Source organism: Novosphingobium mangrovisedimenti (assembly GCF_025153475.1).
In the GTDB taxonomy this organism is placed as follows: Bacteria; Pseudomonadota; Alphaproteobacteria; order Sphingomonadales; family Sphingomonadaceae; genus Novosphingobium; species Novosphingobium mangrovi_A.
The window spans coordinates 170,335-285,096 of record NZ_JANZXA010000005.1; the positions used below are offsets into that span (position 1 = coordinate 170,335).

The 114,762-nt window shown below is 65.4% G+C and carries 107 protein-coding genes and 1 riboswitch (2 of these 108 cut by a window edge); of the genes, 56 read left to right on the plus strand and 51 right to left on the minus strand.

What is annotated here, in order from left to right:
* Positions 1–174, minus strand: the 5' end (the start) of a protein-coding gene (locus tag NZK81_RS09440; RefSeq protein ID WP_260045873.1) for an NADH:ubiquinone oxidoreductase subunit NDUFA12. The gene continues 228 nt to the left of window position 1, outside the view; 174 of the gene's 402 nt are visible here — the first part of the coding sequence; it begins with the start codon at positions 172–174; its stop codon lies beyond the left edge, outside the window.
* 101 nt (positions 175–275) lie between these two features.
* On the opposite strand from NZK81_RS09440, the gene NZK81_RS09445 reads away from it, so the two are divergent.
* Positions 276–1,721 (plus strand): MFS transporter, encoded by a 1,446-nt coding sequence (locus tag NZK81_RS09445; protein ID WP_260045874.1) that lies wholly within the window; start codon positions 276–278, stop codon positions 1,719–1,721.
* A 140-nt stretch (positions 1,722–1,861) separates the two neighbouring features.
* Entirely contained in the window at positions 1,862–3,307 is a 1,446-nt protein-coding gene (locus NZK81_RS09450; RefSeq protein ID WP_260045875.1) for a S41 family peptidase, read from the plus strand.
* A gap of 59 nt (positions 3,308–3,366) precedes the next feature.
* Here NZK81_RS09450 and NZK81_RS09455 read toward each other — a convergent pair whose 3' ends face one another.
* A complete protein-coding gene (locus NZK81_RS09455; RefSeq protein WP_419181669.1) occupies positions 3,367–3,858 on the minus strand; it encodes a DUF192 domain-containing protein in 492 nt (163 codons plus the stop codon).
* The gene (locus tag NZK81_RS09460) at positions 3,859–4,404 is read right to left on the minus strand and encodes a regulatory protein RecX (RefSeq protein ID WP_260045876.1); all 546 of its coding nucleotides are present in this window, start codon (positions 4,402–4,404) and stop codon (positions 3,859–3,861) included. It abuts the gene before it with no gap.
* Between the two features lie 151 nt (positions 4,405–4,555).
* Between NZK81_RS09460 and NZK81_RS09465 the strand changes: the two genes are divergently transcribed.
* Positions 4,556–6,316, plus strand: a complete 1,761-nt coding sequence (locus NZK81_RS09465; protein ID WP_260045877.1) for a fatty acyl-AMP ligase — start codon at positions 4,556–4,558, stop codon at positions 6,314–6,316.
* A gap of 219 nt (positions 6,317–6,535) precedes the next feature.
* Here NZK81_RS09465 and NZK81_RS09470 read toward each other — a convergent pair whose 3' ends face one another.
* The 8 genes from NZK81_RS09470 to NZK81_RS09505 form a co-directional block, all read right to left on the minus strand.
* Entirely contained in the window at positions 6,536–7,000 is a 465-nt protein-coding gene (locus tag NZK81_RS09470) for a GNAT family N-acetyltransferase (protein ID WP_260045878.1), read from the minus strand.
* A 206-nt stretch (positions 7,001–7,206) separates the two neighbouring features.
* Positions 7,207–8,814: an FAD-dependent oxidoreductase gene (locus tag NZK81_RS09475; protein ID WP_260045879.1), complete on the minus strand. Its 1,608-nt coding sequence runs from the start codon at positions 8,812–8,814 to the stop codon at positions 7,207–7,209.
* Positions 8,804–10,723 carry an asparagine synthase (glutamine-hydrolyzing) gene (asnB, locus tag NZK81_RS09480; RefSeq protein ID WP_260045880.1) on the minus strand — a complete coding sequence of 640 codons (1,920 nt, stop codon included), beginning with the start codon at positions 10,721–10,723 and terminating at the stop codon, positions 8,804–8,806. Before asnB ends, NZK81_RS09475 begins: the two co-directional genes overlap by 11 nt.
* A 56-nt stretch (positions 10,724–10,779) precedes the next feature.
* Positions 10,780–12,054: an MFS transporter gene (locus NZK81_RS09485; protein WP_260045881.1), complete on the minus strand. Its 1,275-nt coding sequence runs from the start codon at positions 12,052–12,054 to the stop codon at positions 10,780–10,782.
* A gap of 95 nt (positions 12,055–12,149) precedes the next feature.
* The gene (locus tag NZK81_RS09490; protein WP_260045882.1) at positions 12,150–12,590 is read right to left on the minus strand and encodes a DUF2721 domain-containing protein; all 441 of its coding nucleotides are present in this window, start codon (positions 12,588–12,590) and stop codon (positions 12,150–12,152) included.
* Between the two features lie 23 nt (positions 12,591–12,613).
* A complete protein-coding gene (locus NZK81_RS09495; protein ID WP_260045883.1) occupies positions 12,614–13,426 on the minus strand; it encodes a class I mannose-6-phosphate isomerase in 813 nt (270 codons plus the stop codon).
* 14 nt (positions 13,427–13,440) lie between these two features.
* Positions 13,441–14,484, minus strand: a complete 1,044-nt coding sequence (locus tag NZK81_RS09500; protein WP_260045884.1) for a mannose-1-phosphate guanylyltransferase — start codon at positions 14,482–14,484, stop codon at positions 13,441–13,443.
* A gap of 131 nt (positions 14,485–14,615) precedes the next feature.
* The gene (locus NZK81_RS09505; RefSeq protein ID WP_260045885.1) at positions 14,616–15,047 is read right to left on the minus strand and encodes an energy transducer TonB; all 432 of its coding nucleotides are present in this window, start codon (positions 15,045–15,047) and stop codon (positions 14,616–14,618) included.
* A 420-nt stretch (positions 15,048–15,467) separates the two neighbouring features.
* Between NZK81_RS09505 and NZK81_RS09510 the strand changes: the two genes are divergently transcribed.
* Entirely contained in the window at positions 15,468–16,196 is a 729-nt protein-coding gene (locus NZK81_RS09510; protein ID WP_260045886.1) for a dienelactone hydrolase family protein, read from the plus strand.
* 378 nt (positions 16,197–16,574) lie between these two features.
* The gene (locus NZK81_RS09515) at positions 16,575–19,088 is read left to right on the plus strand and encodes a TonB-dependent receptor (protein WP_260045887.1); all 2,514 of its coding nucleotides are present in this window, start codon (positions 16,575–16,577) and stop codon (positions 19,086–19,088) included.
* Between the two features lie 118 nt (positions 19,089–19,206).
* Here the strand turns inward: NZK81_RS09515 and NZK81_RS09520 are convergent, their stop codons facing one another.
* Positions 19,207–20,277: an aminoglycoside phosphotransferase family protein gene (locus NZK81_RS09520; protein ID WP_260045888.1), complete on the minus strand. Its 1,071-nt coding sequence runs from the start codon at positions 20,275–20,277 to the stop codon at positions 19,207–19,209.
* Positions 20,278–20,449: 172 nt separating this feature from the next.
* On the opposite strand from NZK81_RS09520, the gene NZK81_RS09525 reads away from it, so the two are divergent.
* The 5 genes from NZK81_RS09525 (at position 20,450) to NZK81_RS09545 (ending at position 25,889) form a co-directional block, all read left to right on the plus strand.
* Positions 20,450–21,664, plus strand: a complete 1,215-nt coding sequence (locus NZK81_RS09525; protein ID WP_260045889.1) for a CaiB/BaiF CoA transferase family protein — start codon at positions 20,450–20,452, stop codon at positions 21,662–21,664.
* On the plus strand, positions 21,664–22,092 hold the full coding sequence (locus NZK81_RS09530) for a Zn-ribbon domain-containing OB-fold protein (protein ID WP_260045890.1): 429 nt from the start codon (positions 21,664–21,666) through the stop codon (positions 22,090–22,092). The genes NZK81_RS09525 and NZK81_RS09530 overlap by 1 nt, the downstream gene beginning before the upstream one ends.
* Positions 22,089–23,273: a thiolase family protein gene (locus NZK81_RS09535; protein WP_260045891.1), complete on the plus strand. Its 1,185-nt coding sequence runs from the start codon at positions 22,089–22,091 to the stop codon at positions 23,271–23,273. Before NZK81_RS09530 ends, NZK81_RS09535 begins: the two co-directional genes overlap by 4 nt.
* Positions 23,274–23,377: 104 nt before the next feature.
* On the plus strand, positions 23,378–24,577 hold the full coding sequence (locus tag NZK81_RS09540) for an amidohydrolase family protein (RefSeq protein ID WP_260045892.1): 1,200 nt from the start codon (positions 23,378–23,380) through the stop codon (positions 24,575–24,577).
* Between the two features lie 4 nt (positions 24,578–24,581).
* Positions 24,582–25,889, plus strand: a complete 1,308-nt coding sequence (locus tag NZK81_RS09545) for a cytochrome P450 (RefSeq protein ID WP_260045893.1) — start codon at positions 24,582–24,584, stop codon at positions 25,887–25,889.
* Positions 25,890–26,254: 365 nt separating this feature from the next.
* On the opposite strand, the gene NZK81_RS09550 is transcribed toward NZK81_RS09545, so the two are convergent.
* The 4 genes from NZK81_RS09550 to NZK81_RS09565 form a co-directional block, all read right to left on the minus strand.
* Positions 26,255–27,262, minus strand: a complete 1,008-nt coding sequence (locus tag NZK81_RS09550; protein WP_260045894.1) for a hypothetical protein — start codon at positions 27,260–27,262, stop codon at positions 26,255–26,257.
* 212 nt (positions 27,263–27,474) lie between these two features.
* Positions 27,475–28,527 carry a phosphotransferase family protein gene (locus tag NZK81_RS09555; protein ID WP_260045895.1) on the minus strand — a complete coding sequence of 351 codons (1,053 nt, stop codon included), beginning with the start codon at positions 28,525–28,527 and terminating at the stop codon, positions 27,475–27,477.
* Between the two features lie 156 nt (positions 28,528–28,683).
* Entirely contained in the window at positions 28,684–29,529 is an 846-nt protein-coding gene (locus tag NZK81_RS09560) for an IclR family transcriptional regulator (protein WP_260045896.1), read from the minus strand.
* Positions 29,530–29,628: 99 nt separating this feature from the next.
* Complete coding sequence (locus tag NZK81_RS09565; protein WP_260045897.1) at positions 29,629–31,188, minus strand: class I adenylate-forming enzyme family protein; 1,560 nt, start codon at positions 31,186–31,188, stop codon at positions 29,629–29,631.
* A gap of 164 nt (positions 31,189–31,352) precedes the next feature.
* Between NZK81_RS09565 and NZK81_RS09570 the strand changes: the two genes are divergently transcribed.
* The gene (locus tag NZK81_RS09570; RefSeq protein WP_260045898.1) at positions 31,353–31,544 is read left to right on the plus strand and encodes a hypothetical protein; all 192 of its coding nucleotides are present in this window, start codon (positions 31,353–31,355) and stop codon (positions 31,542–31,544) included.
* Positions 31,545–31,559: 15 nt separating this feature from the next.
* Here the strand turns inward: NZK81_RS09570 and NZK81_RS09575 are convergent, their stop codons facing one another.
* On the minus strand, positions 31,560–32,957 hold the full coding sequence (locus tag NZK81_RS09575) for a helix-turn-helix domain-containing protein (protein WP_260045899.1): 1,398 nt from the start codon (positions 32,955–32,957) through the stop codon (positions 31,560–31,562).
* Between the two features lie 150 nt (positions 32,958–33,107).
* Between NZK81_RS09575 and NZK81_RS09580 the strand changes: the two genes are divergently transcribed.
* The 4 genes from NZK81_RS09580 to NZK81_RS09595 all read left to right on the plus strand — a co-directional run bounded on the left by NZK81_RS09580 (position 33,108) and on the right by NZK81_RS09595 (position 39,666).
* Positions 33,108–34,700, plus strand: a complete 1,593-nt coding sequence (locus NZK81_RS09580) for an isocitrate lyase (protein ID WP_260045900.1) — start codon at positions 33,108–33,110, stop codon at positions 34,698–34,700.
* Between the two features lie 116 nt (positions 34,701–34,816).
* On the plus strand, positions 34,817–34,987 hold the full coding sequence (locus NZK81_RS09585) for a hypothetical protein (RefSeq protein WP_260045901.1): 171 nt from the start codon (positions 34,817–34,819) through the stop codon (positions 34,985–34,987).
* Positions 34,988–35,198: 211 nt separating this feature from the next.
* Entirely contained in the window at positions 35,199–37,400 is a 2,202-nt protein-coding gene (locus tag NZK81_RS09590; RefSeq protein WP_260045902.1) for a putative bifunctional diguanylate cyclase/phosphodiesterase, read from the plus strand.
* A 172-nt stretch (positions 37,401–37,572) separates the two neighbouring features.
* Positions 37,573–39,666: a putative bifunctional diguanylate cyclase/phosphodiesterase gene (locus NZK81_RS09595; protein ID WP_260045903.1), complete on the plus strand. Its 2,094-nt coding sequence runs from the start codon at positions 37,573–37,575 to the stop codon at positions 39,664–39,666.
* Here the strand turns inward: NZK81_RS09595 and NZK81_RS09600 are convergent.
* Complete coding sequence (locus NZK81_RS09600; RefSeq protein ID WP_260045991.1) at positions 39,603–40,106, minus strand: TauD/TfdA dioxygenase family protein; 504 nt, start codon at positions 40,104–40,106, stop codon at positions 39,603–39,605. The genes NZK81_RS09595 and NZK81_RS09600 overlap by 64 nt on opposite strands.
* Between NZK81_RS09600 and NZK81_RS09605 the strand changes: the two genes are divergently transcribed.
* Positions 40,096–41,025, plus strand: coding sequence for a 1-phosphofructokinase family hexose kinase (locus NZK81_RS09605; RefSeq protein ID WP_260045904.1), 930 nt, complete (start codon positions 40,096–40,098; stop codon positions 41,023–41,025). The two genes, NZK81_RS09600 and NZK81_RS09605, sit on opposite strands and share 11 nt — an antisense overlap.
* Positions 41,026–41,031: 6 nt before the next feature.
* Here the strand turns inward: NZK81_RS09605 and NZK81_RS09610 are convergent, their stop codons facing one another.
* Positions 41,032–41,682: a TetR/AcrR family transcriptional regulator gene (locus tag NZK81_RS09610; protein WP_260045905.1), complete on the minus strand. Its 651-nt coding sequence runs from the start codon at positions 41,680–41,682 to the stop codon at positions 41,032–41,034.
* Positions 41,683–41,813: 131 nt separating this feature from the next.
* On the opposite strand from NZK81_RS09610, the gene NZK81_RS09615 reads away from it, so the two are divergent.
* Together NZK81_RS09615 and NZK81_RS09620 are read left to right on the plus strand one after the other, a co-directional pair.
* Positions 41,814–42,140 carry a (2Fe-2S)-binding protein gene (locus NZK81_RS09615; protein ID WP_260045906.1) on the plus strand — a complete coding sequence of 109 codons (327 nt, stop codon included), beginning with the start codon at positions 41,814–41,816 and terminating at the stop codon, positions 42,138–42,140.
* Between the two features lie 31 nt (positions 42,141–42,171).
* A complete protein-coding gene (locus NZK81_RS09620) occupies positions 42,172–43,422 on the plus strand; it encodes a cytochrome P450 (RefSeq protein WP_260045907.1) in 1,251 nt (416 codons plus the stop codon).
* A gap of 106 nt (positions 43,423–43,528) precedes the next feature.
* On the opposite strand, the gene NZK81_RS09625 is transcribed toward NZK81_RS09620, so the two are convergent.
* Both NZK81_RS09625 and NZK81_RS09630 read right to left on the minus strand, forming a co-directional pair.
* On the minus strand, positions 43,529–44,398 hold the full coding sequence (locus NZK81_RS09625; protein ID WP_260045908.1) for an alpha/beta fold hydrolase: 870 nt from the start codon (positions 44,396–44,398) through the stop codon (positions 43,529–43,531).
* The gene (locus NZK81_RS09630) at positions 44,395–45,363 is read right to left on the minus strand and encodes an aldo/keto reductase (RefSeq protein ID WP_260045909.1); all 969 of its coding nucleotides are present in this window, start codon (positions 45,361–45,363) and stop codon (positions 44,395–44,397) included. The genes NZK81_RS09625 and NZK81_RS09630 overlap by 4 nt, the downstream gene beginning before the upstream one ends.
* 607 nt (positions 45,364–45,970) lie before the next feature.
* On the opposite strand from NZK81_RS09630, the gene NZK81_RS09635 reads away from it, so the two are divergent.
* On the plus strand, positions 45,971–47,473 hold the full coding sequence (locus NZK81_RS09635; protein WP_260045910.1) for a DHA2 family efflux MFS transporter permease subunit: 1,503 nt from the start codon (positions 45,971–45,973) through the stop codon (positions 47,471–47,473).
* The gene (locus NZK81_RS09640; protein ID WP_260045911.1) at positions 47,470–48,804 is read left to right on the plus strand and encodes an MATE family efflux transporter; all 1,335 of its coding nucleotides are present in this window, start codon (positions 47,470–47,472) and stop codon (positions 48,802–48,804) included. Before NZK81_RS09635 ends, NZK81_RS09640 begins: the two co-directional genes overlap by 4 nt.
* Here the strand turns inward: NZK81_RS09640 and NZK81_RS09645 are convergent.
* The 9 genes from NZK81_RS09645 to NZK81_RS09685 all read right to left on the minus strand — a co-directional run bounded on the left by NZK81_RS09645 (position 48,791) and on the right by NZK81_RS09685 (position 55,562).
* A complete protein-coding gene (locus tag NZK81_RS09645; protein WP_260045912.1) occupies positions 48,791–49,396 on the minus strand; it encodes a DUF938 domain-containing protein in 606 nt (201 codons plus the stop codon). The genes NZK81_RS09640 and NZK81_RS09645 overlap by 14 nt on opposite strands.
* Positions 49,397–49,465: 69 nt before the next feature.
* Entirely contained in the window at positions 49,466–49,795 is a 330-nt protein-coding gene (locus NZK81_RS09650; protein ID WP_260045913.1) for a hypothetical protein, read from the minus strand.
* 4 nt (positions 49,796–49,799) lie between these two features.
* Positions 49,800–50,240 (minus strand): chemotaxis protein CheW, encoded by a 441-nt coding sequence (locus NZK81_RS09655; protein ID WP_260045914.1) that lies wholly within the window; start codon positions 50,238–50,240, stop codon positions 49,800–49,802.
* Between the two features lie 23 nt (positions 50,241–50,263).
* Positions 50,264–50,635 carry a response regulator gene (locus tag NZK81_RS09660; protein WP_260045915.1) on the minus strand — a complete coding sequence of 124 codons (372 nt, stop codon included), beginning with the start codon at positions 50,633–50,635 and terminating at the stop codon, positions 50,264–50,266.
* A 15-nt stretch (positions 50,636–50,650) separates the two neighbouring features.
* The gene (locus NZK81_RS09665; protein ID WP_260045916.1) at positions 50,651–51,202 is read right to left on the minus strand and encodes a chemotaxis protein CheD; all 552 of its coding nucleotides are present in this window, start codon (positions 51,200–51,202) and stop codon (positions 50,651–50,653) included.
* A 4-nt stretch (positions 51,203–51,206) separates the two neighbouring features.
* On the minus strand, positions 51,207–52,232 hold the full coding sequence (locus NZK81_RS09670) for a protein-glutamate methylesterase/protein-glutamine glutaminase (RefSeq protein WP_260045917.1): 1,026 nt from the start codon (positions 52,230–52,232) through the stop codon (positions 51,207–51,209).
* Positions 52,229–53,098, minus strand: a complete 870-nt coding sequence (locus NZK81_RS09675; RefSeq protein ID WP_260045918.1) for a CheR family methyltransferase — start codon at positions 53,096–53,098, stop codon at positions 52,229–52,231. Before NZK81_RS09675 ends, NZK81_RS09670 begins: the two co-directional genes overlap by 4 nt.
* On the minus strand, positions 53,095–55,305 hold the full coding sequence (locus NZK81_RS09680) for a chemotaxis protein CheA (RefSeq protein WP_260045919.1): 2,211 nt from the start codon (positions 55,303–55,305) through the stop codon (positions 53,095–53,097). Before NZK81_RS09680 ends, NZK81_RS09675 begins: the two co-directional genes overlap by 4 nt.
* Complete coding sequence (locus NZK81_RS09685; RefSeq protein ID WP_260045920.1) at positions 55,302–55,562, minus strand: STAS domain-containing protein; 261 nt, start codon at positions 55,560–55,562, stop codon at positions 55,302–55,304. The genes NZK81_RS09680 and NZK81_RS09685 overlap by 4 nt, the downstream gene beginning before the upstream one ends.
* Positions 55,563–55,909: 347 nt before the next feature.
* On the opposite strand from NZK81_RS09685, the gene NZK81_RS09690 reads away from it, so the two are divergent.
* Positions 55,910–56,950 carry a chemotaxis protein CheB gene (locus NZK81_RS09690; RefSeq protein ID WP_260045921.1) on the plus strand — a complete coding sequence of 347 codons (1,041 nt, stop codon included), beginning with the start codon at positions 55,910–55,912 and terminating at the stop codon, positions 56,948–56,950.
* 200 nt (positions 56,951–57,150) lie between these two features.
* Here the strand turns inward: NZK81_RS09690 and NZK81_RS09695 are convergent, their stop codons facing one another.
* Genes NZK81_RS09695 through NZK81_RS09705 form a run of 3 tightly spaced genes read right to left on the minus strand, consistent with a single transcriptional unit; the run spans position 57,151 to position 61,239 of the window.
* The gene (locus NZK81_RS09695; RefSeq protein WP_260045922.1) at positions 57,151–58,722 is read right to left on the minus strand and encodes a DHA2 family efflux MFS transporter permease subunit; all 1,572 of its coding nucleotides are present in this window, start codon (positions 58,720–58,722) and stop codon (positions 57,151–57,153) included.
* Entirely contained in the window at positions 58,722–59,888 is a 1,167-nt protein-coding gene (locus NZK81_RS09700) for an HlyD family secretion protein (RefSeq protein WP_260045923.1), read from the minus strand. The genes NZK81_RS09695 and NZK81_RS09700 overlap by 1 nt, the downstream gene beginning before the upstream one ends.
* Entirely contained in the window at positions 59,881–61,239 is a 1,359-nt protein-coding gene (locus tag NZK81_RS09705) for an efflux transporter outer membrane subunit (protein WP_419181671.1), read from the minus strand. Before NZK81_RS09705 ends, NZK81_RS09700 begins: the two co-directional genes overlap by 8 nt.
* Positions 61,240–61,418: 179 nt before the next feature.
* On the opposite strand from NZK81_RS09705, the gene NZK81_RS09710 reads away from it, so the two are divergent.
* Positions 61,419–62,024, plus strand: coding sequence for a TetR/AcrR family transcriptional regulator (locus tag NZK81_RS09710; protein ID WP_260045925.1), 606 nt, complete (start codon positions 61,419–61,421; stop codon positions 62,022–62,024).
* 2 nt (positions 62,025–62,026) lie between these two features.
* Here the strand turns inward: NZK81_RS09710 and NZK81_RS09715 are convergent, their stop codons facing one another.
* Complete coding sequence (locus NZK81_RS09715; protein WP_260045926.1) at positions 62,027–62,623, minus strand: TetR/AcrR family transcriptional regulator; 597 nt, start codon at positions 62,621–62,623, stop codon at positions 62,027–62,029.
* Between the two features lie 168 nt (positions 62,624–62,791).
* Between NZK81_RS09715 and NZK81_RS09720 the strand changes: the two genes are divergently transcribed.
* The 11 genes from NZK81_RS09720 to NZK81_RS09770 all read left to right on the plus strand — a co-directional run bounded on the left by NZK81_RS09720 (position 62,792) and on the right by NZK81_RS09770 (position 75,511).
* Entirely contained in the window at positions 62,792–65,170 is a 2,379-nt protein-coding gene (locus NZK81_RS09720) for an MFS transporter (RefSeq protein WP_260045927.1), read from the plus strand.
* Complete coding sequence (locus NZK81_RS09725; protein WP_260045992.1) at positions 65,104–66,177, plus strand: AMP-binding protein; 1,074 nt, start codon at positions 65,104–65,106, stop codon at positions 66,175–66,177. The genes NZK81_RS09720 and NZK81_RS09725 overlap by 67 nt, the downstream gene beginning before the upstream one ends.
* Before the next feature lie 14 nt (positions 66,178–66,191).
* Positions 66,192–66,683, plus strand: coding sequence for an asparaginase domain-containing protein (locus tag NZK81_RS09730; RefSeq protein ID WP_260045928.1), 492 nt, complete (start codon positions 66,192–66,194; stop codon positions 66,681–66,683).
* Between the two features lie 193 nt (positions 66,684–66,876).
* Positions 66,877–68,325, plus strand: coding sequence for a sensor histidine kinase (locus tag NZK81_RS09735; protein ID WP_260045929.1), 1,449 nt, complete (start codon positions 66,877–66,879; stop codon positions 68,323–68,325).
* On the plus strand, positions 68,318–68,758 hold the full coding sequence (locus NZK81_RS09740; RefSeq protein ID WP_260045930.1) for a response regulator: 441 nt from the start codon (positions 68,318–68,320) through the stop codon (positions 68,756–68,758). The genes NZK81_RS09735 and NZK81_RS09740 overlap by 8 nt, the downstream gene beginning before the upstream one ends.
* Before the next feature lie 14 nt (positions 68,759–68,772).
* Positions 68,773–70,527 carry a putative bifunctional diguanylate cyclase/phosphodiesterase gene (locus NZK81_RS09745; protein WP_260045931.1) on the plus strand — a complete coding sequence of 585 codons (1,755 nt, stop codon included), beginning with the start codon at positions 68,773–68,775 and terminating at the stop codon, positions 70,525–70,527.
* Between the two features lie 235 nt (positions 70,528–70,762).
* A complete protein-coding gene (locus NZK81_RS09750; RefSeq protein ID WP_260045932.1) occupies positions 70,763–71,173 on the plus strand; it encodes a glycine zipper 2TM domain-containing protein in 411 nt (136 codons plus the stop codon).
* 314 nt (positions 71,174–71,487) lie between these two features.
* Positions 71,488–72,243, plus strand: a complete 756-nt coding sequence (locus tag NZK81_RS09755; protein WP_260045933.1) for an SDR family oxidoreductase — start codon at positions 71,488–71,490, stop codon at positions 72,241–72,243.
* Between the two features lie 78 nt (positions 72,244–72,321).
* Positions 72,322–73,566 carry an SAM-dependent methyltransferase gene (locus NZK81_RS09760; RefSeq protein WP_260045934.1) on the plus strand — a complete coding sequence of 415 codons (1,245 nt, stop codon included), beginning with the start codon at positions 72,322–72,324 and terminating at the stop codon, positions 73,564–73,566.
* An 85-nt stretch (positions 73,567–73,651) separates the two neighbouring features.
* Complete coding sequence (locus tag NZK81_RS09765; RefSeq protein ID WP_260045935.1) at positions 73,652–74,866, plus strand: argininosuccinate synthase; 1,215 nt, start codon at positions 73,652–73,654, stop codon at positions 74,864–74,866.
* Positions 74,867–75,022: 156 nt separating this feature from the next.
* Entirely contained in the window at positions 75,023–75,511 is a 489-nt protein-coding gene (locus NZK81_RS09770; protein ID WP_260045936.1) for a septal ring lytic transglycosylase RlpA family protein, read from the plus strand.
* Here the strand turns inward: NZK81_RS09770 and NZK81_RS09775 are convergent.
* The 4 genes from NZK81_RS09775 to uvrA all read right to left on the minus strand — a co-directional run bounded on the left by NZK81_RS09775 (position 75,426) and on the right by uvrA (position 81,907).
* A complete protein-coding gene (locus tag NZK81_RS09775; protein WP_260045937.1) occupies positions 75,426–76,784 on the minus strand; it encodes a hypothetical protein in 1,359 nt (452 codons plus the stop codon). The genes NZK81_RS09770 and NZK81_RS09775 overlap by 86 nt on opposite strands.
* Before the next feature lie 456 nt (positions 76,785–77,240).
* Positions 77,241–77,558 (minus strand): hypothetical protein, encoded by a 318-nt coding sequence (locus NZK81_RS09780; RefSeq protein WP_260045938.1) that lies wholly within the window; start codon positions 77,556–77,558, stop codon positions 77,241–77,243.
* 131 nt (positions 77,559–77,689) lie between these two features.
* Positions 77,690–78,532, minus strand: a complete 843-nt coding sequence (locus NZK81_RS09785; protein WP_260045939.1) for a hypothetical protein — start codon at positions 78,530–78,532, stop codon at positions 77,690–77,692.
* A 408-nt stretch (positions 78,533–78,940) separates the two neighbouring features.
* The gene (gene uvrA, locus NZK81_RS09790) at positions 78,941–81,907 is read right to left on the minus strand and encodes an excinuclease ABC subunit UvrA (RefSeq protein WP_260045940.1); all 2,967 of its coding nucleotides are present in this window, start codon (positions 81,905–81,907) and stop codon (positions 78,941–78,943) included.
* A gap of 218 nt (positions 81,908–82,125) precedes the next feature.
* On the opposite strand from uvrA, the gene NZK81_RS09795 reads away from it, so the two are divergent.
* From NZK81_RS09795 to NZK81_RS09810, 4 genes are all read left to right on the plus strand, one after another.
* Positions 82,126–82,488, plus strand: coding sequence for a hypothetical protein (locus NZK81_RS09795; protein WP_260045941.1), 363 nt, complete (start codon positions 82,126–82,128; stop codon positions 82,486–82,488).
* Between the two features lie 379 nt (positions 82,489–82,867).
* Entirely contained in the window at positions 82,868–83,233 is a 366-nt protein-coding gene (locus NZK81_RS09800) for a UrcA family protein (RefSeq protein ID WP_260045942.1), read from the plus strand.
* A gap of 164 nt (positions 83,234–83,397) precedes the next feature.
* Entirely contained in the window at positions 83,398–85,062 is a 1,665-nt protein-coding gene (locus NZK81_RS09805) for a M28 family metallopeptidase (RefSeq protein WP_260045943.1), read from the plus strand.
* A gap of 38 nt (positions 85,063–85,100) precedes the next feature.
* Positions 85,101–85,640 carry a septal ring lytic transglycosylase RlpA family protein gene (locus NZK81_RS09810; RefSeq protein ID WP_260045993.1) on the plus strand — a complete coding sequence of 180 codons (540 nt, stop codon included), beginning with the start codon at positions 85,101–85,103 and terminating at the stop codon, positions 85,638–85,640.
* Between the two features lie 64 nt (positions 85,641–85,704).
* Here NZK81_RS09810 and NZK81_RS09815 read toward each other — a convergent pair whose 3' ends face one another.
* Positions 85,705–85,911, minus strand: a complete 207-nt coding sequence (locus NZK81_RS09815; RefSeq protein ID WP_260045944.1) for an FmdB family zinc ribbon protein — start codon at positions 85,909–85,911, stop codon at positions 85,705–85,707.
* 59 nt (positions 85,912–85,970) lie between these two features.
* Entirely contained in the window at positions 85,971–86,417 is a 447-nt protein-coding gene (locus NZK81_RS09820) for a globin domain-containing protein (RefSeq protein WP_260045945.1), read from the minus strand.
* A gap of 105 nt (positions 86,418–86,522) precedes the next feature.
* On the opposite strand from NZK81_RS09820, the gene NZK81_RS09825 reads away from it, so the two are divergent.
* The 4 genes from NZK81_RS09825 (at position 86,523) to NZK81_RS09840 (ending at position 90,782) form a co-directional block, all read left to right on the plus strand.
* Positions 86,523–86,945, plus strand: coding sequence for an Rrf2 family transcriptional regulator (locus tag NZK81_RS09825; RefSeq protein ID WP_260045946.1), 423 nt, complete (start codon positions 86,523–86,525; stop codon positions 86,943–86,945).
* Positions 86,946–86,997: 52 nt separating this feature from the next.
* Positions 86,998–87,162: a hypothetical protein gene (locus NZK81_RS09830; protein WP_260045947.1), complete on the plus strand. Its 165-nt coding sequence runs from the start codon at positions 86,998–87,000 to the stop codon at positions 87,160–87,162.
* A 251-nt stretch (positions 87,163–87,413) separates the two neighbouring features.
* Positions 87,414–89,582 (plus strand): M3 family metallopeptidase, encoded by a 2,169-nt coding sequence (locus tag NZK81_RS09835; protein WP_260045948.1) that lies wholly within the window; start codon positions 87,414–87,416, stop codon positions 89,580–89,582.
* A 183-nt stretch (positions 89,583–89,765) separates the two neighbouring features.
* Complete coding sequence (locus tag NZK81_RS09840) at positions 89,766–90,782, plus strand: sodium:calcium antiporter (protein WP_260045949.1); 1,017 nt, start codon at positions 89,766–89,768, stop codon at positions 90,780–90,782.
* Positions 90,783–90,866: 84 nt separating this feature from the next.
* Here NZK81_RS09840 and NZK81_RS09845 read toward each other — a convergent pair whose 3' ends face one another.
* Positions 90,867–91,454, minus strand: a complete 588-nt coding sequence (locus tag NZK81_RS09845; RefSeq protein WP_260045950.1) for a porin family protein — start codon at positions 91,452–91,454, stop codon at positions 90,867–90,869.
* Positions 91,455–91,669: 215 nt separating this feature from the next.
* Here NZK81_RS09845 and NZK81_RS09850 point away from each other — a divergent pair, with 215 nt between their 5' ends.
* Together NZK81_RS09850 and NZK81_RS09855 are read left to right on the plus strand one after the other, a co-directional pair.
* The gene (locus NZK81_RS09850) at positions 91,670–92,242 is read left to right on the plus strand and encodes a TetR family transcriptional regulator (RefSeq protein ID WP_260045951.1); all 573 of its coding nucleotides are present in this window, start codon (positions 91,670–91,672) and stop codon (positions 92,240–92,242) included.
* A gap of 78 nt (positions 92,243–92,320) precedes the next feature.
* Positions 92,321–92,968, plus strand: coding sequence for an HdeD family acid-resistance protein (locus tag NZK81_RS09855; RefSeq protein ID WP_260045952.1), 648 nt, complete (start codon positions 92,321–92,323; stop codon positions 92,966–92,968).
* Between the two features lie 6 nt (positions 92,969–92,974).
* Here NZK81_RS09855 and NZK81_RS09860 read toward each other — a convergent pair whose 3' ends face one another.
* The 4 genes from NZK81_RS09860 to NZK81_RS09875 form a co-directional block, all read right to left on the minus strand.
* Positions 92,975–93,760 carry an ABC transporter ATP-binding protein gene (locus NZK81_RS09860; protein ID WP_260045953.1) on the minus strand — a complete coding sequence of 262 codons (786 nt, stop codon included), beginning with the start codon at positions 93,758–93,760 and terminating at the stop codon, positions 92,975–92,977.
* On the minus strand, positions 93,757–94,722 hold the full coding sequence (locus NZK81_RS09865) for a FecCD family ABC transporter permease (RefSeq protein WP_260045954.1): 966 nt from the start codon (positions 94,720–94,722) through the stop codon (positions 93,757–93,759). The genes NZK81_RS09860 and NZK81_RS09865 overlap by 4 nt, the downstream gene beginning before the upstream one ends.
* The gene (locus tag NZK81_RS09870; RefSeq protein WP_260045955.1) at positions 94,719–95,654 is read right to left on the minus strand and encodes an ABC transporter substrate-binding protein; all 936 of its coding nucleotides are present in this window, start codon (positions 95,652–95,654) and stop codon (positions 94,719–94,721) included. The genes NZK81_RS09865 and NZK81_RS09870 overlap by 4 nt, the downstream gene beginning before the upstream one ends.
* Before the next feature lie 152 nt (positions 95,655–95,806).
* Positions 95,807–97,627: a TonB-dependent receptor domain-containing protein gene (locus tag NZK81_RS09875; RefSeq protein ID WP_260045956.1), complete on the minus strand. Its 1,821-nt coding sequence runs from the start codon at positions 97,625–97,627 to the stop codon at positions 95,807–95,809.
* A 97-nt stretch (positions 97,628–97,724) separates the two neighbouring features.
* A riboswitch (cobalamin riboswitch) is annotated at positions 97,725–97,940 on the minus strand.
* A gap of 188 nt (positions 97,941–98,128) precedes the next feature.
* Here NZK81_RS09875 and NZK81_RS09880 point away from each other — a divergent pair.
* The 8 genes from NZK81_RS09880 (at position 98,129) to NZK81_RS09915 (ending at position 108,421) form a co-directional block, all read left to right on the plus strand.
* Positions 98,129–99,235 (plus strand): cell wall hydrolase, encoded by a 1,107-nt coding sequence (locus NZK81_RS09880; protein WP_260045957.1) that lies wholly within the window; start codon positions 98,129–98,131, stop codon positions 99,233–99,235.
* Between the two features lie 150 nt (positions 99,236–99,385).
* Positions 99,386–99,745: a hypothetical protein gene (locus tag NZK81_RS09885; protein WP_260045958.1), complete on the plus strand. Its 360-nt coding sequence runs from the start codon at positions 99,386–99,388 to the stop codon at positions 99,743–99,745.
* 378 nt (positions 99,746–100,123) lie between these two features.
* Positions 100,124–101,086 (plus strand): malate dehydrogenase, encoded by a 963-nt coding sequence (gene mdh / locus NZK81_RS09890; protein WP_260045959.1) that lies wholly within the window; start codon positions 100,124–100,126, stop codon positions 101,084–101,086.
* Positions 101,087–101,209: 123 nt separating this feature from the next.
* Positions 101,210–102,100 carry a succinate--CoA ligase subunit alpha gene (gene sucD, locus NZK81_RS09895; RefSeq protein WP_260045960.1) on the plus strand — a complete coding sequence of 297 codons (891 nt, stop codon included), beginning with the start codon at positions 101,210–101,212 and terminating at the stop codon, positions 102,098–102,100.
* A 189-nt stretch (positions 102,101–102,289) separates the two neighbouring features.
* On the plus strand, positions 102,290–105,142 hold the full coding sequence (locus NZK81_RS09900) for a 2-oxoglutarate dehydrogenase E1 component (protein WP_260045961.1): 2,853 nt from the start codon (positions 102,290–102,292) through the stop codon (positions 105,140–105,142).
* Positions 105,143–105,150: 8 nt separating this feature from the next.
* Positions 105,151–106,395 carry a 2-oxoglutarate dehydrogenase complex dihydrolipoyllysine-residue succinyltransferase gene (odhB, locus tag NZK81_RS09905; protein WP_260045962.1) on the plus strand — a complete coding sequence of 415 codons (1,245 nt, stop codon included), beginning with the start codon at positions 105,151–105,153 and terminating at the stop codon, positions 106,393–106,395.
* A 117-nt stretch (positions 106,396–106,512) separates the two neighbouring features.
* Positions 106,513–107,910, plus strand: a complete 1,398-nt coding sequence (lpdA, locus tag NZK81_RS09910; protein WP_260045963.1) for a dihydrolipoyl dehydrogenase — start codon at positions 106,513–106,515, stop codon at positions 107,908–107,910.
* Positions 107,911–107,998: 88 nt separating this feature from the next.
* A complete protein-coding gene (locus NZK81_RS09915; protein ID WP_260045964.1) occupies positions 107,999–108,421 on the plus strand; it encodes a VOC family protein in 423 nt (140 codons plus the stop codon).
* A 1-nt stretch (position 108,422) separates the two neighbouring features.
* Here the strand turns inward: NZK81_RS09915 and NZK81_RS09920 are convergent, their stop codons facing one another.
* Positions 108,423–108,623 (minus strand): DUF1737 domain-containing protein, encoded by a 201-nt coding sequence (locus NZK81_RS09920; protein WP_260045965.1) that lies wholly within the window; start codon positions 108,621–108,623, stop codon positions 108,423–108,425.
* A gap of 187 nt (positions 108,624–108,810) precedes the next feature.
* Between NZK81_RS09920 and NZK81_RS09925 the strand changes: the two genes are divergently transcribed.
* Positions 108,811–109,113, plus strand: a complete 303-nt coding sequence (locus NZK81_RS09925) for a GIY-YIG nuclease family protein (RefSeq protein WP_260045966.1) — start codon at positions 108,811–108,813, stop codon at positions 109,111–109,113.
* A gap of 101 nt (positions 109,114–109,214) precedes the next feature.
* Here NZK81_RS09925 and NZK81_RS09930 read toward each other — a convergent pair whose 3' ends face one another.
* The 4 genes from NZK81_RS09930 to NZK81_RS09945 form a co-directional block, all read right to left on the minus strand.
* A complete protein-coding gene (locus NZK81_RS09930) occupies positions 109,215–109,607 on the minus strand; it encodes an ACT domain-containing protein (protein WP_260045967.1) in 393 nt (130 codons plus the stop codon).
* Positions 109,608–109,614: 7 nt separating this feature from the next.
* Positions 109,615–110,916: an ATP-dependent protease ATPase subunit HslU gene (gene hslU, locus NZK81_RS09935; protein WP_260045968.1), complete on the minus strand. Its 1,302-nt coding sequence runs from the start codon at positions 110,914–110,916 to the stop codon at positions 109,615–109,617.
* 14 nt (positions 110,917–110,930) lie between these two features.
* Positions 110,931–111,491 (minus strand): ATP-dependent protease subunit HslV, encoded by a 561-nt coding sequence (gene hslV / locus NZK81_RS09940; RefSeq protein WP_311202082.1) that lies wholly within the window; start codon positions 111,489–111,491, stop codon positions 110,931–110,933.
* 81 nt (positions 111,492–111,572) lie between these two features.
* Positions 111,573–112,067, minus strand: coding sequence for an outer membrane protein assembly factor BamE (locus NZK81_RS09945; protein WP_260045969.1), 495 nt, complete (start codon positions 112,065–112,067; stop codon positions 111,573–111,575).
* A gap of 179 nt (positions 112,068–112,246) precedes the next feature.
* On the opposite strand from NZK81_RS09945, the gene NZK81_RS09950 reads away from it, so the two are divergent.
* Positions 112,247–112,774, plus strand: a complete 528-nt coding sequence (locus NZK81_RS09950) for a ubiquinol-cytochrome C chaperone family protein (RefSeq protein ID WP_260045970.1) — start codon at positions 112,247–112,249, stop codon at positions 112,772–112,774.
* Entirely contained in the window at positions 112,771–113,301 is a 531-nt protein-coding gene (locus NZK81_RS09955; protein ID WP_260045971.1) for a YceD family protein, read from the plus strand. Before NZK81_RS09950 ends, NZK81_RS09955 begins: the two co-directional genes overlap by 4 nt.
* Positions 113,302–113,316: 15 nt before the next feature.
* Here NZK81_RS09955 and NZK81_RS09960 read toward each other — a convergent pair whose 3' ends face one another.
* Positions 113,317–114,192: a LysR family transcriptional regulator gene (locus NZK81_RS09960; RefSeq protein WP_260045972.1), complete on the minus strand. Its 876-nt coding sequence runs from the start codon at positions 114,190–114,192 to the stop codon at positions 113,317–113,319.
* A gap of 92 nt (positions 114,193–114,284) precedes the next feature.
* Between NZK81_RS09960 and NZK81_RS09965 the strand changes: the two genes are divergently transcribed.
* Entirely contained in the window at positions 114,285–114,698 is a 414-nt protein-coding gene (locus NZK81_RS09965; RefSeq protein WP_260045973.1) for an EthD domain-containing protein, read from the plus strand.
* Positions 114,699–114,740: 42 nt separating this feature from the next.
* Positions 114,741–114,762, plus strand: the beginning of a protein-coding gene (locus NZK81_RS09970) for a nitroreductase family deazaflavin-dependent oxidoreductase (RefSeq protein ID WP_260045974.1). It continues 494 nt past the right edge of the window; only the first 22 of its 516 coding nucleotides appear in the window; the start codon lies at positions 114,741–114,743; its stop codon lies beyond the right edge, outside the window.

Below are 114,762 nucleotides of genomic sequence, written 5' to 3' on the forward strand. Positions count from 1 at the left end.
GGCATAGATCACCCAGCGCTTGTCATAGCCCTCGGTGGTCTTCGCCTTGGCCGAGCGATAGTACTTGTTGCCTTGCGCGTCGGTGCCGACATGCTCGCCGTTCATCGCGCTCCAGAGCGAGGTGCCAATGGTGGCGCCGTCCCACCAGGTGAAGATCTTGCCGAGGATTCCCATGAGCCGCGCGTTACCGCTCCGGCCCGATCAAGGCAAGCGCGTTGAACGCAATCCTCCCCCCAATTTGATCCGCCGGCCGCTTGCCGGTAGGCTGGCGCGCGATGACGAGAGAGCCGCATCCCGTTCCGGTCGTCGAGACTGACGTCCCGGCGCGTCTCGACCGCTTGCCCTGGGCCGGGTTTCACTGGCTCGTCGTCGTGGCGCTGGGCATCACATGGATTCTCGACGGACTCGAGGTCACGCTCGCCGGCTCGGTCGCCCCTGCCCTGCGCGAAAGCCCGACACTGCGCTTCACCGCCAGCGACGTCGGCCTTGCCAACAGCGCCTACCTGGCAGGAGCGGTGCTGGGCGCGCTGTTCTTCGGCTGGCTGACCGACCGGATGGGCCGCAAACGGCTCTTCACCGTCACCCTGCTGATCTACCTGACAGCGACGGCAGCCACGGCGCTGACCTGGGACCTGCCGAGCTTTGCCGCCATGCGCTTTCTCACCGGCGCCGGCATCGGCGGCGAATACAGCGCGATCAACTCGGCGATCCAGGAACTGATTCCCGCACGCCGGCGCGGCTGGACCGATCTCGTCGTCAACGGCAGCTACTGGGTCGGCGCGGCAGTAGCCGGCGGGCTGGCTGTTATCGTGCTCGATCCGGCGGTCCTGAACGTGGACCTGGGCTGGCGCTTCGCCTTCCTGTTCGGCGCCACGACCGGCCTCGCGATCATCTTCCTGCGCCGCCACCTGCCGGAAAGCCCGCGCTGGCTCATCACCCACGGCCGCGCAGAAGAAGCCGAGGCGATCGTGACGCGAATCGAACGCCGGGTCGCCGAAGAGGGACACGCCCTCGATCCGGTCGACCAGAAAGTCCGCCTGCGCGCCCGGCGCTCGACACCGCTGAGCGAAGTCTTCACGACGCTGTTGCACACCTATCCGCACCGCACCGCGCTCGGCCTCCTGCTGATGGCCTCGCAGGCATTCCTCTACAACGCGATCTTCTTCACCTATGCGCTGATGCTGAGCGATTTCTACGGCGTGCCCTCGGCGGACGTGGGCTGGTATGTCCTGCCCTTCGCGGCGGGCAACGTCCTCGGTCCGCTCCTGCTCGGGCGCCTGTTCGACACGGTCGGGCGGCGGCAGATGATCGCGCTGACCTATGGTCTGTCCGGCTTGTTGCTGGCCGCGACGGGACTGCTCTTTACCGCCGGTCTGCTCGATGCGACGACGCAGACGCTATGCTGGAGCCTCACCTTCTTCTTCGCCTCGGCAGCCGCCTCTTCCGCCTATCTCACCGTGGCGGAGAGCTTCCCTCTGGAAATCCGCGCGCTCGCGATCGCGCTGTTCTACGCGATGGGCACTGGCATCGGCGGCGTACTCGCCCCCTGGCTGTTCGGCGTGCTGATCGAAAGCGGATCGCGCGAACAAGTGCTGACCGGCTACCTCTTCGCCGCAGTGCTGATGATCGTCGCGGCCGCCGCCGCCTGGAAATTCGGCCTCAGCAACGAACGCAAGCCACTCGAACACGTGGCCCGGCCGCTTTCGTGGCACGAGGATTGAGAAAACCCGCCACGCTTATCCATCATCGCCCTGATCCACGGATTTAAAAAATTTAACCTCGGGTCATCGCAGCCCTCTTTGACGCGCTGCAGCAAGCCGATAAGCACCCGGCATTGGTGGAAAAATCGCTCGGGGGTATCGTGCGCGCTGGTCTTTGTTCTTCCCTTCTTGCCCTGACTGTCCTGCTCGCCGGCTGCGGCGGGGGAGACGGCTCCTCCTCGACCTCGGGCGCGACGGCCGGCACGCCCACGCCCAGCCCCACCAGCACGCCGACACCGACGCCGGCATCCACCGCATGCACGCTCGCGTCGCGTCAGCAATGGGCACTGACGAAACTGCAGGAATGGTACCTGTTTCCCGATCTCCTGGACACGACCGTCGATCCGGCAAGCTACGGCACCGTGCAGGACTACATCGACGCGCTCGTCGCCCCGGCGCGCGCGCAATCGAAGGACCGCTACTTCACCTACCTCACCTCGATCTCCGAAGAGAACGCCTATTACCAGCAGGGCGCCACGGCAGGCTTCGGCGTGCGGCTTGGGTTCGACTACAGCAGCAACCGCCTCTTCGTGATCGAGGCCTACGAGAACGCGCCCGGACTCGCCGCCGGGCTCGACCGCGGGACCGAGATCATCGGCATCGGCACCACGACATCGAACATCCAGTCGATTTCCACGCTTGTCGCCAATGGCGGCACGCAGGCCGTGAGCGATGCCCTCGGGCCTTCAACCACGGGCACGACGCGCGTGCTGCAGATCCGCCAGCTGAACAGCTCGATCTCCACCGTCAGCGTGACCAAGAAGACCTATTCGCTGCTTCCGGTCTCGTCGCGCTACGGGGTCAAGGTGATCGACGACAACGGCGCCAAGGTCGGTTACGTCAACCTGCGGACCTTCGTCGACACCGCCGATCCCGCCCTGCGCGACGCCTTCTCGCAGTTCCGCGCACAAGGGATCACCAAGGTCATCGTCGACCTGCGCTACAACGGTGGCGGGCTCGTCTCCATCGCGGAACTGTTCAGCAACCTGCTCAATGGCCAGCGCAACGGCGAGGTGATGGGCTACACCACCTTCAGCGATTCGAAGTCGAACAACAACGAGACCACCTATTTCTCTGCACAGCCGGAAGCGATCGGCGCGACCCGGGTGGCCTTCATCGGCACCGGCAGCACGGCCTCGGCCAGCGAATTCGTGATGAATGCCGAAAAGCCCTATCTCGGCGCGAACGCCGCGCTGATCGGCACCAACACCTACGGCAAGCCCGTCGGTCAGGTCGGGCTCGACATGGCCGATTGCGACGATCGCCTGCGCGCGATCGCCTTCCGCATCGAAAACGCCAACCACGAGGGCGACTACTACACCGGCCTCGGCAGCCACATGGACGCGACCTGCCAGGCCAGCGACGACATCTCCTACCAGCTGGGCGACCCGCAGGAGGCATCGATCAAGGTCGCGCTCGATTACCTTGACGGCCGCAGCTGCACCGCGATCCAGAGCACCGGCCTCGCCGCGCAGAGCGTCGGACGGCGCGCGCTGCTCAACGCCGCGCCCAACACGGCCCAGAAAGAGCTGCCCGGCCTGTACTGATCAGAACGGGAAAACCGGCGACCTGAAAGTCCGGCGGGGCCCGACGGCCCTGCCGGCTCCTACCACTCGACCTTGTCGCCGGGCTTGATCCCCAGCTCGGCCGCACGACCGCCGTTCAGTTCCAGCACGCCGCTGGCGATGCCGATCGCCGGCAGCGGCGTCTCGTCATAAGGCACGGCATTGGCGGCGATGTTGAGGATCCTGTGGTCCGTGCCGATGAAGATGATGTCGAGCGGGATCACCGTGTTGCGCATCCAGAACGCCGGACGGCGCGGCGGCTTTTCGGGGAAGATCATGCCCTCGTCGGCCCCCATGTGCGTGCGGAACATCAGCCCCTTTGCCTGCTGCGCCTCGGTCGCGGCCACTTCGACGCGAAAGGTGTGGACCTTGTCGCCCGAGATTACCTTGAGCGGTATGACCGGCAGTCCTGATTCCGCGTGGACGGCAGGCTGCGTCGTTGCGGTCTCGGTCGCGCCCTGCGAACAGGCGGCGGTGGGCAGCAGGGCGGGGGCAAGCAGGAAGGCGGCGGCAAAAGTCCTGGTCAGGCGCACTCATTCATCTCCGAAAGCCGACTCGGCCCACTCTTCGGCCGCGTCGGGGTCGCTGGCATCGACGATCCGGCGCGCGATGTCGAGCGTGTGCCCGGCACGCAGCATCGCCGCGAGCTGCTTTTCGCGCGCGGGCCTGTCGAGAGGCTGAACCGCGAAAGGCCCGAAGCGCCGCCGCCGCGCCATGACCAGTGCCGCGCGCCGCTGTTCGCTTTCGGGCGGGCGCAGGTCCGCCCGCATGTCCTCCTCGATACCCGCCTGCCCCAGCGCCTCGCCCACGCGCCGCGCGCCATAGCCGCGCCGCAACAGGCTGCCGGCCTTCATCCGGGCCCAGGCGGCATCGTCGACGTAACCGAGTTCGGCATAGCGCCCCACCAGCTCGTCCACCGGAGGCGTCCCTTCCCCTTCCCACCCGTGTTCGCGCAACTTGCGCTGGAGATAAGCGCCAAGCTTTGCTTGCGTCGTCGCGAAGCGCGCGACATAGGCGAGCGCCAGTTCCTCCAGACGAGCAGGGGTGAGTGGTTGTGGATTGCGACGCTTGACGGACATCTTGCCCTATTCGTGCCACAGTCGGCTCAGAATGGGGAGAGCGCATGGATACCAGTCCGGGGGTTAGCTAATCCGGACTGAACGAGTGACCGGACTCAAAGACACCCGGTCCCGCACGAATAACGTTAAAACAACAACGGGTTAAAGAAACATGGCCGACACCATCAGCATGGTGCCCAACTCAGGTACGGCACTTGCAGCGACGCCTAACGACGACGCTCTGCCGCGCCGGTTCGCCGATTTCGACACCTTCTGCGAGGCGCTCGACTACGCCGCGGGCGGCGAGCGCGGGTTCAATTTCCATGATCCGCGCGGCACGCTGACGCGGGTCTATCCCTTCAGCGAGCTGCGCACGGATTCGCTGGCCGTTGCCCGTGCGCTCGTTGCGCGCGGCGTGAAGCCCGGCGACCGCATCGCCCTGATCGCCGAAACCGGAACGGATTTCGCGGCACTTTTCTGCGGCACGGTCTATGCCGGCGCATGGCCGGTGCCCCTGCCGCTGCCGACCAGCTTCGGCGGCAAGGAAAACTACATCGAGCAGCTTGCCGTCCAGCTTTCCAGCTCGGACCCGACGCTGCTCGTCGGCCCGGACGAAATCGCCGAGATGACCGGTGCCGCTGCCGCGCGGCAGGGTTGCGGCCACGCCACCTGGGCCGATTTCGCCGCCAAGGACGCCCCTGAATGCGAGCTGCCTGCGCCGCAGCCGGACGACATCTGCTATCTGCAGTATTCCAGCGGCTCGACGCGCTTCCCGCACGGCGTCGCCGTCACCCACCGCTCGCTCATGTCGAACCTTGCCGCGCACAGCCACGGCATGCAATTGACCGATGGCGACCGCTGCATCTCGTGGCTGCCCTGGTACCATGACATGGGCCTCGTCGGCTGCTTCCTCTCGCTGATCGCCAACCAGGTCTCGGGCGACTACCTCAAGACCGAGGATTTCGCCCGCCGTCCGCTGGCATGGCTCGACCTGATCACCCGCAACGAGGGCATGTCGATCTCGTACTCGCCGACCTTCGGCTACGACATCTGCGCGCGCCGCATCTCGACGCAGACCGCGGTGTCCGAACGCTTCGACCTGTCGCGCTGGCGGCTCGCGGGCAACGGCGCCGACATGATCCGCCCCGACGTGATGCAGAACTTCGTCAACGCCTTTGCCGATGCCGGCTTCAAGGCCAGCGCGTTCCTGCCCAGCTACGGCCTTGCCGAAGCGACGCTGGCGGTCACCATCATGCCCCCGGGCGAAGGCATCCGTGTCGAGCTGGTCGAGGAAGAGCGCCTTTCGGGCTCCCCGCGCGACTTGTCGCGCCCGGCCCGCTACCGCGCCATCGTCAATTGCGGCAAGCCGGTGCGCGACATGGAAGTCGTGATCCGCGGCGAAAAGGGTGAAAGCCTCTCCGATCACAAGATCGGCAAGGTCTGGTGCCGCGGTACCAGCGTCATGCACTCCTACTTCCGCGATCCCGAAGCAACGGCCGAATGCATGGTCGATGGCTGGCTCGACACCGGAGACATGGGCTACATGGCCGATGGCTACCTGTTCATCGTCGGTCGCGCCAAGGACATGATCATCATCAACGGCAAGAACCACTGGCCGCAGGACATCGAGTGGGCCGTGGAACAGCTTCCCGGCTTCAACCACGGCGACATCGCCGCCTTCTCGGTGGAGATGGAAAACGGCGAGGAAGCCCCCGCCGTTCTCGTCCACTGCCGCGTGTCCGACCCGGCCAAGCGCCTCGAGCTGCACGAGCTGATCCGCGACAAGGTCCGTTCGATCACCGGCATGAACTGCGTGGTCGAACTGGTCCCGCCCAAGAGCCTGCCGCGCACCAGCTCGGGCAAGCTCAGCCGCGCCAAGGCCAAGAAGCTTTACCTCTCCGGCGAGATCGAGCCCTTCAAGCTCGCCGCCTGAGCGGGTTCACGAGGTGACGAAAGGCGGGCTGGAGAGTGCAAGCTTTCCGGCCCGTTTTGCGTGGCTGGCAGGCTATACGGGCAAATGTAAAAACACCTCGGGACGACTACTGTTCGCGACGTTTGTCCAAAACCGGCATTTCCGGACACACCGACTTAGCAGATGTGCCTGAAAACGATGAATTATTGAGCATCAGGTCGAGATCAAGTGCCGAAATAGCTACAAGCAGAGGCCGAGAAAAGATGCACCGGGAACCGGGTTGAAAGAAACCGGTTCGGCGGCGACAAAACCTAAATCCTCATATAACTTGCGCGCGGGGATAAACTTCGCCTGCACATCAAGCCTCATCTCCCTATAACCCACCGAACGAGCTTGCTCGATCAGGCAGTTCACAAGATCGCGACCAAGATGGCAGCCCCGTGCCTGAGAACGAACATATAGTCGTTTCATTTCGCATATTTCGGAAGAGACTTGGCGCATTGCGATACAACCTTCGATTTCGCCCTCCCGATCCGCAAGCAACACGCATCCTTTCGGCGAAGCATACTTGCCAGGCAGGTTCGCGAATTCGGCATCGTTATTTTGATAATCGAGATTCACGGGGGAATTGGCGATAAATTCGTGCCAGATGCTCAGCACCGACGTTGTATCATCGGGAAAAATCGCACAGCGTATGATTGTCATAGCATGAATATCTGGCGGAAAATCATGGCTGCAATAAGACGCGTATGTGAGCGCATTGTAGTGAAGCGGGACGGTTTGCAGGAATAGGGTGCGCTTAATAGCTGCGTCCGCTCTCCCCGACTTTCCAGACGCTCAGACGGCCCTTCCAGCACTCCAAAAGCAGCCATTCGTTTGGTCAAGTTATTGGCCACCTGACCCAATCCAACTCACCCCGCCTTCAGTTCCCCGTCCAGCCGTTCCGCCAACCGCAGCGCCAGTGCCACCAGCGTGAAGGTCGGGTTCGCCCAGCCCGCCGTCGGGAACACCGAACTGCCCGCCACATGCAGGTTGGCGAGACCATGCACCTTGCCATGCGCATCGACCACGCCGGTCTTCGCATCGTCGCTCATGCGGGTGCCGCCCACGTGGTGATAGCCGGCGATAGGGTGGTTGCCGACAGTGGGATCGACCGGCCAGTCGTTGCCCGCTTCCGCGATCCACTCGGTCGGCGTCACATGGCCCTGCCCCATGCGCTGCAGTTCCTCGCCGAAGACGCGGGCGAAGACGCGGGCGGTGTGCTTGTCGAGCGCGTCGAGCTGCCAGTCGAGGTCGGCCTGCCGCTCGCCCAGCGCGTTGCGCTTGTCTGACAGGACAATGCGGCTGTCCGGGTTGGGCGCCTGCTCGCCGCGGATGATCATGTAGAGGCCGGTCATCCCGGTATTGGCCATGGCTGCTTCCACCTTCTCGCGCACGGCGCGGTGGAACCAGCCGCGCAGGCCCCGGTAGATGTGGTCGAGCGTGCGGCCAGTGCGGTTCGGGTTCAGCGAGTGCTTGATCGTACCGTAAAGCTTGTTACCCAGCGCCACGCCCTTTTCCGGCGGGCGCTGCAGCTTGAAGGTGACGATCGAGTTCATCGCCCCTTCCGCTTCCTGCACCGCGTCGGACAGGCGCAGCACCGGCGCCAGCGGCGGGCCGGACTTCATGAAGCGCTTCTGGTAGGCGGCCCAGAGATCGAACGGGCGCGATGTCTCCACCTTGCCGATGCGGCCGGTGGGATGTTCCATGAAGAAGCGGCCGAGCTGGTCGTGGGCATTGCCGAGGCCGCCTGCGATCACGTCGTCGGACGCCATCATCAGCCGCACGTTCTCGATCGCGCCGCAAGCGAGAACATAGTGCTTCGCCTTGAGCCGGGCCGACTGGCCGGTGAGCGTCCTGATTTCGACATGCTCGATCTCTGCGCCGTTCGCGCTCGCCTGCACCTGCGTGGCATTGGCGTGGAGCACGATGGTGAGGTTGGGCGCGTCGATCAGGTCCTTCGTGCGCGCCTGTGCGAAACGCTCGGTCGCCTCGTCGAAGCGCCACAGATCGGTCGCCAGCTTTTCCGGGTCAAAGCCCTGATCTGGAATACCGCAGAGGCGGTAGGCATCGTCCCATTCGAACGGGCCGATTTCGAAAATGTCCTGCGCCTGCCGCCAGTAGGGCATCACCTGATCGCGCGTGATCGGCCAGCCCGAATGCGGCACCCAGCTGCGCTTGGCGAAGTCGATCTCGTCGAGCAAGGCGCAGCGCCCGCCCCAGATCGAGACCGTGCCGCCGAAGAAGCGCAGACGCGATTCCTCCAGCGGGTAGTAATCGTGGCCGATGTTGGCGCCGTCGTAGAGCGCCTGCGTCTTCTCCTCGAAGTCCATGCCGCCGCTTTCGGCCAGGCACACCTGATGCCCCGCACGCATCAGCTCGCGCGCGAGCGTCACGCCCGCCGCGCCCGCGCCGATCACGCAGACGTCGAACTGCCTTCCGGCAAGGGCTTCGGGGGTTTTCTGGAGATCAACGAGCATCGAAAGTCTGGTCCCACCAGCAGGAGAACATGGCGATCGCGTAGAGGATGCGCCCGTGATTGGCCACGCCCGCGGCATGTTCGGCGAACAGCTTCTGCACGGCGTCCTCGCGCAGATAGCCGCTCTTCGAAGCGCCGCTGGAGGTCCAGGCCTCCTGCGCGAAAGTGGCAAAACCGCCGCTGAACCACTCGGCGAAGGGAAGCTGGAAGCCGAGCTTGCGCTCATCCAGCGCGCCGGGGAAGAGCCAGGGTTCCACCGCCTTGCGCAGGGCATATTTGCCGACCTTGCCGCGCAACTTCATGGCGCGGGGCATCGTCAGCGCCCAGTCAACCAGCTTGTGACTGAGAAACGGCACCCGCGCTTCGAGCGAATGCGCCATCGAGCCCCGGTCGGTGCGGTTGAGCAGCGAGGCCGGCATGTGGACGGTGAGGTCCGCCAGCATGAACTGCGACAGCGGATCGAGATCGCGCGCGCCAGGGTAGCCGAAGTACTCGCGTTCCAGATCGGCGAAGGGATGATCGCTCTCCTGCCGGGCATGGAAGCCGGGCTCGTAGAGCGCCTCGCGCACCCACGGGGTGGAGATCTGCGTGCCCTGGAAGAAGCGCTGGTAGTTATTTTCCAGCATGGCCGACTGGCGAAACCGGCGCGCATTCTGCCGCAGGTAGTTGAGCCGCTTGCTGCCCATGCCGGGCACATGGTCGATCGCCGCCAGCACCGGCTCCAGCATCCGCAGCAGCGGCCCGGTCCGCGCGGCGGCGAGCGCCGTGCGCTGGCGCTTGTACCCGGCGAAGATCTCGTCCGAACCCTCGCCGCAGAGCACGACCTTCACATGCTCGGCCGCGAGTTTCGAGAGGTGCCACACCGGCACGGCTGCCGTGGCGGCGCAGGGCTCGTCATGGCTGCGCTGCACTTCGGGGAGCATGATCCCGGCATCCTGCGGCTGGAGCGGCAAGGTAATGTGCTCGCAGCCTAGATGCCGGGCGATGCGCGCCGCCGCTTCGGTCTCGTCGATCGAGGTGCCCGGAAAGCCCATGGTGAAGGCCTTGACCGGCGTGGTGGCATGATGCGCCATGGCCGCGACGACCGCACTCGAATCCACTCCGCCTGACAGGAACGCGCCGACCGTCACGTCCGCCAGCATGTGGCGTTTGGTCGTCTCGGAAACCCAATGGCGGGTCTGCTCGATCCACTCGGCTTCGGACAGGCCCTCGGTCACCCGGAATTCGGGGCGCCAGAACGGACGGATCTCCGGCTCACCCTCCGGCCCGATGTGAAGCACATGGCCGGGCGGCAGCGTCTTCACTTCCTGCCAGATCGAGCGCGGCTTCTGCACGTGCCCGAACATGAAGAAGTCATGCACGCCGCGCTCGCAGACGGTGAAGTCCAGCCCACCGCCATCGGGCGAGGACATCGCCCGCAAGGTGCGGATTTCCGAACCGAAGGCGATCCCGCCCTGCTGCAGCGTGTAGTAGACCGGCTTGATCCCCAGCGGGTCGCGCGCGAGCACCAGACGGCGCTCTTTCGCATCCCAGATGGCTAGGCCGTACATGCCTTCCAGCCTAGGCCAAGCCTCATCGCCCCAGCGCACGTAGGCGGCCAGGATCGTCTCGGTGTCACCGTGAGTGGAGAACTGCCAGCCCCAGTCGGCCAGTTCCTCGCGCAGTTCCGGAAAATTGTAGACTTCGCCGTTGAAGACGATCGCCCAGCGCCCGTCCGCCGAAAACATCGGCTGGTGGCCGCCTTCCAGATCGACGATCGAAAGGCGGCGGTGGCCCAGCCCCAGATCACCGTCGATATGCACGCCTTCGTCGTCGGGGCCACGATGCACGATGGTCCGGCAGGCGCGCGTAATCGCTTCGCGCGGCACCGGCCTGCCGCCGCGCCTGTACCAGCCGGTTATGCCGCACATGGGCCCCTCGTCGTTGCCGCCATGACTATGGCGGTTCCGTTACAGAGGCAGACCGGTCAGGAAAAGGCCTCGGTTTCGTTAACTTCCTGCCACCGTGGATAAGGCGGCAGTAGGATCAGCAACATGCCACCTACCGTGCAGCCGACCACGCCCAGCCACAGGAATGGTCCATAGCCCCCCATGGTGTCGTAGATACGTCCCGCGATGAACGGGCCAAGCCCCGATCCCAACGCCACGAGCGCGGACATCAAGCCGTAGATCGAACCGAAGTTGCGCATGCCGGCATAGCCCACGGTCAGGAACGCGCAGATCTGCATCTTCGTCCCCGCCGCGTAGCCGTTGATGACCACGGCCACGATCACCGCTGCCGTGGATTCGATGAAGCGGTCGAGCATGAAGAACGTTACCGCCGTCACGCCCATGGTCAGGCCGCCGATCCAGTTGGGCCGGAAGCGATCGAGCAGGAAACCGGTGGTCAGCTTGCCGACGACACCGGCGATGCCACCCAGCGACATCATCCAGGCGGCAGTCTCGCGCGGGACGCCGCTTTCGGTGAGGATGGGAAACAGGTGGATGCCAAGGCCGATCGTAAGCAGCATGACGATGAAGGTGGACACGGCCACCATCCACAGCGCCGGACTACGCCAGGCCTGCGCCTTTGTGAGCCCCGGCAAGGAGACACTGCCGCGCGCCCTGGCGGTCTCACCCCGCTTGGCTGCGGCCCGCGCATGGCGGTCATGGGCATCGAAGAGGAACAGCCAGCACAGCAGCAGCGTCAATCCACCCCAACCCGCGCCGAGCCAGAAGAAAGCCCCGCGCCAACCGGTGGTGACGATCAGCCAGTTGCCGAGCGGCGGCACTACCGTCTGCGCGATCGCGGTGCCCGCCACGACGATGCCGAGCGCGAGGCCGCGCCCCTTTTCGAACACGCCCGCAACCGCCGTGGTCCAGATCGTCGACTTGATCGAGGTGAGGATGAGCCCGAAGAGCGCCCACATCATCAGCCACTGCGTGCGGCTGCCGTCCGCCAGCGCGAACATGGCGGTACCCGCCATGGTCACGACGATGCCGGGAAGTGCAAGGCGGCGCGAACCGAACCGGTCGATCATCGCCCCGTAGAACGGAGAGAGCAGCGCGGTCACGCCAGTCGCGATCGCGGGACCAGCCGAGAGCACCGACTTGTCCCAGCCGAACTCGCGGTTCAATGGCTCCATGAACAGGCCGACAGCCGAGAGCAGGACCGAGAAAAAGGAAAATCCGATCGCCGATGCCAGGACCAGCGTCCAGCCCGACGACCATTCCTCCCCCTGCGTCCGCCCACTATCTTCCATTCGGACAGTCCCTCCCTTTCGCCGGCAGCGTAGATAGGAAGGAGAAATTGGCAATCGGCCGGCTGCCAGCGCCGCCCGGGCGATGCCGGGGCCGGTCAGATCTTGCGCTCAAGCTCCAGGTAGTCGCGCGGAATGCGCAAGGACGCGGCCGCGACCTGCGTTTCGCGCAGGAACAGCACCAGCCCCACCATGAGCAGCGTGAGCGCCATGATGAAGGTCCCCGCAGCGATCAGCCGCACTTCGGCACCCAGCAGTTCCTCGCAGAACAGCAGAAAGACGGTCGTGCCGATGAACAGCGCGCTCAGCACCAGCAGGCGCATGGCCTGGCCGATCAGCCGGATACGCTGATCGACCGTGCGGATTTCCAGCACCACCATGTCGTGCTCGTTCCCCTGCGTGGTTGTATGCTGGCCTTGCAGGACCCGGGCCCGGTCGACGACGCGACTGAGACGCGCCGTGAGCAGGTTGAGGATGTTGCCGATCGCCACCAGCATGAACACCGGGGCGAGAGCGAGCTGGATGGTCTGGGCGATCATACTGCCCTTATCGCACCGCTTCGCTAGACTGCACAGGGCCTTGCAAGGAGACAGATCCCGCCTTCGGCGAAACGGACCGCATCCAGACCGTCGGCCAGCGCGCAACCGCCGGGCGCGACAGTCTCGCCCGCCACCGTAACCAGCCCTTCGCGTGGGATCACGAGCAATGCGCCGGGAAAGCGCGCAGCCGTCTCGGCGCCGGGCGCTCCCTCGACCTGATCGAGCAGGAACAGCGGCCCGTCCACAAGCACCTGCGTCCCGCGAGGCGGGATTGCCTTGTGCCAGGCGGCGAGATCGTAGGGTGCGCCCATCGCCACGGCCATGCCCTCTTCCAGATGCAGTTGGCGCGGGCGGCCATAGTCGAACAGGCGATAGGTGATGTCCGAGTTCTGCTGGACTTCGATCAGGCTAACCCCCGCGCCGATGGCATGAACGGTGTTGGCCGGGATGTAGAAGAAGTCGCCCGGCCGAACTTCATGCCATGTCATGAGACCTTCGATCGACCCGTCGATGGCGGCGGCGCGCATGCCCTCTTCCCCGATTGCCGCATCGAAGCCGATCCCGAGCCGCGCACCGGGCTCGGCATCCACGATCAACCAGCATTCTTCCTTGCCCTGACGACCAATCCCCTTGTCCAGCGTCTGCGCGTCGGAAGGGTGGACCTGTACCGAGAGCTTCTCGCTGGTGAAGATGTACTTGACCAGCAGATCGGGCAGTTCAGCCGGTGGCTCGAACCAGATCTCGCCGATGCGCTGACCTTCGGGCGCCACAAAAGGTGCGGGCAGGATGTCCTTGCCCCAGGGTTTTTCGACCTGCCGGATGGGAAGTACCCCCATTGACCAGCTCCCTCCTACTGGTTCGCCGCCCCGTCCAGCTTGCCGACCTTCTGCACGCCCGCAACCGTAGTGATCATGACGTCGTTGCCATCGACCACGACGATCACGTCCTTCAGGCCGATCACCGACACACGTGGCCCATCAGTGTCGACAAGGACATTGCAACAATCGACGAGTTCGCTGGACCCGTTGCCCCGCACGGTGTTGCCGTTCTCGTCACGCTCGAGCGCTTCGTGCAGGGCGTCCCAGTTGCCGATGTCGGACCAGTCCATGTTCGCCGGCACCATGGCGGCGCGGTCGGTGTTTTCCATGACCGCGTAGTCGACCGAATCGCTTTCGACGCCGGAAAAGGTTTCCGCGTCGGGATGGAAGCGCGGGCCGTCTTCATTGCCCTTGGCCACGGCTTCGGCCACAACCGCCGCGATCTGCGGACGATGGGCGGCAAGTTCCCGGAGGAAATCCTTGACACGGAAAGCAAAAATCCCGCCATTCCAAGCGTAGCCGCCATCCGCCAGGAAAGCCTTGGCCCGTTCGAGATCCGGCTTCTCCACGAACTGGGCCGTGCGGAAGCCCTTCTCACCGACCGGTTCGCCGCGCTTGAGATAGCCGAAGCCGGTCTCGGGCGCGGTCGCCTCGATCCCGAAAGAGACGAGCCAGCCGTCCTGCGCAAGATCGGCCGCAGCCAGCGCGGCATCCACGAAAGCCTGCGCATTGCCGATGTGATGGTCGCTCGGGCAGACCAGCATGACGGCATCCTCGGACAGGCGGTTGGCTGCAAGAGCGATCGCCGCCGCCGTGTTCTTCGCAGCCGGTTCAACGATGATCCGAGCCCCTTCGGCGCTGCCCAGCTGTTGCTCGACATGTTCGAGATGCTGGCGCCCCGTCACCACCACCGGTGGCGAAAAGCCGCGTTCGGCAGGACAGCGCGCAACAGCGGCCTCGAACAGGGTACAGTCCCCCACAAGCGGCAAAAAAGGCTTGGGCTTGGTTGCTCGACTGCGCGGCCAGAGTCGCGTGCCGCTGCCGCCGCACAAGATTACGGGAACAATATCAGGCATGTTTTCCAATCAGCCGTAATTCCATGAAGCATAGTGCAATCTATTACCGGCCGAATGCTGCATTGCAACGACCGCCGTTGACAAGTTTTATCATGACTAAAGAATTTACTATCAATCAGGTCTCTGCATCATCAATAAAACCAACGCTGCCGCCAACGGTAAGTCGCCTCTACAGGACTTCCCTCCGCGTCCAGCGCCGGCCGGAACCGGAAACGCTTCGTCGCGAGCGCACAAGTGATCCGGTCCGCCGCGGGATCGGGGCTGGGTTGTACGATACGGCATGCCTTGACACGCCCATCCGCACCCACGGTCATCTCGATGGTCACGGAGGCCCCGATCCGAAGATCGCGGCTGGCTCGCGGATAGTCCTTCGCCGAATTGATGTCACCCTTGATCTTGACCGTGGGCGTGGCCTGCCCGCCGCCCTGCCCCATGCCGCCCGCGCCCGCGCCGGTACCGTAGCCCGGCCCTGAAGCACCGCTGCCCTCGCCCTCGGGCCGGGCCCCCGACGCGTTTTCGTCCCCGTTACCCGCCGCCGGAGGGGCCTGGGTCGGCTTCACCACGACACGCGCGGGAGGCGCTGCCGCGTCGCGAGGTCGGGCTTTTCGGCCCGGTGCGCCGGAGGCGCCCTCCTCCCTTGGCGGAGCCGCACTCGGCGATGGCACAGGCTCGGGCGGCGGTGGCGGCAACGGCACGGTAAAGGCCTGCGTTACGGCGTCGACCACCGTTGCCGCGAAACGGGGCGTGAATGCCCGGACGAGTAACGCGATCAACACGACATGAATGAGCAGCACGAGCGCAATAACCCCCCACCGCGTACCGGGGCCCGTGCGGAAATCGGCCTGTCTCATGGGGCCGCAGTGCCACAGGCGCCGCCGGCAAGGCAATGTTGGTTTTGACAAGTCGGGCAACTCGCTTCATTCCCTCATGCGAACCATGATTCACAAATACGACGCATTAATGAAAAGGAGGAGGCCATCGGCATGACGGTTTCTCACACCCTTCGTTGCATCCACAGGAACGTCACGCTCGAAGGATTCACAATACGGCCAACCGTCGCGCGCCCACGTGGCACCGTACTCATGTTCCCCGGCGCGACCGGACCGGGAGACAGCTTTCGCAAGGCCATGCGCGAGCTTGCCGATGAGGGATATCTGGCGATCGGCATCGACATGTACGGCGTCGGCGCGGATCTTTCGACGCCGCAAGCCGCCGGCGCATACTTCACCGCCTTGCTGAATGCCCCCGAACTTCTGCGCGAGCGCGTCGTCACCTGGTTCGAAACCGTGTGCGCCCTTCCCGAGGTCGATCCCGCGCGCGTTTCCGCCATCGGCTACTGCTTCGGCGGCAAGTGCGTCCTCGAACTGGCACGCAGCGGTGCGCCGGTTGCCTCGGTCACAAGTTTTCACGGCCTGCTGACAACCCACGCTCCGGCGCGGACAGGCGAAGTCAGCGCCGACATCGCCGTCTGGTCCGGTGGCCGGGATCCCTATGCTCCGCGCGCCGACCTCGATGCGTTGCGCGTCGAACTCGACGCAGCGGGGGCCAGCTATCAGGTCACCCTGTTTTCCAACGCACAGCATTCCTTCACCGATCCCGATCACGACGGGATCGCCGACGGCATTGGATATGACGCCTGTGCTCATCGTGTTGCCTGGGTGGGAACTCTGGCCATGCTCGCAGAACGTATAGGCCGGCAGCTGCCCCCCTGACTGTTGTCAATCAGCAACATCCGGCAAAAAATTCTATGGTTCGACGCTTGATTCACAATTGAGAACTGAATGCGAATGCTTTTGCTTGCATCCCAATGCGAGTTCAGTACTCTCAGACACAACCAAAGAAAAAAGCCGACAACACGGCGCATTGGGTGAGAGGAAGCACGAAAGGAGACATGGGGGACGATCCATGATCGGATCGTATCATCCTGCCATCTCCACAGGGCTGACCAACTCTAACGGACCGGAAAACCGGCCGTCCGGCGTTCGCGTTGTCGAAACGTGAGAACAAAGTTTCCGGAGGAGAGGAAAGTCATGAAAGCAAGCAATTTCAGGAATGCACTTCTATTGAGTGCGGCATTCGCAGGCACATCCATGGCAACGCCCGCGCTGGCCGAGGACGCACCGACCGTAAATCCCGGCGACATCATCGTGACCGCCCGCCGCACCGAGGAGCGCCTGCAGGACGTTCCCATTTCAATGACGGTCTACAGCAGCGACCAGATCGAAAAGCGCAACATCGCCGTCGCCTCCGATCTTGCCGTCACGACTCCCTCGCTTTCGGTCAATACGCGCTACGGCCCTGAAAAGGCGACCTTCTCGCTTCGTGGCTTCAACCAGGATGCCGCCACCGCGCCGACGGTCGGTGTCTACTTCGCGGACGTCGTCGGCGTTCGCGCACAGGGCGGCACCGCGGGCGGCAACACCGTGGGCGCCGGTGCCTTCACCGACTTGCAGAACGTGCAGGTCCTCAAGGGGCCGCAGGGTACCCTGTTCGGCCGCAACACGACCGGCGGCGCGGTTCTCCTCGTTCCGGCTAAGCCAACCGACCTGCTCGAAGGCAACATCGAAGGCACCATCGGCAATTACGACCAGCGCCGCGTTCAGGCGGCGTTGAACGTGCCCCTTGCCGACACCTTCAAGGTTCGCGTCGCGGTCGACCGCAACAAGCGCGACGGTTACATGAAGAACCACTCAGGCGTCGGACCCAGCGCCTATAACGACGTGGATTATACTTATGCCCGACTGAGCTTGGTCGCCGACCTCACGCCCGAACTCGAGAACTACACGATCTTCCACTACAGCCGCTCCGACACGAACGGCTACGCGACGCACTATCAGTCGTGCGACCGCGAGGCGGGAAGCCCGCTGGCAATCGATCCATCCACGATTACCGACGATAATCCGACGGGTTCGCGCTACAGCCTGACCCGCTACTACACTGCAACGGCCGCTTGCGACCAGATCGACCGCCAGACCGCACGCGGCGATGGCCCGCTCGATGTCGAAGTGTCCAATCCCAACCCGCGGATCTATCTGCGTACCTGGCAGTTCATCAACACCACTACGTGGCAGGCCAGCGACACGATCACCGTCAAGAACATCGCCAGCTACGGCGAATACCGCGAACAAAGCGCGTTCTCGCTCTACAGCGATAATTTCTTCATCCCCAACACGCCGACGACGCAGTATTTCGCTGCCAATGGCGGGCCGCTTCCGGGTCAGCGCTTCGACTACATCCGGCTGGGCACCCAGCCCGGCCATGACGCGGCGTCGGAATCGACGACGACCGAGGAACTGCAGATCCAGGGCCGCTCGACCGACGGCAAGTTCAATTTCGTGGTCGGCGGTTATCTCGAATTCAGTCGCCCGATCGGCTACAACCAGCAGCGCACCGGCATCTACAGCAATTGCGTCGATCCGGGAACGCTGAACTGTACCGGCGGGCTTCCTCTTATCCCGGTTCCGGGTACGTCCTTCGTCTTCCCTGGCGCGATCATCTCGGAATCGCGTACACGCCTGTCCTTCGACAACCATGGCATCTTTGCCCAGGGCACCTACAACTTCACCGACCAGCTGGCCCTGACCCTCGGTGGGCGCTGGACCTTCGACAAGATCCATGGCTACTCCGAAAGCAACCGCTGGGTCTTCGCGACGATCCCCGGCGTTGGCACTGGCCCGGCGCAGCGCGTCTGCAACGACGTTCTCAACCACCCCGACGTGGACCTGATCACCAACGGTGGAGACACGACCGCCTGCGGCACCACAATCGTCAACAAGTCGAACAAGCCGACCTGGCTGATCGACCTCGACTTCAAGCCGACGCCGGATACCCTGATCTACGCCAAGTACTCGCGCGGTTATCGTCAGGGCTCGGTGAACTTCACCAATCCCGGCCTCGAAACGTCGCGCCCGGAAAAGCTCGACGCCTATGAAATCGGCGCAAAGCTGACGATCCGCGGCGCAGTGCCGGGTTACTTCAACGTGTCCGGCTTCTACAACGACTTCAGCGACCAGCAGGTGTTCGGCGCCCTGGTGGCGAAGGAAGGCAGCGGTCTGGCCGGCGGCGCGGCGATCATCAACGCCGGCAAGTCGACCATCAAGGGTATCGAGGTCGACAGCGGGTTCACGCTGTTCAACATGCTGCGCCTCGGTGCCGGCTACACCTACCTCGACACCAAGCTCAAGGAACTGACCCCGCCGACGCTCTCGGCCGACAGCCCCTTCGAGCAGATCATCCCGCGCGGCGTGATCGGTGGACCGCTGACCTATTCGCCCAAGCACAAGCTGACCCTGACGGGCGATGTCGACGTGCCGCTGGGTGAAGGCGTGGGCGATCTCTCGTTCGGCGCGATCTACACCTACACCGCTTCGCAGTATGTCGACGGGAACAACAAGATCCCGAGCTACAGCCTGATCAATCTCAACGCGGGCTGGTCCAATGTCGGCGGCACGGGCTTCGACATCGTCGCCTTCGCCCAGAACGTGACCAACAAGCACTACCGCACGACCTCGGGCGGCGGCTACGAATCGTCAGGCATCCTCGACTTCATGTACGGCCAGCCGCGCATGTACGGCCTGCGCCTGAAGTACAGCTTCGGACAGTAAGGATAAGAGAAAGCCCCGCGTCGGCCGAGTGGCGCGGGGCGATACGGTCCCTCGGGACCAGACTTGAAGCCACGCCCCCAGGGCGTGGCTTTTTCATTGCGGGACCGGCACCGGCTCCTCAGGACACGCCGAGCAGGCCGAAGCTGTCATGACGCATGACCGCCTTGCCCAGCCGGTCGGTGAACTGCACGATGATCGGCGGGTCGACGCGGCGGGTGATCGACCAGAGATAATAGCCGTAGGTCACCGCCTCCCGGTACTGCATCCACGCTTCTTCGGTGTTCGGCATCGTCATGCCCTGGCCGCGCATCATCGCCAGATATTCGCCGAGGAGGCGCCGCTCGTCGGTTTCGGCAATCTCGGTCGGAAGCACCGCGTTGAGGTGATAGGCAACATCGAGCGCCCAGCCGCCACGCTGGAGCAGCTGCCAGTCTATCAGCCCCATCCCTTCTCCCGTGCGGAAGGTATTGCCGGCATGGGCATCACCGTGAATCATGAACTGCGGGCGCGCGCTGTCGCGCACTGCCAGCGCCTTGATGGCCACGGCGAGGTTCTGCGCGTTGCGCACCCTGGATGACAGATTGTCCCCGCGCGGCCCATCGAGCAGTTCCTGCAGCATGTCGGGCGTGACGTAGGACATCTTCGCCAGTTCCGCCGCGCGCGGACGGATCCAGTCGGCTTCGTCGAGAAAGGCGCTTCTGGCGTGAAGGAGCGACAGCTGCTCCAGGCTCATCACCGCATCGTCCGCCGTGAAGGGATCGAGCGCGGAGCAGAACGCGGCGCCATCGATGGTGAGGTCACGCATGATCGTGACCGCCTGCTGCGCCTCGCGGTCGATCACCGTGGCCACGGCATCGGGCACCCGCACGTCCGTGATGGGCGCGACCTTGCCATAGAAATCCGCCTCCAGCACGCAGGTCGGGCCGCCACGCGCGGTCATCGAGTCGACGTCGAGCAGGCCCTTGAGGCAGAAGTGCGCCACTTCGCCGTCCTCGAAGGTGACCGCGAAGCGAACCTTGGTGGCAACAGTGCGGATCACCTCGACCTGTCGCACCGCGACGATCGCCCTGCTACCCGAGACCGCAGCCAGCGCCTCGCCCAGCCAGGCCGCGTCGAGCGCTTCTGCCAGCGTTGCCGGGACCGCGACCCTGGGTTGCGACGGAACCCGCCGCGCAATTGCCTGAGACATTGTTCTCCCCTTCTTCGATGCTTGTTCCGATGGCTCGGGTTTGCCTTGACCTAATTCACCATTTCGGTCCATCCTTCACAATAGAGAATTTATTCGGTCATACGAGGGTCGTCTCGGGCCATCGCGAAAAGGCGGCCGTAAACGAGAGAAACACGGGAGAGGCACTGTCGCCATGGGCAAGCCGCTGGAAGGAATCAAAGTCGTCGAAGTCGCGATGTGGGCTTTTGTGCCCGCCTGCGGCGGCATGCTCGCGGACCTGGGCGCCGACGTCATCAAGATCGAACCGCCCAGTGGCGATCCGCTGCGCGGGCTGCAGATCGGCGGGCTCAACGAGGAAGGCCGCCGCATCGACTATTCGTGGGAAAGCTACAACCGCGGCAAGCGCTCGATCACGCTGGACCTGAAGCAGCAGGCGGGCCGCGACGTGCTCTACAAGCTGCTGTCCGACGCCGACGTGTTCCTGACCAACCTGCTCCCCCCCGCCCGCCGTTCGATGCAGATCGATCCCGATACGATCCGCGCCAGGTTCCCCAACCTGATCTATGCCAGCGGCAGCGCGGTCGGCCCTGCCGGCCCGGAAAGCGAGAAGGGCGGCTACGATGCCATCACCTTCTGGGCACGCGGCGGCATTTCCTCCTCGCTGACCGAGGACTACGCCGATCATCCGGTCGGTCCACCGGGGCCGGCCTTCGGCGACACGCTTTCGGGCTCGATGCTGTCCGGCGCGATCTGTGCGGCCATCGCCAAGCGGGCGCTGACGGGAGAAGCCTCCACGGTCGACGTCTCGCTTCTCGGCACCGCGATGTGGTCCATGCAACGCTATATCTGCCAAGCGACGGCAGACAGCGTGCAGAAATTCCCCAAGCCGCCCGCGAACAAGCCCAACAACGTGCTGGTCAGCAACTATCGCACCTCTGACGGACGTTTCCTCGCGCTGTGCATGCTGCAGGCGGACAAGTACTGGGCCCCGTTCTGCGACGTGGCTGGGCGCCCCGACCTGGCGGCCGACCCACGCTTCGCCGACGCCCGGGCCCGGCGCGAAAACATCGATGCCTGCTATGCCGAGGTGAAAGCCCTTTTCGCCGGCAAGACCCTCGCCGAATGGAAGGACATCCTCTCGCGCCAGCAAGGCCAGTGGGACGTAGTTCAGGACGTGGGCGAGATGAAGGACGACGTTCAGGCCCGCGCCAACGGTTATCTCAAGCACGTCGACTATGGCGATGGCACCGAGATCCCGATGGTGGGCCTGCCGATGGTCTTCGACGGGCAGGCGATGTCCTCGACCCGCTCGCCCGAACTCGGCGCGGACAGCGATGCCGTTCTGGAAAGCCTCGGCTACGACGAGGACCAGATCATCGACCTCAAGGTGCAAGGCGTGGTGTTCTGATGAGCGAGACGATTCCCCCCGCCCGCAAGCTGCCGAAACTTGAACCCGGCAGCGCGTTCTTCTGGACCTCCGGCGCCGACGGCGTGCTGCGCATCCAGCGCTGCTCATCCTGCGGAACGTGGCAGCACCCGCCCTTCCCGCGCTGCTCGTCCTGCGGCAGCGAAGCCGTCGCGCCGGCGCCGGTTTCAGGCAAGGGCCGGATCGCCAGCTACACGATCAACCACGAACGCTGGCTGCCCGGCCTGCAGGTCCCTTTCGTCTTCGCGGTGGTGGAACTGGCCGAGCAGAGCGAACTCTACGTCTTCACCAATCTTCTCGCACCGGTCGAGGCCGCGCGCCTCGGCATGCCCGTGACAGTCGCCTTCGAACAGCACGAAGACGTCTGGCTGCCCATGTTCCGTCCCGATGAAACGGGAGGCGTGGCATGACCCTCCATCCCGAAAAACTCACCTGCATTACCAGCGCGGCGCAATCCGAAGTCGGGCGCCCCTCCTCGCGCACCGCACTGCAACTGACCGCCGACGCCTGTCTGGCCGCGATTGCCGATGCGGGGCTCGAGGTCTCCGACATCGACGGCATTGCCTGCTATCCCGGCAAGTCGGCGGAAGGCGGCGGCATCGCGCCGGTCAGCCCGTCGGAGGCGGCGGCCGTGCTGGGCATCGATCCGAACTGGACTCTCGCCTCGGCCGAAGGCTTCAGTCACATGGCGCCGATCTTCAACGCGATCACCGCGATCGCCTGTGGGCTGGCGCGCCATGTCGTCGTGTTCCGATCGGTCGCGCAGGCGACCGCGCGCATGGCCTCGCGCTCCTCGACGCTGATGTCCGGTTCCCGTAACCGGGTCGAGGGCAACAACGCCTGGACCGTGCCGTTCAACGCGCTGTCACCGATCAACACCTTCGCGCTCTACGCGCAGGCCTATTTCGAGAAGTACGGCGCCAACGAGGAACAGCTCGGCATGATTGCGGTGAACAACCGCCGCAATGCCGCGCACAACGAGAATGCGGTCTATCGCAAGCCGCTGAGCCTCGATGACTACCTCGCCAGCCGCGTGATCTCCACGCCGCTGCGGCTGCTCGACTGCGACTCGCATATCGACGGGTCGACCGCGATCGTCGTTTCGCACAGGGATGCCGCGAAGGACCTGAAAAACCCGCCGCTGCACATCGAATCGATGGGCATGGCGGTGGGCGGCCTCTGGGTGGGGCGCTACGAGGGCGACTTCACCTCCATGCCCGCCGCGCACAAGGCCGGCGAAATGTTGTGGTCGCGCACCGACCTGAAGCCCGCCGACATGGACTGCGCGCAGATCTACGACGGGTTCTCGATCCACGTGTGGATGTGGATGGAGGCACTGGGGCTCGTCCCGCGCGGCGAGGCCTGCCGCTTCGTCGAGGGGGGGAAGCGCATCGCCCTCGATGGCGAACTTCCCCTCAACACCGGTGGCGGCCAGCTCTCGGCGGGGCGCTTCCATGGCTACGGGCATATCCACGAGGCGACCGTGCAGCTCTGGCACCGTGGAGGCGGCCGGCAGGTCGAGGATGCGAAGACCTGCATCATCTCCAACGGCGGCTACGGGTACGGCGCAATGATCCTCAGGCGCGACTGACGACGAGTCGCACCCTTGACTCAATAGTTCAACATTGCGATATTTAGTTCGTTATTTCGAATTAACGAAAATTGCCGGAAAACGGCAGGAGAGGAGACTGCGAGATGAGCGAAGCTGATCCGGCGATCCGGGACGGTCAGGTTACCGAGTGGCACTACGGCCCGATCTTCGATGCCGACGCGCACATCGATCCGCCGCACGACATGTGGAAGGACTACCTGCCCTCGCACCTCAAGGTCCGCGCGCCCACCATCGAGCACGGCGAGGACGGGGACTACATCTGCTTCGAGGGCAACCGTCGCCCGTTCATGATGATCAACAACCAGGCCGGCCGCACGGGCGAGAACTTCAAGATGAAGGGCCGCCTCGCGGATCAGCGCAAGGTCTGGGAGCCCGTCACCCGCCTTGCCGACATGGACGCCGACGGCATGGACGCGGCACTGCTGTTCGGCGGCGGCCCGCTCGGCACCACTGACGATGAGCTCTATCTCGCCAGCTACGAGGCCTACCAGAACTGGGTGCTCGACTTCTGCTCGGTCGCGCCCGACCGCCTCCATCCCGTCGGCTACGTGCCGATGCGCGACATCGACGAGACCTGCGAGCATGTCAGGCGCCTCGCCCGCAAGGGCTTCCGGGCGATCAACCTGCCCGCCTTCCCGCAGAACAGGAAGGCCTGGGAAACCTCGTCCAACGTCAAGAACATGAAGTCGGGCCAGGTCGCCGCGCTCACCGGCGATCCGCATGGCGAGCTGCAGTATTCGAACCCCGAATTCGACAAGCTGTGGAAGACGATCTGCGACGAAGGCGTCGTCATCACCTTCCACCTCGGCGCGCGGGTGCCGCGTTTCGGGCAGGCCGAATTCTTCCTGCCCGACATGCCGATGAGCAAGATGGCGATGGCCGAACCGATCGGCATCTTCATCTTCAACTGCATCTTCGACCGCTTCCCCGACCTCAGGATCGGTTCGATGGAAAGCGGCGTGGGCTGGTTCGCGTGGTACGCCGAATACATCACCCGCACCTGGGAAAAGCAGCGCTTCTGGACCAAGAGCGCGCTCAAGGAACCGCCCAGCTACTACATGGACCGCAACGTCTACGGCTCGTTCATTCAGGACCGCACCGGCATCCTGTGTCGCGATCTTCCGGGCGGGAAGAACATCATGTGGTCCTCCGACTATCCGCACTCGGAAACCACCTTCCCCAAGTCACGCCAGATCATCCTGCGCGATTTCGAGGGTGTGCCCGAGGAAGACGTGAAGGCCATCATCAACGGCAACTGCCGCAAGTTGCTCGGTCTGGACTGAACCCTTGCTGGAAGACACGGCCGTGCCCGACGACGTCCTCACGGCGGACGATCCGCTCTACCGGGAGCTCTACGACGTCCGCCGCGAGGCCGAGGCGATGGGCAATTTCATCGACCGCGACGTGACGCAGGACATCCATGCCCTGCGCGCGGCCGCGCCGGTGCACAAGGGCAAGCTGCGCGAGCTGCTCGGCCTGCCCATGACCTACGAGCGTCACCAGAACGCCGTGGGCCGCCTGCACTACACCGCGCTCGGCTACGAGGCGTGCGAGGCCGCCTTCCGCAACCCGCAAGTCTTCTCCAACACAGTCCAGATGAACCCCAAGGTGGGCGAGAAAGGCACCGGCCTGCTCGAACTCGACCCGCCGCGCCACCGCGCCTACCGCCGCACCGTGCAGCCGATGTTCCAGATGGCCAATGCGCTCACCTGGTGGCGGGCCAAGACCATCGACGGCATCATCGCACGCCTGATCGAGCGGCTCGGCCGCGAGGACCGCGCCGAACTCAACATCGAATACTGCGCGCGCATCCCGGTCTATACGATCACCACCGCGCTGGGCCTTGCGGGCGACGAGGCGCTGCGCTTCCGCCACGCCTATCTCAACAGCACCAGCGCCAGCCGCAGCGTCACCATGGAAGACCGGATGCGCAACCGGGCGCTGGTGGACAGCGTGCTGCACGATCTGGTGACGGCGCGGCGCAAGGAGCGTCAGGACGACCTCGTCAGCTTCATGATCGAGGCCGTGCTGCGCCTGCCCGGCGAGCCCCCGCGCCCGCTGACCGACGAGGAGATCACCACCCATGCCAAGCTGGTGATGGTGGCGGGCGGCGGCACTTCGTGGCGGCAGATGGGCATCACCCTGTTCGCGCTGTTGACCCACCCGGACCAGCTCGCGCAAGTCAAGGCCAACCGCGATCTCGTGAGCGATGCCATCGAGGAAGGCCTGCGCTGGGACCCGACCGCCCCGTTCCACTACCGGCTGGTGCTGGAGGACATCGATTTCTACGGCCACGCGCTGAAGGCCGGCGACGTGCTCGAACTCGGCCTCGGCCCCGCCAACCGCGATCCCTCGCGGTGGGACCGGCCCGACGCCTACGACATCCACCGCCCCAAACTTACCAACATGGCCTTCGGCCTCGGCACTCACCGCTGCCTGGGGATGAACGTCGCCCACGTGGAAATGGCGCGCGGCATCAACGCCCTGTTCGACGCCTTCCCGAACCTGCGCCTCGACCCCGGCGCCCCCGCCCCGTTCATGACCGGCGGACTGGAGCAACGCGGCCCCTCGGGCCTGCCGGTGCTGCTGCGCTGAGGCCCGATCCTACCCCGCCGCCGCGTCACAAGGTGACACCCGGTTGACACGGTTTACACTGTCTTGAGGAAACAGGTGTCACCCTGGGGTGGATGTGTCACTTTGCTGCATTCGCAGGCTTGCGGACTGCGGGAATCCGAGGATTTCAAAGAGCAAGTCGGAGTGTGTCAGAAGCGGAGCGAGTAGGAAAATGGTTTGTCGGTGAGAGCCGCCCAGCGAACAACCTGCCAATGGCAGCTATGCGCCCAAGTAGGCCGCTCCAAATCTGATTTGACGTTCCTGAGAGCTGTCTGTCCGTTTCCAGATGCCGCCCATACGGTCAGGGGTAGAGTTGGGCGGGGAGCGGAATAGCGTGCGGTCCAGCTTTACGAACCATTTTTCTCGTTCACCGGATGCGGCAGTTGGCCTGCGCAAAGCTGAAAAAATCGACTTACGACCGCGCGCTCCTTATTGTTTATCGCATTCATCTCGATGGTCCCCCGCGCAGTTTCGAGCGTCAGATTCCCAGTTTCGGCAAAGCTTCGAAATAGGGCAGCATCCCATGGCAGAACTGCATCTATCCGTGTCCGTTCGCCGGGATTTCCAGCACCGATTACTCGAACGGCCATGTGGTGCCGTCCAGAGCTGATCTCTAATGACGCCCCCTTCTTCGCAGGCGGCGTCACGCGAGCATATACCGGACCATTGGTGTAACGGCACCATAGATTGAACTTTGTTCGCTCGCCGTTGAGGTCTTGATAGCTGAGGGATGGCATGTTCCACCACTCGTCGGGACCGAGGACCCACGTAAGGTCATCGCGCCCAGATGTTCCCTTGCGATAATCATGCGGGATCGACACCGGCGGTGGTTCTACGAATGGACTATATTCAGTTGGCCTCTGGGAAACTCTCGAAGGATCGTGATCCCGTTGCCAAGCAAAATAAGCGTCGCGCGCTCTGAGCGCTATTTCACTTCCCGGAGATAGATTTTGAATTTTCATTCCCGCATCTGTCTTTTGGAATTCAAAGGCCCCTTCCAGAAATCCAGCGGACCGACCAGTGATCACGTAAGTTTTGCCGCTTTCGAGTGCTTGAGGCTCCACCATCGTTTCAGCCTTCGGCGGCGCTTGGCCATATCGAATTGGGAAATTAGGACCACACTCATCTCTGCCGCTGAAAGCCCCGTAAGGAACTTCGAACTCCCAGACAGCGCGCCCATCTTCATCTACAATGGTGAGATTTCCCCAACACCACGGGTAGGCCGTGACATCATCATCGCTACTCGTGAAAACAAGTTCTCCATCGATCAGCGCCGCTTTCACGAGAAAAAGTTGCGAGCACGAGCCCAAGCCTAGTAGCACTAACGCGCTAGCGGCGATCTTGAAGAGCTGCATTACCACAATATGTCATGTAAAATGGACGTCGCCTCAAGTCCAGGTGAGGGAAGCAGGCAAGATGCCCTGCAAATCGTAAAAGTCTACTATTTGACCCATCGCTGACGTCGGCAATGTCAGCGCTCACCGTCCTACGATAAAAAACGGGAACGGCAGCAAGTTGCTATTCATCGCTCCGAAACCGACGGTCGCCAACCGGCCCATCAATCCCCTCACACCTTCAACCGCCGCCGCATCGTCGCTTCGTCCATCATCGGCGTGCCGCGCAGGTGGCCGAGGCGTATCCCGGTACAGGTCATCTTGAAGCGGGCGAAGTCCTCGTACCAGTCCAGCCCCTCGGCGGACTTGCCGCTGATCTCTTCCCACAGCGCCACGGTCTCGTCGTGGCTGCCCATGCCTTCGAGCGGGGCGCCGTGGACCGCGTTCGGCCCGTGCATCGTCTCCGACAGCTCGCAGAACCACGCCAGATCATGCAGCGCGCCGCCGAGCGAGGGTTGTTCCCAATCCATCACCGCGACGACGTCGTAGTTGTCGTCGAACATCATGTTGCCGATGCGCGCGTCGCCCCAGACGAGGCCCTCCGGCTGCTGCGCGGGCCATAGCGACTGGAGGCGCGCCAGTGCGTCGTCGAGCACCGGCAGCGGCTCCACGTCCTGCAGCCAGCGGGCAAAGCGGGTGTACTTGTCCCACTCCTGCGCAAGGCCGCTTGTCGCGCCTGGCGGCCCCTGCAGGAACTCCATGCCGTCGAGCGGCACGCGCTGGATCGCGGCGAGCTGACCCACGGCGTTGCGCCACAAGGTGCGGCGCTGCTCGGGGCTGGAATCCCTGAGCCAGCCCTCGCGCGCATAGGGCGGGATCGAGACGGGGACGCGGCCCTGCTTCTTCTCCATCACGAAGAAGGGATTGCCGAGCAGGCCCGGGTCCTCCTCGAACCAGAGCGGGCGGGCGACGCGGACCTGCCCGTCCTCGGCCAGCAGCTTCATGATCCGGTACTGCTCGTCGAACAGGTTGTCGGGGAACACGGTGAAGCTGTTCGGCTTGATGCGCACCACGCAGCCCTGTTCGCGGGTGCGGCCGCCCTCGTCCCAGCGCGCGTCGAACAGCACCGTCTCGTGACTCTGCCCGGCACCGCGCGGATAGGCGAGGTTGGTGATGGCGATGCCGCTCGCCCCCGACAGCCGGCGCGACAGCCAGTCCGCCAGCCGTGCGGCCAGTTCCTCAAGATCCCGCGTTTCGGGTGCAACGATCACGTCAGACAAGGCCACTCTCCCGCTCCCGCAGATGCCGGACGGTGAAGTTCGACATTGCGAATATATTTTCGCTTATTTGATACGGACGCAAAGCGGCGCGGTCAAGCGAGGAGGCGAAGGCGAAGCAATGATGAAAAGGGTGATCTCGGGTTCCGATCGACGGAACCGGAATCAGTCGGCGGAGGCGGCGCGGCCGGAGAGGAAGACGGAAATGCGCTCGCAGGCCTCGGCCAGGCGGCGCCCGGCCTCGGTGACCTTCGGGCCGGTCATCGCGCCGTGGAAACCGGCCATGACCAGCGAGATCGTCACCCGGTTGCGGCTGTCGTAGATGGGCGCCATCAGCGCCATCAGCGGGTAGACCTTGTCGTCCTGCAGCGTGAGCTGCGGCACGACCGGCGGGTCCTCGGTGCCGGCGCCGATGCCCTGCACCTCGTCCATCGCCGCCGTTCCGGGACGGCGCACGAGCGCGATGAAGCCGTGCTCGCGCACGAAATCCAGACCGCCACGGAACAGGTCGAGCTGCTCCGGCCCCAGATCGGGCTCGGCCCGCGCGATCCAGCTTTCCGCCTCGCGCGGGGAACGCGCGAAGAACGACATCGCCTGGATCCAGCGCAGCGGCATGCGCGTACCCAGCGGCACCGGATAGCCGACATGGCTGAGCGAGGCCGCGCGTTCGCGCAAGTGAATGGTGTCGCTTTCCAGGAAGTAGGCGCCGCAAACCACGTCGAACTCGTCGGCCAGGCTGCGCATTTCCGGCTGCGCGACCTGCAGCGGCGAGAAATGGTCGGCGGCGGTGCGTCCGATCGCGGCGAGCGCGGGGCCGAGCACGTAGGTCTTGTCGGTCGTGCGGTAGAGATAGCCGACGTCGACGAGCCCGGTCAGCAGCGCATGGCAGGTGGCGCGGCTCAGCTTCAACGCGCGCACGAGATCGGTCAGGGCGAAGGCCTGCCCGGGGTGGTCGGCAATGAAGTTGAGAATGGCGGCCACGCGGGCGACGCCGGGGGAGGAACGCGACATAAGGTCTTTCGCTATTTCGAACTATCACGCCTATGTCGGGCCGTCCGGTTCGTCAATAGACACACCTGTTCATCAGGGCGAACGCTGCAGGTGTTCGGATCAGGCTTCCACCCGCCCCAGCTTCTCCGCCATCATCCGGGCAATCTCGCGGCGGGCAACCTTGTTGGAATGGAGCAGCGGCACGTCCTCGCGGGCCAGCTCGAAATAGGCGCGCGGGACCTTGTAGCTCGACAGGCGCCGGCGCATCTCGGCCTCGATCGCCTCGAAATCGAGCGTCGCCCCGTCGCGCGGGACGACGGCGGCCACCAGCAGGTTGCCGCGCTCCTTGTCGGGCACGCCGACGACATAGGCGCTGTGCACGCCGTCGAGCGTCTGCAGTTCCATCTCGACCTCGGCGGGCGAGACGTTGGAGCTGGCGACCTTGATCATGTCGCCGTTGCGGCCAACGAAGTGGATACGGCGGCCCTCGGGCCTGTCTTCCACCTCGCACATGTCGCCCGTGTGGTAGTAGCCGTCGGGCGTGTAGTGCTCGGACTTCTCGATCTTGTGCAGCCCACTCGCCAGCGGATAGCCGCGAACCTGCATTTCGCCCACTTCGCCTGCAGCGACGGGGCGGTCGTCCTCGTCGGCGATGCGGATCTCGTAGCCGGGGCCGAAGTGGTCCATCGGCGCGCAGACCGGGCGGCCCGGCGCGCGGAAATCGTCGCCCCAGGAATAGGGGCCGAGCGTTTCGCTCATGCCCAGGCCCCACCACGGCCTGGGGCCCTGGATCGTCTTGAGGTCTTCCTCCGCCAGCACGCTGCCCATGGCAAAGCGGCTGTTGCTGAGCGTGCGCTCGGTGCACACGACCACCGAACCGGCCTCCCAGCCGGGCACGAGGTACATCATCAGCCCGCCGACCCAGAACATCGGCAGCATGCAGGGCACCCGCTTGCCGGGGACGTGCTCCATCATCGCGCGCATCGTGTGGCTGCGGAACAGGACCGGACCGTGGTTGTGCTTCACGCCCTTGGGCAGCGCCATCGATCCCGAGGTGTAGATCTCCACCATCTGGTCGGTGGTGTGTACTTCCGATTCGATCTCGCGCAGCAACTCGTCATCGACCGTCGCCGCGGGATCTGTCAGGAAGGTCATCGGCGCGACGCAGGAGGGCAGGTCCTCGCCCGTGGAGACGATCCAGCGCAAGTAGGGCGCGCGCTTGACGCGCAGCGTGCCGCTGTCCTGGCCTTCCAGTTCGGGCAGAGCCTCCAGCATGCGCTCGACGTAGTCCTTGCCAAGCATGGTGCGCGTCATCACCACGCCCTGCACGTCCGACTGGCGCAGCACGCGCACGAGTTCGTTCGCGCGGATCATCGTGCTGATCGGCACCGCGATCGCGCCGATGCGACTGATCGCCGCCAGCATCAGCGCAAAACCGGGACCATTGCCGAAGATGAAACCAACCCGCGCGCCCTTGCCGATGCCGCGCGCGATCAGGCCCTTCGCGATCTGCGCCGAACGCGTGTCGAGTTCGCGATAGGAGACCGCTTCGACGACAGCGTCACCGTCTTCCAGCACCACGGCAGGGGAGTCGCCATAGGCGGCCGCTGCCGCGCGCACGAGTTGCGGGAACGTCTTGGCGGACCCCGGTGTGACCTGGCCGTCCGTTTCAGTGCTCACTGTCCGTCATCCTCTCGCTCGGCCGCTGTCCGCATGCGCACGCGCCCCTTCTCCCGGCGATCCTGCAATCTGCAAACACGCAAGACAAGTGTCTAGCCCTGACCATCGCCGGACCGAACATAGTTCGATATTACAAATCTTATGTCGGTATTGAGGAAAATCGCGTGCAACGCAAGGGCAAGGCCGCCTCCTTTGTCGTCCCCGGCACACGCTTCGTCATTGCGAGCGGCGAAGCCGAGCGGCAATCCAGAGTCGGCGCAAACCGCCCTGGATTGCCCTTCGGCTGGCTGCTTGCGGCAGCCGCTCAGGACAGGCTTCGCCTCCGGCTCGCAATGACGAAGAAAGAGAGAGGCTAGAGACGCAAGCGTCTCTCAGCTTTCGGCGAAAGTATAAGGCTGCGCGGCACGCAGGTAGTCGTCAGCCAGTACGTCCCTGCCAATCGGCGGAACCGCGCGTGCCGTGCAGGCGGCACGGTGGCACAGGCGGCAGGTCACGCCGATCGGGGTACCCGGTTCGCTCGCGGGATCGGCCTTGCCGGCATAGACAAGCCGGCCTGCCTCCTCGGCGGCGCAGGCAAGCGCGACGGCGCGGATCACCCGCGGCCGCCCATAGCCCCTGCCCCCGCCGACGACGGTGCGCGCGATCGAGAAGAACCTCTCGCCCCCCGGTAACTCGAGCCATTGCGTGGCGATCTCTCCCGGGCGGCGGAACACCTGGTGGACGCTCCACAAGGGGCAACCACCGCCGTGCGCGGCAAAGGGGAACCCGGCCCCGTCGAGTCGCTTGGAAACATTGCCCGCCTCGTCGACGCGGATGAAGAAGAAGCCGACGCGCTCCTCTCCCGGACGCTGGAGCGTGGTGAGCCGGTGCGCCACCTGTTCGAAGCTGACGCCGAACAGGCTGCACAGAGCATCGATGTCGTAGCCGCGCTGTTCGGCCGCGCGGGCGAACTTGCCATAGGGCATGCGCAGCGCCGCCGCGCCATATCCCGCCAGCGCGCGCAGGAGCAGCGTGGCGGTGGCCCGCCCGGAGAAGCTCTCTGCCCGTAAGGTCTGCTTGATCTCGGTGCGCATCGCGGTGTGAGCGATATGGGTTGCGATCTGAAAAGCGCGGCTGGCGCCGTCAAGCGTATCGGCCAGCAACAACTGCTGGTTGTGCCGATCGAAGCGGCGCAGCGAATCCATCAGCACGTCGGGCGGCAGGAAACGCACGCGCACGCCCTGCCCGCCCAGCCAGGCGACCGCGCCGCCGGCCTGCTCGATCTCGGCCGCCAGATCCTCCGCGCGCTGGTCGATCGCGTGGAAATAGTTGCGCCGGCTGGCAAGGAAGTACTGCGCCTCGCGCACCGGCTCGTTCTCGTCGAGCCCGGGCCCGGCCGCGCGCTGCTCCGCCAATGCCTGCTGTTCGCGCGAATAGGCGCTGTGCAGGCGCAGGAGCGCTTCGGAGACGCCGGGAAAGCTGGTGGCAAGATCGGCCACTTCCAGCGCGGGCAGATCGATGTCGGCAAAGATCGGATCGCGCAGCACTTCGGTCAGCCGCCGCGTGTAGTCCTCGCCATCGTCGCCCGCGAGGTCGGCAATGTCGAGCCGATAGGTCTTCGCGAGGCGCAGCAGCATGTCCGCGGTGACCGGGCGCTGGTTGCGTTCGAGCAAGGCGACGTAGCTGGGCGAGATCTCCAGATCGTCGGCCATGGCCTGCTGTGTCAGCCCCATCTCGCGCCGCAGGCGGCGCAGCCGGGGGCCGAGGTAAAGGGGGCGGTTTTCTGCCATTCACACAGCTTTTGTCATAACAGCACAACTTTACAAGGAAAATCTGTAAAGTTTGACAACGAGACTTCGCGGACGGTTTCGGACCGCGAAACTTATGCCTACTTGGCGGGCATCGAACAGCAACATTCTTCCTCAAGGGATACCCGAATCGTGACCTACCAGAGCAAGATCGTCGAAGCCGGCCAGGCCATCGGCACCGAACCCAACTGGAACGGCATCGAGCCCGAATCGGTCGCTCGCATGCGCCTGCAGAACCGGTTCCGCACCGGTCTCGACATTGCCCGCTACACCGCGAAGATCATGCGCCAGGACATGGCCGCTTACGATGCGGACCCCGCCAACTATACGCAGTCGCTGGGCTGCTGGCACGGTTTCATCGGCCAGCAGAAGATGATCTCCATCAAGAAGCACTTCGGCTCGACCAAGCAGCGCTACCTCTACCTCTCGGGCTGGATGGTCGCCGCCCTGCGCAGCGAGTTCGGCCCGCTGCCCGACCAGTCGATGCACGAGAAGACCTCGGTCCCGGCGCTGGTGGAAGAACTCTACACCTTCCTCAAGCAGGCCGACGCCCGCGAACTCGGCATGATGTTCCGCGATCTCGACAAGGCCCGCAATGCCGGTGACGCGATGGAAGCCAAGCGCATCGAAACCGCGATCGACAACTACGAAACGCACGTCGTTCCGATCATCGCCGACATCGATGCCGGTTTCGGCAATGCCGAGGCGACCTACCTGCTCGCCAAGAAGTTCATCGAGGCCGGCGCCTGCTGCCTGCAGATCGAGAACCAGGTTTCGGACGAAAAGCAGTGCGGTCACCAGGACGGCAAGGTTACCGTCCCGCACGAGGACTTCATCGCGAAGATCCGCGCGATCCGCTACGCCTTCATGGAACTGGGCGTCGACGACGGCCTGATCGTGGCCCGTACCGACTCGCTCGGCGCCGGCCTGACCAAGCAGATCGCCTTCACCCGCGCCGCCGGTGACATCGGTGACCAGTACAACAGCTTCCTCGACTGCGAGGAAGTCGAGGCCGGCAACGTCGGCCACGGCGAAGTCCTGATCAGCCGCGACGGCAAGCTGATGAAGCCCAAGCGCCTGCCCAGCAACCTCTACCAGTTCCGCCCGGGAACCGGCGAGGACCGCTGCGTGCTCGACTGCATCCACGCCCTTCAGAACGGCGCGGACCTGCTGTGGATCGAGACCGAGAAGCCACACATCGGCCAGATCGGCGGCATGGTGAACCGCATCCGCGAAGTCATGCCCAACGCCAAGCTGGTCTACAACAACTCGCCCAGCTTCAACTGGACGCTCAACTTCCGCCAGCAGGTGTTCGACGCCTGGGAAGCCGAGGGACGCGACATGGCGGCCTATGACCGTGCGAAGCTGATGAGCATCGACTACGACGGCACCGATCTGGCGGCAGAAGCCGACGAGCGCATCCGCACCTTCCAGAAGGACGCGGCGCGCGAGGCGGGCATCTTCCACCACCTCATCACCCTGCCGACGTACCACACCGCGGCGCTGAGCACCGACAACCTCGCCAAGGAATACTTCGGCGAACAGGGCATGCTCGGCTACGTCAAGGGCGTGCAGCGTCAGGAGATCCGCCAGGGCATCGCCTGCGTGAAGCACCAGAACATGGCCGGCTCCGACATCGGCGACGACCACAAGGAATACTTCGCCGGCGAAGCGGCCCTCAAGGCCGGCGGCGAGCACAATACGATGAACCAGTTCGCGGCGTGAGCGCCACGCGCGAACATATGAGATTGCCGAGCGGGGCGCTTTTGACCCTTGCCCCGCTCGGCAAATACCCCGCTCACGGGAATCAACCACGCGAGCAAAGGAAAGGAAACGTGAAAATGACCACCACGACGACCGAACCGGCCCGCGCACGCGCGGTGCTCTCGAACCAGGACTTCAAGCTGCTGCAGGACGCGGTCCTGTTCTACCTGAAGGCCCATGAGGACGATCCCATCTCGTCCAAGTATTCCGCTCTCTATCACCGCCTCGGCAGCGCCGCCCGGCGCTGACCGCAGGCAGGTCCGTCGCGTCGCGTGACGCCGGACAATCTGCGAGTTTTCCTGGGGAGGAAAGCTTGGCCCGCCGCCCATCTGGTGCGGCGGGCCATTTCGTTTTCCACCCCGCGGCACATCCATTTACACTTGCTCTGCACGTACTCAGGGAAATTGCGCAGAAACCGATTTCGCCTGCGGAAAGGACGTGTCTCCTAGCCATGTCCGCATGGAGGAGCTTCTCGCCTATCCATTTGCGAACCTGTTCCCGTTGTTCGGGGACCAGCACCGGCCGGAAATGATCGTCGCGGCCCTGGTGGCGGGCACCCTTGCGATTGCGGCCCTGCTCCCGACATTCCGGCGCGCCCGGGCCGCGCGCGACTGCAGCGAACAACGCCTGTCGCTGCTGGTGAAGAACGCCTCCGACTATGCCATCTGCATGCTCGACCGGGAGGGGCGTGTCGCGCAGTGGAATGCCGGCGTGGAGCACCTCACCGGATATTCGGCGCAGGACATGACCGGCATGCCGATCGCCCGTCTCTTCACGGTCCGCGACCGCGCCGAAGGCGTGCCCGAACAAGTGCTGGAAACCGCCGCCACGACGGGCGTGTGCAAGGGTCTCTGGCGCTGCGAGCGGCGCGACGGCACGCACTTCTGGGCGGACAGCACGATCGAGATGGTCCGCGACAAGGACGGCGGGCACCTGGGCTATTCGTTCATCACGCACGACGTCACCCGGACCCGGCAGGCCCAGGACAAGGTCGCCAGGACCTCGCGGCAACTCGATACCGCGATGGAAAGCCTGCAGGAAGGCCTGTGCCTTTTCGACGCCTCGGAACGCGTGGTGTTCTGCAACCGACGCTTTCGCGACCTGTGGGCGCTCGATGCGGCCGACTGCACCCCGGGGACGCCGCTCGGACGGCTGATCGTTTCCGGCTTCATGCACCCGGACGGCCCGGAGCATATAGCCGAATTGCAGTGGGCCATCCGGCGGAACCTGGAAGAGGCGGCGCTCGAAGAGGACGGCGCCCCGATCGTCAAGGACCTGGCAGATGCCCGCGCCGTCTCGATCACCAACAGACCGCTGCCGGGCGGCGGCTGGGTCACGACCTGCACCGACATCACCGAACAGCGCCGGTCCGAGGCCCGGATCGAATACATGGCGCTGCACGATCCGCTCACCGGACTGCCCAACCGCGCCCGTCATTGCCTGCGCCTCGACAGCAAGATCGAGCAGGCCGCGCGGAACAGGCGCCAGGTTGCCGTCGTCGCCATCGACTTCAACCGGTTCAAGGAAATCAACGATACCTATGGCCATGCCGCCGGGGACCGCGTGCTGCAGGCCATTTCGGACCGCCTCGTCGCGGGCTGCCGTGATGGCGAGGCCATCGCGCGGCTGGGCGGCGTCGAATTCGCCGCCGCCAAGTCCTTCGCCGACATGGCGGAACTCAAGGAATTCATCACCCGCGTGCACGACTGCATCGTTTCCCCGCTGGAGGAAGGCGGCCACCGCGTGACGGTCGGGGCCAGCCTGGGCGTCGCGCTCTATCCAAGGGACGGAACGAACCGCGAGACGCTGCTCAACAACGCCGATCTCGCGATGCACCGGGCGAAGTCCACCATCGGGCAGACGGTCTGCTTCTTCGAAGCCGAAATGGACGAGCACGCCCGGGCCCGCCGCCAGCTGGCCAACGAGTTGCGCCACGCCGTGACGCATGGCGAATTGCGTTTGCTCTACCAGCCCCAACGCTCGCTCAAGACCGGGGCCTTGTCCGGCTACGAGGCGCTTGTGCGCTGGCATCACCCCAAGCGCGGCGTGATCGCGCCGGACAAATTCATTTCGCTGGCCGAGGAGACCGGCGACATCTTCGCGATCGGCGAATGGGTCCTGCGCGAGGCATGCCGCGAGGCCCGGCACTGGCCGGTGCAGCAGAAAGTCGCCGTCAACCTTTCGCCCGTGCAATTCCTCCAGCAGGGCCTGGTCGACCTGGTCCGCACGATCCTGGTCGAAACCGGGCTTTCGCCGCGTCGGCTGGAACTGGAAATCACCGAGACCGCGATCATCGCCGACAAGCTGCGTGCCCTGCACTGCCTTCGCCAGTTCAAGGCAATGGGAGTGAGCGTGGCCATCGACGATTTCGGCACCGGCTATTCCTCGCTCGACACCCTGCACTCGTTCCCGTTCGACAAGATCAAGATCGACAAGTCGTTCCTGCTGCGATCGGACAGCAACAGCCAGGCCCGGGCGATCATTCGCGCCGTGCTCGCGCTGGGCAGGAGCCTAGACATCCCGGTTCTGGCCGAAGGCGTCGAAAACGAAAGCCAGCTCCGGATTCTCGAAAGCGAAGGCTGCGACGAGGCTCAGGGATACTACTTCGGCCCGCCCGGCGCGGCTCCCAGCATGGAGCTGGCGGAAGCCGCCAACTTCTGACGCGGCGCCAGAACGGCCGGTCTGTCAGGCCACTGCCTCGGGGCGTGCCCGCCCATCGCCGCCGCACGCCCGTTTTCCAGACAAGTGACTGCGAAACGACATTTTTTGCTGCATCATTGGAAAGAAAATTAACATTCGCAACATAGCCTGCCGGGCATCGTGAGGGTTCAACGTGCATCGTCGGTTTCCTGAAGAACAACCCGGACTTGCGAACTGCGGACAGACTCTGCAACCGCTCGACCATGCCCTGCAGGCAGCCTCGCGCGCGGAAAAGCGGCTGCGCGAGGCGATCGAGGCGCTCCCCCAAGGCATCGTCTTCCTCGACGAGGAAGACCGCTACATCCTCTGGAACAGGCAATACGCGGAGATCTACGCCCGCTCGGCCGACCTGCTCAAGCCGGGCGTAAAGCTGGCCGACACCTTGCGCATCGGCGTCGAGCGCGGCGACTACCCCGAAGCCGTAGGCCACGAGGAAGAATGGCTCACCCACCGCCTCGCACAGCTCAGGCAGCCCGGCAGGCGGCATGAACAGTGGCTGTCGAACGGCCGCTGCATCATGATCGAGGAGCGCAGGATCGAAGGCTGCGGCACGATCGGCGTCCGGGTCGACATCACCGATCTCAAGCACAAGGAAGAAAACTTCCGCCTGCTGTTCGAACGCAACCCGGTGGCGATGCTCGTCTACGACCTCGAACGCGGCATGGTACGCTCCGCCAACGACGCGGCCTGCGCCTTCTTCGGATATGCCGCGCACGAGATGGCCGGCCTCGCCGCCGGCGCGCTCTTTCCCGAGGTCCTCTGGCCCAGCGCTTCCGAAATGCTCGCCACGGACTACTACTCCGGCTCCAACGACTGCTGGCAGATGCTGCGCCGCGACGGATCGGGCGTGGAAGCCGTGATCGCCACGCGCCTTTCGCAGCTGGAAGGCTATCCCGCCACGATCGTCTCGATCTTCGACGTCACCGAGCGCCGGCGCATCGAACAGCGCATGGCGCACATGGCCCGCCACGACGAGCTGACCGGCCTTGCCAACCGCTCGCACTGCCGCGAACACCTGATCGACGTGCTGGGCAATGCCGGGCCGAACGAGACGATCACCATCGCGCTGGTCGACCTCGATCACTTCAAGGCGGTGAACGACACCTACGGGCACATGTTCGGCGATGCCGTGCTGACCGAAGCGGCGCGACGCATGTTCGAGCTGATCCCGCCCGATGCGCTGCTGTGCCGGATTGGCGGCGACGAATTCGCGATCATCTTCCGCCGATGCAGCCTGACTCAGGCCGAACTGGTCGCCAGATCGATGATCACCACGCTGTCCGAGCCGTTTTTCGTGCGCGGACACCTGATCCACATCGGCGCGACGGTCGGGCTCGCCTCCTCGCCCTACGACAGCAGCGACCCCGAAACGCTGATGCGCTATGCGGACCTCGCGCTCTATGCCGCCAAGGACGAGCAACGCGGCATTTGCCGTGCTTTCGAAGCCCGCATGGATATTGCCGCGCAGGAAAAGAACCGCCTCGAAAAGGACTTCCGCGCTGCGGTACGGAACGACGAACTGGAAGTGCACTACCAGCCGCTGGTCAACCTCGAGACCGGCGACGTGGAATGCTACGAGGCGCTCCTGCGCTGGAATCACCCCACGCGCGGCCTGGTACCTCCGGACGTCTTCGTGCCGATTGCCGAGGAAATGGGCCTCATCGACCAGATCGGGCGGCTGGTGCTCTACCAGGCCTGCGTCGAAGCAACGCTATGGCCGGAGCACATCAAGGTCTCGATCAATGTCTCGCCGCTGCAGTTCCGCAACGGCAACCTGCTCAGCACCGTGATCAACGCGCTCTCGACCTCGGGCCTTTGCGCCGAGCGGCTGGAACTGGAAATCACCGAGGCGGTACTGATGGAAAAGGGTCCTCGCCCGGCGGCGATCATCCGCAACCTGCGCGCCTTCGGCATCGGCATTTCGCTGGACGATTTCGGCACCGGCTACTCGTCGCTCAGCTACCTGCTCAACTACCCCTTCACCAAGATCAAGATCGACAAGTCCTTCATTCTCAACCTCGATAGCGAAGCCAATTCCCGCGCGGTGATCCGCGCCGTGATCGGACTGGGCAGAAGCATCGGCCTGACGGTCGCGGCGGAAGGCATCGAAAGCGAGGTCCAGCGCGACTACCTGCGCGAGGAAGGCTGCCTTCAGGGACAAGGCTATCTGTTCGGCAAGCCCGAACCCGCCTCCGCGCTGATCGTTCCGGGCCGGCGCGCGGCCTGAAGGCAGATGCCGCGTATCGGATGGTCGGTGTAGGTCAGGTCCGAATGGAACGGGAGCACGACCGAGCCCGCGGCATCGTCGTTGTGCAGCACCCTGACGAAATCGCCGGTCCCGCTGCCGGCACCGCTGTTGGCCACCGGCAGCGGGCCGAACCACGATGCGATTTCGAGCTGGTGCTCGGGCGATAGCGGTCCGCTCCCGCGAAACAGCAGCAGGCCATGCTCGTCCCATGTGGCGCGCAGCCTCTCGATCTCGTCCGGGATTCCGCCCTTCCTGGTATCGAAACCCAGCACCTCGACATCGAAATCGCGATGCAGCGGCTGGAACTTGATCGCCCCTCTCCCGTAGTTATCCTGTTGACCGGGCGCATGAAAGGTGGCGCATAATGATGCAAGATTCCAGCCCCCCTTCCCGCCGGAGCATTCCCCGATGAAGAGCATCGCCACACTGACGATGAATCCCACAATCGACGTGTCCTACGATGTCCCCAGAGTGCAGCACACCCACAAGATGCGCACCGACAACGAATGGTACGCGCCCGGCGGCGGCGGCATCAACGTGGCGCGCGTCTTCGTGCGGCTGGGCGGCAATGCGCGCTGCTACTACCTCTCGGGAGGCGCGACCGGCCCCGCGCTCGACGGCCTCATCGACCGGCACCAGCTGGTGCGCACGCGGATTCCGATCGCCGGCCCCACCCGCGTCGCGTCCGCCGTGCTCGAACGGGAGACCGGCAAGGAGTTCCGCTTCACCCCGCGCGGCCCGACCATCAGCGAAAGCGAATGGCGCGAATGCCTGGAGCAGCTGGCACAGGCCGATTGCGGCATCATGGTCATGAGCGGCTCGCTGTCGCCGGGCGTGCCCGAGGACTTCTACGCCCGCGTCACCGAATTGCTGCGCCCGCGCGGCATCCAGCTCGTGCTCGACAGCTCCGGGGCCGCGCTCGCCCACGGCATCGACGCCGGCTCGCTCATGCTGGTCAAGCCCAGCCAGGGCGAGTTGCAGCACTATGTCGGCCGAACGCTCGATACGCCGGGGGAAATCGGCAGGGAGGCGATGCGCATCGTCGAGGCCGGCAAGGCCCGCCTCGTCGCTGTCACCATGGGACATGAGGGCGCCGTCCTGGCCCGCGAGGCCGGCCCGGTATTCCTTCCCGCACTGAAGATCGAGGCGGCCAGCGCCGTGGGAGCGGGCGACAGTTTCGTGGCCGGCATGGTCTTCGCCCTGCACATGGGCAAGGATGAACTGGAAGCGTTCCGCCATGGCATCGCCGCCGGCTCGGCCGCTGTCCTGCGCGCCGGCACGGGCCTTGCCCACCCCGCCGACATCGACCGCCTGCTCGAACGGGTGGAGCCGCTGTAACGCCTCTCAGGCGACAATGCCGCGGCGGCAGAATTCCCAGATGTCCTCGGCCAGTTCCTCACGCTCGATAGGCTCCGCGATCCCGCCTTCCTCGGCAAGCAGCATCGTGTGCACCGTGGTCGACACGAGGTTGTAGATCAGCCGCGCCTGCATCTGCGGATCGGTCTTGCGGAAGCGGCCCGCGGCAATGCCCCGGCTAACCAGTCCGGCGATCAGGTCGAGCAGCGGCTGCAGCGCCGACTGCAGTTCTTCGGGGCGCGTCTGGGCCAGCCGCAAGTGCTCGCGGCTGAGCGCCGCGCCGCGGCGGTTGGCGCCCATGTGATCGTAGCCCATCTGCCCCACGACGATGCCCGTGATGATCGAGCGCAGTGCTTCCTCGGGGCTTTCGCAATTCTCCGTCATGTCGCGGAACTGCAGCGCCGCGGCGCGCAGCGAACTGTCGAAGACGGCAAGCACAAGATCGTCCTTGCCCTGGAAGCATTCGTAGAAGGCACGGCGCGCTAGACCGGCACGGGACAGGACAGCCCGGATCGTCAGGCCTTCCAGACCGCTTTCGTCGAGCAGTTCGTACGCAACGCGGATCAGCACCTGCTTGCGGTCGGCGTCGTCTCCGTGAACGTCCGAAAGCAGCGTAAGATGGGAAGAGGCAGTGGCCATGGCCCGACAGGTAAGGCCACATCCGGCGCGGGTCCAGCGTTTGTAACAGTATGTTATGCGTTGACTCTCGTACGCCAGCCGGAGTACAAATTTGAGAACAGTGTTCTCATAGAACGCGCGAGGAGAGGTTCATGCCCAAGGTTACCTACGTCGACCACACCGGACAGGAGACGCAGATCGACGTGCCGGTCGGCGAAAACGTCATGCACGGGGCGGTCTACAACGGCATCGAAGGGATCGCCGGCGAATGCGGCGGCGCGCTGTCGTGCGCGACCTGCCACTGCTATGTCGACGATGACTGGACCGCGAAGGTCGGCGGCCCCTCGTCCGAGGCCGAAGAAGAACTGCTCGAAAACGCCTCGGCGGAAGTGAAGCCCAGCAGCCGGCTGTCCTGCCAGATCGAGATGACCGATGACCTCGACGGCCTCGTCATCCACCTGCCCGAATCCCAGTACTGACCCGCCGGTCGAGAGCATAGGGAGAGATACCGTGCCGATAGACGCAGCAAACCCCGTTCCGCCCACGTTCGAACGCCACGTGGGCATGGACCAGATTCCGGCGCACGTGCCGCAGGATCTGGTCCGCCAGTCCGGCCTGACCTTCGGCCCGGAATTCCTGGCCAACCCGCACAACTTCATGGCGGCGCTGCATGAAAAGCAGCCGCCGGTCTATTACGACGTCAGCCCGATGGGCAACATGTGGCACCTCATCAAGCATGAGGATGCGCTGTTCGGCCTGCGCCACCCCGAGATCTTCTCGAACGAAGGCGCCACGCCCTTCCCGCGCGATCCGAACGACTACTTCTACTTCATCCCGATCGAAATCGATCCGCCGCACCACCGCAAGTATCGCAACATCGTCGATCCGGTGTTCTCGCCCAAGGGCGTGCTCAAGCTGGAAGGCCTGATCCGCCAGCGCGCGAACGACCTGATCGACCAGTTCATCGACAAGGGCGAGTGCGAGTTCACCGAGGAATTCGGCCGTCCGCTGCCGGTCTCGGTGTTCCTCGACATCATGGGCCTGCCGCAGGACATGCGCGATACCTTCGTGTCGTGGGCGATGGAGCTGCTCCACTCGAACGACCGCGAACGCATGGGCGCGGCGATGATGAGCATTACCGAATACCTCAAGGACGCGATTGCCGAGAAGAAGGCGAACCCGGACGACGGCGTCGTCAGCCTGATCGCCCATGCCGCGCCCGATGGCGTGCCGCTTTCCGACAAGGAGATCTTCGGCTTCGTCTGCTTCCTGTTCATCGGCGGCCTCGACACCGTGTTCGCCACGCTGAACAACATCTGGCTCTACCTCGCCCGGAACCCTGCCAAGGTGCAGGAAATCGCCGAGCGCATGGACAACGACATCGACCGGATCGTCGAGGAGCTGCTGCGCCGCTGGTCGGTGACCTTCTCGGGCCGCGTGCTCGATCAGGACTACGAGATGCGCGGCGTGCAGATGAAGAAGGGCGACCGCGTCACCTTCGTGCTTCCCGCGTGCAACTTCGACCCCGAAGTCTTCCCCAACCCGCTGGAAGTCGACTTCGACCGTCCGCGCAAGACGATCCTCGCCTTCACCGTCGGCGTGCACAGCTGCATGGGCGGACACCTCGCCCGTCTCGAAGTGAAGATCGCACTGCAGGAATGGCTCAAGCGCATTCCCTCCTTCAAGCTGAAGGAAGGCACGCACATCGAGTACCGTCCCGGTGGCGTGATCGGCCCGGAAGAAGTGCCGCTGGTCTGGTAAGACCTGCCACCGATCGCAGATCGCAACGGAAAGGGAGCCGGGGTGACCCGGCTCCCTTTTTTGCATGGCCTTGCCCGCGTGCGGCGGAAAGTCCCGCCGCCGGGGATCAGCCCGGCATGGTGCGCAGCGGCGTGGCGAGGATCTCCTCGAGTGCGGCTTCGAAAGGCTCGGGCCGCTCGTACATCGCCCAGTGTCCCGCCCCTTCGATCACCTTGAAGATCGTCTCCGGCTGGATCGCGCGCAGCACCGCTTCCTGTGCCGCCGGGTCCGGGTGCGGCAGGTCGAGTTCGCCCCAGATCGCATCCACCGGCACCCGGACGCGCGGCAGGATCTTCGCCAGCCGGTCGGGCAGCACCAGCTGCGAAGCATTGAGGCGCGCCGCCTTGGCGGTGGGAAGCAGCATGTGGATGGCCAGATCGTCGGCGCTGTCGGGGTGGTGCAGCATCAGCCCCAGCAGGTTCGCCTTGAGCGCGGCGCGGCGTTCCTCGCCGACGAGCCCGCTTACCCGGCCCAGACGGGGATGTCCGATCGGCGTATCCAGCCCCCCGCAGCCGACAATGACGAGCCTGCGCACCACGTGCGGATAAAGCGCTGCCAGATGCGCCAGCGCGACGCCGCCGAAGGAAAATCCGCATAGGTCGACCGGCAGCCCCTCGCTGCCGAAGATCTCGTCCAGCCCCTGCGCGAGAGCTTTGGAAATGCCTTCATGGTCCTGCGTCTCCGGCATCGCCGACTGCCCATGCCCGGGCAGGTCCGCCACGATCAACCGATGCCGCCGCGACAATCGTTCCAGATTGCGCACCCAGTGCGTCCACGAACCCTGCGCGCCGTGCGCAAGCACCAGCGGCGAACCTTCGCCCCAGATCCGCCAGACCATGGTGCCTTCGCCGCAAGGCGTTTCCACCCGTTCCGCCCGTGCCTCGAGTTCGGCGAGGAAAGCGACGGGATCGGCGTTCTGCTCGGCCACGGAGATCATGCGTAGCGACCGCCCTGCACTTCGGCGGAAGGCACCGCGCCCTCGATCGCCTGAAGGTCCGCGTCGGCAAGCACGATCTCTGCCGCCGCGACGTTCTCCTCCAGCCGCTCGAGCTTGCGCGTGCCGGGGATCGGCACGATGTCCTTGCCCTGATGGAACACCCAGGCCAGCGCGAGCTGCCCGGCCGTCACCCCCTTGCGCACGGCCAGCGCCTGCAGTGCCTCGACCAGGCGGAAGTTGTGCGCCCCCGCCTCGCCCCTGAAGCGCGGCATGCTGGAACGCCAGTCGTCGCCGCCGAGTTCCCCCGGCTTCACGCCGCCGGTCAGGAACCCCCGGCCGAGCGGGCTGTAGGGCACGAAGCCGATACCCAGCTCACGCAGGGTCGGCAGGACGGCATCCTCGACATCGCGCGTCCATAGCGAATATTCGCTCTGAACGGCCGCCACCGGATGCACGGCATGGGCGCGGCGGATCAGATCGGCGGACGCCTCGGACATGCCGAAGTGGCGCACCTTGCCCTCGCGGATCAGATCGCCCACGGTTCCGGCGACATCCTCTATCGGCACATCGGGATCGACCCTGTGCTGATAGAACAGGTCGATGCATTCCACGCCGAGCCGGTCCAGCGATGCCTCGCACACTTCGCGGATATGGTCCGGCCGGCTGTCGAAACCCTGGATCGGCTTGCCCGGCTCCACCGTGCCGCCGGTGCGGAAACCGAACTTGGTGGCAATCGTCACCTGATCGCGGACCGGCGCCAGCGCCGCGCCGACCATCTCCTCGCCCACGAACGGGCCATAGATTTCCGCCGTGTCGAAAAAGGTGACGCCGCGCTCGACGGCGCCACGCAGCAGTGCGTTGCATGCAACCTGCGAGAGCCTGGGCCCGTAGGCGCCGCTCACGCTCATGCAGCCCAGCCCCAATGCCGAAACCTCAAGGCCGTTGCCCAGTCTGCGCCGTTCCATTGCCTGCCATTCCCTGTCGCTTGTCGTGTCTTGCCATCGAATCATGCCGCCCCGGGAAGCACAACCGGCGGCCCAAAAAGATCGCTCGGGTGACGCCGAACAAGAACCCCCGTTGCGCCCGAGTCAAAGTCCATGTTCCGAAAGAATGCGCATGTTGCGCAGCAAACCTTGCATTTATTGCTTTGCCAAACGCGTTTTATGCTGCAAAGTGAACTTGAAAGGTCCTCGCGGCCTTACCGGCGTTGGGAGAGAGCGCGTCGGGGAGACTAGTCACCCCGGCGCGCCGACCAACCTCGCAACTGCAGCATCCCTTTACAATTGTCTAACCTCACGCAAACACGCTTCTTTGCTGACGCGGCCGGACGTGAGCGCAAACGCCCACGCGGGACACACGACAACCATGTTGCAACGCAGCATGGCATTCGCGAAAGACATGCGCGAATCACCCCGGCAAGCGAATCACCCTCGCGCTCGGAACAGCCACCCCCGACGTGACGATTGCGACGCGCCGACTCCTTCGGTAGGGCTCCTGAAAACGCGAAAGATCCGTCCCGGCCGTTATCGACCTGTGAACCAGCCCCCTCTTCCCATCGCGACGCGCCGGCTGATGACGTTCTTCGTCATGGCCGCCGCGATCATGAACCAGGTCGACACGACGATCGCCAACGTCGCGTTGCCGCATATCCAGGGCAGCACTTCGGCCTCCCGCGAACAGATCACCTGGGTGCTCACCTCCTACATCGTGGCGCTGGCGATCTTCACGCCGCTGACCGGATGGCTGGCGGGACGTTTCGGCCGCAAGCGCGTGGTGCTGATCTCGATCTTCTTCTTCACCCTGACCTCGGGCCTGTGCGGCGCGGCCACGAACCTCAACGAGCTTATCGTCTTCAGGGTGTTCCAGGGCATTGCCGGCGCGGCGCTGGTGCCGATGAGCCAGGCAACGCTGCTCGACGCCTATCCGCCCGAGGAACACGGCAACGCCATGGCCGTGTTCGGCCTTGCCGCGGTTACCGGACCACTGGTCGGGCCGCTGGCGGGCGGGTGGCTGACCGAGCACATGTCGTGGCGCTGGTGCTTCTTCATCAACCTGCCGATCGGGATCATGGCCTGGGTGGGGCTGACCGCGACGATGCCCGATTACCCCGGCAAGAAGGCCGCGAGGCTGGATTTCCTGGGCTTCGCCCTGCTCGCGCTGGCAATCGGCGCGTTGCAGTTGCTGTTCGACAGGGGACAGGTGCAGGACTGGTTCTCCTCCACCGAGATCTGGGTCGAAACCCTGCTCGCGGGCTGCGCGTTCTACCTTTTCGTAGTCCACTCGCTCACCACCCGGCACCCCTTCGTCAGCCCCGCGGTGTTCACCGACCGCAACTTCGTCATCTGCTCGATCGTCGGCTTCTTCCTTGGCGTGCTGATCTACAGCCCGATGTCGCTGCTGCCCGAGATGCTGTCCAACCTGTTCGGCTATCCGATCATGGACGTCGGCCTTGTCATGGCGCCCCGCGGGCTGGGCGTGCTGATCATGATGCTGGCCATGGGGCGGCTCATCAACCGCGTCGATCCGCGCCTGCTGATCGGCTTCGGCATGATCCTGTCCGCCTATGCGATGTGGCACCTCTCCCACATGACGCTGCAGTCGAGCGGGTGGATCGTGATCACCACCGGCATCATCCAGGGCATGGGCTCCAGTGCGATCTTCGTGCCGCTCTCGATGATGACCTTCACCACGCTGCCGGCGCACCTGCGCAACGAGGGTGCCGCGATCAACACGCTGCTGCGCAGCTATGGCGGCGCGGCGGGCATCGCGCTGGTGCAGGTCCTGATCTATCGCAACGAGGCCGCCGTGCAGTCGCGCCTGACCGAAGGGGTGCGGCCCGACAATCCGGTGGTCCAGGCCGCCCTGCCCAACGCCGACTTCACCTCACCGGCATCGGTGGCGGGAATGGAGCACGAACTGGTACGTCAGGCGACGATGGTTTCCTACATCAATGCCTACTGGGTGCTGTCGATCATCGGCATCCTGGCCTGCGCGATGGTGTTCCTGCTGCGTCGTCCCCGGCGCATCGACGCCTCGGCCGATACCCTGGCGGCCGAGGCGATGGCGGCCGAATGAGCGAAACGCCCGCGCGCACCGATACGGCGCGCCTCCTCTGGACGATCGCCCTTCCCGCCATGCTGACGAACGTGGCGACCGCGCTGTTCGGGCTTGCCGACATGTGGGCGATCGGGCGGCTCGGCGACGCGCCCGCGCAAGGAGCCGTCGAACTGGGCGCCAAGTACATGATGGGGCTGCTCAACGTCTTCAACTTCCTGCGCACCAGCACCGTGGCGCTGACGGCGCAAGGCGCGGGCAGCGGAGACCGGGCCGCGCAGGGCCAGACGCTTGCCCGCGCCATGGCAGTGGCACTGGGGATCGGGGGCCTGCTGCTGATGGCGATGCACTGGGCCATCCCGATCGGGCTCGACCTGCTCGAAGCCCGGGACCAGGTCCGCGCCGATGCACAGCTCTACATCGGGATACGCTATTGGGCCGGCCCCGTGTGGCTGGGCAATTGCGTGCTCGTCGGCTGGCTGATCGGCCGGCGGCTGGTCCGCCACGTGCTGGTGGTGGAGATCACCGCCAACGCCGTGCACATCACGCTCGACCTGCTGCTGGTGCTGGTCGCGCACTGGGGCGTGGCGGGCGTGGCCTTCGCCACGCTGGGTTCCGAGATCCTCAAGTTCGCGCTTCTGGCCGCCATCGTCCTGCGCCAGCCCGCCGCGCGCGAGGCTTTCGCTGCCGCAAGGAGCCGCGCGACCTGGCACCGCGCCGCCCTCGCCCGCCTCTTCGCGCTCAACCGCGACCTGTTCGCGCGCACGGTGCTGCTGACCGCCGCGATCCTGATCTTCGCGCGCAGCGGCGCGCAGCATGGCCCCGTCACGCTGGCGGCCAACGGCATCCTGTTCCAGCTCTTCATGCTTTCGACGCTGATCCTCGACGGGTTTGAGAGCGCCTCGCAGGTGTTGTGCGGCGAGGCCAGGGGCGCCGACGACCGCGCGCGCTTCACCCGGGCCATACGCGCCGCGCTGCTCTGGGGCGGGGTGACGGGACTGGTCCTGACGGGCATCTACGCCCTCGCAGGAGCACCACTGGCCGCGGGATTCAGCACCGACGGCACGGTCGTTGCCGCGACGGGAACCTATGTCGTGTGGGTCATCGCGCTACCGCTGGTGGGCGTGGCCTCCTTCGTGCTCGACGGCGTCTTCGTCGGCGCCGGATGGACGCGCGCGATGCTGGGCACGATGGCCGCCGCCATGGCGCTCTACCTGCTGCTGCTATGGCTGCTCCATCCACTGGGCAACCATGGGCTATGGACTGCCTTCACGGTGTTCTTCGTCGTGCGGGCGCTGGGCCAGTTCCTGGTCCTGCCGCGCCTGACACGCCGCAGTTTCAGCCCTTCCTGAACACCACGCAGAGATTGTTCGCGGGCATTTCCACGACGCGTTCCAGCGCCAGCCCCCGGGCCTGCGCGCAGGCGCTCACGTCCTCGAGGTTGCGCAGCCCCCAGCGCGGGTCGCGGCGCCTGAGGTCTTCGTCGAAAGCCTGATTGCTCGCCTCGATCGGATGACCGGCGCGGCGATAGGGGCCGTAAAGCACCAGCGGATGCCCCGACGGCAGCAACCGCCCTGCCCCGGCCATCAGACCCTCGGTCGATTCCCAGGGGCTGATGTGGATCATGTTGATGCACACGATCGCGTCGGCCTGCCCGACCGGCCATTGCGGCGCGGCGGCATCGAGTTCGAGCGGCGCCAGCAGGTTGGGCAGATCCTCGCCCTCGCGCCACGCGGTAACGGACGCGCGCGCGCCCGCATCGGGATCGCTGGGCTGCCAGGAAAGCGCGGGCAGTGCCCGGGAGAAATGGACGGCGTGCTCGCCGGTGCCGCTCGCCACTTCCAGCACCAGGCCGGATGGCGGCAGCACGTCGCGCAGCACGGCCAGGATGGGATCGCGGTTGCGGGCGGCGGCAGGCGCGTGGCGGCGGGCGTCTTCGATCATGCCCCTTGCTTGGGGCTGCCGGCCCGGCAATTCAAGGACGATACCGCATGAACAGCGGCCGGATCGGCCTTACTCCCACAAGTCGAGCGAGTCCGCGTCGTCGGCCGCGCCGCCCTGCCCCTCGACCGGAGAATCGGCGGCATCCTCCATGAAACCGCAGAACCGCGCGCGCAGCGCTTCGAGGCTGATGCGCCGCATCTCCGCCTCGCTGAAACCGGCGGCGATGATCGCTGCAAGCGCACGCTGCTTCTGGGCGATCAGGTCGATCGCCTGCAGTTCGCGCATGTGCCTCGCGGCGAAATCCTCGTCCCGGCAAAGCACCTCTCCCAGCGCCTCGATCTCGGTCCCGAGTTCACCCAGCACTTCGGCCATGGCCGTGAATTTGGGTTCATGGAGCATGATCTCAGGCCGCGATCGAATGATCCTCGGAAGCACTGAGCGCCTGCAGGTCGAGCACCATGACCATGCGTTCCTCGATCGCGGCAAGCCCTTCGAGGAAAGGCGTGACGTCTTCCTGTCCGGTGGTCGGCGGCGGCTGCAGCGCATCGGTGTTGAGCGCGACGATGTCGCTGACCGAATCGACGATCAGGCCCTGCGACTGGCCGTTCACCTGACACACGATGATGGCATGGCGCGGGGTCGCCTCGGTCGGCTTCCAGCCCAGCCGCGCGGCCAGGTCGATCACCGGCAGCACGGTGCCGCGCAGGTTGACCACGCCGGCGACGTAGTGCGGCACGCGCGGCATCGGCGTAACCGGCGTCCAGGCGCGAATTTCACGGATCGCCATGATGTCCAGCGCGAAGATCTGTCCGGCGATTTCGAAGGTAATGAGTTCGCGGTGCATGTCCTGACTCCTGTGCGGCAATATCAGTGCGCAACGCGGCGCACGGCCGCGACGAGCTTGTCGGTATCGAAGGGCTTGACGATCCATCCGGTCGCACCGGCGGCGCGGGCGCGGGCCTTCTTCTCGTCCGAACTCTCGGTGGTCAGCACCAGGATCGGCCGGTCGCGGTGACGCGTGCCGCCACGCACCTGCTCGATCAGGCCGAAGCCATCGAGCCGGGGCATGTTGATGTCGGTGATGACGACGTCGACTTCATTGACGGCAAGCCATTCCAGCGCGGAAACGCCGTCGTCGGCCTGGGACACGTCGAAGCCGTTGGTGGACAGGGCATGGTTGAGCAGCGCGCGCATGGACGCGCTGTCGTCTACGGTAAGAATGCGGGTTGCCTTGGACATCGGATGCCTCGTTGGTCAGAACAGTTCGACTTCGCCGCGGGGGGCCGGGCGGAACACGGGTTGGGGGGTAACCTCGGGTGCGTCCGAGGAGGCGACCGCGCGGCACCGGACCTGACCGGAAGCCGGACGGAAATCGACGCGACGCGCGCTGACGCCGCCAAGGTCCTCGCGGACCAGTTCGATACGTTCGCGCAGCAGGAAGCCGCGTGCGAATTCGGCGTTGGCCGTGCCGATCTGCTGCATGCCGCTGCGGATATTGGCGCCGCCGTACAGGTGCGCGCGCAGGCGGTCCTTGCGGGCGCCGTAGGCGAGCATCTCGTTGATCAGCATTTCCATAAGGTAGACGCCGTAGTGCACGTCCACCTCGCCGCGATTGTGGCTGGCGGGCGGTTCGGGCAGCAGGAAATGGTTCATCCCGCCCAGTTCCACCACCGGATCGTAGAGGCATGTCGCGACGCAGGAGCCGAGCACGGTGCTCAGTTCCACCTTGGGCCCTGCACTGACCTTGAACTGGCCCTGCAGCACCGTCAGGCGCGTCACGTTGGGAGGGGACAGGTCTACCGCCATGGCCTCAGGCGGCCTTGCTGAGCGCATGGCGCGCGATGCTGTTGATCGGGGCGACGACGCGCGCCGCGCCGAGCGAGATAGCCGCGCGGGGCATGCCGAAGACGGTGCAGGTCGCCTCGTCCTGGGCAATCGTATGCGCCCCTGCCTCGCTCATCGCGAGCAGGCCCTTGGCGCCGTCCTGCCCCATGCCGGTAAGCAGGATGCCCACGGCATCGGCGCCGACATAATGGGCGGCCGAGTTGAACAGCGCGTCCACGCTGGGAAGGTGGCCGGAAATCGGCTCGCCCCGGCGCAGCTTGGCGTAGAGCGTGGTCGTGCCCTTCACCATCAGGTGATGCTCCGCCTCGGCGGCGAGGTAGACGTGACCGGGCTTCAGCGGCATATCGTGAACCGCGATCTGCACGTTGGCCGGGCAGACCTGATCGAGCGTGCGCGCGATCGCCGGCGCGAAGCGCGGGTTGACGTGCTGGACGATCACGGTGGGCGGGCAGTCGCGCGGGAACTGGCGCAGCACCACCTGCAGCGCCTCGACGCCGCCGGTCGACGAGCCGATCGCGATCAGGCGGGTATCGCGCCGGATCGAGCGGCGGCTTTCCTCGGCCACTGCCGGGGCGCTGCGCGCCGGCCTGCTGAAGGAGACGTGCGAGGCGTCGCGGATCATCTTGGCGAGTTCGCCGCCATCCTGCAGCGCCAGCTTGCCGGTGGGATCGTACTTCGAATAGCAGTTGACCGCGCCCAGCCCGAGCGCGCGCACGCTGACATCGTTGCCTTCCTGCGTCGCGCCCGAGACGATGATGACCGGCGTCGGCCTCAGGGTCATGATCTTCTCGAGGAAATCGAGCCCGTTCATGCCAGGCATCTCGATATCGAGCGTGACCACGTCGGGATCGAGCTTCTTGATCATCTCGCGCCCTTCGGCGGCGTTCGAGGCCGTGCCGATCACTTCGATGTCGGGCTGCTCGCGCAGGCGCGACAGGAGGATCGCGCGCATGGTCGGCGAATCGTCGATGATGAGTACGCGAATGCTCATGCGGCCCTCCTGCGGTAGATCGTGGGGCCGACGAGATGGAAGTCGTTGGCGGCGGGGCCTGTCACCCTTTCGGAATGCCCGATGTAGAGAAAGCCGTTGGGCGACAGCACGTCACAAAACCGCTTCACCAGCCGCTCCTTGGTCGGATTGTCAAAATAGATCATGACGTTGCGACAGAAGATGAAGTCGAACTTGCCCCTGATCGGCCAGTCGTCCAGCAGGTTGAGCAGACGGAAGCGCACGATCGAGCGCATCGCGTCGGACATGACGGCCTGATCGTCCTTTTCCGTGGTCCATGCCCGGCGCAGGTCCTCGGGCACGGGCTTGAGGTCCTTGGCCGGATAAGTCGCGGCCTGCGCCCGGTCGATCGCGTGGGGGGCGATGTCGGTGGCCAGCACGCGCAGGTCCGCGCGCGTCATGTCGATCCCCGCCGACCGGTCCGGCCCAAGCAGGGTCATGACGATCGACCAGGTCTCTTCGCCGCTCGAACAGCCCGCCGACCACAGCCGCACCGGCTGCCGGTTGCGCAGCTTCTCGATCACGCGCGGCCTGATCTCGTTGCGCAGGTGGTCGAAATGGTGCGCCTCGCGGTAGAAGAACGTGTGGTTGGTGGTGAGCGCCGCCACGGCCTTGTTCAGCTCGGCCCCATCGGTGCACATCAGCTCGATGTACTTGGAGAACGTCACGCTGGCGCTCGCCCGCACCAGCGGGGCAAGGCGCGAGTAGACCAGCATGGCCTTGCCCTTCGGCAGCACGATGCCCGCAGCGCCGTAGATGATCTTCGCGATCTCCGCGAAGTCGTCGGCGCTGTAGATGTCCGGGCTTACGCCGGGGATCCAGTCAGTCGAGGCGGAAAGCGCGTTCACGCAGCCTGCCTCTCGCCGGCCGGCAGCGCGCAGGCCACCAGGCCGTCGACATCGACGATCAGCGCGACCCGGCCATCGCCCAGGATCGTCGCACCGGCCACGCCCTCGACCGGGCGGAAATTGGTGGCGAGGCTCTTGATGACGAACTGGCGCTGGTCGCAGATGTCGTTCACCAGCAGCGCGGCCTGGCCGGCGCTTTCGGTATCGACCACGATCAGCACGCCTTCATCGGGCGAGGTCGCGCCGTTGGGGGCGCCGAGCGCTTCCTTGAGCGCGATGATCGGAATGAACCGCCCGCGCACGTTGAGCATGGCACGGCTGGAGCCCAGCCCGTGGATGTCGGCTTCACCCGGGCGCAGGCTTTCCACCACGTGCGTGAGCGGTACCACCAGCGTCTGGTCGCCGACGTCGACGATCATGCCGTCCGAAATCGCCAGCGTCAGCGGCAGGGTCAGGATGAAGGCCGTCCCCTTGCCCGGCGTGCTGTCGATGGTGATGCGGCCGCCCAGATCCTTCACGTTCTGGCGCACCACGTCCATGCCGACGCCGCGGCCGGAGATGTTGGAGACGACCTGCGCGGTCGAGAAGCCCGGCGCGAAGATCAGGTTGTCGATTTCCTCGGCCGAAAGCTGCGCATCGGCACTGACGATGCCCTTTTCGATCGCCTTGGCGAGGACCCTCTCGCGGTTGATGCCGGCGCCATCGTCCTCGATCGAGATGACGATGCGGCCCGAACGGTGCTCGGCGGACAGCGTCAGCGTACCTTCCGGCGGCTTGCCGGCGGCAATGCGATCCTCGGCGCTTTCGATGCCGTGATCGACCGCGTTGCGGATCAGGTGCGTAAGCGGTTCGCCCAGGCGCTCGATCACCGTCTTGTCGAGTTCGGTGGTCTCGCCGAAGACGTCGAGCTTCACATGCTTGCCGGTGGACGCGGCAAGGTCGCGCAGGATGCGCGGCACGCGGCTGAAGACGCTGGCGATCGGCTGCGCGCGGATCGACATGGCGCTTTCCTGGATGTCGCGCGTCAGGGTCTCGAGCAGGCCCAGTTCCTCGGTCGCGGTGATCCCCGCGCCATCGAGGCGCTGGACCAGCATGGCCTGCGCGATGACCAGCTCACCGACGAGGTCGATGAGGCGATCGAGCTTGAACAGGTCGATGCGGATCGACTGGCCGGCCGCCGGAGCGGCAGTCGCGGCTGCCGGCTTGTCGGTCGCCTGAGGCTTGGCTTCGGCGGCCTTGGGCGGCTCTTCCGGCGCAGCAGCGGGCAGTGTCGCGGCGGGCCTGGCCGCAGGTGCCGCCGGCGCGGGCGTAGCGGCGGCGGCCGGAGCGGGCACGATCGGCGCGGGCTTGGGCGGCGGCGCGGTCTCGACGATCTGGACATCGGGAATGTCCTCGCCCTCGCCGAGCGCCAGCGCGCAATCGTCGCCGATGAAATCGAAGATGTCGCGCACCGCCTCCTCGGAGACAGCCGCGGGCATCGCGAAAGTCCAGCCAAGGTAGCCCTGTGCAACGTCGAAGGCGTCGAGCGGCGGGACATGGCTGACATCGCAGCGGACGCATGTGCCGCCCAGTTCCACGATGTCGCGCAGCATCAGCAGCGGCTCGCTGCCGTTGCGCATGGCGCCCGCGCGCGGGCGCAGATGAACCTTCCAGCGCTTCTCCTGCGCGGCCGGAGCCTCTTCCGGCTGGCTCGCCGCAGGGGTGAAGCCGGAGGTCAGATCATCGAGCAGCGCATCGAGATCGAGATCGTCGCCAGCGTCCTCGGACGTTTCCGGCTCGGGTTCGGGTTCCGGCTCCGGCGCGACGGCAGAAGGTGCCACACCGCCGGCGTTGCCCGCCATGGCGCCTTCCATCTCGGTAATCAGGGCCGCATCGGCAGGCGCATCGCCACCGCCGCGCGCTGCCTCGACATGGTCTGCAAGCGTATCGAGCGCGCGCAGCAGCAGGTCGACAAGCTGCCCCTCGATGGCCACCAGCCCTTCGCGCACGTCCGAAAGCAGCGTCTCAAAGGTATGCGTATAGGCCTGGAGCGCCGAATAACCGAAAGCACCCGCGCCGCCCTTGATCGAGTGGACCGCGCGGAACACGGCATTGACGGTATCGGAATCGTGCGTGCCGGCCTGGCAGGCGGCAAGACCGCTCTCTGCGGCGGCAAGCGATTCCTCGCATTCGGCGAAGAAGATCTGCTGGATTTCCTCGGGGCTCATAGTTCGCTCTCTTCAAAGAGTTCTTCGGTCAGCCCGGTCAGCCTTGCGGCATCCTGCAGCGCGGCCGAGGCGGTGATCTCTGCCCCGCCACCGCTGCGGCGGGCCGAGACCAGCAATTGCAGAACGGCCTGGCCGACATGCTCGACACCGCTGCCGTCGATGCGGATGGCACCGCTGCCCAGTGCAGCGACCAGTTCGGGCCAGATCGCTTCGGCTGCGGCCCGGTCGCAGCGCGCCGGCAAGGTAATGCTGTTCATCATGATCCCCCGTTCATCCCCGTCCGTTAACCAAAAAGCGTTCCCTGCCCGTTTGCTTGCGCATCCGGGTTTTCCCTCGTTCGCACCGGCACGAACGCTGCACGAGGCGGATGGGAGACGGGGATCGGCGGGATTCGGCGCATTCAACCAACCTCTTCGGCACAAATCATTCGCGTGCCCCGGGTCTCCGGAGCAGGTGGACAGTGCCGTGATAGGCCTGACGGTGCCAACGCGACGTTTGCCGGAAACTCAGTCGAAGTGCGTAGTGTGGTTAAGGAATTTCATCGGACCTTTAGCGGTAAGTCGCAATCACAGGTCCAAAAGAAGCTATAGAAGGTCCCCATCCCATGCATGACGCCCGCGTCCTGGTAGTCGACGATTCAGCCGCCATGCGCGCACTGTTCTGCGACGTGCTCGAGCAGACCAAGAATGTCCGTGTCGTGGGCACCGCAGCCAATGCCGATGAAGCACGCGACCAGATCGCGGAGCTGAAGCCGAACGTCGTCACGCTCGACGTCGAGATGCCGGGCATGAGCGGGATCGAGTTCCTCGAAGAAGTCATGAACACCAACCCGATGCCGGTGGTCATGCTTTCGAGCCTTACGCAGAGCGGAACCGAGACCTCGCTCAAGGCCTTCGAACTGGGCGCCGTGGAGTGCTTCCCCAAGCCGCTCAAGGCAACGCCCGAACAGTTCCAGAAGACCGTCGGCAAGCTGGGCAAGATCGTCCTCGCCGCCGCCAACTCGAACGTGCGCGACAAGCCGCGCCACCGTGCCGTCAAGGAAGAAAGCGCGAGCGGGCCCGACTATTCGCCCAACGGCAAGATCGCGGCCTTCAGCACCTCGATGGGCGGCGTCGACGCCCTTACCGAAGTGCTGAGCCATTACCCCAGGAACTGCCCGCCCACGGTCATCGTCCTGCAGACCGAACCGGCGCTGGCCGAAATGTTCATCGCGCGGGCCGACAAGGACTGCGCCTGCTCGGTCAAGGCCGCCGTGGACGGCGCCGAAATGACCGCCGGCACCGTGCACATCGCCTTCGATCCGAACAAGCACGTGATCATCGAGCCCGGCATCCCGGCCAAGCTGCGCATGGTCGATCGTGATCCGGTCGAGGGCTTCCGCCCCTCGGCAACGCTGCTGTTCGGTTCGCTCTCGCGCGCCGGCATGGCCACCATCGGCGCCGTGCTGACCGGCATGGGCGAAGACGGCGCCAAGGGGCTCAAGCTGCTCAAGGCCGCCGGTTTCCGCACGCTGGCGCAGGACCGCACGACGGCCACCGTGCCGCAGGCGCCGACCGCCGCGGTCGAGGCAGGCGCGGTCGATGCCGAACTCAAACTGGAAGACCTGGCCAAGGACATGCTCGCCAACTGCGGCGCCGCGCTCTGATCCAGGCCCCCTGCACGGCAAAGCGGCCGGTCCGGGTTCCCGGGCCGGCCGCTTTGCCGTGCAGGCGAGACAGATAACGACGGCACCGGCCGGGTCTTCCGCGCTGGGGGGGGACTGCGGGAGTCGGAAAACCACAGGCCGGAGGGGGTGGCCTTGCCGGTGCCGCCTTCCGGCCGAAGCCGGAAAACGATGGAATATGTTCAGTGTCCTGACGCGGGCTGGATATCCTTGCTTGGACGCGGTGCCAGCCAGATGGTCGTGGCCGCCGCGAAGAGCGCGAATCCCGACACGATGAAAATCTCGACCGTGCCGAGCGCCATGCCCTGGTTCTCCACCATCTGGGCAATGACGCCGCGTGCCTGCTCCGCCGAGAACCCCTGGTTCTGCATGGTGTCCGAGATCGCCTGCGCGCCGTTCAGGTTGCCGGCCAGCACTGCCGCCTTCTCGCGCGAGGCATCGTGCCACATGGTCGTGACCAGCGCCGTCGCGACCGCGCCTGCCAGCGTGCGCCCGAAATTGGCGATGCCCGCAGCCGATGCGGTTTCCTCCGGCTCGACCGATGCCAGACTGATCGTCGTGAGCGGCACGATCATCAGCGCCATGCCCGCACCCTGCAGAAACTGGGGCAGGACCACCGTCCAGAACGTGATGTCTGTCGACCATTCCATTCGAATCAGCGAACAGATGCCGATCCACGAGATGCCGATAAAAACGATCAGGCGCGGATCGAATTTCTGCATCAGCTTTGGCACGAACGGCGAGGCGACGACCGCCAGAACGCCGCTGAACGCCGTCGCGTGACCGGCCGTCGTCGCCGTGTAGCCCATCGAGATCTGCAGCCACTGCGGGATGATGACGATCGATGCGAAGTAGGTTCCGAAGGCGATCGTCAGCGAGGCCGTGGAAGCGGAAAAGCCCCGGTGCCGGAACACGCTGAGATCGACGACGGGATGCTTCTCGGTCAGTTCCCAGATCACGAAGACGATCAGGAACACCGCCGCGATACAGGCCAGCAGGACGATGTGGGGCGAAATGAACCAGTCCTCGTCACGGCCGAGATCGAGCATCATCTGGAACGCGCCAACCCAGATGACCAGGAGCACCAGCCCGACGGCGTCGATCGGCAGCTTGCGCGTCGGCGTTTCGGCATCGCGCAGAAGGACCACGACCCCGAAGAAGATCAGGGCGACGATCGGCACGTTGATGAAGAAGATCCATTCCCACGACCAGTTGTCGGAGATGTAGCCGCCCAGAATCGGCCCCGCGATCGGCGCCGTGACGATCGTCATCGCCCACATCGCCATCGCCCGGGAATGCATCTCCTTGGGGAAGATCCGCAGCATCAGCGTCTGCGTCAGCGGCATCAGCGGCCCCCCGCAGAAGCCCTGCCCGAGCCGGAACAGAACCAGCGCGGAAAGCGTTCCGGACATGCCGCAAAGGGCCGAGAACACGCCGAAACCGGCAAGGGACAGAAGGAAGACGCGCAAGGTGCCGAAGCGCTGCGCCAGCCATCCCGTCAACGGCACGCAGATCGCTTCCGCCACGGCATAGGAGGTAATGACCCAGGTCCCGCTCGACACCGAGACGGCAAGGCCGCCCGAGATGTGCGGGACCGACACGTTGGCGATCGTCGTGTCGAGCACGACGATGAAGTTCGCCATGGCGAGCACGAAGCCCGCCAGCACCAGGCGCATGCCCGTCAGCGGTTTGGCCCCGTTGCCGTTGCCATTACCGTTCCCGGCGCGAGCCGGGGCTGCTGCGGCGGCTGCCATCAGTCCTTGCTCGTCAGGTCGATCTTCGCTTCCATCGAAAGGCCGATGCGGAGCGGATGCGCCTTCAGTTCCTCGGGATCGAGTTCGATGCGCACGGGCAGGCGCTGCACCACCTTGATCCAGTTGCCGGTCGCGTTCTGCGCCGGGATCAGCGAGAATGCCGCGCCCGTGCCGCCCGCAAAGCCGACCACCTTGCCGTGGAAGACGACATCATCGCCGTAGAAGTCGGAAGTCAGCTCCGCCTTCTGCCCGCTGCGGACCTTGCCGAGCTGATCTTCCTTGAAGTTGGCATCGACATAGAGCTGGCTGACCGGAACGATCGCCAGGGCCGGCTTGCCGTTCTCCACCTTCTGGCCGACCTGGATCGTCCGCTTGGCAACCACCCCGTCGATCGGCGCGCGCACGATCGTGCGCTTGAGATCGAGTTCGGCGGTGGCAAGCCGGCTCTTGGCCAGCAGCACTTCAGGCGCGGTGTCGACACTGGTGCCGCGCGTAAGCGCAAGCGCGGCCTCTTCCTGCCGGCGCGCGCTGATCGCGTTGGACCGGGCCGAGGCAAGGCCGGCCTGCGCTTCGTTTGCGGCCGCCTTGGCCGAGGCCAGCGCCTCGCGCGCGGCGGTCAGTTCCTCGCCTGAAACGGCGCCGCTATCCGCCAGCGCGGCGCGGCGCTCGTAGTCGGTCCGGGCCTTCGCCAGCGTCGCCTCGGCCGAGGCGACCTTGGCCTGCGCCGCGCCGATCTGGGTTTCGCTGGCATCGGCGGCCGCGCCGAGCGCAGTGTCGTTCGCCAGCGACTGGCCGTAACGCCGCCTTGCATATTCCATCGACGCCTTCGCCTGGGCGAGGACAATGCGCTGGTCGGAATCGTCGATCCGGAACAGGATCTGCCCGCGCCGGACCGGCTGCGTATCGGTCACCATCACCTCGACCACCCGGCCCGAGGTCAACGGCGTCACTTCGGCCACCTCGCCGGCGACATAGGCATTGTCGGTCGATACCGAGCGGCTGCCGATAAACACGTCGTAAAGGAAATAAAGCACCACGATCGCGGCCACGACGACTGCCACTGTGACCAGCATCGGCCCCCGCCTCGCCTTGTGGACCACGCTTACCGAATCGTCAGGTTGCTCGGTCTGACCATCCGCAGGCTGATCCTGCACATCTTCACTCATTGTCGGGAGCCTTCTCACTGGAATTGTCTGCGAACCCACCGCCCAGCGCGCGCTTGAGCGCGACTTCGAGGGCAAGGGTCCGGAAATGGGCATCCACCGCCGCCTCGCGCGCCTGCAGCGCGGCGGTCTGGGCGGTCAGCGCTTCGAGGTAGCTCGACAGCCCCCCGCGATAGCGCTTCATCGAAAGATCGTAGGCGATCATGGAGGTCTTGCCGGCTTCGGCCGTCTCACGCTCCTGCACGGCGGCGGCCTCGCGGCTCGCCAGGGCATCCGCGACATCCTGCAGCGCGCCGGCCACCGTCGCGTTGTAGTCGGCCACGGCCGCGTCGTAGGCGCCGCGCGCCTGCGTGAAGTTGCCCTTGAGCCGCCCGCCCTGGAAGATCGGCAGGCTGAGCGCCCCGCCGGCATTGCCGTAGGTCGAGCCGCTGTCGAACAGGTTGGAAAGCCCGAGCGAGGTCAGCCCGATCAACCCGCGCAGCGAGATATTGGGCAGGTAGTCCGCCCTGGCGACATCGATCCGGTCCGCCGCCGCCTCGGCCCGCAGGCGCGCGGCGACGATGTCCGGGCGCCGCCCGACCAGCGCGATGCCGGCATCAGCGGGCACTTGCGTATCGGGCACCGTGGCCAGCGCGGGAGGCGTGATTTCCAACCCCCGGTCAGGTCCCGCACCCAGCAAGGCGGCGATGGCGTGGCGACGCAGCAGGATCTGCTCGTCATTGGCCGAAACCGCCGCGCGCGCCGAAGCCGCAGCGGCCTCGGAACGGCGTAGCGGCACCTGGCTCTCGAGCCCCTGCTCGGCCCGCCCGCGCGTGAGATCGACCAACGCGGCACGCGCTTCGCTCGCCTCGGTCAGCGCCTTGCCGCGCTCGATCAGGCGGGCAAGGTCGAAGTAGGACGAAACGACATTGCTCGACAGCATCAGCTCGGCCTGCCGGGCATCGGCCTCGGCGGCCTCGGCTTCGGACGTCGCGGCCGCCAGCGCCTTGCGGTTCCTGCCCCACAGGTCGAGGTCGAAATCGCCGGTCAGCGCCAGAGTGCCGGTGCTGTTCCAGCCGTGGGGCACGAACGACGACGGGACCCCGTTGTTGTAGCTCTGCTTGGTTACGCCGGCCGATGCCTGCCCGCCAATCGAGGGCAGCAGCGCGGCACCCGCGGCCTGGGCAGCACCCCGCGCCTGGCGGATGCGGGCCTCTGCCATGGCGACACTCGGCGAACCGGCGAGAGCTTCGTCCACCAGTACATCGAGCTGGGGATCGCCATAGGCGGTCCACCAGCGCTGCCGGGGCCAGCTTTGCACCGTCGAGGCAGCCCCCAGCGACCGCACAGACGCAAGCGTGGCGGGTGCATTCATCTGCGGCCGGGCGCCAAGGTCCGGTGCAGTGCAGGCAGGCAAAAGGAGTGCGGTCGACAACAGCAATGCCGCCGCGACTCGCGAACGTTTTTGTGTACTCATCAGTACACTTTCATCGAGATACAGCTTGCACGTGTCAACAAAAAAGTGTACTTGGTAGTACACATATGGCCAACCTCATGGGAAAGAGAGAACAGAACAAGGCGCGCAAGCGTGCAGAGATCGTGGACATCGCCACGCGCTCGTTCTTCGAACGCGGCTATGCCGCCACCAGCATGTCGGCGATCGCCGAGGAACTGGGTGGCTCGAAGGCAACGCTGTGGGCGCATTTCGGTTCCAAGGAAGATCTGTTCGCCGCCGTCATCGACAGCCAGATCGACACTTTCGCGCGCGACATCGATGAAGTCCTGACAAGCCAGATCTACTCGGTTCCCACGCTGCACCGCTTTTGCCTGCGCTTTCTGGATTGCCTGCTGCGCAAAAACTCCATCGAACTCTATCGCCTCGTACTCAGCGACGGCGAGCGCTTCCCGGAAATCAGGGAAATGTTCTACACACGCGGCCCCGCCAAGATACGGGAATGCGTCGTGGGATTCTATGCCACCCACTTCGACCGGGATCAGGCGGGCAAGCTGATGCAACTGACGGTATCAGCCATCACCGGGTACCGTTCGGACATCCTTGTCCGTCCGGACAAGCCGACAAAAGCGGATCGGGAAACCTTCGTGGACAATCTCGTCGCCCTGATCGCACTGTCGGCGGACGCGGGCACACTCAACTCCTGACGTCAGCCACCACCGAAGCGTGCCAGGGCATCGGCCACGCGCGCCTTGGCCGCGCCGACCGGATCATCCTCCCCCAACATGGCGAACGTGCCGTTGAGCGCGAAGAAACAATGCCCGTGCACGCTCGCCAGCAGCGAACGCGCCAGCGCGGGAGCCTCCTCCCGCACGTCCGGCGGCAATACAGCTGCGATCTCCCGCACGATCACCTCCGTGATCGCGGCAACCTTTTCGCGATAACTGTCCGACGGGAGCACGCCTTCGGGAAGACGAAAGTCGTATAGCGCGGTCCAGGCATGACGCTCGCCGAGTGCGAAATCGAAATAGGCCTCGATCGCGGCATCGAGCCGGCGCTCTTCCCGCCCCGCCAGCCGTTCCTCCAGAAACGCCAGCCAGATGTCGAGCGTGCGCCCGTTGAGCGCGAGCAGCAGCGCATCGTAGGACCCGAACACGTTGTAGATCGTGCCGATTGAATAGCCGATCCGCTTGGCCACCTCGCGCGCGGAAAAGCGGGCAAAGCCCACTTGCGCAAGCTGCCGGTGCCCTTCCTGAAGGATCAGTTCGCGCAGTTCTTCGCGCGAGTGATCTGAACGCCGTCCCATTCCATCATGTCCCTTGTTTCCAGAGCTTCTGGCAAATTAATTGAACGATGTCTAATTTTTTAATTGAACAGTGTATATTTTTATGGAATCCAAGGCTTGCGCAAGCGAGTCGCCATGCGGCAAGCCGGCGTCTAGAGCTCATCAACAGGATCTTTCCGGAGGCACGCCGTGTCCGCACCCGACTTTTCATTGCTGGCCAAGCGGCGTTTCGCGCCGATGTTCACGGTCCAGTTCCTGGGCGCTTTCAACGACAACCTGCTCAAGTACGCGATGCTGCTGCTCGCGAACTACGGGCTGTTCCGCGATGCGCCGGAACAGGCGGGCATGCTGTCGGTGATCGCCACCGGCCTGTTCACCCTGCCCTATTTCCTGTTTTCGGCGCTCGCCGGGCAGATCGCCGACCGCATAGACAAGGCCACGCTGGTGCGCTGGGTAAAGCTGGCGGAAGTGGGCATCATGGGCCTGGCCCTCGTGGGCTTTGCCTGGGAATCGATCCCCCTGCTGCTGGCCAGCCTGTTCCTGATGGGCCTGCACTCCACCGTGTTCGGCCCGGTCAAGTATTCGATCCTGCCCCAGCACCTGACCGAGCACGAGATCATGGGCGGCACCGGCCTGATCGAGGCGGGTACGTTCCTCGCGATCCTGACCGGCCAGTTGCTCGCCGGGCAGATCCCGCCGTGGGAGGCCGGTCTCGTTGCCATGGGGCTTGCCGTTCTGGGCTATGTCTCGGCTCTGGCGATCCCGCCTGCCCCGCCCAGCCGCGGCGGCCACCCGGTCGACTGGAACATCGCGCGCGGCACCTGGCATGTGCTGACCACCGCGCACAAGGGCCGGGGCGTGTGGCTGGCGGTGCTCGGCATCAGCTGGTTCTTCACCGCCGGCGCGGTGCTGCTCACCGAGTTCGTCCCGCTCGTCTCCGATACGCTGAACGCGCAGAAGGACGTGGCGACGCTGTTCCTCGTGATCTTCTCGGTGACGATCGCGCTCGGCTCGATGACCGTGAACCGCCTGCTCGGCGGCGAGGTCTCCGCCAAGTACGTGCCGATCAGCGCGCTGGCGCTCGCCGCCGGGCTCATCGACCTGTCGTTCTCTACCAGCGGTTTTGCCGTCACCTATCCCGAAGCGACGATCGCCGAATTCCTCGCCAGCGCGGGGGCGTGGCGGATCCTTACCGACCTCGTCATCGTCGCCTTTTCCGGCGGCATGTTCATCGTACCGCTCTATGCGATCCTGCAGGTGCGCTCCGCCCCCGACGAACGCTCGCAGGTGATCGCGGCGAACAACATCCTCAATGCCGGCATGACGGTGATCGCCGTCGGCGTGGTTGCCCTGCTGCTCGCTGCTGGCGCCAGCGTCCCGCAGGTCATCGGCGTCCTCGGCTGCGCGACGCTCGTCGTCGCGCTGGTATCCGTCTGGCTGCTGCCCGAAACGCTGTTCAAGGCCGTGATCCGCCTGGTGCTCAGGGCGCTCTACCGCGTCGAGGTGACCGGCATCGAGAACATGCCCCGGCCCGGCGAACGCGCGGTCGTGGTGGTCAACCACCTGTCCTACCTCGACGGCGTGCTGCTCGGCGCCTTCCTGCCCGGCAAGCCGACTTTCGCGGTACACACCAGCATCGCGAAGAGCTGGTGGATCCAGCCCTTCCTCAAGCTGTTCCGCGCCTTCCCGGTCGATCCCACCAATCCGATGTCGGCCAAGGCCATGGTGCGCACTGTGCGCGAGGGCAACACGCTGGTAATCTTCCCCGAAGGCCGCATCACCGTGACCGGCGCGCTGATGAAGGTGTTCGACGGTCCCGGAATGGTCGCCGACAAGGCCGACGCGCCGATCGTGCCGGTACGCCTGAACGGGCCGCAGTACAGCCCGCTCTCGCACCTCAAGGGCAAGGTTCGCACGCGGCTGTTTCCCAAGGTGACGATCGATGTACTGCCCCCGCGTCGGTTCCAGATAGAGGGCGAAATGTCCGCCCGCCAGCGCCGCGCCATCGCCGGCCGCCGTCTCTACGACGAGATGAGCGCGATGATCTTCGCCACCAGCCACACCGACCGCACGCTCTTCTCCGCCCTGTGCGATGCGCGCACGATCCACGGCGGCAAGGCCAAGGTGGTGGAGGACGTCAAGCGCGAGCCGCTGTCCTACGACCGCCTGATCCTGGGCGCCGAACTGCTGGGCGACCGGCTCGCCTACCGCACCCGGCCCGGCGAAGCCGTGGGGCTGCTGCTGCCCAACGTCAACGGCGCCGCGCTCGCCTTCTTCGCGCTGCAGTCCGAGGGGCGCGTGCCGGCCATGCTCAACTTCACCGCCGGGCTGACCAACCTCCTCTCGGCCTGCGACACCGCCGAGATCGGGACCATCGTCACCGCCCCGAGCAGGCCAGCCTGCACGACACGGTCACCGCACTGGAGGCGACAGGCCATGCGGTTCTCTACCTGGAGGACCTTGCCGAAGAGATCGGCACCGCCACCAAGTTATGGCACCTGCTGCTCAAGAACGGCGCCCCCGCCCGCCACGAACGGCGCAAGGTCTCGCCCGATGCGCCGGCGGTGATCCTGTTCACCAGCGGGTCGGAAGGCACGCCCAAGGGCGTCGTCCTTTCCCACCGCAACCTGCTGTCCAACTGCGCCCAGCTGGCCGCGCGGATCGACTTCAACCCCACCGACGTGGTGCTGAACGCGCTGCCCGTGTTCCATTCGTTCGGCCTTACCGGGGGCACGCTGCTGCCGATACTGAGCGGCATCAAGACGGTGTTCTACCCCAGCCCGCTGCACTACCGCATCGTCCCCGCGCTCGCCTACGACTGCAACGCGACGATCCTGTTCGGCACCGACACCTTCCTGGCCGGTTATGCCCGCATGGCGCACAGCTATGACTTCTATTCGCTGCGCTACATCTTCGCGGGCGCCGAGAAGGTGCGCGAGGAAACGCGCAAGACCTATGCCGAGAAATTCGGCCTGCGCATCCTCGAAGGCTACGGCGCAACCGAATGCGCGCCGGTCATCGCGGTGAACACCCCGATGCATTTCAAGGCCGGATCGGTCGGCCGGCTGCTGCCCGCCATGGAGGCGCGGCTCGAAACGGTGCCCGGCATCGAAGAAGGCGGCCGCCTCTATGTGAAGGGTCCTAATGTCATGACCGGCTACATGCTCGCCAGCGATACCGGCAAGCTGCAGCCCCCCGCCGAGGGCTGGCACGATACCGGCGACATCGTCACCATCGACGACGAGGGCTTCATCACCATCCGCGGCCGCGCCAAGCGCTTCGCCAAGATCGGTGGCGAGATGGTCTCGCTCCCGGCCGTGGAAGGCTATGCCGCGCAGGTCTGGCCCGATGCCGAGCACGCCGTCGTCACCCGCCCCGATGCCAGGAAGGGCGAGCAGCTGGTGCTCTACACCACCGCGCGCGACGCCGAGCCGAAGGCCCTGCTCGAATGGGGCCGCGCCAATGGCGTGACCGAACTGATGCTGCCGCGCGACATCCGGGTGCTCGATGCCCTGCCGGTGCTGGGGACGGGCAAGCTCGACTACGTGACGCTGGGCGAGATGGCGAAGGAGTGATAATGGCACGCCCCATGTCACAGCCCCCCATTCTCGTCGTCACCACCGGCGGCACCATCGACAAGCAGTATTTCGACGCGCTCAGCGAATACCAGATCGCCGAAAGCGTGATCGAGAAGCTGCTGAAGGTGTCGCGCGTCACCCACCCGTTCCGCGTCGTCGAGCTGATGCGCAAGGACAGCCTCGAACTCACCGACGAGGACCGCGCGCTCGTCAAGGCGACGATTACCGCCGCGCCCGAAACGCACGTCGTCGTCACCCACGGCACCGATACGATGACCGAGACCGCCAAGGTCCTTGCCGACATCGCGGGCAAGACCATCGTTCTGACCGGCGCCCTCGCCCCGGCCCGCTTTGCCGAGAGCGATGCGCCGTTCAACCTGGGCATGGCCTTCGCCTGCTGCCAGGCCGCGCAGCCCGGTGTATGGATCACGATGAACGGCTCGGTGTTCGACGGCCTGAAAGTCAGAAAGGACCGCGCGGCAGGCAAGTTTTCAGAAATTTAACGCTGCAATCGTTACTACTGCGTCCTCGCTAGGTAAACCTTCGGAAACCTTTCTTCGCCAACCGCAAACGACGCCCCGCTATCTTTCGCAATGACAGGTAGCGGCGCACATCCCCCGTTCCCCCGTAGCGCCGCTGCCTGTCTACCGACGGGCATCCCCCTCGAACCCCGGATGTCCTGGAAAGGGAGATCCGGTGACACTCGCAAGCCCCCCTCCGTCCGAAATCCACGCCGCGCTCGAACATGCGCCGGTCGGCGCGCTGATCGTCGATGCCACCGGCACCGTGTCCTGGGCCAATGCCGCCGCGGCCCGCATTTTCGGCGAATCCGACCCGGCGGCGCTGCGCCACACCCCGCTTCACGGCCGGCTGGACGAGCACGGCGCCGAGACGCTGCACGCCCTGATCGACCTTCATTTCGCCACGCCCGCGCAGGCGCGCACGTGCTGGACACGGCAGCTCGCCCTCGCCGACGGCAGTGGACCGGTCGAAGTGACGATCGCCGCCATCCCCGATACCTTCGAGCATCGCGCGATCCTCTATGTCCGCAGCCTCGCGCATCAGGTCGCCGCCGAACGGCGCTTCGAGCAGATCTTCGAGCACCTGCCTCTCGGCCTTGTCGTGGTCGACGCGCGGCAGCGGATCGTCCAGGCCAATGCCTCGCTGGCGGCGGTGTTCGGATATGCCGGCGAGGCGCTCGTCGGCCAGCCGCTGGAGATGCTGCTGCCCGAACGCTACCGCAAGGCGCACGGCAGCCATTTCGAAGCCTACTGCGACATGCCCCGGTCCCGCATGATGGGATCGGGACGAGACCTCACCGGGCTGCACCGGTCGGGTCAGGAAATCCCGGTCGAGATCGCGCTGACCAGGCTCGAGAACGCCGGCCAGCCGCTCTATCTCGCCATCGTCACCGACATCTCCGGTCGCAAGCGATCGGAAAGCGCGCTGCAACAGACCAATGCCCAGCTTGAGGAATTCACTTACGTCGCCAGCCATGACCTGCGCAGCCCCCTGCGCGGGATCGCCGATCTCGCCACCTGGATCCGCGAGGACCTTGGCGAGGACGGCCTGACCGAGGACATCCGCCACAACTTCGACCGGATCGCCCTGCGCATCCGCCGCTGCGAGCAGATGATCGACGACCTGCTGGACTATGCCCGCGCCGGCGTTCGCGATCAGCGCATGGAAAGCATCGACCCGCGCGCGCTGATCGACGAAGCCATGGCCATGGCGGCGATCCCGGAGAACTTTACCGTCGAGATCGACGTCACCGGCACCTCCCTTACCGCACCGCGCGCGCCGCTGTTCACCTCGCTGCGCAATCTCCTCGCCAATGCCGCGAAGCACCACGGCGGAGACGCCGGCCACATCCGCGTCGTCCTGCGCGAAGAGGGGCGCTTCTCGATCTTCACGGTCGAGGACGACGGCAAGGGCATCACGCCCGGCAACGAAGAGCGCATCTTCAAGCTGTTCCACCGCGCCTCGCCCGGCACCGAAGGCGACGGGGTGGGGCTTGCCTTCACCCGGCGCATGATCAACGCGCATGGCGGCATGGTCACCGTGCAGGGCCAGGGGCCGCTGGGCGGCGCCAGCTTCGCCATCCATTGGCCACGCATCCTCCTGCGGGAGTTCGACGATGAATGAACTGTCCGGAGACCCGCTCGACTGCACCGTGCTGCTGGTCGATGACGATGACGTCGCGGTCGAAGGCGTGCTGCGCAGCTTTCGCAAGCACGAGGTGCCCTGCCGCACCCTGACGGCCGGCGACGGCGCCGAGGCTCTGGCCATCCTGCGCGGCCAGCATGGGCAAAAGCGCCTCGACACCCCGGCCGTCGTCCTGCTCGACATCAACATGCCCGGGATGGACGGCTTCCAGTTCCTCGAAGCGGTGCGGGCCGATGCCGCGCTCAAGCGCACCGTGATCTTCATCCTGAGCACGTCGGCGCGCGATCAGGACCGCGCGCATGCCTACGATGAGCACGTCGCGGGCTACATGGTCAAATCGGCGGTCGGCCCGCAATTCGCGCTGCTCGCGGAATTCGTCCGGAAATACGCCTGCACCCAGCAACTGCCCTAGGCAAGGAGTCCCCCATGGACAACCAAGGCAATGGCAATACCGAACTGTTCGCCCTGATCGTCGACGACGATGACGTCGACCGCGAACGCCTGGCCCGGATGCTGGAGCGATCTTCACGCTCCATCCACGTTGTCGAGGCGACTTCGCAGGCCGAGGCGCTCGAACTCATCCGCGGCCCCGCCCCGCACTTCGACATCGTCTTCCTCGACTTCGGGCTGGAGGACGGCGACGGCCGCGATCTGGTCCCCACCATCCACGGCGAGATCGACCCCGACTGCCCGATCATCGCGGTCACCGGCTTTGCCGACGAGCTTGTCGCCGCAGCCTCGATCAAGTCCGGGATGAGCGAATTTCTCACCAAGCGCTCGCTTTCGCCCGAACGCGTCGCGGCATCGGTCGAAGAGGCAATCGCATGGCGCAGCTGCCGGCAGGAACTGCGCCGCACCGAGGAGGAGCTGACTCACCGCAGCCTGCACGATCCCCTCACCGACCTGCCCAACCGCACCCTGTTCTTCGACCGCCTTGGCCAGAACTGCGCCCGCGCCAAGCGCAGCGGCGACCCGTTCGCGGTGGTCATGGTCGACCTCGACCGGTTCAAGGAGATCAACGACACGTTCGGCCACGCCGCCGGTGATGCCGTGCTCACCACCATCGGCCGGCGGCTGCGCGCGAATCTGCGCGAAGTGGACACCGTGGCCCGTCTGGGTGGAGACGAGTTCGCGCTCCTCCTGCAGAACGTGTCCACCGACGACGCCGCGATGACGATGGCGAAGAAACTGGCCGCGCTGATCGAACAGCCGATCGTGCACGAAGGCCGTGCGCTGCATGTCGGCTGCTCGATCGGGATCGCCTTGTGTCCGCAGTTCGGCCTCTCGCCCGCCGGGCTCGTCTCGGTCGCGGACGATGCGATGTACGAAGCCAAGCGCGGCACCGACACCGCAGTGGTGGCACGCCGTAGCGGGCAGCGCCGCATCAACCTGTTCGATCGCAGCGGCCTGCTGGAAGAACTCGAGGAAGCCCTGATCGACGGATCGCTACAATGGCACTGGCAGCCCAAGATCGACATGCGCGACAGCCGCGTACTCGGCTTCGAGGCGCTTGTGCGCTGGCGCGACCCGCGCGGGAACGACGTGCCCGCGGACCATCTCATCCAGACCGTCGAGCAGTCGCCTCTGCTGGAAGACTTCACCTACCACAGCCTTGACCGGGTGCTGGAACAATTTGCCGCGCTTCAGGGCGCACTCGGGCACGCGACGATCTGCATCAACATCTCGGCGCGCATGCTCGAACGCTCGGGCTTCGTGGACAAGGTGACCGAATGCATCGCGCGCCACGGCGTCGATCCCTTGCGCGTAACCCTTGAACTCACGGAAACCGCGCTGATCGCCAACCCGGGCCAGGCCAAGCGCGTCATCGAGCAATTGCAGGACCGGCAGGTCGGCCTCTCGATCGACGATTTCGGGGCCGGGTTCACCTCGTTCGGATACCTGCGCGAATTCGCGGTGAGCGAGATCAAGATCGACCGCTCCTACATCCGCCGCTTTGCCGAGAGCCGCTTCGACCAGTCGCTGGTCAATTCGCTCGTCGTCCTGTGCGAGAGCCTGGGCATTCCGCTCGTCGCCGAAGGCGTGGAGGACGCGCGCACCCGCGACCTGCTGGTATCGCTCGGCTGCCATGCGGGTCAGGGATACGGTATCTGCCGGCCGATGCCCTACGACGACGTGCGGCACTGGATCGAGCGCTGGAACGGCCTTCAATCTGCTGCATAACCTGAACTGCGCCCGCGTGCCCGGCCCGCCCCTGCCGGCCACACCCGGCGAAGTCCCGGGTTGACGCCGGAAAGAGTGTTGCAGCCAAAACCGTAGCCGGGCGTTTATCGCAGGATTGGTTCGCCCCGTCTCCTCTTGCCTCTTTCCGAGCACCGGTTCATCGAACGTTGAGGATATTGGCGGCAGGATCAGCACCACGGACTGAAGCTATATCCTTGCGGAGGAGAACAAGACGATGAAGAAGATGCTGCTGGCCCTGGCTATGGCCACGCTCGCCTTGCCGGCCGTGCCGGCCGCTGCCGACCCGCCGCCCTGGGCCCCGGCCCACGGCAAGCGCGCGCACGATCGCGACTACCGTGACCAACGCCGCGACTATCGCAACCAACGCATCTATGATTCACGCGGCCGCTACCTCAAACCGCACCGGATCACGCGCAACTCGCACGTCTGGCGTGGACGCGACGGACGCTACTACTGCCGTCGCGACAACGGCACGACCGGCCTCATCATCGGCGCCGGTGTCGGTGCGCTGGCCGGGCACGAACTCGCCGGCAACGGCGATCGCACGCTGGGCGCACTCCTGGGCGGCGTGATCGGTGGCGTTCTGGGACGCGAGATCGACCGGGGCAGCCTGAGCTGCCGTTGAACTGATTTCGGCACCCTGAAAACACGAAAAGGCGCGTTGGTGGCAACACCGGCGCGCCTTTTCCGTGATGCGCGCCGCTATCGTGCGCCTCGCGACACGCTGGTCCTCGTCGGGTCCGCCCGGCCGATACCCGGCAAACCCGCTTTCCTACCCGGCCAAGCTATGCTCCAATAGCGGGTGATGACCTTGCGCCTGCCCTCTCTCTCGACGCTCCCTGCCATCTCGCAAAGATCGCGCCGCCCCGGGCCCGCAGGTTCCGTTCTGGACTGTGTCAACCGTGTCAACCTGTCCGCCGTGGCAAGCCGGATTCCGGCATGAGTAAGCGGCCCGCCATGCTGGTGACAGGCGGCGCCAAGCGAATCGGTGCCGCGATCGCGCGGGCCTTTGCCGGAGCCGGCTGGCACGTCGTGATCCACTACGGCAAATCGCGCGCGCAGGCCGAAGCGCTGGCCGACGAACTGCCCTCTGCCGAAATCGTGAGTTGCGAACTGGACGACTGGAACGAAGGCCCGGCAATGGTTTCCGCCCTTGCTGAGCGCCTCGAAGACTGGCGCGTGCTGATCAACTGCGCCGGGGTGTTCGATCTCGATACCGCGCAGGACCTTGACCCGCCCACGTTCGAAGCCGCCATGCGCGTGAACGCGGGCACGCCGGCGCGGCTGGGGCAGGCATTCCTTGCCCGGGCCCGCAGCACCACCGGTCGACGGCTGATCCACGTGACGGACCAGAAACTGCGCAACCCCAACCCCGATTTCTTCTCCTACACGATGAGCAAGCACGCGCTCGACGCCACGATCCCGATGCTCTCGATGGCGCGCACCGATCCGCGCGACCGCGTCTACGGCATCGCGCCGGGCGCCATCCTCGCCAGCCACGACCAGACCGAGGCCGAAACCGAGGTGTCGCACCGCATGAACCTCCTCCATCGCAAGACCACGCCCCGGGACGTCGCCGGCGCGGCCCTCTTCCTCGCGGGGGGCTGGCTGGCGAGCGGAGAGACGATCTATGTCGATTCGGGGCAGCATCTGCTGGCGCAGGACCGCGACGTCCTGTTTCTCGCGCGCCAGTGAGCGTAGGACTGGTCATCTTCGTAAATCGCGCTAGAGTTCGCGGCACCCCTGGGCCAAGCTCGCAAGTTGTTGAAGGCAATGGCACTTCTCGATCGATTTCTTGAACGCGGCGTCCGTCGGGGCGTGCTGGAAGTGGTTCGCCCCGATGGCAGCCTGAAGCGCTTCGGCACACCGGCCGAGGGCTTTGGCGAGGTGCGCATCCGCTTCACCGACACCAAGGCGGAAGGGCGCATATTGTCCGACCCCCGTCTCGGCGCGGCAGAGGCCTTCATGGACGGCCAACTGATCGTCGAACAGGGCGACATCATGGCGCTGATCGAGCTGCTGCGCGCCAACAGCCGCTGGGACAGAGGCGGCGAGGTCAAGGAAAACTCCGTCCTCAAGAAAATGCGCGGTCGCGCCGTCACGCTGATCGACGGCGTGAACCGGGCCTCCCGCGCCAAGGCGAACGTCGCCCACCATTACGACATCGGCAACGCGCTCTACCGGCTGTTCCTCGACAGCGATCACATGCAGTACTCCTGCGCCTACTGGCCGCGCGAGGGCATGAGCCTGGAGGAAGCGCAGGAAGCCAAGCTCGCCCATATCGCCGCCAAGCTCGCGCTCGAACCCGGCCAGCGCGTGCTCGACATCGGCTGCGGCTGGGGCGGCATGGCGATCTATCTGGCGCGCCACGCCGACGTGTCCGTAAAGGGCATAACGCTGAGCGAGGAACAGCTCGCCCTCGCCCGCGAACGCGCTGTGGCAGCGGGCGTGGCAGGCCGGATCGAGTTCGAACTCGTCGACTACCGCGACCTTGCCGCGCGCGGCGAGAAATTCGACCGGATCGTCTCGGTCGGCATGTTCGAACATGTCGGGCAGGCCCAGTTCGCCCGCTATTTCCGCGACTGTGCCCGCATGCTCGCCGACGACGGCGTCATGCTGCTGCACACAATAGGGCGCATGGGCGGACCGGGCTCGACCGATGCCTTCACCCGCAAGTACATCTTCCCGGGCGGCTACATCCCCGCGCTGAGCGAAACCGTCGCGGCCAGCGAAAAGGTGCGCCTGATCGCCGCCGACGTCGAGAATCTGCGGCTGCACTACGCCTTCACCCTGCGCGAATGGTACAAGCGCTGCGTCGCCGACAAGGATGCGATCATCGCTCTCTACGACGAGCGCTTCTACCGCATGTGGACCTTCTACCTCGCCGGCGCGACCGCTGCTTTCGAGAGCGGGAGCATGTGCAACTACCAGATCCAGTATGTCCGCAACCGCCACGCCCTGCCCCTGACGCGCGGCTACATGGCGCAGCGGGAGGCCCGGCTGCTGGCGGACCGTTAGTACAAGCGGCATTGCGAAGTGGGCCCCGCGCTGTTAGGCGCGCGTCGCAATTCCCGCGTCGTTTCCAGTGGAGCTCGCCGAGTCCATGTCCGATATCAAGAAGGTCGTTCTCGCCTATTCCGGCGGCCTCGACACCAGCGTCATCCTCAAGTGGCTGCAGGTCACCTACAACTGCGAGGTGGTGACCTTCACCGCCGACCTCGGCCAGGGCGAGGAGCTCGAGCCCGCGCGCGCCAAGGCGCAGCTCATGGGCGTGCCCGACAAGCACATCTACATCGACGACCTGCGTGAGGAATTCGTGCGCGACTTCGTCTTCCCGATGTTCCGCGCCAATGCCCGCTATGAGGGCGACTACCTGCTCGGCACCTCGATCGCGCGCCCGCTCATTTCCAAGCGCCTGATCGAGATCGCCCGCGAAACCGGCGCCGACGCGATTGCCCACGGCGCCACCGGCAAGGGCAACGACCAGGTCCGCTTCGAACTCAGCGCCTATGCGCTCGATCCGAACATCAAGGTCATCGCCCCCTGGCGCGAGTGGGACCTCACCAGCCGCACCGCGCTCATTTCCTGGGCCGAGCAGCACCAGATCCCGGTCCCCAAGGACAAGCGCGGCGAGAGCCCCTTCTCCACCGACGCCAACCTCCTGCACACCTCCTCGGAGGGCAAGGTGCTCGAGGATCCGTGGGAAGAGACCCCCGACTACGTCTACTCGCGCACCGTCAATCCCGAGGATGCGCCGGACCAGCCGGAATACATCACCATCGACTTCGCGAAGGGCGACGGCGTTGCCCTCAACGGCGAGGCGATGAGCCCCGCCACCCTGCTCACCGCGCTCAACGAACTGGGCCGCAAGCACGGCATCGGCCGCCTCGACCTCGTCGAGAACCGCTTCGTCGGCATGAAGTCGCGCGGCATGTACGAGACGCCGGGCGGCACGATCTACGCCGTCGCCCACCGCGGCATCGAACAGATCACGCTCGATCGCGGCGCCGCCCACCTCAAGGACGAGCTCATGCCCAAGTATGCCGAGCTCATCTACAACGGCTTCTGGTTCGCGCCGGAGCGCGAGATGCTGCAGGCCGCGATCGACCACTCGCAGGAGCGGGTCAACGGCACCGTGCGGCTCAAGCTCTACAAGGGCAGCGCCACCCTCGTCGGCCGCAAGAGCCCGGATTCGCTCTACTCCGAACGCCACGTCACGTTCGAGGACGATGCCGGCGCCTACGACCAGAAGGACGCCGCGGGCTTCATCAAGCTCAACGCCCTGCGCCTGCGCCTGCTGGCCCAGCGCGACCGCTGATCCGGGGCGCGGACTCCCCGCGCGAGTCTTTCCAGTACCTTACATCTTTCAGGCGGCCCGTTGCCAAAGTGCGACGGGCCGCTTTTGCATGGGTGCCCAAGCCGCGGCCGGGCCTGTAGGAGTCCCCCCATCGTCAACGGCGAAGCGAGGCAGGGTTTGGCATTTCAGCGTACCGGCATTCTGGCAGCGCCCAAACTGTTCGCGTTTCTCGCCATGACCGTGACCCTGCCGCTGGCCGGCCCGGTCCACGCCGATACCGCCGCCGCCGATCTCGCTTCCGTCGATACGGGCGCCGACACGGGCCTTGCGGATGTCACGTCCGCCCTTCCCTCGCCGGAATTCGTGCCCATCGGTGAAGGCATCGCCAGCTACTACGGCAACGAGTTCGCCGGCTCGCGCACCGCCAGCGGCGAACGCTTCGATCCTTCCGCCCTCACCGCCGCGCACCGCACGCTGCCCTTCGGCAGCCGCGTGCAGGTCACCAACGAGGCGACCGGGGATTCGGTGATCGTCACCATCAACGACCGCGGCCCCTTCCACGGCAAGCGCCTGATCGACCTCAGCGAAGCTGCCGCGAAGGAAATCGGCCTCGCCCGCGCGGGCCATGGCCGGGTACAGCTCGCCCTGCTGTCGTCGAACGACTGAGCCTTCCACCCGCATCGCGCTGATCTTTCGGGAGAAAGGTCGGCCGGCACGGCGTATGGAGGGGGGTGAGGGGCAGCGCCGCGCCGGCCTTCCCTCGCGATAACCACGCAGCGCGCATTCCGTTCCCGCCCGCGCCCCGCATGCGCCGGACCGTGCGAACGGCCCGACCAGCCGACAGGTTGACACGCTTTACACGGTCCAGAGGGCAAACGAGGCCGGGCCCGGTCAGCGACTTGTACTCGACCGGACCGTCCGGCACGCCACCGCCCTCCCCCGTCAGCGCCGCATCGACACGGCCGAAGGCGCAGCCCTGCCAGCCGTCCCACCGCGCCGCGCTCGCCTCGCGAAAGACGGCATAGAGCGGCAGCGGCGGATAGACCGCATCGGGCAAGTGCTCCGGCCGGTCTTCCTCGTGCGGCGCGAAACCGTGCGCTTCCTCATAAGCCCGCTCGACCTCCCCGGCCGCCTCGTCCCACGCCCCATTCGCCGCGATCCACGCAGGCTCGGCGCTGGAGAGCACATAGGCCGCCCGCCCCGGCGGCAGCGGCAGAGGATCATGGGCCCCGCCCCAGTCCTCCAGCGCGCGGTCCGCTTCGAGCACGCGCGCATCCGCGCTCACCGCATCGGCGCCTTCCGCGCCCGCCTCGTCCTGTTCGAAATGCGCCTCCGGCCGCTCGCCCGCGACCATCGCCAGCAATTCGTCGAAACGGTCCTCGCAAGGCCCGGCCTCCTCGGCCATGCGGTCGAGCCGCGCGAGATGCGCCAACAGCAGCCGCGTGTCATAGCGGCGCTTCTTGCCCACCAGCTCGCCCCGGAACCACACCGCCTCCTCGATCCCGTCGAGCGCGCGCGTGGCCAGGACTTCCTCGGCATGGCGCCGCGCCAGCACCAGCGCCGCCTGCCACCCTTGCGCAAAGGCCCCGTCGCGCCGCCGCAGCAGATAGGCCGACTGCCGGCTCATCCCCACCCGGGCGCAAGCCGCCCGCACATCGCCCTTCTCGGCCAGATGATGGAGAAACCGCAGCTTGCGGTCAGGGCCCCAGGCATGATGCGGCACGAAAGCGGGATCGTCGCACGCAGGCGGCTTGCGGCAGAACCCGCCCGTCGCCGGACAAGCCCACTCGCTGACCAGGCCGTCCGGCGAAGGCACCGCCCTCGGCGGCACATCCCCCTGATAGAGATCGTCATAAGACGGATAGCGCGCCGCGAACCAGGCATCGTCCCGCTGATCGATGGGCAGATCGTCATCAGGCAGCCCGATGTCCCGCTCCACCGGAATCCACCCCCGCCCAAACCGCGTAGGCGGCCGATCCCATTCCTCTCCGAGCTCGTCTCGGGGAGGGGGACCGCCCGGCGCAGCCGGGTGGTGGAGGGGCACAGGCGGCATATCCTGCCCTTCCTCTACCCCTTCCCTAGGCCCGCTCGCCCTGAGCTTGTCGAAGGGCAAACCCGCACCCAAACCGTCAGCAAAGTCCGTCATCGTCCACCTCGCACAAAGCGGGAAACCCGCAGGAAGAGGCCACGGCACGGCCCGGACGGCGGCGCCGAGGTGAACGAACCATCTATCGCAGTTCGGGGGCTGTAGGAAAATGGTTTGAAGGGAAGAAGCATGATGCGAGGGCCATCGCCCTCGCGCTCCCCATACTGGCGGCGGTGTGGCTGGCCCTGAGCCGAAGCGGGATATCAATGGACAATGGGAGAACGCGGGAAAGCTCCGCTCTTAAGCTAGCTATTCCACGATCGACAGAATAGCGATAACGACCCAAATAAGCGCACCAAGAGATATCAATGTGTTACACACAACAAACACATAAATTGGAGAAATAAATATAAATACATCATATCTCAAAAGGCTGAAAATGCCGCTAACAACGGTCAAAGTGAATGACCACCAGATGCTGGATTTAACAAGACGCGGAAACTCCTGCCAACTTTTAGATTTACGGAGTAAATCGAAACGCTTGTCTTGAACATGCCCGACCAAAAAAGTGCTAGCAGCGAGAACGAAACCTAAAATCGAAGCAGCAACACCAAAAATAGCCAGCATGAGTGATGCATTGGCATCACCCTTTGGCCACACAAAGCCAAGATTATATTTACCCGATAAAATGAAATACAATATCGATACGAATAAGCTCGTACAAAAATTCCACATTTTTCGTCTATAAAAATACAAACTCATATGAAATCAGACGATGACGCCGCGATACGCAAGCGATCAATATTTTGCTCATAAACAGCTTCTAAAATTTGATAAGCATCTTTGCTTTTTAGACTTCTAGATCTACTGCTATTTTTTGGAAAAATTTCAGCCGTCATCAATTTACTTTCCAGCACGTCAATATAGCGCGCGCGACGAGAGCCCTCACTGTACCCTTTAACAGAAAGCCCATTCAGAAGCGCTCGATCCTGCGGCCTACCCTTTACAAGGGTCGCCAATCGAACCGCGAGATCGCGGAGAGGGTGAGCAGGCTTATCGGCGGTCAACGTAAAGGCAGTTTTCTTAGTAGCGCCGAGAGCGGCAGTAGCTTCAATTGCTGCAGCCAAATTCTCATCTGCTTCTCTCGCTAACGCGACAGCATCTGGCGGCAAATCTATTTCGAGAACCCGTACCGAGGCGAGAGAACTTAAAACTTCCACAATATCTCGCTCCAGAAGATTTAAAAATCTTGGCGGAGAATTGATCTTACCTTTTTCGAAAATATAATTCCCTAAAGTAGCCAGCTTTGGCCCATCCGGATTCCACTCAGCCGCAACAAATCCATCTTCAAAAATAACTACATGGCTAAGATCAATGATACCAGCGTCTTCATCCAACTCCAATGTATTGAGCTTTCCAGCTCGCTCAATCTGCGGCAGAGTATCTCGCCTTATTTTACCGAATCTTAGGCGAAGGGGGTAGGCTACAGAGTCTGGATAAACCGAATAACGAACTCCGGTTGCATCAAGCTTGTACCGCCCCTTGTCGTCGAAACTCAAACCCTCAATGCGCCGTAACGCATCAGGCAGACTCTCTTGCATGTCTGGAAAGAACTCTACTCGAAAGAAATATACTTTCCGAAATGCTTCCGCTGACTCGTCCGCCACATCACACCTCAAGACGATCAATGAGAAATTTCAGCGTATGGGAATGGTTAAAACACGCAAGTAATGTTCGAGGTTTATTCACACATCGAACCCAGTAGTGGCATCAATGCTCGATTAAAAAAATGAAAGACTCAATTCGGACATTGACGGGAGCGCGAGGGCAATGGCCCTCGCATTTCCTCCTTTTTCTTCCCTGTCGCGCAAACCGGCTGCGCCCCCTCCACCATGCATCCTTCGCCAAACTCAGGATAGGCGGAGCAGCAAGGTTCCGCCTAAAGACAGCCAGCGATCCCAGCCTGCGCTGGGATGACGGGTGCGCGCCGTTGCGTCGCGCTTACCGCGTCACCTCTCCAGCAGCGGCTTCAAATAATGCCCCGTGAACGAACGCGGGTTCTGCACCACCTCTTCCGGCGTGCCCTCGGCAACGATCTCCCCGCCGCGCACGCCGCCTTCGGGGCCGAGGTCGATGATCCAGTCGGCGGTCTTGATCACGTCGAGGTTGTGTTCGATCACCACCACCGAATTGCCCTGGTCGACGAGGCGGTGGAGCACTTCGAGCAGCTTGCGCACGTCCTCGAAGTGGAGGCCGGTGGTCGGCTCGTCGAGGATGTAGAGCGTCTGCCCGGTCGAGCGGCGGGCGAGTTCCTTGGCAAGTTTCACGCGCTGGGCCTCGCCGCCGGATAGCGTCGTCGCCTGCTGGCCCACCTTGACGTAGCCGAGGCCCACTTCGTTCAGCATGTGCATCTTGTCGCGGATCGGCGGCACCGCCTTGAAGAACTCTTCCGCATCCTCGATCGTCATGTCGAGCACGTCGGCGATCGAGTGACCCTTGAACTTCACTTCCAGCGTCTCGCGGTTGTAGCGCTTGCCGTGGCATTCCTCGCACGTCACGTAGACGTCGGGCAGGAAGTGCATCTCGATCTTGATCAGGCCATCGCCCTGGCACGCCTCGCACCGGCCGCCCTTGACGTTGAAGCTGAAGCGCCCGGGCTTGTAGCCGCGCGCTTCCGATTCCGGCAGGCCGGCGAACCAGTCGCGGATCTGGGTGAAGGCGCCGGTGTAGGTGGCCGGGTTGCTGCGCGGGGTGCGGCCGATCGGGGACTGGTCGATCTCGATCACCTTGTCGCACATTTCGAGCCCGGTCACGCGGTCGTGCGGCCCGGCGATCACCCGCGCCCCGTTGAGCGTGCGCGCGGCGGCGGCGTGGAGCGTGTCGAGCGTGAGGCTGGACTTGCCCGAGCCGGAAACGCCGGTGACGCAGCAGAAGGTGCCGAGCGGGAACTTCGCGGTGACGCCCGTCAGGTTGTTGGCGCGCGCGTTTTCCACGGTGATGAAGTGGCCGTTGCCCTTGCGGCGCGTGGCCGGCACCTCGATCCGGCGGGTGCCGTTGAGATACTGCGCGGTGAGGCTGTCCTTGCATTTCAGCACTTGCTTGAGCGTGCCTTCGGCCACCACCTCGCCGCCATGCACGCCCGCGCCGGGGCCGAGGTCCACCACATGGTCGGCGGCGCGGATCGCGTCCTCGTCATGCTCCACCACGATCACGGTGTTGCCAAGGTCGCGCAGGCGCTTGAGCGTGACCAGCAGCATGTCGTTGTCGCGCTGGTGGAGGCCGATCGAGGGTTCGTCGAGCACGTAGAGCACACCCGAGAGCCCCGAGCCGATCTGGCTGGCGAGCCGGATGCGCTGGCTCTCGCCGCCCGAAAGCGTGCCCGATGTGCGATCAAGGTTGAGGTAGTCGAGCCCCACGTTGTTGAGGAAGCCCAGCCGCTCGTTGATCTCCTTGAGGATGGCCTTGGCGATCTGCTGCTGCTGGCTGGTAAGCTTGCCCTCCAGCGCGCCGAACCACGCGAAGGCATCGGCCACCGACAGCCGCGCGGCGTCCGCAATGTCGCTCTGCGCAATCTTCACGCTGAGCGCTTCGGGCTTGAGGCGCTTGCCGTCACATGTTTCGCAAGGCTGCGCGGTCTGGAACTTGGACAGCTCCTCGCGCATCCAGGCGCTGTCGGTCTGGATCATGCGGCGGTTGAGGTTGCCGATCACGCCTTCGAACGGCTTGGTGACGGTATATTCCTTGCGCCCGTCCTTGAAAGTGAGCGGGACCGCTTTGCCCGCCGTGCCGTAGAGGATCACAATCTTCACTTCGCCCGGCAGGTCCTGCCACGGCGTCGTCAGGTCAAACCCGAAATGCGCGGCAAGGCTGGAGAGCACTTGCATATAGTAGGGGCTCGGCGGGTTGGACTTGGCCCAGGGCACGATAGCGCCCTGCTTGAGCGTCAGCGCTTCGTTGGGCACCACCAGCTGCGGATCGAACAGCAGCTTCTCGCCCAGGCCATCGCAGGCCGGGCAGGCCCCCTGCGGCGCGTTGAACGAGAACAGGCGCGGCTCGATCTCCTCGATGGTGAAGCCGGAGACCGGGCAGGCAAACTTTTCGGAGAAGACGATGCGGTTGGCGGGGAGGCCGGCGCCTTTGAGGTTCTTCCCTTGTGCGCGGCCTTCGACAAGCTCAGGCTGAGCGGGGTTTGTTTCAGAACTCTCCCCCGCTCGTGCTGAGCTTGTCGAAGCACCGGCCACTTCCGCCACCGTCTTGTCCGCCAAGTCCACATAAGCCAGCCCCTCGGCGAGCTTGAGCGCCTGTTCGAAGCTATCGGCCAGCCGCGTCTGGATGCCGTCCTTCACGGCGATGCGGTCCACCACCACTTCGATGTCGTGCTTGTACTTCTTGTCGAGCGCGGGGGCGTCCTCGATCTGGTACAGCTCGCCGTCGATGCGCACGCGGGTGTAGCCCGCCTTCTGCCATTCGGCCAGTTCCTTGCGGTATTCCCCCTTGCGCCCGCGCACCACCGGGGCGAGCAGGTAGAGCCGCGTACCCTCGGGCAGCGCCATTACCCGGTCGACCATGTTGGAGACCGTCTGCGCCTCGATCGGCAGCCCTGTGGCAGGCGAATAGGGAATGCCCACGCGCGCCCAGAGCAGGCGCATGTAGTCCCAGATCTCCGTCACGGTGGCGACGGTGGAACGCGGGTTGCGGCTGGTGGTCTTCTGCTCGATCGAGATCGCGGGACTGAGCCCGTCGATATGTTCGACATCGGGCTTCTGCATCATCTCCAGGAACTGGCGCGCATAGGCCGAAAGGCTCTCGACATAGCGCCGCTGCCCCTCGGCATAGATCGTGTCGAACGCGAGGCTCGACTTGCCCGAGCCCGACAGGCCCGTGATCACGATCAGCTTCTCACGCGGGAGCTGGATGTCGAAGCCCTTGAGGTTATGCTCGCGCGCGCCGCGCACGGTGATGTGGGTGAGACTCATGGGGAGCGTATGTTCCAGATTTGTTCGCGCCAATCAAGCGGGCGCCGGGACGTTTCCCTCTAGATATGCGCCCACGCCCGCAAGGCAATGGCCGAGCGGCCGCGAGGCAGCGTCCAACCGTTCCTACCGTGGCCTTAACGCTTCGTCGCAAGGCCTTTGCAAAGATTTGCCGCATAGGACTAGATCCGCGAACAAGGGACAAAAGGGACCGGGACAACATGAGGGTATCGCACTTCGCGCCCGCGCTTTGCGCGCTGGCTTTCGCCGCAGCTTTGGGCGCCACGCCGGCACGGGCCGACGATCCGAGGGACCCGTCGATGCGCTCGGCCGAGGCCCGCGCACGCGACAAGGCCATCATCAGGAAGCTCAACGAGGACCAGCTCGCCTACGTGCGCAAGCGCGATGCGGAATACGCCAGGGGCTGGGAAGCCTATCGCCGCGCCCAGGCCGGCCAGGCGAGGCACCGCGACGACGAGCGCGCCTACAGCGATGCGCGCGACGACTACGAAGCCGCAATGGCCGACTGGCGCCGCGATGTCGCTGCCTGCCGCGCGGGCCAGTACGAGCGCTGCGCGCGTTAGACGCTCCCCCTTTACGCTTCCGGCCCCGCCCCGGGCAGGCGAACGCTTCGTCGCTCGCACGGGGCGGCTTGTCTTTGTTGTAAGCCCCATTTCTTCCGGGCTTCCGCGAAAGAGCGTATATTGCGCAAATCGCAGGGAGAGGCGTAATTTTTATATAACCACAAGTTCTGAATTGAAAATTTCATTCAAGAACCGGCCTGTCGATCCAACGAGTCGTTTCTGAGTCCAACCAGAGATTCTCGGCGACAGGCGTCCGGCTTGCGATGCCGCATTCCGACTGCTGTCCCAAAACCCATGCAACGGGTCGCCACACAATCTTTGCTTCAAGTCTGCCGACTTGGGGGCTCTTCCTGCGAGCCATGCAAAGAGGAGTGAGACCATGAGAAAGCTTGCCTTGGCGGCAGGTGCCGCCGCCGTCTTCCTGATCGGCGTACCATCCCATGCGGATGTCGTCGTGCAGAACAGCGACTGGACCAACACGCCCTATCGCGTCGTCCATTTCCACGACCTCAATCTCCAGAGCCAGACGGGCCTCGATACGCTGAACCAGCGCATCAGGGTGGCCGTCTACCAGGTCTGCGGCCCGGCCGACATCCGGATGCTGCGCGAATTTTCCGCGATCCAGACCTGCCGGAGAGATTCGCTCTACCGCGCCCATGCCGACCGGGACGCCATGCTTGCCGCCCGTGCCGACAGCACCAGCCTGGCCATGGCGGACCTGCGCATCCTTCGCGTAAAACACTAGATCGCGGGGGAGACACCGGGAACCGGACCAGGGGCCGGAATGCGTGAAAGCCCCTTGCCACCCGGTTCGCTTCAAGTGCCATATCGACATCGAAGGCCCGCGACATCGAAAGATGCGCGGGTCTTCGGCGTTGAAGCGGCGGCAAAGGGGCCTAGAATGGGGCCATGCCAATAAAATCCCCCACCGCACTCGCCGCCGCCCTTCTCTTCATCTGCTCCAGCCCCGTGCTTGCCAAAGTCTCCGTCGATCCCGACCGCATTGTCGCGGACGTGAAGACCCTCGCCTCAGACACGTTCGAGGGCCGTGCGCCCGGGACGGTCGGCGAAGAACGCACCATCGGCTATATCATCGCCCGCATGCAGGACACCGGGCTCGAACCAGCGGGACCGGACGGACAATGGGTCCAGACGGTGCCGCTGCTGCACACCACGCTGCAACCCGCAAGGACCATGGCCTTCACCACGCCCGCGGGCGCCATGCCGGTGGCGCAGGCGAAGGACGTCTACGTCTCGACCGTGCGGCCGGACGACGAGGCGGTGATAGCAAAGGCGCCGGTGGTCTTCATCGGCTACGGCGTCGATGCCCCCGAACGCGGATGGGACGATTTCAAGGGCGCCGACCTGAAGGGCAAGGTCGTGGTCTTCCTCGTCAACGACCCCGATTTCGCCGCCACGAAAGGCGAAGCGCCCCATGGCAAGTTCGGCGGACGGACGATGACCTATTACGGCCGCTGGACCTACAAGTACGAGGAGGCCGCGCGGCAAGGCGCCGTGGGCGCGTTGATCGTGCACGAGACCGAGGCGGCAGGCTATGGCTGGAACGTCGTCGTCAGCCCCGGCGGCCAGAACTACGACATCGTGCGCAAGCCGGAAGACCTCACCACTCTCAGACTGCAGGGCTGGATTTCCGGCGATGCCGCGAAGGACCTGTTCGCGAAGACCGGGCTCGACCTGGCAAAGCTGCGCGCCGATGCCCGCAAGGCGAATTTCAAGCCGGTGACGCTCAAGGGCGTGACCTTCGACGCGGACGTGCCGGTGCAGCACGAACAGATCGCCAGCCACAACGTGCTCGGCCGCATTCCCGGCACTTCGCACCCCGACGAAGTGGTGATGCTGGGTGCCCACTGGGATGCCTACGGCAAGGGCGCGCCCGACGCACAGGGCCGTATCTACCGCGCCGGTGCCAACGACGACGCACTGGGCATCGGCGCCATTCTCGACATCGCGCGGGTCATGAAGGCCGGGCCGCCGCCGCAGCGCAGCGTGGTCTTCGCGGCATGGACCGCCGAGGAGCGCGGGTTGCTGGGATCGGAATACTATGCGGCGAACCCGGTCTATCCGCTGGACAAGACCGTCGCCAACCTCGCCATCGACATCCTGCAGACGGCGGGCGCGGCAAACGACGTGGTGCTCGTAGGCAAGGGGCAGGACACGCTCGAGGACGACATGGCGCGCGTGGCCGCAACGCAGGGTCGCACCGTCACGCCAGAGAGCCTGCCCGAACGCGGGCTGTTCTACCGCGCCGATCATTTCTCCTTCGCCAAGCGCGGCGTACCGGTCATGCTGCTGATGGGCATTGCCGGCGCGGCGGACCTGAGACAGGGCGGTCGCGACGCGGGGCAGGCCTGGATCGATGCCTACACCGGCACATGCTACCATCAGGCCTGCGACGCCTGGTCGGACGACTGGGACATGGCAGGCGCGGTGCAGGACATCGACCTGATCGGGACGATCGGCGACGAACTGGCCAATTCGCGGCGCTGGCCCGAGTGGAAGGCCGGCTCCGAATTCAAGGCCATCCGCGACCAGAGCGCGGACCGGCGGGAATAGGAGACGATACCGTGCGCCTGCGCCTTGCGGCCATAGTCATGCTTGCTCTCGCGCTCTCCGCCTGCGGGGGCGGCGTGCGCTACCGGCCGGTCAGCGATACGCCGGTACGGATCGGCCCGCCCTACACCGTGCGCGGCGTGACCTACACGCCGGCCGCCGATCCCCGTTACGACATGCTGGGCTATGCCACCTGGTACGGCAACGAGAGCGGAAACCAGACCGCCAACGGAGAACGGTTCCGGCCAGACTGGATCACCGCGGCGCACCGGACGCTGCCACTGCCTTCCTATGTCGAGGTGACCTCGCTCGATACCGGGCAGCGCATCCTGGTGCGGGTCAACGATCGCGGCCCCTTTGCCGGGCCGACGCGGATCATCGACCTGTCGCGGGGCGCGGCCGAGCTGCTCGGCGTGCGCGCGAAGGGCAAGGCAGCGGTGCGCGTCCGGGTGATCGATCCTTCCGCGCGCGATCGCGAGGAACTGCGCAAGGGGAAGGCCGCACGCAAGCTGCCGCCGGTTTCCCGGCAGGTGCTATCGAACCTGCAGGCCCAGTTCTCGCGCGGCGTCGGGACGCGCTGACCACACGGCCGCACGCCATTGTCGCGTTTGCGACAATGGCCGGGAACGAAGCGCCGGAGCGGTTTCAGAAGTTGCTGAGGTGCCCCTCGCGCCGCGCCTGCGCGCGGGCCGCGGCAGCGATACCCCTGGACTTTCCGGGCGGAGAAACGCGCGAAATCAGGCGGTTGATCCTGGAACTGCCGCACGTGGGGCAAACCGGCGTGTCGTCCGATCGCAGCAACAGCTCGAAGTCGGCGGCACAGTCGGGGCAATGGAAATCATAGAGTGGCATCGGGGCTCCGTCTCGATTGCGGGTGAACGGAGGGCCCGATGCCAGAAGCGTGCCAGTCGTCAGGCCGCCAGTTCCTCGTAGCGCGCGGCTTCCTTGCCGATCAGGATGTCCGCAAGGAACCAGTAGGCCTCGCCCCAGGCGGCCAGGACTTCGTCGCTTGCCGCCTCGCCCAGCACGTCGCGGATCGCCGGCAGCAGCGCTTGCGCGACGAGCGGATAGTGCTCGGCCTTCACCCCGGTTTCGACGTGGCGCTCGACCATGCGCTGCACCGGCGCGGTAAGGTTCTGCAGCTTGTCCACGTTCTGGGCATAAGCGAGGATCGCGGCCGCCAGACGGCGCGGCTGCTCGCCCGATACCTGCGCGGCCTGATCGAACATGGTCTTCACATTCTCGTCCACGAACAGCCGCTCGTACATGCGCGTGGTGATGGCGACGCCATGCTCCTGCAGGACGGGGGCGGTTGCCTTGACGATGGCAATGGTCTGTTCGGAAAGCGGTTCGGCCATGAAGATCTCCCATAAAAGATGCGATTCGGATGCATCTATACAGGTGCGACAAAAGATGTAAACAATATGCATCATAAAATCATCCACCGGAGGAAGAGTTCCGCCATGCGCCTGACCGCGCACACCGACTATGCCCTGCGCATCCTGCTGCACGCCGCGCTGCTGGCGGACAAGGAGGCCGACCGCCTGCTTTCGATCGCCGAAGTGGCGCAGGCCCACGCGATTTCGCGCAACCATGCGATGAAGGTGGTCAACCTGCTCGCCAATGCCGGCCTGCTGGAGACGGTCCGCGGACGCAGCGGCGGCTTCCGGCTGGGCAGGCCCGCCGCCGGCATCCGGCTGGGCGATGTCGTGCGCCTGACCGAACCGTGCCTCTCCCCCGCCGACTGCGGCCATTGCCTGCTACGCACGACCTGCGGGCTGACCGGCATCCTGAACCGCGCGATGGACGCCTTTCTCGCCGAACTGGACCGACAAACCCTGGCCGATGCGGTGGCGACGTCGCGCCTGCCGATGCTGGTCGCCTGAACGGGAACTTCCGGCCCGTTTCCGGCGTTGTTTCCCCGAGAGGAGAAACATCATGAACATCGGAGCCGAAATCCCCTTCCGCCGCAGCCGCCGCGACCGGCAGGCGACGGGATCGCTGATTTTCGACCGCGAGCGCGAAATGCAGGTCCGCAAGCAGGCGGAATCGAAGGACGATGACATGCGCGTGTGGAGCAACGGGCACTTCAGCAAGCCCTGACGACGCCACATCCTGCCTGAAGGTGCCGGGCGGCGCGTAAGATTTTTACATGCCGCGCCGGCGTCGCTTTGCGAATCCGATACCACATGGCGGCTTGGCGAAACTCTTGGACCGGCGCTTCACATCCTCTTGCAAAGGCCGGCATTCTCCGTTTCAAACGCCGTCCATGACCACAACGGCAGCCATCCGCGCCGCGCCTGCCGCGACGCACCTTTCCCCCTCCGGCTGCCGACGTCCTGGAGAACAGATTAATGAAAACCCGGCTTCTGGCCGCCAGCGCGCATCTCGTCGTGGCGGCCACCCTGTTCGGCGGATGCACCGGCGTGTCCGCTGAAGCGGCGACGCCTGCGCCGGCGACCGCCCCGGCCTATTCCGGCCCCTTCGCGCAGGAAAGCACCCTGCCCTTCCACGCGCCCGACTTCTCGACCATCAAGGACAGCGACTACCAGCCCGCGCTCGAGGCCGGCATCGCCGCCAAGCGCGCCGAGATCGAGGCGATCGCCGACAATCCCGCCGCGCCGACCTTCGACAATACCATCGTCGCCATGGATCGCGCCGGCAGCCTGCTCTCGCGCGTCGAGGGCGTGTTCGACCAGCTCGTGAGCGCCAACACCAACGAGACGCTCGACGCCACCGACACGGCCATGTCCCCCAAGCGCGAGGCGCTCAAGGACGAGATCTACCTCAACGGCAAGCTCTTCGCCCGCGTCAAGGCCGTGCACGACGACGCCGAAGGCCAGGCGCTGACCGGCGAGGACGCGATGCTGCTCGGCACCACTTATGCCAAGTTCGTGCACCGCGGCGCCGAACTCGATGCCGCGCACAAGGCCCAGCTCAAGAAGATGAACCTGCGCATCGCCGCGCTGGAGACCGAATTCTCGCAGAAGCTGACCGCCGGCACCGATGCCGCCGCAGTCGTGTTCGACGGCAAGGCGGACCTCGCCGGCCTGTCCGATGCCGACATCGCCGCCGCCGCCAGGCGCGCCGCCGACAAGGGCATGCCCGGCAAGTACGTGCTGGCGCTGATCAACACCACGCAGCAGCCCGCGCTCTCCCAGCTCACCAACCGCGAAAGCCGCAGGAAGCTGTTCGAGGCGAGCGTCAGCCGCACCTCGCACGGCGGCGAGTTCGACACCACCGCGATCGTCACCGAACTGGCGACGTTGCGCGCCGAAAAGGCCCGGCTGCTCGGCCTGCCGGACTATGCGACCTTCCAGATGTACGACCGCATGGTCACCGCGCCGAAGAAGGCGATGGAATTCATGACCGGCTTCGTCCCCGCGCTCGGCGCCACGCAGTCGCGCGAGGCCGCGATCCTGACCGAGGCCGCCGCTGCGGACGGTATCGACGCGCTCCAGCCGTGGGACTGGGGCTACTACGCGGAGAAGGTCCGCAAGGCGAAGTTCGACCTCGACGATGCGCAGATCAAGCCGTACTTCGATGTGTGGAACACGCTGGAAAACGGCGTTTTCTACGCCGCAACGCAGACCTACGGCATCACCTTCAAGCGCCGCACGGACTTGCCCGTCTATCACCAGACGATGCGCGTCTACGAAGTCCACGACAAGGACGGCAGCCCGCTCGCGCTGTTCTACTTCGATCCCTATGCCCGCCCCAACAAGCAGGGCGGCGCCTGGATGACCAACTTTGTCGAGCAGTCCTACCTGCTCGGCGACAAGCCGGTAGTGGTCAACACGCTCAACATCACCCCGCCCAGCGAAGGCCAGCCGCCACTCGCGACGTGGGACGACGTGACGACGATGTTCCACGAATTCGGCCACGCGCTGCACGGCATGTTCGCCAGCCAGAAGTATCCCTCGCTCTCGGGCACCAATACCGCGCGCGATTTCGTGGAGTTCCCCAGCCAGTTCAACGAGAACTTCGCCACGGTTCCCTCGGTGCTGCAGCACTTCGCCAAGCACTACCAGACCGGCGAGACGATCCCCGATGCGCTGATGCAGAAGATCGAGGCCGCCGCCAAGTGGAACCAGGGCCTGGGCTTCGGCGAGACTCTGGAAGCCGCGATGCTCGACATGCACTGGCACACGCTGACGCCCGAACAGGCGAGCCAGCCGCCGATGGCCTTCGAGGCCAAGGTGCTGGGCGGCATGAACGCGGAAGGCCTCAGGACCGACCTGATCCCGCCGCGCTATCGCACACCCTACTTCCGCCACATCTGGAGCAACGGCTATTCGGCCGGCTACTACGCCTACATCTGGACCGAGATGCTGGCGCACGACGGCTGGGACTGGGTGGAAAAGAACGGCGGCATGACCCGCGCCAACGGCGATCACATCCGCGCCACCTTCCTGGGCCAGGGCCACAGCAAGGACTATTCGGTGATGTACCACAACTTCACCGGCCACGATCCCGAGCTCGAGCCCATGCTCGAAGCCCGCGGACTGACGGGCGGCAAGTAAGCCGGAACAAGCCCCCTCCCGCCGTTCGTGCGGGAGGGGAGCCTCCGGAAACCGCAATTCTCCCCTGAACGCTCTCGCCGAATGCGCCTGCGAGCCGTGCAGTACATTTCCCGATGCTCTAAGGCTTCATCATGCTGCAAGATGGGCCCGTGACACTGCCCCGATCACCGCAGAGGGAAATGGATGACGACTGCCGCATTGCTGCCCTGGCTGGGGTTCGCCCTGTGCTCCCTGCTGATCGGACGTGCGGGCTACCTGCTGACCCATTACGGCGAGGCCATTTCCCGCAGGACGACCCTGTCCCACTCGTGGGTAGGGCTCATCCTGCTCGCCACCGCCACATCGCTGCCGGAACTCTTCACCGGGGTCAGCTCGGTCGCGATAGCCGACGCGCCCAATATCGCCGTGGGCGACGCGCTGGGAAGCTGCGTCATCAATCTGGTGATGCTGGCCGTGCTCGACGTCCTGAGCCGCGACAGCCCGGTCTATCACCGCTTCGATCAGGGCCACATCCTCACCGCCGGCTTCGGCGTGATCCTGATCGGCTTCGTCGGCGCGCTGATCATCGTGGCCCGCGACGATCTCAATTTCATGCTGGGCCATGTCAGCCTCTACACGCCCTTCCTGATCGTGTTCTACCTGGTCGGGATGCGGTCCGCGTTCTTCTACGAACGCCGGCAACCGACCACGCCCCCCGACGAGGAAGGGCCGGAAACCGCGCTGGATCTTCGCGGCGCGATCTGGCGCTATCTGGGAGCGGCGGCCGTCATCGCCGCCGCCGGTGCGTTCCTGCCGGTGGCCGGCACGCAGATCGCGGAAGTCACCGGCTGGCACAAGAGCTTCGTCGGTACGCTGTTCATCGCCGCCACGACATCGCTGCCCGAAGCTGCCGTCACCATCAGCGCCCTGCGTCGCAACGCCCCCAACATGGCCATCGGCGCGCTGCTGGGCAGCAACATGTTCGACATCCTGGTGATCGCGGTGGACGATCTGGCCTATACGCGCGGTTCACTGCTGGCCAATGTTTCCCCGGCCCACGCCGTCACCGCGTTCGCCGGCTGCATCATGAGCGGCATCGTCATCGTCGCCCTGCTCTACCGGCCGGGCAATCGCTTCTTCGGCTGGCTGGGCTGGGTAAGCCTGTCGCTGCTCGCGGTCTTCCTGCTGAGTTCCTACGCCATCTACCTGCACGAGCATTGATGGCGCAGGAGGCCAACGCCCTCGCCATGCTGCCACCGATGCAGGTGCGGGCCGGCACCGCGGTTCGCAGCGCCGGCCCTCCCGTCAGAACTGGTAGGCCACGCCAAGGCTGACGCGGTTGCGTTCGAACGCATCACCGTCTCCGTAAGTATAGACGATGCGGGTGCGGACCCGGTCGGTCACGGCATGCTCGATACCGGCACCGAGCGTGACCATGTCCTCGTCGAACGAGAAGTCGGCGAGCGTCGGGTTGCATTGCACGCACGGCGGCGTGGGGGTGGTGACGATCGTGGAATCCACGTCGAAGCGCTCATAGCCGGCATGGCCGTAGAGCAGCGTGTTCTTGCCGACGAGGTAACCGATGCGCGCGCCGATGCCGTACTGGGAATTTACATCCACCGAGGAAACGGCGGTCCCCGCGCCGGTTTCGCGCGTCAGGCGGAATGACGTATCCGGTGCCGCCAGCCGGCCTTCGATGCCGATGACCCAATTGGCGGAGACCGGCACGTCCCAGCCGGCGAACAGGCCATAGACGCCCCCGTCCAGGTCGTCGGACAAGCGTTCATAGCCGACTTCCACGCCCAGATAGGGCCCGTCGAAGGTCTGCGCGAATGCAGGGGAAGAGAACGCCGCAAACGCCAGGGCGCATGCGATCAGGGATCTGTGCAGCATGGATAGGTTCCTTTCATTTCCAGAATTGCTCTGCCGACAGGTCACGAATCAGCGACCCGTTCGTCGGCGTGCGCCTCTGCTCGATGGCACAAATTGTGTCAACAGAATTTGACACAATTTGTGCCATGCGTTAGCAAGACCTCATGACAAGACAGACTGGATCGCCCCGCCGGAGCGCTCGCGGAACGGAAACGCCTGCGACCGCCACCACGCAAATGCAGCAGACCAAGGACGAACGGCTGGATGCAGCCCTTCTGAAAGTGATGGGCGATGGCGGCCCCCTCAACCACGACAGGGTTGCCGAAGAGGCCGGAGTGTCCCGTCGGACGGTCTATCGCCGCTTCGTGGATCAGGAAGCCCTGCGCGCGCGGATCTGGACATTGCTGACCCCCGAAGGCGCGATGCCGGACGATCTGGATGCGCTGCTCGGGCATGGATTGCGCGATAAGTTTCGCGCTTTCGACGAGCGCGCCGTTGCCATGACCATGGCCATGTCGAGCGTGGAGGGCCGAGCCATGCGCAACGAGCGCAAGGCCGAACGCGTCGCCGCCTATTCGGAGATGTTCTCCGATGCCGTCGAAGGGTTGAACGCGGAAGACGCCCGGCAGGCAATAGCCGCCATGCAGCTACTCTGCAGTGGCTTTGCGTGGCGCGAAATGCGCGACCAATGGGATCTCGATGCAGACGGAATCGCACGCGCTTCCGTGTGGGCCATCCGCGCGTTGCTCGACGACCTGAAGTCTCGCGATGGTCGCTCCCTCGATGCGCCCTTGCCTGCCCCGCGCTGATACCAATTGCGACACGAAACCGGCCCGTGCGCCCGGCTCCTCGCGGAACCACGGCGGCGGGCCATGCGTTGGGCGGGCATGATTGCGGGGGTGGAACACACCTGGAGCACGATCATGGCCCATGCATCGACACAGCCCTACCCGTCCGTTCCGGTTACCGACTGGAACATCTTCAAGCTGCCGCACCACAACGCCAACTGGTTCCTGTTGCGCGGCGTGCTGGCGATCGCCTTCGGGATCGTCGCGCTCCTGCTGCCGGGCAGCGCGATCCTTGCCGCGGCGTTCGTCTTCGCGGCCTTCACCTTTTCCGACGGCCTGTTTTCGCTGATCAGCGGGTTGCGCGGCGCGCGGCATCGCGAGGAGCGCTGGGGCGCCCTGATCTTCAACGGCGTGGTCGGCCTCACCGTGGGCGTCCTGTTCGTGATCTGGCCGCTCATCAGCACGATGACCTACGCCTTCCTGCTCGTGGCCTTCATGGCCGCCTTCTATCTCGCCACCGGGATCGGCCAGATCGCGGCGGCCGTGCGCCTGCGCAAGGAGATCAGGGGCGAGTGGGTGCTGGCCCTGCTCGGCGTGAGCGCGGTGCTGTTCAGCGGCGCGCTCGTCTATCTGCTGTGGACCTATCCCGGCCTGACGCTGCTGACGGCGGCCTGGCTGATCGGGTTCTACGCGATGATGTCCGGCGCGTTCCTGATCGCGCTCTCGTTCCGGCTGCGGCTCGGCTGACCGGGACTACGCCACCGGCCCCACCGACAGCGCCCGCGCGCCCGGCTCTCCCAGCCAGCGCGCGGGGCAGCCCCAGACGCGCTCGATCACTTGCGGGTCGAGCGCGGTTTCGGGCGGACCGTCGGCCGCGAGGCTGCCGCGCCCCAGCACGATCACCCGATCGGCATGGTTCATCGCCATGGCCAGATCGTGCAGCACCAGCACCACGCCGCGCCCGGCCCGCGCCTGCTCGCGGAAGCGATGCACCAGCGCGGCGGCGTGGGCGAGGTCGAGATTGGCCAGCGGTTCGTCGGCCAGCAGCCAGCCCGGGCGCGTCGCCAGCACCCGCGCCATCAGCGCGCGGGCGCGTTCGCCGCCGGACAGGCGCGAGACGGGGCGGTGGCGGAAGTGCTCCAGATCCATCGCGGCGATGGCCTCGTCGATGGCGGCCTGCGCCTCACCCGCCGGGGCGCCGCGCCAGGGCAGGCGGCCGAGCGAGACCAGCACTTCGACCGAGACGTCCCAGGCCACTTCGGGCGATTGCGGCAGATAGCCGAGCACGCGGGCCCGCGCGTGGGGGCTCAGGCTGCGCAGCGGCTGTCCGCATAGCGCGACATGGCCGCCGTCAGGCTGCAGCAGCCCGGCAAGGCAGGACAGCAGCGTCGACTTGCCCGCGCCGTTGGGCCCGCAGATCGCCGTGATCTCGCCCGGGTGAAGCGTGAGCGAAATGTCCGCGAGCCGGTCCTGCACGTGCAGACCGAGCGCGCCGAGTTCGTCGCCCGCCACGGACAGGCCGGGATGTTCCGCGTTCATGCCAGCCCCCTTCTCATGCGCAGCAGCAAGTGCAGGAAGAACGGCGCGCCCAGGAGGCTGAGCGCGATGCCAAGCCGCAACTCCCCGCCCGCAAGCGGCAGGATGCGGCACAGGCAATCGGCCACCAGCAGCAGCAAGGCCCCTGCCAGCGCGCTCGGCACGATCAGCGAACTGGGGCGGCGGTCGGTCAGCGGGCGCACGAGATGCGGCACCACCAGTCCGACGAACCCGATGATCCCCGCCACCGCGACGCCCGCGCCGACAGTGAGCCCGATCCCGGCAATCATCAGCGCCTGCAACCGGCGCGGATCGACGCCGAGCGAACGCGCCGCCGCCTCGCCCAGCGTCAGGGCATCGAGGCTGCGCCCGGCGGCAATCAGCACGCCGATCCCGGCAAGCGTGAACGGCGTGGCGATCCAGACCTCGCGCCAGGAGCGATCGGCCAGCGTGCCCATCAGCCAGGTGACGATCTCGCTCATCGCGAACGGCGTGGGCGAAAGACTGATCGCAAGGCTCATCAGCGCGCCGGCGAGGCTGGAGATCATCAGACCTGCGAGCGTGAACAGCGCAACGCCACCCTCGCGCCCGGCGATCAGCGCCAGCAGCGCCATCGCGCCCGCCGCGCCGATCAGCGCGAAGACCGGCAGCAGGAAGACCGAGGCGGCATAGCCCGTCCAGAAACTGAGCACCGCGCCCAGCGCCGCGCCGGGGGCAATGCCGAACAGCCCCGGATCGGCGAGCGGATTACGCAGGAACCCCTGCATCGCCGCCCCCGCCGCGCCCAGCCCTGCCCCCAGCGCCAGCGCCAGCGCCGCGCGCGGCAGGCGAAGCTGCATGAGGATGACCGATGCATTGCGCGTTTCGGGTGCAAACGGATCGATCCACACGCGCCCGGCGAGCAGCGAAAGTGGCACGGCCAGCGCGAGGGCCGCGAGCAGGATCAGGATGACGCGGCGGTTCATCGTGCGCCTCCTGGGGCGCGGGCACCCTTCGACAAGCTCAGGGTGAGCGGGGCGTTGGTGGTGCGTGGAGCAGAGCCGCCCAAATGCCTTTCGCCCCGATCCGCTCGTGCCGAGCCTGTCGAAGCACGCCGCACCGCGCTCAGCCGTTCCAGCGCCTTGGGAATGGTCGGCCCGCCGCACCACAGCAGACTGCTGTCGAGCGACGCGCGCGCGGTGCCCTTCAGCGCCTTCAATGCCGGGTGGCGCAGCAGGCGGTCTTCCTGCGATTGCGGATTGCCGACCGCGAAGATCACTTCGGGCGGATCGGCCAGCACGCGTTCGAGCGGAAGATAGTCCGCCTGCGACAGCCCGCGCGCGGCCGCGCCATTCACGAAACCGGCGTGTTTGAGCAAGTCGGCGATCAGCGTGCCGTCGCCCGCGACGATCCCGCCCGATTCCCAGACCAGCGCGGACACCGGCGGGCGTCCGGCGGGCGGGGCGGCCTTGGCCATGGCCTCCTCGATCCGCTCGACCAGCGCGCGCCCGGCCTCCGGATAGCCGGCCAGTTGCGCCAGATCGCGCACTTGCGCTTCGGAGGCCGCGATGTCGGCGGGCATCGTCATTGTCACCACGCGAATGCCCAGATCGTGCAGTGCCTGACGCGTCGCAGGGGCGAGGAAAGCGCCGGCCACCACCACGTCGGGCGCCAGTGCGGCCACTTCCTCGACAGAGCCCGAAGTTGCCGGGAAGCGCCGAGCGCGGTCCACATCCATCGAACTCGATGCCGGATCGTGGCTGTAGTGCGATACGGCCAGCAACTGTCCCGGCGCCGTCACTTCGGCCAGCACGGCATCGCTGCAGGGGTTGAGCGAGACGATCGTGGGATAATCCGCCTCGCGCATCGAAGCGGTGTCGCCGATCGTGCATCCTGCCAGCAGGGTGCAGAGCAGCACTGTCCTCCCCGGCACGGGGAGGTGGCAGCCTGAAAGGCTGACGGAGGGGACTCGCGTCCTCATCCAGCCCCGCATTGGGGCGAGAATCCCCTCCACCGCCGTTCCGGCGGTCCCCCTCCCCGGTACGGGGAGGAAAGGGACGCGGCGTGGGATCACATCTTCACCCGGACCCCGGCATAGGCCGAACGGCCAGGGGTGCCGTAGGTGCGCACCACTTCGTAGTGCTTGTCGAACAGGTTCTCGACGCGGCCATAGACCTCGATGTTGTCGGTCACCGTGAACGCACCGCGCAGGCCCACGACAGTGAAGCCTTCGAGGCGGTTGAAATTGGCCATGTCGTCATAGCGCCCGCCGCCCACGCGCAGGTCCGCGCCGAGCTTCAGGCCCACCTCCCACGCCTTGTCGATGCTGGCGTAGAAGTTGTTCTTCGGCCGCCGGGCCAGCTGCGCGCCGGTCGTCTCGTCGGTGGCGTCGAGATAGGTATAGGCCAGGTTCACGTCGAAGCCGTTCCAGTTCACCACCTGCATCCCCAGCTCCACGCCCTGCGCGCGGGTGCGGCCAATGTTGTAGTAGTTCCAGCTGGCGAAGTCATAGTCGATCAGGTTCTTCGTCTTGCGATCGAAATACGTGACCGTGAAGCGCCCGGTGCCTTCGGCGAAAGGCTGCTCGATGCCGACGTCCCAGCCCTTCGAGGTTTCTGGATCGAGCGCGCGGAAGCCGGCATTGGTATAGAGCTGGTAGAGCGAAGGCGCCTTGAAGCCCTCGCCATAGCTGGCGCGCAGCACCGGGGCATCGTCGCCCGATCCGATCACCCAGGCACCATTGGCGGCAAAGGTGGTCCTGTCCCCGAAATCGGAATTGTCGTCGTAGCGAAGACCGCCGTTGAGCGTCAGGCCCGCGAGCGGGCGCAGCGTGAGATTGCCGTAGACGCTGTCGATCGAGGTCGAATCCTTCGAGCCGTAGTTATCATCGAACTTCTGCTTTTCCGTCTCGGCACCGACAAGGACCGAGACCATTTCAATCGGCGCGAAAGAGGCCTGCCCCTCGAAACGCTCGACGCGACCATTGGTCTCGTAAGGCCCCCACACGGCATCGTCGGAAACGCGGCGCGTATCGGTGAGGCCATAGCCGACGCGGGCGTTAAGGCGACCGTCGAGCCCCTTGTAGCGCAAGTTGGCATAACCCAGCGCGTCGCGCTTGAGGCCGACATTGAGCGCATCGGCGCCGGTATTGTCGTAATCGTAATTGGCCTTGGTCCAGTACCCGCCGGCATCGACCGAGAGACCCTGCGTCAGCTCCACTTCGGCGCGGGCATTGGCGCTCTTACTCTCGAAACCGTCCTTTTCAGTGCCGCCCAGCGCCTCGTCGAAGGCGGAGTAGCCATCGCCCTTCATCCAGTTGCCGCCCAGCGTCAGGCCGACGGGGCCGAGCTTGCCGGCAGCCGAAAGGCTCGCCTGACGGCGGTCGCGCCAGCCGTATTCGGCCTGGGCCCGTGCATGCCACTGCTCGGTCGGGCGCGCGGTGATGAAGTTGATGACGCCGCCCATGGCGCGGCTGCCCCAGATCACGCCCGAAGAACCGCGCACCACTTCCACACGGTCGAACTGGGCGATGGTGAGCGAGCCGAAGTTGAAACCGCCGCCGACATCGCCGGGATCGTTGATGCGCACGCCATCGATCAGCACCAGCGACTGGGCATTGTCCGCGCCGCGGATGAAGACGCTGGAGGGCTGGCCGAAACCGCCCGACTGCGCCGTTGCCAGCCCCGGAATGCGCGCCAGCACGTCGGTCGCGGTCGTCGCCTGGCTGCGCTCGATCTCGTCGCGGGTAACGACGCTTACCGACTGGCCGATCTGGGTGACAGGCGTGGGCTCGCGGGTCGCAGTGACCACGATGGTATCATTCGCTTCGGCAGCCATCGCGGGCGTTGCCGCCACGAGCGTCGAACCCAACAGAAACAGGTACTTCTTCATATGTATTCCTCCAGCCTGAACGAACTGCCGTTCATGGCGGAGGGCGTGCTCTTTTTACGGCACGCGTCTCGCTGCATTCCGGTACACCCCGCCCGGCGCGGAACGACCGTCTCGGGCAGGTCTCCTGGCTCCCGGATCGACACCCGCCCTCGCCTTCCCAGCCCGCCCCCTTAGAGGACAAGCGGCCAGTGGCATGTGGAGCGCGGGCTCCCCGGTCACAGTTGCGGGGACAGCGCCGGATTTGAACCGGCTTCCCTCTTCGGCCCGCCTCCTCTTGCAAGGCACGCGGACAACCCATGACGTGAGCGCGCCGATAATGCGGTGCTTCGTCCTTGGCAAGGGCAGCCCGCAGCATGGCTTAGACAGAACCTTAAGGGATTAAGCTTATTCCCCAAGCCCGTCCCACTGCGGGACGACGCCCAATGCGCGGATGCGGGGACCGCCATGTCGGGCTACGCGCAGGCCTGCGCTCTTGCGCCTCCTCGCCGCGAAAGGAACCGAGTGCCTTCAGCCGCTGCCTTGCCTGACCGGAACTGGTCCGACCGGGACGCGTGCGAGGCGCGCCCGCGCGACTTTTCCGCCCGCTTCGAGCGCAAGGTGCGCGGCGTGGGTCATGCGCCGCTGCGCATGAAGCGGCACTGGACGCTCGGCGTCACGGCACTCGCCGCCGTCGCCCTGCCCGCATTCGCCGCCCCGGGTGACTGGGATCGCTTCCGGATCGCCGATGCCGTTGCCGAGCAGCCGCCGGTCGAACCGATGCCGTTCGAACAGGCCGGGTCCACCTTCCCCGGTTCGGCCTTCTACTATCTGGAAGCCGAAACGCCGGTAGCAAAAGTGGGCGAAGGCATTCACTCCGACGCGGACGAGGCGCCACAGCCCCCCGCGCCCGGTTCGCTTCCCGAAGCCCGGCCGCTGTACATCGGCAGTGCGGGCCTCGACAGCGCCCGCGCGCTGCAGTGCCTGACCGCCGCGATCTATTACGAAGCCGCCAGCGAATCCGACGCCGGACAGCGCGCCGTCGCGCAAGTCGTGCTCAACCGCGTGGCGCACCCGGCCTATCCCAACACGGTCTGCGGCGTCGTCTATCAGGGCTCGGAGCGGACCACCGGTTGCCAGTTCACCTTCACGTGCGACGGCTCTCTGGCGCGCAGGCCCTCCAGGCTGTTCTGGGACCGGGCGCGGACGATCGCGCGGCAGGCCCTGGCAGGCGCGGTCTATGCTCCGGTGGGGCTGGCAACGCACTATCACACGGTCCAGGTCCATCCGTACTGGACCTCCGGCCTGAACTATATCGGCACGATCGGCGAGCACCGGTTCTATGGCTTCAAGGGGACCGCGGGCAGCCCCGGAACGTTCCGCTTCGCCTACGCCGGGGGCGAACCCGTGGCAGCGCCGCTCACGCGCGTGGCCACGTCCGCCGACGCCGCGCCCACCCGAACGCCGACGATGGCCCGAACGCCGACGATGGCCGTCGCGGCGACTTACGAGAACACCCCCGACGCCAATGCCGACGACGGGCTCCACGACGCCCGCAGCCTGCCCGAGGCGCGGGGCATCAAACCGGAGTTCGCCAATAGCGGCCGCTGGATCCGCCAGCCGGGAAGCTGAAGGCACGAACGATTGTGAAATGCGCTCTTCGGTAGGAAGCCACATTCACGAGATGAACGATTAAGCAACCAAAGCCCCTCACCAAAGTTTAGAGGATGCGCGCCTAGGAAAACATCTCACGCGGCGAGAACAACGGGAGCCTCCTAGACAATGACGATCCGCTTCGCGGCTGCCTGGGGCGGCATCACTCCGGTCATCACGCAACCCCTGTGTCCCCGCGCACCGCTCGGCGCCAGCAACGACAACGGCCGCGCCGTGTCCGTGCACACGAAAGTCCTGCAGCGCGCGCGCGCCCTGCCCGAAGCCGACAACGACGAACAACTGCTCATCGACACGCTGCGCCACTTCGCGCGCCATGGCCTTGCCGCCGCCGCGAAGGCGCGTGCCAAAGCCGAGATGGCATCGCGCACCGGCGACGACGAGGCTCGCGACTACTGGATCGCGATTTGCCGCCAGCTCGATCGCCGGATGGCCGAGGCCGTTACCCGCGATCTGAGTGTACCCGGCTGATTGCCGGCATCCCCGCACCCGCGAATCGCCACGCCGCCGCCGGGTATCGACACCTTGCCCCGAACGGTCGACGAGTCGCGCCTTCGGCCCTTGCCCGGCGCATCGTTTCGTCCGAAACCGGCGATCACCGGCTGCAGGCAGCGCGATTCCCGGCGTGAATTTGCATTGATTCCGCAGATTTTGCGAACGCAATTGCAATTGCGAACTATTATCATTTAAATATGCAACAATAGCCACCGATTGCGTCTTTTCGCGGTTGCAAAGCCTGCACGAGGGGCGTAGGGCGCGCTCTGCAACACCGGCACCTGCCTTTAGCGGGATGAAGCAGGCCGCCTTGAAGTCCGTCAATCCCGCCACTGGGAAGGACACGAACGCATCATGGCTCGTAAGAAGATTGCCCTCATCGGCGCCGGCAACATCGGCGGCACGCTCGCGCACCTCGCTGCGCAGAAGGAACTGGGCGACGTCGTCCTGTTCGACATCGCCGAAGGCATTCCCCAGGGCAAGGCGCTCGACCTGTCGCAGTGCGGCCCGGTCGAAGGCTTCGACGCCTTCATCACCGGCACCAACGACTACAAGGACATCGAAGGCGCGGACGTCGTGATCGTCACCGCCGGCGTCCCCCGCAAGCCGGGCATGAGCCGCGACGACCTGCTGGGCATCAACCTCAAGGTCATGAAGTCGGTCGGCGAAGGCATCAAGCAGTACGCCCCGAACGCTTTCGTGATCTGCATCACCAACCCGCTCGACGCGATGGTCTGGGCGCTGCGCGAGTTCTCGGGTCTGCCCCACAACAAGGTCGTCGGCATGGCCGGCGTGCTCGACTCGGCCCGCTTCTCGACCTTCCTCGCCTGGGAATTCGGCGTCTCGGTCCGCGACGTGACCTCGTTCGTTCTGGGCGGCCACGGCGACACCATGGTGCCGGTGGTCGAATACTCGACCGTCAAGGGCATCCCCGTTCCCGACCTCATCAAGATGGGCCGCACCACGCAGGAGCGCATCGACGCGATCGTCAAGCGCACCGCAAGCGGCGGCGGCGAGATCGTCGGCCTGCTCAAGACCGGTTCGGCCTTCTACGCTCCGGCCGCCTCGGCGATCTCGATGGCCGAAAGCTACCTGGGCGACCAGAAGCGCATCCTGCCCTGTGCTGCGCACCTCACCGGCCAGTACGGCGTTGACGGCCTCTACGTCGGCGTTCCCGTGATGATCGGCGCCGATGGCGTCGAGCAGGTCATCGAAATCGAACTGGACGAGAAGGCCAAGGCCGGCCTGCAGGTCTCGATTGATGCGGTGAGCGAACTTCTCGTTGCCTGCAAGGGCATCGACAGCTCGCTGGCCTGAGGACAAAACAGCCGCCGTGCGGCACTGGCCTGACACTCTGGCCAGTATCGCACGGCGCCAATAGTTTCTTGGAACCTCCCCGGCCTTTCAGGCTGCTTCCACGATCAGGAACAGGAAAATCCGATGTCCATTCTCGTCGACAAGAATACCAAGGTCATCACGCAGGGCATGACCGGCTCGACCGGCAGCTTCCACACGCAGGCCGCGCTCGACTACGGCACGCAGATGGTTGCGGGCGTGACCCCCGGCAAGGGCGGCACCGAGCACCTCGGCCTGCCCCAGTTCAACACCGTGCATGAAGCCAAGGCCGCGACCGGCGCCACCGCCTCGTGCGTCTACGTGCCGCCGTTCGGCGCCGCCGACGCCATCCTCGAGGCGATCGACGCCGAGATCGAGCTGATCATCTGCATCACCGAAGGCATTCCCGTGCTCGACATGATCCCGGTGAAGCGCGCGCTGACCGGTTCGAAGTCGCGCCTGATCGGCCCGAACTGCCCCGGCGTCCTCACCCCGAACGAGTGCAAGATCGGCATCATGCCGGGCAACATCTTCTCCAAGGGTTCGGTGGGCGTCGTCTCGCGCTCGGGCACGCTGACCTATGAAGCCGTGTTCCAGACCACCAATGCAGGCCTCGGCCAGACCACCGCGGTCGGCATCGGCGGCGACCCGGTGAACGGCACCAACTTCATCGACGTGCTCGAACTCTTCCTCGCCGACGACGAGACCAAGTCGATCATCATGATCGGCGAAATCGGCGGCTCGGCCGAAGAAGAAGCCGCGCAGTTCCTCAAGGACGAAGCCAAGCGTGGCCGCAGCAAGCCGATGGCCGGCTTCATCGCGGGCCGCACGGCCCCTCCGGGCCGCCGCATGGGCCACGCCGGTGCGATCGTCTCGGGCGGCCAGGGCGGCGCCGAGGACAAGATCGCGGCGATGGAGGAAGCGGGCATCCGCGTCTCCCCCTCGCCCTCGCTGCTCGGCGAGACGCTGCTGCAGGCGCTCAAGGAAACCGTCTGATTTCCTTCGGTCGGGGCGCGGGCTCCGGGCACAAGCCCGGTCCGCGCCTCGCCGGACAATAACGACAAGGCGCCCAAGCGCCGAAACACATCGTGGACTGGCGGCTTCCTCCCCGGGAACCGGGCAGCCCGAAACCAGATTGCTCGATTGCGGCGGACTGTGATTACCGGCGCGCGAAAGGTGCTTCCTATGGGCAACGAGAATATGGATTTCACGCCCGACACGGGTCTCGACGAGCCGCAACCCGGCCCCAGCTGGCAACGTGCCAACTGGCCCCGCGTAGGTGCGGAGTTCGAAGACGACTGGACCCAGGGTCTAGACCCCACAGCCCTCAAGCTGCAGATCGAGAAGGCGGCCGCCAAGGGCGGCGCCAAAGTCGACCAGGCCCGTCTAGACGAAGCGGCGGCCGATGCCATCCGCGCGATGATGCTGATCCGCACATATCGTGTGCGCGGTCACCTTGCGGCGGACCTCGACCCCCTCGGCCTCAACCAGCGCCAGCTTCCGGCCGACATGACGCCGGAATACCACGGCTTCACCGGCGCCGCACAGGACCGGCCGGTCTATGTCGGCGGCAATCTCGGCCTCGAATGGACCACCGTGCGCGAACTCGTGCAGATCCTGCGCGCGAACTACTGCGGCAAGGTCGGCCTCGAATACATGCACATCTCCGATGTCGAGGAGCGCCGCTTCCTGCAGGAGCGCATGGAAGGCGCCGACAAGGAGATCGAGTTCACCGAGAACGGCAAGAAGGCGATCCTTCAGGCCGTCGTGCGCGGCGAGCAGTACGAGAAGTTCCTCGGCAAGAAGTACGTCGGCACCAAGCGCTTCGGTCTCGACGGCGGTGAATCGATGATTCCCGCGCTCGAAAGCGTCATCAAGTACGGCGGCCAGCTCGGCGTGCGCGAAATCGTCTACGGCATGGCCCACCGCGGCCGCCTCAACGTGCTCGCGAACGTGATGGGCAAGCCCTACAAGGTCATCTTCCACGAATTCTCGGGCGGCACGGCCAATCCGGAAGACGTGGGCGGCTCGGGCGACGTGAAGTATCACCTCGGCACCTCCACCGACCGCGAGTTCGACGGCACCAAGGTGCACATGAGCCTGATGCCCAACCCCAGCCACCTCGAAACGGTGGACCCGGTGGTGCTGGGCAAGGTCCGCGCCTACCAGACCATCCACGATGACATCGGCGACGACATCGGCCCGGGTGCCAAGCACAAGCAGGTGCTGCCGGTGCTGATCCACGGCGACGCGGCCTTCGCGGGCCAGGGCGTCGTGTGGGAGTGCTTCGGCCTGTCGGGCGTGGCCGGCTACAACACCGGCGGGTGCCTGCACTTCGTCATCAACAACCAGATCGGCTTCACCACCTCACCCGCCTTCGCGCGCAACTCGCCCTACCCGACCGATGTCGCCAAGGGTGTCCAGGCGCCGATCCTGCACGTCAACGGTGACGACCCGGCGGCCGTGACCTTCGCCTGCAAGCTGGCGATCGATTATCGCCAGACCTTCGGCCGCGACATCGTGATCGACATGTGGTGCTACCGCCGCTTCGGCCACAACGAAGGCGACGAGCCCAGCTTCACGCAGCCGCTGATGTACGCGCAGATCCGCAAGCATGCGCCGGTCAGCAAGATCTACGCGGAGCGCCTGAAGGCCGAAGGCGTGATCGACGACACCTTCCTTTCGGACACCGAGGCCGCGTTCAACGACCACCTCGAAAAGGAATTCGAGGCGGCCAAGACCTACAAGTCGAACCACGCCGACTGGTTCAGCGGGCAGTGGAGCGGCTTCAACAAGCCGGCCGATCCCGAGACCGCGCGCCGCAACGTGCACACGGGCATCGAGGCCAAGCTGTTCGACAGCCTCGGCCGCGTGCTCACCACCGTTCCCGAGGATCTCACCGTCCACAAGACGCTGAACCGCGTGATCGACGCCAAGCGCGAGATGTTCACCAGCGGTGAAGGCTTCGACTGGGCCACCGCCGAAGCGCTCGCTTTCGGTTCGCTGTGCTCGGAAGGCTACGGTGTGCGTCTGTCCGGCCAGGACTGCGAACGCGGCACCTTCTCGCAGCGCCACGCCGTCTGGGTCGACCAAAAAGACGAGCGCAAGTACACGCCGCTTGCCACGCTGCCGCACGGCCGCTTCGAAGTGCTGAACTCCACGCTGTCGGAATACGGCGTGCTCGGCTTCGAATACGGCTATGCCAGCGCCGACCCCAAGACCATGGTCCTGTGGGAAGCGCAGTTCGGCGATTTCGCCAACGGCGCGCAGATCATCATCGACCAGTACGTGGCCGCCTCCGAAGCCAAGTGGCTGCGTGCCAACGGCCTCGTGATGCTGCTGCCGCACGGCTATGAAGGTCAGGGTCCGGAGCACTCCTCGGCCCGCCTGGAACGCTTCCTGCAGCTTTGCGCGAGCGACAATATCCAGGTGTGCAACATCACCACGCCGTCGAACTACTTCCACGTTCTGCGCCGCCAGATGCACCGGCCCTTCCGCAAGCCGCTGATCATCATGACGCCCAAGTCGCTACTGCGCCATCCGATGGCGAAGTCGAAGACCGAGGACTTCGTCGGCGAAGGCCACTTCTTCCGCATCCTCTCGGACATCAAGCCCGCGGCGGACAAGGACACCAGGAAGGTCATCCTGTGCTCGGGCAAGGTCGCCTACGACCTGTTCGAAGCGCGCGATGCAGCCGAGATCGACGATACCCAGATCATCCGCCTCGAACAGCTCTATCCCTTCCCGGGCGAGCCGCTGGCCCTGCGCCTGTCGCGCATGACCAACCTCGAGGAGATCGTCTGGTGCCAGGAAGAGCCCCAGAACAACGGCGCCTGGTTCTTCGTCGAATCGCTGATCGAGGAAGCGGCCAAGGAAGCCGGGGTGAAGAACCCGCGTCCGCGCTATGCCGGCCGCCATGCTTCCGCCTCGCCCGCTACGGGCCTCGCCAAGCGCCACACCGCCGAGCAGGCCGCACTGGTCGCCGACGCGCTCCACATTTCCGTCCGCGACGAACTACGACGCAAGCAGAAGGCTTGAGATAAACCATGTCCACCGAAGTCAAGGTTCCCACTCTCGGCGAATCCGTATCCGAGGCCACCATCGGCCAGTGGCTGAAGCAGCCCGGCGAAGCTGTCGCCGCTGACGAGGCGATCGCCAGCCTGGAGACCGACAAGGTCGCCATCGACGTGCTGGCCCCCCATGCCGGCGTGATGGGCCAGCAGATCGTTGCCGAGGGTGAAACCGTCACCGTCGGTGCGCTGATCGCCACCATTGAAGAAGGTGCTGGCTCGACAGGCTCGGGCGCCGCCCCGGCTCCCAAGCCCGCCGCCGCCAAGACGGAAACGCCCGCCCCGGCCCCGACCGCTCCGACGGCTCCCGCTGGGGAAGCCCCCGCTGGCGCTGCCGTGCTCTCGCCCGCCGTGCGCCGCGCGGTGCTCGAATACGGCATCGATCCCGCGACCATCACGGGCACCGGCAAGGACGGCCGCATCACCAAGGACGACGTGATCGCCGCGGCCAAGAACAAGCCGGCCTCGGCGCCCGCCGCTGCCGCGCCTGCCGTCGCTGCGACCTCGGCCCGCAACGAAGAGCGCGTGAAGATGACGCGCCTGCGCCAGACGATTGCCAAGCGCCTCAAGAGCGCACAGGACAACGCCGCGCTCCTCACCACCTTCAACGACGTCGACATGTCGGCCGTCATCGAAGCGCGCAACAAGTACAAGGATGTCTTCGCCAAGAAGCACGGCATCAAGCTCGGCTTCATGTCCTTCTTCGCCAAGGCCTCGGTCCTCGCGCTCAAGGACATCCCGGCGGTCAATGCCCAGATCGCCAGTGGTGAGGGGGGCGACGAGATCGTCTATCACGACTACGTCGACATCTCGATCGCGGTCTCGGCCCCGAACGGCCTCGTCGTCCCCGTCGTGCGCGACTGCGACAAGCTCTCCTTCGCCGGCATCGAAAGCGCCATTGCCGACTTCGGCAAGCGCGCCAAGGACGGCACGCTGACCATGGAAGACATGAAGGGCGGCACCTTCACGATCTCCAACGGAGGCATCTTCGGCGGCCTGATGAGCACGCCGATCATCAACCCGCCGCAGTCCGCCGTGCTGGGCCTGCACCGCATCGAGGAACGCCCGGTCGTGCGTGATGGTCAGATCGTGATCCGCCCGATGATGTACATCGCGCTGAGCTACGACCACCGCCTGATCGACGGCCGCGAGGCGGTGACCGCGCTCAAGACCATCAAGGAAGCGATCGAGGATCCCACGCGTCTGCTGATCGATCTTTGAGAGGTTCCGTGCTGCTCGTCCTTCGACAAGCTCAGGATGAGCGGGCAAAGTTTGACCTGATTACCCCACTCCCGCTCACCCTGAGCTTGTCGAAGGGTGTAGGAACGGAGGCCTAGAATGGCTGATTACGATTACGACGTCCTTGTCATCGGTGCCGGCCCCGGCGGTTATGTCGCCGCGATCCGCGCCGCGCAGCTGGGCCTGAAGACCGCCTGCGCCGAAGGGCGCGCAACGCTGGGCGGCACCTGCCTCAACGTGGGCTGCATCCCCTCCAAGGCACTGCTCCACGCTTCGGAATACTTCGAGGCGGCCAAGGGCGGCGCGATGGCGGCAATGGGCATCAAGGTCACCCCCGAGCTCGACCTCGACGTGATGCAGGGCCAGCGCAAGGACGCTGTGAAGGGCCTGACCGGCGGCATCGAGTTCCTGTTCAAGAAGAACAAGGTCGACTGGCTCAAGGGCTATGCCCAGTTCAAGGATGCCCACACCGTCGAGGTGGACGGCAAGACCTATTCGGCCAAGAACCTGGTCATCGCCACCGGCTCCTCGGTCACCCCCCTTCCCGGCGTCGAGATCGACAACGACAAGGGCGTTGTGGTCGACAGCACCGGCGCGCTGGAACTTTCGGCCGTGCCCAAGAAGATGGTCGTCATCGGCGGCGGCGTGATCGGGCTGGAACTCGGCTCGGTCTGGCGCCGTCTCGGTGCCGAAGTCACCGTCGTCGAATTCCTCGACCAGCTCCTGCCCGGCATGGACATGGACGTGCGCAAGGAAGCGGCCAAGATCTTCAAGAAACAGGGCATGACACTCAAGCTTTCGACCAAGGTCACTGGCGTCGAGGTCAAGGGCAAGAAGGCCAAGGTTTCGGTCGAACCGTCCAAGGGCGGTGATACCGAGACGCTTGACGCTGACGTCGTGCTCGTCGCCATCGGCCGCAAGCCCAACGTCGAAGGCCTCGGCATCGACAAGATCGGGCTGGAACTCAACCAGCGCGGCCAGATCGAGACCGACCACGACTTCGCCACCAAGGTGGACGGCGTCTGGGCCATCGGCGACGTGATCCCCGGCCCGATGCTCGCCCACAAGGCCGAGGACGAAGGCCTTGCCGTGGCCGAGAACATCGCCGGCCTCACCGGCATCGTGAACCACGACGTGATCCCGGGCGTGGTCTACACCCAGCCCGAAATCGCCGGCGTGGGCCTGACTGAGGAAGCCGCCAAGGAGCGCGGCGCCGTCAAGGTCGGCAAGTTCCCGATGCTCGCCAACTCGCGCGCCAAGACCAACCACGAGCCCGACGGCTTCGTGAAGGTGATCGCCGATGCCGAAACCGACCGCGTGCTCGGCGTGTGGTGCATTGCTTCGGTGGCCGGCACGATGATCGCACAGGCCGCCCAGGCCATGGAATTCGGCGCTACCAGCGAGGACATCGCCTACACCTGCCACGCCCACCCGACGCACTCCGAGGCGATCAAGGAAGCGGCGATGGCGGTGACCGGCAAGCCGATCCACATCTGATGCTTCGACAGGCTCAGCATGAGCGGGTTTGTCGTTCAGGCACAAAGCCCGCTCGCCCTGAGCCGGTCGAAGAGCCTTGCGCCCACGCATGACCCTGCGCCCCTTCCATCTCGCCTTCCCCGTCCACGACCTCGACGCGGCGCGCGCGTTCTGGGGCGGGGTGATGGGCTGCGCGGAAGGGCGTAGCGCCGATACCTGGGTCGATTTCGATTTCCACGGCCACCAGATCGTCGCCCACCTCGTACCCGGCATGGCGGGCGCCGACGTGGGCTCCAATCCCGTCGACGGCCACGGCGTGCCAGTGCCACACTTCGGCATCGTACTGGACATGGCGGACTGGCAGGCTCTGGCCGATCGGCTCACGGCCGCCGGCGTGGAATTCGGTATAACGCCTTATGTCCGCTTCAAGGGACAGCCCGGCGAGCAGGCAACGATGTTCTTCCGCGATCCCTCGGGCAACGCCATCGAGATGAAGGCGTTTGCGGACCTGGGCCAGTTGTTCGCGAAGTAACCTACTTCACCACGTCGGCTTCATGCCAGACGACAGCCTGCGCCGCCTTCATGCAGTTCCCCGCCGTATCCCAGCTGATCGTGGGCGAACCATAGAGCCGCCAGCCCTGCTCCAGCGCCTCGGACACGCGCTCACAAAAGGCGCGGTCGTCCTGGCCGGTGAGGAGGCGGTAGATCGGGCGGTCTTCGGGTGTCTGGTACATGGGCATGCTCTATCCCCCTTTATTCGTCATTGCGAGCCGCATGCGAAGCAATCCAGTGCGGGGCCACGGCGGCTCTGGATTGCCACGGCCCTTCGGGCCTCGCAATGACGAATGAAGGGGACGAGATGGCGAAGATTTAATCCCCTTCGTCATTGCGAGAAACGCAGCGACGAAGCAATCCGGAGCGATGCGGCGCAACTTTCAACCGGCAGTCTACATCGCGGCAAGCGCCCGCAATGGCACCTTGTACGTCGGTGTCACGTCATGGCTGCCCAAGCGCGCATGGGAGCACCGGGAAGGCGTGATTGACGGGTTCACGAAACGCTATGGCTGCAGGATGCTCGTTTGGTTCGAACTCCATGCGACGATGGAACACGCCATTGCGCGCGAGAAGCAGATCAAGGCCGGATCGCGAAAGAAGAAGCTAGCGTTGATCGAAGCCGCCAACCCGCACTGGCGCGACCTGTTCGAAGAAGTCTGCCGTCCCTAGTCATTGCGAGCGCAGCGAAGCAATCCAGGGCGGTTTACGCACGCTCTGGATTGCCGCGTCGGCTTCGCCTCCTCGCAATGACGAAGAGGGGTGGTGGAGCTCTACGCCTCGGAGCCTTGCAAACGCTTCAAGACCTCCTGCGCCCGTTCCGCATCACCCTCCGGCACGAACACATGATCGTGGTGATAGGCCGCGACCATGTTGCAGGGGATGCCCGCCTCGTCGAGCGCACCGGAAACCGCCGCCGTAAGCCCCGTCCCGTCCAACGCAGAGTGCACTTCCAGCACGATCCGCATCATCGGCGACGAGACGTCGTGCCCCGCCTCCCGTGCAGCGTCTAACGGGAGGATCTGGCTCAGCCCCTCATCCTCGCGGAACGTGGCAAGCGCTTCTTCAAGCAACGGGCCGCCGGTGCAGAACACCCAGCGCTGCGGATCGAGGCGGGGGTTCATCCCCGCGATCATCGCCGCGCGTCCCTTTACCGGCGTGCCCATCGCCGACTTAGAGAATGTACTTCGACAGGTCCGCGTTGCCCGCGAGGCCTTCCAGCTTCTCGCGCACATAGGCCTCGTCGACCGTCACGGTCTCGCCCACGCGGTCCTCGGCCTCGAAGCTCAGCTCCTCGAGCAGCTTTTCCATCACCGTCTGCAGGCGGCGGGCGCCGATGTTCTCGACGCTCTCGTTCACTTGCGCGGCGATCCTGGCCACTTCGCCGATGGCGTCCGGCGTCACCTCGACGGTCACGTTCTCTGTGCCCAGCAGCGCGCGGTACTGTTCGACGAGGTTGGCGCGCGTTTCGCTGAGGATGCGCACAAAGTCTTCCTCGGTCAGCGCCTTCAGTTCGACGCGGATCGGCAAGCGGCCCTGCAGTTCGGGCAGCATGTCGCTCGGCTTGGCGACGTGGAACGCGCCGCTGGCGATGAACAGGACATGGTCGGTCTTCATCGGGCCGTACTTGGTGGAGACCGTCGTGCCCTCGATCAGCGGCAGCAGGTCGCGCTGCACGCCCTCGCGGCTGACCGAGCCGCCGCGCACGTCGGAGACGGCGATCTTGTCGATCTCGTCGAGGAAGACGATGCCGTTGGTCTCGGCATTGGCCAGCGCGACGCGGGCGACGTCGTCCTGGTCCATGCGCTTTTCGGATTCCTCCTCGACCAGCTTGTCCCAGGCATCGGGCACCTTCATCTTGCGGCGCTTCATGTTCTGGCCGCCGAAAGCCTTGCCCATGATGTCGGACAAGTTGATCATGCCGACCGAGCCGCCCATGCCGGGGATCTCCATCGGCGCGGAGGGGCTGTCCTCCACCTCGATCTCGACCTCGGTCTCGTTCATGGCGTTTTCGGTGATGCGCTGGTGGAACGCGGCGCGGGTAGCTTCCGAGGCGCCCTCACCCACCAAGGCGTTCAGCAGGCGGTCCATCGCCGCCTTGGACGCGGCCTCGCGCACGGATTCGCGGCGGCGGTCCTTTTCCAGCCGGATCGCTTCCTCGACAAGATCGCGGGCGATCTGCTCGACGTCGCGGCCGACGTAGCCGACTTCGGTGAACTTGGTAGCTTCCACCTTCACGAAGGGCGCGTCGGCCAGCTTCGCAAGGCGGCGGCTGATCTCGGTCTTGCCGCAGCCCGTGGGGCCGATCATCAGGATGTTCTTGGGCGTCACCTCGTCGCGCAGGTCGAGCGGCAATCTTTGCCGCCTCCAACGATTGCGCAGGGCGACGGCGACGGCCTTCTTCGCCTCGGACTGGCCGACGATGTGCTCGTCGAGCGCGCGGACAATGGCCTTGGGGGTGAGATTGTCGATCATGGTATCCCGGGAAATCAGATGGTTTCGACCGTAACGCGGTCGTTCGTGAAGACGCAGATGTCGGCCGCGACCTGCATGGCCTTGCGCGCCATCTGCTCGGCATCCTCTTCGTAGGCGTCGAGCGCGCGGGCGGCGGCGAGCGCATAGTTTCCGCCCGAGCCGATCGCCGCGATACCGCCCTCGGGCTCCAGCACGTCGCCATTGCCGGTGAGCACCAGCAACGTTTCCGCATCGGCCACGATCATCAGCGCTTCAAGGTTGCGCAGGTACTTGTCGGTACGCCAGTCCTTGGCGAGTTCGACCGCCGCGCGCATGAGCTGGCCGCGGTACTGCTCCAGCTTGCGTTCCAGCCGTTCGAACAGGGTAAAGGCATCGGCGGTGGCGCCCGCGAAACCGGCGATCACCTTGCCGCCTTCCCCGATGCGGCGCACCTTGCGCGCATTGGGTTTCATCACGGTGTTGCCCATGGAGACCTGGCCGTCACCGGCGATGACGGTCTTGCCGCCCTTCTTCACGCCGATGATGGTCGTTCCGTGCCACTCGATCAGGCCGTGGCTCGCCCCGCTTGTATTCATGCCAGCGCATATATGCCGCGCCGGGCGAGGTTCAAGGCAGGGAAGCCCCGTGCGAGGCCCTTGCCGGAACCGCGAAAGGGCTCAGCTTCCGTTCGGGCCCGGCCCGGTAGGCGCACCGCCGGCGCCGGTGCCTCCGGCACCCACCGCACCGATATTGCCGAACAGGTCTTCGAGCAGCGAGCGGTGACGGCCCAGCGTCGGCGTCTTGTCACCCTCGGGGCTGATCCGCGCCACCTGCTCCATCCCGCGCTTGTCGACCGCGACGACGTTGCCGGCGGCGTCGAAGCGCACGCGCAGGATCGTCTCTTCCGCCGTGTGCGGCCGGCCGAACGGCGGCGTCTTCACGATCTGCGAGACGTAGTAGTAATCCTTCTGGCCGAACTGGCTGACGAAAGTCGGACGACCCAGCGTCTTTTCCACCGAAAGACGATTGTCGATGCCCGGCTGGACCGAATCGAGCAGTGTATTGTCGATGAGGTAGCCGCGATGATCGCGGATCGAAGAACAGCCGCCGACCAGCGCCACCAGCGCCATTGCCATGCCCGCCGTCCTGATCTTGAGGCCAACCTCACGCATTTTCGTACTCCAAACCCGGCGGAAATCGCTGCAGCCCCATGGTAGAACCCCATGGAAGGCATTGCCAGCAGGCCTCCGACCCATATATCGCCCTTGGCCTTAAGGCCCCGAAAGCGACCGCGCAATGGGCGTTGGCCCGCTTCGATTGAATTGCCGCTGAACGAAAGGCCCCTGCTGTCGTGTCCCTGATCTCCCGCATCCTCGGCAAACGCGCGGACTCGCGCGAAACGGTTCGCCCGCTCTGGCACCGCGTGGTCGAGATTGCGCGCGAAAAACAATGGTACGCGCAGTGCGGCGTGGCCGACACCGTTCCCGGCCGCTTCGATGCCGTAACGCTGGTGCTCGCGCTGGTCATGCTGCGCATGGAGCGGGACAAGCTCAGCGACGACGCCCTGATCACCCCCTCGGTGCGACTGACCGAACTCTTCGTCGACGACATGGACGGCCAGTTGCGCCAGTCGGGCGTAGGCGACCTCGTCGTCGGCAAGCGGATGGGCAAGCTGATGAGCGTGCTGGGCGGCCGTATCGCGGCGCTGAAAGAGGCGCTGGGGCGAGACGAGGCGGCGCTCGCGGCCGTGCTCGAACGCAACGTCACGCTGATCGAAGGAGCCGACAAGGCGCGCCTCGCCGGCGAAGTGCGGCGTCTCCATGACCAGATCGACGCGCTCTCGGGCGAGGACCTGCTGGCCGCGAGGATCGAGCGATGAGCGACGCCGCCGCCTCGAAGCCCGAATTTTCGCGCGCCCTCGACGTGCGGCAGGTGGAAGGCAAGGAACCCCACCTCGAAGCCAACGAGGCCGAACGCGCGGCACTGGCCGCGCGCTTCGGCATCGTGCGCGTCGACAGCCTGGCCGCCGACCTGACGCTCAGCCGCAAGGACCGCACGGTGGACGTGCGCGGGCGACTGAAGGCGGAAATCGTCCAGTCCTGCGCGATTTCCGCAGAGGACATTCCGGTCTCCATCGACGAGGACCTGTTCTTCCGCTTCGTGCCGGAAAGCACCGACCACGTGCCCGACGAGGAAATCGAGATCAGCGCCGAGGATTGCGACGAGATCGAATATACCGGCACGCACATCGACCTTGGCGAGGCCGTGGCGCAGAGCCTGGCACTGGCCATCGATCCGTTCCTCACCGGCCCCGACGCGGATGCCGCACGCAAGGCCGCCGGGATCGGCACGCCCGAGGACCAGGGCCCCTTCGCCGCTCTCAAGGGCCTGAAGCTGGAGAAATAACGGACCGGGCGTACCTCACTCGCCGTCGAGGTAGGCACGCATCCGCCGTTTCGCCGCCAGCGCGAGCGGCGAGATCATCCGCCCTTTCAGCTTTGCCATGTAGATGCCCGTGGGCGGCAGCGAGAGACCGGACACGCTGATCTCGCACAGCGCGCCTTCGGCCAGCATCGCGGCAACGAAATCGCGCGAACAGATGCAAACGAGATCGGAGAGCAGCACGGCATCACGCAGCACGTGGTAATTGTCGCAGATCAGGTGCGACCGGCTCGGCACCGTGGAGCCGCCGGGCGCTTCCACCGAGCTGGCCAGCGGAAATTCGATCAGTTCCGCCATGGCGATGTCGCGGCGTCCCGCAAGCGGATGGCCGCTGCGCACGACACAGACCGGATCGACCGCGCCCAGCCGCTCGATCTCGATTTCCTCGGGCGCCGGCAGGTGCGGCTCGGGGTAGAAGAACAGCTCTATCTCATCGTTCCTGAGCGCGCTGAGCAGCTGTTCGCCGGGACGGATCATGGCCCTGAGCTGCACTGCGCTGCCCCGGTCGAAGAAAGCCCCGGCGAAGCGCGCGAGAAGCTGGCTGGCCAGCAGCGGGGTCACGCCGATCGCCAGTTGCCCGGCCCGGCCCGAGCCCATCAGCTTCAGGTTGCTGTCGAAGACGTGCAGCCCCTGCACCAGAGGTTCCGCCAGGGCGATGACTTGCGCGCCCGCCGAGGTCGGTTCGACCCCGTGCCCCAGCCGGTTGAAGATGGGGAAACCATAGCGCGCCTCGATCATGTGCACGCTGCGGCTGAGTGCCGGCTGGCTGATGTTGAGCTCCGCCGCGGCGCGCGAGAAACTCCCGCAACGGGCGATGGTTACGAGCTGGCGCAGCTTGCCTAGCGATATGTCCATAATGATTCTGCATGGAGTTAAACGATTTCAGCATTAGACCGCATACCCCCTCTTGGCGCAATGTCCCGCGCAACAACGAGAGGGTGTCAGAAATGTTCAAGCAGATCTGCTTCTTCCGGAAGCGGCCGGACATGTCGATGGACGAGTTTCTCGACTACTACGAGAACCAGCATTCGCAGCTTTCCAAGAATGCCGGGCTCCAGCCCGCGATCCCCAATGCCGTGCGCTACGTGCGCCGCTACCTGACGCCGGAGAAGAACCCGATCACCGGGCAGATCCACGACCCCGGCTTCGACTGCCTGATGGAAATCTGGTGGAACAGCCGCGAGGACTTCGAGCGGTCGCAGGCGATCATTTCCTCGCCCGAACGGCGCGAGATCACGAAGGCCGACGAGGAAAGGCTCTTTGCCGGCCACGCCAACCCGGTCTGCTCGGTCGTCGACTACGATTCACCGATGGGCCCCCATGGCGAAGCCACGCACGTGGAGCTGCGCTACGGCGACTGACACGCCCGCACATGCCCCCAGCAAGCAGAAAGGATCGATGACATGAGCGACGAATCGATGCAGG

Coding starts and splice junctions, on each gene's coding strand:
- NZK81_RS09445 (WP_260045874.1), top strand. CDS start 276: ATGACGAGAGAGCCGCATCCCGTTCCGGTCGTCGAGACTGACGTCCCG.
- NZK81_RS09460 (WP_260045876.1), bottom strand. CDS start 4,404: ATGTCCGTCAAGCGTCGCAATCCACAACCACTCACCCCTGCTCGTCTG.
- NZK81_RS09465 (WP_260045877.1), top strand. CDS start 4,556: ATGGCCGACACCATCAGCATGGTGCCCAACTCAGGTACGGCACTTGCA.
- NZK81_RS09470 (WP_260045878.1), bottom strand. CDS start 7,000: ATGACAATCATACGCTGTGCGATTTTTCCCGATGATACAACGTCGGTG.
- NZK81_RS09475 (WP_260045879.1), bottom strand. CDS start 8,814: ATGCTCGTTGATCTCCAGAAAACCCCCGAAGCCCTTGCCGGAAGGCAG.
- asnB (WP_260045880.1), bottom strand. CDS start 10,723: ATGTGCGGCATAACCGGCTGGTACAGGCGCGGCGGCAGGCCGGTGCCG.
- NZK81_RS09485 (WP_260045881.1), bottom strand. CDS start 12,054: ATGGAAGATAGTGGGCGGACGCAGGGGGAGGAATGGTCGTCGGGCTGG.
- NZK81_RS09490 (WP_260045882.1), bottom strand. CDS start 12,590: ATGATCGCCCAGACCATCCAGCTCGCTCTCGCCCCGGTGTTCATGCTG.
- NZK81_RS09495 (WP_260045883.1), bottom strand. CDS start 13,426: ATGGGGGTACTTCCCATCCGGCAGGTCGAAAAACCCTGGGGCAAGGAC.
- NZK81_RS09500 (WP_260045884.1), bottom strand. CDS start 14,484: ATGCCTGATATTGTTCCCGTAATCTTGTGCGGCGGCAGCGGCACGCGA.
- NZK81_RS09510 (WP_260045886.1), top strand. CDS start 15,468: ATGACGGTTTCTCACACCCTTCGTTGCATCCACAGGAACGTCACGCTC.
- NZK81_RS09515 (WP_260045887.1), top strand. CDS start 16,575: ATGGCAACGCCCGCGCTGGCCGAGGACGCACCGACCGTAAATCCCGGC.
- NZK81_RS09520 (WP_260045888.1), bottom strand. CDS start 20,277: ATGTCTCAGGCAATTGCGCGGCGGGTTCCGTCGCAACCCAGGGTCGCG.
- NZK81_RS09525 (WP_260045889.1), top strand. CDS start 20,450: ATGGGCAAGCCGCTGGAAGGAATCAAAGTCGTCGAAGTCGCGATGTGG.
- NZK81_RS09530 (WP_260045890.1), top strand. CDS start 21,664: ATGAGCGAGACGATTCCCCCCGCCCGCAAGCTGCCGAAACTTGAACCC.
- NZK81_RS09535 (WP_260045891.1), top strand. CDS start 22,089: ATGACCCTCCATCCCGAAAAACTCACCTGCATTACCAGCGCGGCGCAA.
- NZK81_RS09540 (WP_260045892.1), top strand. CDS start 23,378: ATGAGCGAAGCTGATCCGGCGATCCGGGACGGTCAGGTTACCGAGTGG.
- NZK81_RS09550 (WP_260045894.1), bottom strand. CDS start 27,262: ATGCAGCTCTTCAAGATCGCCGCTAGCGCGTTAGTGCTACTAGGCTTG.
- NZK81_RS09560 (WP_260045896.1), bottom strand. CDS start 29,529: ATGTCGCGTTCCTCCCCCGGCGTCGCCCGCGTGGCCGCCATTCTCAAC.
- NZK81_RS09575 (WP_260045899.1), bottom strand. CDS start 32,957: ATGGCAGAAAACCGCCCCCTTTACCTCGGCCCCCGGCTGCGCCGCCTG.
- NZK81_RS09585 (WP_260045901.1), top strand. CDS start 34,817: ATGACCACCACGACGACCGAACCGGCCCGCGCACGCGCGGTGCTCTCG.
- NZK81_RS09590 (WP_260045902.1), top strand. CDS start 35,199: ATGGAGGAGCTTCTCGCCTATCCATTTGCGAACCTGTTCCCGTTGTTC.
- NZK81_RS09605 (WP_260045904.1), top strand. CDS start 40,096: ATGAAGAGCATCGCCACACTGACGATGAATCCCACAATCGACGTGTCC.
- NZK81_RS09600 (WP_260045991.1), bottom strand. CDS start 40,106: ATGCTCTTCATCGGGGAATGCTCCGGCGGGAAGGGGGGCTGGAATCTT.
- NZK81_RS09610 (WP_260045905.1), bottom strand. CDS start 41,682: ATGGCCACTGCCTCTTCCCATCTTACGCTGCTTTCGGACGTTCACGGA.
- NZK81_RS09615 (WP_260045906.1), top strand. CDS start 41,814: ATGCCCAAGGTTACCTACGTCGACCACACCGGACAGGAGACGCAGATC.
- NZK81_RS09625 (WP_260045908.1), bottom strand. CDS start 44,398: ATGATCTCCGTGGCCGAGCAGAACGCCGATCCCGTCGCTTTCCTCGCC.
- NZK81_RS09630 (WP_260045909.1), bottom strand. CDS start 45,363: ATGGAACGGCGCAGACTGGGCAACGGCCTTGAGGTTTCGGCATTGGGG.
- NZK81_RS09635 (WP_260045910.1), top strand. CDS start 45,971: ATGACGTTCTTCGTCATGGCCGCCGCGATCATGAACCAGGTCGACACG.
- NZK81_RS09640 (WP_260045911.1), top strand. CDS start 47,470: ATGAGCGAAACGCCCGCGCGCACCGATACGGCGCGCCTCCTCTGGACG.
- NZK81_RS09645 (WP_260045912.1), bottom strand. CDS start 49,396: ATGATCGAAGACGCCCGCCGCCACGCGCCTGCCGCCGCCCGCAACCGC.
- NZK81_RS09650 (WP_260045913.1), bottom strand. CDS start 49,795: ATGCTCCATGAACCCAAATTCACGGCCATGGCCGAAGTGCTGGGTGAA.
- NZK81_RS09655 (WP_260045914.1), bottom strand. CDS start 50,240: ATGCACCGCGAACTCATTACCTTCGAAATCGCCGGACAGATCTTCGCG.
- NZK81_RS09660 (WP_260045915.1), bottom strand. CDS start 50,635: ATGTCCAAGGCAACCCGCATTCTTACCGTAGACGACAGCGCGTCCATG.
- NZK81_RS09665 (WP_260045916.1), bottom strand. CDS start 51,202: ATGGCGGTAGACCTGTCCCCTCCCAACGTGACGCGCCTGACGGTGCTG.
- NZK81_RS09670 (WP_260045917.1), bottom strand. CDS start 52,232: ATGAGCATTCGCGTACTCATCATCGACGATTCGCCGACCATGCGCGCG.
- NZK81_RS09680 (WP_260045919.1), bottom strand. CDS start 55,305: ATGAGCCCCGAGGAAATCCAGCAGATCTTCTTCGCCGAATGCGAGGAA.
- NZK81_RS09685 (WP_260045920.1), bottom strand. CDS start 55,562: ATGAACAGCATTACCTTGCCGGCGCGCTGCGACCGGGCCGCAGCCGAA.
- NZK81_RS09690 (WP_260045921.1), top strand. CDS start 55,910: ATGCATGACGCCCGCGTCCTGGTAGTCGACGATTCAGCCGCCATGCGC.
- NZK81_RS09695 (WP_260045922.1), bottom strand. CDS start 58,722: ATGGCAGCCGCCGCAGCAGCCCCGGCTCGCGCCGGGAACGGTAATGGC.
- NZK81_RS09700 (WP_260045923.1), bottom strand. CDS start 59,888: ATGAGTGAAGATGTGCAGGATCAGCCTGCGGATGGTCAGACCGAGCAA.
- NZK81_RS09705 (WP_419181671.1), bottom strand. CDS start 61,239: ATGAATGCACCCGCCACGCTTGCGTCTGTGCGGTCGCTGGGGGCTGCC.
- NZK81_RS09710 (WP_260045925.1), top strand. CDS start 61,419: ATGGGAAAGAGAGAACAGAACAAGGCGCGCAAGCGTGCAGAGATCGTG.
- NZK81_RS09715 (WP_260045926.1), bottom strand. CDS start 62,623: ATGGGACGGCGTTCAGATCACTCGCGCGAAGAACTGCGCGAACTGATC.
- NZK81_RS09730 (WP_260045928.1), top strand. CDS start 66,192: ATGTCACAGCCCCCCATTCTCGTCGTCACCACCGGCGGCACCATCGAC.
- NZK81_RS09740 (WP_260045930.1), top strand. CDS start 68,318: ATGAATGAACTGTCCGGAGACCCGCTCGACTGCACCGTGCTGCTGGTC.
- NZK81_RS09745 (WP_260045931.1), top strand. CDS start 68,773: ATGGACAACCAAGGCAATGGCAATACCGAACTGTTCGCCCTGATCGTC.
- NZK81_RS09750 (WP_260045932.1), top strand. CDS start 70,763: ATGAAGAAGATGCTGCTGGCCCTGGCTATGGCCACGCTCGCCTTGCCG.
- NZK81_RS09755 (WP_260045933.1), top strand. CDS start 71,488: ATGAGTAAGCGGCCCGCCATGCTGGTGACAGGCGGCGCCAAGCGAATC.
- NZK81_RS09760 (WP_260045934.1), top strand. CDS start 72,322: ATGGCACTTCTCGATCGATTTCTTGAACGCGGCGTCCGTCGGGGCGTG.
- NZK81_RS09765 (WP_260045935.1), top strand. CDS start 73,652: ATGTCCGATATCAAGAAGGTCGTTCTCGCCTATTCCGGCGGCCTCGAC.
- NZK81_RS09780 (WP_260045938.1), bottom strand. CDS start 77,558: ATGCTGGCTATTTTTGGTGTTGCTGCTTCGATTTTAGGTTTCGTTCTC.
- NZK81_RS09785 (WP_260045939.1), bottom strand. CDS start 78,532: ATGCAAGAGAGTCTGCCTGATGCGTTACGGCGCATTGAGGGTTTGAGT.
- uvrA (WP_260045940.1), bottom strand. CDS start 81,907: ATGAGTCTCACCCACATCACCGTGCGCGGCGCGCGCGAGCATAACCTC.
- NZK81_RS09795 (WP_260045941.1), top strand. CDS start 82,126: ATGAGGGTATCGCACTTCGCGCCCGCGCTTTGCGCGCTGGCTTTCGCC.
- NZK81_RS09800 (WP_260045942.1), top strand. CDS start 82,868: ATGAGAAAGCTTGCCTTGGCGGCAGGTGCCGCCGCCGTCTTCCTGATC.
- NZK81_RS09805 (WP_260045943.1), top strand. CDS start 83,398: ATGCCAATAAAATCCCCCACCGCACTCGCCGCCGCCCTTCTCTTCATC.
- NZK81_RS09810 (WP_260045993.1), top strand. CDS start 85,101: ATGCTTGCTCTCGCGCTCTCCGCCTGCGGGGGCGGCGTGCGCTACCGG.
- NZK81_RS09815 (WP_260045944.1), bottom strand. CDS start 85,911: ATGCCACTCTATGATTTCCATTGCCCCGACTGTGCCGCCGACTTCGAG.
- NZK81_RS09820 (WP_260045945.1), bottom strand. CDS start 86,417: ATGGCCGAACCGCTTTCCGAACAGACCATTGCCATCGTCAAGGCAACC.
- NZK81_RS09825 (WP_260045946.1), top strand. CDS start 86,523: ATGCGCCTGACCGCGCACACCGACTATGCCCTGCGCATCCTGCTGCAC.
- NZK81_RS09830 (WP_260045947.1), top strand. CDS start 86,998: ATGAACATCGGAGCCGAAATCCCCTTCCGCCGCAGCCGCCGCGACCGG.
- NZK81_RS09835 (WP_260045948.1), top strand. CDS start 87,414: ATGAAAACCCGGCTTCTGGCCGCCAGCGCGCATCTCGTCGTGGCGGCC.
- NZK81_RS09840 (WP_260045949.1), top strand. CDS start 89,766: ATGACGACTGCCGCATTGCTGCCCTGGCTGGGGTTCGCCCTGTGCTCC.
- NZK81_RS09845 (WP_260045950.1), bottom strand. CDS start 91,454: ATGCTGCACAGATCCCTGATCGCATGCGCCCTGGCGTTTGCGGCGTTC.
- NZK81_RS09850 (WP_260045951.1), top strand. CDS start 91,670: ATGCAGCAGACCAAGGACGAACGGCTGGATGCAGCCCTTCTGAAAGTG.
- NZK81_RS09855 (WP_260045952.1), top strand. CDS start 92,321: ATGATTGCGGGGGTGGAACACACCTGGAGCACGATCATGGCCCATGCA.
- NZK81_RS09860 (WP_260045953.1), bottom strand. CDS start 93,760: ATGAACGCGGAACATCCCGGCCTGTCCGTGGCGGGCGACGAACTCGGC.
- NZK81_RS09865 (WP_260045954.1), bottom strand. CDS start 94,722: ATGAACCGCCGCGTCATCCTGATCCTGCTCGCGGCCCTCGCGCTGGCC.
- NZK81_RS09875 (WP_260045956.1), bottom strand. CDS start 97,627: ATGAAGAAGTACCTGTTTCTGTTGGGTTCGACGCTCGTGGCGGCAACG.
- NZK81_RS09885 (WP_260045958.1), top strand. CDS start 99,386: ATGACGATCCGCTTCGCGGCTGCCTGGGGCGGCATCACTCCGGTCATC.
- mdh (WP_260045959.1), top strand. CDS start 100,124: ATGGCTCGTAAGAAGATTGCCCTCATCGGCGCCGGCAACATCGGCGGC.
- sucD (WP_260045960.1), top strand. CDS start 101,210: ATGTCCATTCTCGTCGACAAGAATACCAAGGTCATCACGCAGGGCATG.
- NZK81_RS09900 (WP_260045961.1), top strand. CDS start 102,290: ATGGGCAACGAGAATATGGATTTCACGCCCGACACGGGTCTCGACGAG.
- odhB (WP_260045962.1), top strand. CDS start 105,151: ATGTCCACCGAAGTCAAGGTTCCCACTCTCGGCGAATCCGTATCCGAG.
- lpdA (WP_260045963.1), top strand. CDS start 106,513: ATGGCTGATTACGATTACGACGTCCTTGTCATCGGTGCCGGCCCCGGC.
- NZK81_RS09915 (WP_260045964.1), top strand. CDS start 107,999: ATGACCCTGCGCCCCTTCCATCTCGCCTTCCCCGTCCACGACCTCGAC.
- NZK81_RS09920 (WP_260045965.1), bottom strand. CDS start 108,623: ATGTACCAGACACCCGAAGACCGCCCGATCTACCGCCTCCTCACCGGC.
- NZK81_RS09925 (WP_260045966.1), top strand. CDS start 108,811: ATGCGGCGCAACTTTCAACCGGCAGTCTACATCGCGGCAAGCGCCCGC.
- NZK81_RS09930 (WP_260045967.1), bottom strand. CDS start 109,607: ATGGGCACGCCGGTAAAGGGACGCGCGGCGATGATCGCGGGGATGAAC.
- hslU (WP_260045968.1), bottom strand. CDS start 110,916: ATGATCGACAATCTCACCCCCAAGGCCATTGTCCGCGCGCTCGACGAG.
- hslV (WP_311202082.1), bottom strand. CDS start 111,491: ATGAATACAAGCGGGGCGAGCCACGGCCTGATCGAGTGGCACGGAACG.
- NZK81_RS09945 (WP_260045969.1), bottom strand. CDS start 112,067: ATGCGTGAGGTTGGCCTCAAGATCAGGACGGCGGGCATGGCAATGGCG.
- NZK81_RS09955 (WP_260045971.1), top strand. CDS start 112,771: ATGAGCGACGCCGCCGCCTCGAAGCCCGAATTTTCGCGCGCCCTCGAC.
- NZK81_RS09960 (WP_260045972.1), bottom strand. CDS start 114,192: ATGGACATATCGCTAGGCAAGCTGCGCCAGCTCGTAACCATCGCCCGT.
- NZK81_RS09965 (WP_260045973.1), top strand. CDS start 114,285: ATGTTCAAGCAGATCTGCTTCTTCCGGAAGCGGCCGGACATGTCGATG.